The following is a 113,394-nucleotide window of genomic DNA, read 5'->3' on the forward strand; positions in this document are numbered from 1 at the left end:
CCGCAGAAGAGTTGTTGGCTGCATAGCAGCTTCATCGAAGTCGTAGGTGTGGAATGGCTTGGGGGTTTTGGTTCCCAAGCTTTCCTCTATCATTCCAAGAATGGACTTATCTGCATTAGCTCTTTCTACTGGCGTAGTCGCTCTGGCTGAGATGGGCGACAAAACCCAACTACTTTCCTTGATGTTAGCTGCCCGCTACCCAAAACAAGCTCTTGCCATTATTGGTGGGATATTGATTGCGACAATTGCCAACCATGCTTGCGCGGCTTTGCTGGGGCATTGGCTCACTACCTTTATGAGTCCAGACATTCTTAAATGGATTTTAGGTTTGAGCTTTTTAGGAATAGGTCTTTGGCTCTTGGTGCCTGATCACATTGATGATGCAGCTGGATCTAAAGTAGCTGATAGAGCCCTTCAGGTATTCATGCTCACGGTTGGACTTTTTTTCTTGGCCGAGATGGGAGATAAGACCCAAATTGCCACTATCGCTCTAGGCGCCAAATATTCCGAAGTTGTCTCTGTCACCATTGGCACCACTTTGGGGATGATGTTGGCTAATGCCCCAGCTGTTTGGATTGGTCAGAAGTTCACTAAACGCATGCCGATTAAATGGGTACATGCTGTAGCTGCTGTGACCTTCATCGCCATTGGCGTCGCTACCCTCATCTGGGGTTAGGGCGAAATTGGTCTACGGGGCTTAAAATTACCCCATGAAAACTGATCTGCCACAGAGCTTCCGTAGGCTCGAATACCGCGCTCCCAATTACACCTTTTCACAGGTTGACTTAGATATTGCTCTAGATCCCGCTAGGACAATTGTGAAGAGTCGCCTAGAGGTCTTGCCAGGTGCTGCTCATGAGGCTGGCACGCCTTTGCTACTGCAAGGCCATGAGCTGGAGTTTGTGAGTTTGCGTATTAATGGCGAAGCCCATCGTCAATTTGAACTGACACCAGAAACATTAACTATTCATGCATTGCCCAATGAAGGTAAGCAAGCTTTCATTGTTGAAATCATTTGCGTCTGCGTGCCTGAGAAAAATACCTCGCTGATGGGTCTATATGTCTCTAATGGCAATTTCTTTACCCAGTGCGAAGCAGAGGGATTCAGAAAGATTACATATTTTCTGGATAGACCAGACGTCATGGCGCGCTATCGCGTAACACTGCGTGCGCGTGAAGCAGAGTGCCCAGTATTGCTGTCAAACGGCAATCTCATTAGTACAGAAAAATTACCGAATGGATGGCATAGCGCTGTTTGGGAGGATCCATTTCCAAAACCGTCTTACTTGTTTGCCTTAGTTGCTGGTAAGTTGGAATGCATTGAGGAAACTATCACCACCAGTAGTGGCGCTCAGAAGTTACTGCAAATTTGGGTGGAGCCACATGACCTGAAAAAGACTCGTCATGCAATGGATTCTTTAATTGCTTCGATTCATTGGGATGAAAAACGTTATGGCCTAGAACTCGATCTTGAGCGCTTCATGATTGTGGCGGTAAGCGATTTCAATATGGGTGCAATGGAGAACAAGGGTCTCAATGTTTTCAATACCAAATTTGTACTCGCTCAGCCAGAGACAGCAACAGATGCCGACTTTGCCAATATTGAAAGCGTAGTAGCTCATGAGTACTTCCATAACTGGACTGGTAATCGAGTTACTTGTCGAGATTGGTTTCAACTCTCCCTGAAAGAGGGTTTGACTGTATTCCGTGATCAAGAGTTCTCTGCTGATCAAATGGGTAGTGAGTCCGGTAGGGCTGTGAAGCGTATTGAAGACGTGCGTTTATTGCGTCAACTGCAGTTCCCGGAGGATGCTGGTCCGATGGCGCACCCAATTCGTCCAGATGAGTATCAAGAGATTAATAACTTCTATACCGTGACTGTGTATGAGAAGGGTGCTGAAGTTGTGCGTATGTACCAAACCTTGCTAGGTCTAGAGGGCTTCCGTAAAGGTATGGATCTTTACTTTAAGCGTCATGATGGACAGGCGGTGACATGCGATGATTTTTTAGCTGCTATGGCAGATGCTAATGGGCGAGATCTTTCCCAATTTAAGAATTGGTACAGCCAAGCAGGCACCCCTAAAGTCAAGGTAGAAGAATCCTATGATGCTGATAAAAAGCAATATCAAATTACCTTGACGCAAAGCCCCTCAGCCAATATTGAACACAAAGATAGCAAACCATTTCATATTCCATTGAAGATGCGCTTACTCACACCCGCGGATGATCAGGTGGAGACTTTGCTAGAGCTGACTCAAGAGCAGCAAACTTGGACTTTTGACCAAATAGCAAGTCATCCAGTGCTATCAATCAATCGTAATTTCTCAGCGCCGATTCATTTAGATTTTGATCAGAGTGAGGCTGATTTACTGACGATGTTCTCAGGTGATGACGATGCCTTTAATCGCTGGGAGGCTGGCCAGAAGCTTGCCATGCAAATGATTTTAGGCAATCGCTTGCCTGATAGAGCTCTGATTGAGGCTTATCGCACCCTCTTGACTGATTCGGACTTAGATCCTGCATTCAAAGAGTTGGCTCTAACATTACCTGCTGAGACCTATTTGTATGAGCAGTGTGCAAGCGTTGATCCTCAGCAGATTTATGCTGCCCGTCGTGCTTTCCGCCATGCTATTGCCAGTGAGCTGAGAATTGAGTGGGCCGTTCTTTACCAGCAGATGCAGACTCCTGGATCATTTAACCCTGATGCGGCAAGTGCTGGTAAGCGTGCATTAAAGAATCTTGCACTCAGCATGCTGCTTGAAGCGGATCCATTGATCTGGGCACCGATGGCAGTCAATCAATATCAGAATGCTGACAACATGACTGACCGATATGCAGCTCTGGCTGGTTTAGTGATTCATGGAAGTAAATCCGCAGCAGCTTGCCTGGAAGATTTTTATAGCCGATTTGCTGATGATGCTTTAGTGATTGATAAGTGGTTTGCGCTGCAATCCAGCAGACCCCCAGTCGCTAATACTGAATCTACCTTGGATGTGGTTAAGCGTTTACGAGAGCACGAAGCTTTCAAGATGAATAACCCCAATCGAGTGCGCAGCGTCATTCATGCGTTTTGTATGAATAATCCCGCCAGCTTCCATCAAAGCGATGGAAGTGGTTATGCATTTTGGGCGGAATCTGTTCTTGCCCTGGATCCAATTAACCCGCAGGTTGCTGCTCGTTTAGCAAGGGGTCTAGATCGTTGGCGCCATTTTGCCAAGCCTTACCAAGACCATATGCTGGCAGCCCTGAAGAAGGTCGATGCTTGCGAAACCCTCTCTCCAGATGTGAAAGAGGTGGTTTCTAAGGCTTTAGGCAATTAAGTCAGTTGGAACAAGGCAAAATAGAGCCCATACAGAAATAAACCCCATTACGGAGAAACTCCTTTTGAGCGCTTCAAGTACTTTTAATACCAATTTCAAGCAATATCTATCGTCCGCCAAGGTTAAGGGTGCAGGCATTCCTGTGGGCCTACAAGAGTTGTTATTGGCCGTTGCTGATACTTGCTCAACCTTGAGTCATGAGGTTGCTCAAGGCGCTCTAATTGGCTTGTTAGGCTCTGCTGGTACTGGTAACGTCCAGGGTGAAGTTCAGCAAAAGTTGGATGTCATTGCCAATGACTTATTGATTGACGGCGTACAGGGTTGCAAATCTCTAGCTGGTCTAGCTTCTGAGGAGATGGAATTGCCGCTTCCAGTCCAAGGTACTGGCGACTACTTATTGTTGTTTGATCCGCTAGATGGCTCTTCTAATATTGATGTCAACGTCTCTATCGGAACGATTTTCTCGGTGCTGAAAAAGCAAGATCCTGCAGCGCCATTGCAGACAGAGGATTTTTTATTGTCAGGTCGTCACCAAGTTGCTGCGGGTTACGTTGTCTACGGACCGCAAACCACGATGGCATTAACTATGGGCGATGGCGTAGTGATGTTCACTCTAAATAAAGTGACTGGCGAGTTTGTTTTGATTAAGCATGCGGTTGAGATTTCTCACTCAACCAAAGAGTTCGCTATCAATATGTCCAATATGCGCCACTGGGCTGAGCCTGTGCGTCGCTACGTTGATGAGTGCTTGGCTGGTGTCAGTGGTGAGCGAGATAAAGATTTCAATATGCGCTGGATTGCATCCATGGTTGCCGATGTGCATCGTGTTTTATCACGTGGGGGCATCTTTATGTACCCATGGGATCAACGTGAACCCCACAAGCCAGGCAAGTTACGCCTGATGTATGAAGCAAATCCGATGAGCTTCTTAGTGGAGCAGGCTGGTGGCGCATCGACTAATGGCGAGCAACTCATCATGGATATGGTTCCTACAGAATTGCATGAGCGCGTTTCTGTCATGTTGGGTTCCAAGGAAGAGATTGAGCGACTCCAGCACTATCACTCTCAGACATAAGCAACTACTAAAACCCTTAGTTGACCAATTAGGTGATCAATTAAAAAGCCCAATCACGGATTGGGCTTTTTGTTGGGGCTACAAAAGCAAGTCTTGATTAAGGCTGAACTTTCTCTTTAAGGTAGGCTAGAGATTCTTCTACTTGGTCAATGAGAATCAGGCAGATGTCACCAGGAGATAAATCATTAAGCGCAGTATCAATTGCGAGGAATTCACCGGTAATTTCTTTAACTTGTTTAGCTTTCTTGGTGCCTACTAAACCTTCTTGCAAAAGCTTTAAGACTTCACCGTCTTCGCGACCGCGTTGACACTGATCTTGATAAAGAATGACATTATCAAAGCTATTACCAAGAATGCGAGTCAGGTCACGAATATCTTCATCCCGACGATCGCCGGCACCACTGATCACCACATGACTCTTTTTAGGTTTCATGGCTTCGATGGCGCTGGTTAGTGCGCGCATGGCATCTGGATTGTGACCATAGTCAGCAATCACTGTGGCGCCTTTATGCTGGAATTGATTAAAGCGTCCAGGCACTGAATTAGCCGTGCTCTCAAAAGAATGGAGGCCACGAGCCACTTTTTCCGCATCCAAACCGAGGGCCCAGGCTGCACCAATAGAAGCCATTGCATTTTCAATCTGGAAGCCCAGTACACCATTTTGTGTGAATGGAATCTCACTGACTGGGTATCGGAAAAGTACGCGCTCTCCTTTAGAGCAGATGATGTGAGCGCCATCAAAATAAATCACTTTTTTGTTTTTGGCGCGATGGGCTGCAATAACAGGGTGATGTTGATTTTGAGAAAAGAAGATCACTCGACCGGTGCAGAAGTCGCCCATCCTAGCTACGATGGGATCTGTTGCATTGAGCACGGCAGCGCCAGTTGGGGCAACATTTTGAACAATGACACGCTTCAGAATTGCTAAGTCTTCTACACTGGTAATGTAGTTCAGTCCCAGGTGATCACCTTCACCAATATTAGTCACAACAGCTACTTCACAACGGTCAAAGCCAAGACCCTCTCGCAACATGCCGCCGCGAGCAGTTTCGAGTACAGCGGCATCAACATCAGGATGCATGAGCACATTGCGAGCACTCTTGGGGCCGCTGCAATCACCAGAATCAATTAAACGATGGTTAATGTATACGCCATCGGTAGTTGTCATGCCCACACGCAAACCGGTCTCATTGAGCAAATGAGATATGAGCCGCACGGTAGTGGTTTTGCCATTAGTACCTGTAACAGCTACCACTGGAATACGTCCATCCTCACCCAATGGGTACATCATATTGATGATGTCTTCACCTACAGGTCGGCCCTTGCCATATGAGGGCTTGAGATGCATCCGTAATCCAGGCGCTGCATTGACTTCCACAATGCCACCACCTTGCGGCTCTAGAGGTTTGTAAATTGCCTCACACAAAATATCAACGCCCGCAATATCCAACCCAATCATTTGGGCAGCAGCAATTGCACTCGCCGCTACATCGGGGTGTACATCATCAGTCACATCAGTGGCAGTGCCGCCGGTGCTAAGGTTGGCGTTGTTTCGGAGTAAAACGCGCTCACCCGTCTTGGGGATGTATTTCGGGCTTAGGCCATTGCTGGCTAGATGCGCAAGCGCGATGTCATCAAAACGAATCTTGGTTAATGCAGTTGCATGACCATCGCCACGCAATGGATTTTTGTTCTCTAGATCAACTAACTCTGATACGGTATGTTTGCCATCACCAACCACTTGAGCCGGCTCTCGGCGCGCTGCAGCAGAGAGGCGATTACCCACCACCAGCAAGCGGTAGTCAGCTCCAGGGAGATAACGCTCGACAATGGTTTGGCGTCCAAAAGCCTGGGTGACTACAAAGCCAGCACGAACCTCTGCTTCAGTTTGAATATTGGCAACAACCCCTTTGCCTTGATTGCCATCTTTAGGCTTCAGAACAATGGGGCCACCAATTTTTTGAGCAGCGCGCCATGCATCATCCGCAGTAGTAACGACTTCACCAGTGGGAACAGAAACTCCTGCAGCTGCCAATAAGTTTTTGGTCAGCTCTTTATCTTGTGCAATTGCTTCTGCAATCGCGCTAGTGTCGCTAGTCTCTGCTGCCTGAATGCGTTTTTGCTTGCTACCCCAGCCAAACTGCACCATGCTGCCTTCAGTCATACGGCGGTAGGGAATATTTCTTTGTACGGCAGCATCGACGATAGAACCAGTGCTAGGTCCTAGGCGAACATCTTCATACAAGGCTTCTAATTCTGAGAGGGCCGCAGCTAAATCAAAAGGCACATCACTCAGGGTTGCTTGAATAAGCCCAAAAGCAAAGTCAAAAGCCATGCGTCCAACAACTTCTTCTGTGTATTCCACGACGACTTGATAGACGCCGACATCAACCGTTTGTACTGTGCGGCTAAAAGTGACTGGGCAACCCGCTTGAGATTGAAGTCCTAAAGCAGCATGCTCTAAGGCATGTGCCAGAGAGAGAACTTCATTATGGCCGCCACGACGCATATTGCCCAATTGGGGAAAGCGTTCGCGAATCTTGATTTCAAAATGGGGAATAGAATCGATTGAGCGCTCTGTTTCATCGCAAGAGACAATAGCCTCTAGGGCGGTATGGCGGCTCCATAAATTTGGGCCGCGCAACATGCGAATACGGGTGATTTCCAATTAAACCCCTGCTGGAATATTGGAGCTAGAAACAAATGTTTCAACTCCAGCTTCGATAACGTTGAAAGGAATATCCAAAGCCCAGGCCGCACCAATAGCAGCTGCAAGGCTTAAGTGTGGCGCCCATTCAAGGGATGACTCCTTCACTGCTGGAGGAATTGGAATCACCAACTTGTCTACCTTGCCTTGCTTGAGCGTAATTACAGTTGGACTCACAATAATTGAGCGACCATCTTTTTCTTGGTGAGCAGTAACTACAGGAGAGTTCGACTCTTGAGAGAAGTACATGACTTCACCTTTACTGAGCTCAGCCATTTTGACAATCATTGGATCATCTGCATTTAATACGCTGGTGCCAGTGGGTAATACGACATCAACCTGGGTGCGCACTACATTAAATAATTGATCTTCTTCGCTGATGTTATGTTCAGGAAAGAGTTTGAGTGGATCAATATTGAGGACGACCCCAACCTGGCATTGATCATATGCGAGACCCTCTAGCAATAAGGATGCATTGTCATTCTCAAGGACGGCAACTTCAATCGCTCTATTTTGAAGAGTGCGTCGTGCATTTTCCCAGTGGGAAGGAGATGTTTTTTTGATCGATCTGTTACCAAAATACAGGCCAAGATTAGTAGAGAGCCCAACATGCACATTGGTCAATCTTATGAAGTGGGCAACCATTTCAGCGACGATAGTTCTTCCGGAATTACCGCTAATACCAACGATTGGAATTCTGAAATCGTATCCTGGAGGAAAGAGATGGTTTGCAATTTCTTCGCCAACAGGTTGTGGAGTGCCACTGGCAGGCTTTAAGTGCATCAATAAACCTGGACCTGCATTCACTTCAACAATGGCGGCGTTCTGCGACTCTAGTGGTTTACTAATATCTTGCGCAACGAGGTCAATTCCCGCAATTTCAAGTCCTACAACGCGTGCAGCCAAAGCTACTTGGTGGGCTACTTCAGGGTGAACTAAATCAGTCACATCAAATGCCACATTGCCATTACTTTGAATCAATACTTTTTGATCAACCGCTGGAATACTGTCACCAGTTAGTTTCTGGCGAGCCAGCTCTAGCTCAACTGCAGAATCGATCCGAACTGGGTTAAGAGGACACTCTTCAGTCGTGCCACGGCGCGGATCAGAGTTAATCTGAATTTGAATAAGTTCAAGAACAGTATGCTTGCAATCACCGGTGACCCAAACAGTTTCCCCTTTAGCGGCTGCCACTACTTTATTGCCGACCACTAACAAGCGATGTTCATCGCCAATGATGTGGCGCTCAACTAAAACCTCGCTACCTTCATTAATTGCTACAGCGTAGGCCGCTTCGATTTCTTGCTGGGTATAGAGGTTGATAAATACGCCACGACCATGGTTGCCATCAATCGGCTTCACAACTACTGGTAAGCCAATATCTTGCGCGGCTTCCCAAGCATCATCAGGACTTGTAACAACTCTACCTTCAGGGATTGGAACCCCCGCGCTCGCGAGCAAGCTCTTAGTCAGATCTTTATCGCGCGAAATAGTTTCTGCGATGGCGCTAGTTTGATCAGTTTCTGCTGTCCAAATACGTCGCTGCTTGGAGCCATATCCGAGTTGAACTAAGTTGCCGCTAGACAGCCTGATGTAAGGAATTTCTCGAACAGTAGCAGCGTTGACAATGCAGGCTGTACTGGGGCCAAGGCAGAGATCGTCACTTAAATCACGAAGTTCTTCAATGATCTGCTCTCGTAGAGCAATGGCATCACCATTATCTTGAATGAGGGTGAGGAGGAGGTCACGCGCAAACTTAAACGCTTGCAATGTCACCGCTTCTTCAGTGGCACTCACAATGACTTTGTAAACGCCTCGGCGACCACCATCACGCGCTCTGCCAAAACCACCAGCTATTCCAGCTAGGTTTTGAAGCTCGATAGTGAGATGCTCGAGAATGTGCCCAGGCCAGGTGCCTTCTTCAACACGTTTTAAAAACCCACCGGGTTCTCCGTAGCTGCAGCGATGTTCATGCAAGCTTGGAAGGCATTTACAAAGACGATCGTAGAAACCGGGAATTAAGTCGGATGGATAGTCTTCTAGATCGCCAATATCGATCAAAACTTCAAGAGCAGGGTTGTAGCTCCACATATTGGGGCCACGCAGATGTCGGTGGCTCAGGATTTCAATGGTTTTATCTAGTAATTGGGGCATGTGTGGAATGGGGAAACTCAGCGCCGCATCGGAAGGTGAGGGCGGGGATGTCTCAGACTATCTCTCTGGTTCTAGTAATTGTTCAAAATCCACAAAATTAGCAAAAATACATAAAAAAGACTATTTCGATAATTTAACGGCTTTCTAGCTCTGAAAGTTGACAGCATCATTAAATCTTAGAAACCTAGCTCCACTATACTTTTAGGACTAATGAAGCCAGACATTTCCCCATCCGTACCCTCTGTACCCATTCAATGGGTTGCTGCATTAGAGGCCGATCAGTCCCCGGTAAAAGGGCTGGATTCCATACTGGCATGGGTTGAGCTGGATCTTGACGACATGATGCGCTTTGAAAAAAGCCTTCTTTGCTTGATCCCGTCAGGGCTTTTTTGGACAGATGGCACCCACTCAGAATTTTGGCCGATTAGCTCTGGAGCCCATCTTCTCCAGGGAGATCACGCTGGAGTGGGTTATCTGAAATTGGAGTCTGAGGTCTCTTTGCTGAGGCTTTGGCGCTTTACTTTGGCTGTTAATCCTCAAATATTGCGCCTTCAGAGTGCCTATAAGCAGTTCATGGCTGGTGCCCAGATCGTCAAGGATTCTGAGGCTTCTGAATACGATAAACAGGTTTGCCCAGTTTGTTTAAGTCCAAAGCCAGCCAATTCAGAAGCTTGCCCCACCTGCGATCCTGAAGATGATGCTCCTCCATCTACTTTGACCTTATTTAAGCTGTGGCGTTTTGCGCGCCCCTATAAAAAAGAGCTTTTATTGGGCTTTTTTCTGACTTTGCTCTCAACCGGCGCTACTTTGATCCCGCCTTACTTGACGATGCCTTTAATGGATCACGTATTGATCCCATATGAAAAAGGTAATCCGATTGACTTCAATTTAGCAAGCAAATATCTCATTGCTTTATTTGTTGCCGCTGTCGTAGCCTGGGGTTTGGGTTGGTGGAAAACATACTTACTTGCATTGGTGAGTGAGCGTATCGGGGCAGATTTACGCAATACCACTTTTGAGCATTTGCTGAAATTATCTTTGGAGTATTTTGGCGGCAAAAGAACTGGTGACTTGATTGCGCGTATTGGTGCTGAGACGGATCGCATCTGCGTATTTTTATCTTTGTACGCTTTGGACTTTGCGACCGATGTGATCATGATCACGATGACTGCAGCAATTTTAGTTTCGATTGACCCCTTGCTAGCATTAGTAACTCTCGCGCCATTGCCATTTATTGTGTGGATGATTCATGTGGTCCGAGATAAGCTGCGTTTTGGTTTTGAAAAGATTGATCGCATTTGGTCTGAAGTGACTAATATTTTGGCGGATACGATTCCAGGCATTCGGGTTGTCAAGGCTTTTGCTCAAGAAGAACGCGAGCTCAAACGTTTTGTAGATTCGAATAAGCACAATTTGCAAATTAATGATCGCGTTAATCGAGTATGGGGTTTGTTCTCGCCAACAGTTACGCTATTAACTGAAACTGGCCTCTTGGTAGTGTGGGGTTTTGGTATTTGGCAGGTGGCTCATCAAAAAGTGACAGTAGGTGTGTTGATCGCTTTCTTGGCCTATATCGGACGCTTTTACATTCGATTAGATTCCATGAGTCGTATTGTTTCGCATACCCAAAAAGCTGCTGCTGGTGCCAAACGTATTTTTGATATCTTGGATCATGTTTCCAGTGTTCCCGAGCCAATCAATCCAGCGCCATTGGGGCAAGTGAAGGGTCAAATCTCCTTAAGGGGCGTGGGTTTCCGTTATGGCAATCGTGCCGTTTCTAAGGGGATTGATCTGGACATTGCTCCAGGTGAAATGATTGGTTTAGTGGGCCATAGCGGTTCAGGCAAGAGCACGCTAGTGAATTTGATTTGCCGCTTCTATGATGTGAGTTCAGGCGCCATCACATTAGACGGGCGCGACATTCGTAGCATCGGAATTGCGGACTATCGCAAGCGCATTGGTTTGGTACTGCAAGAACCCTTCTTATTCTTTGGCACGATTGCAGAAAATATTGCGTACGGAAAACCAGATGCTTCGCGCGAAGAAATTATTGAAGCAGCACGCGCTGCACATGCTCACGAATTTATTCTGCGCTTACCGCTGGGTTACGACTCCTTGGTAGGTGAGCGTGGCCAATCTCTTTCTGGTGGAGAGCGTCAACGTATCTCAATTGCACGTGCGCTTTTAATTAATCCAAGCATTTTGATTTTGGATGAAGCAACCTCATCGGTAGACACCACAACTGAAAAAGAAATTCAGCGCGCATTGGATAATCTGGTGAAAGGTCGCACGACGATTGCGATTGCTCATCGCCTTTCTACTCTTCGAAAAGCTGACCGCTTAGTAGTGCTAGATAAGGGAGAGATTGTGGAGATCGGATCACATGATCAGTTAATGGATGCAAGGGGTGCGTATTACGCTTTGTATCAAGCGCAACTTCGCCACGCTGCAGAACTGGTTGAAGGTGGTGCGATTGGCGAGAGCATTGATGAGAATCAAAATGAAATAGATGAAGAGCGACTTCAAGTTATTGCCAAAGATGTCGGGGGAGGGGTATGAGTCACCATCAAAAATCCTATACTCTGGAGCGCGATGCCCTTGGTCGTCTAGTGTTTACAGATGCTCGGGGAACTTCGCACATTGGCGTCTTTCCAGTAAGGGCGTTCCCAATTACAGAGCCAGAGGCCGGAATCTCCATCATGGACCAGTCTGGTAAAGAGTTGTGCTGGTTTGATGATGCCAAGACTATTCCTGAAGGTGACTTTGCTCTTATTAAGGAAGAGTTGGCAGCTCGTGAGTTCATGCCCGTGATTGAAAAGATCATCAAAGTGTCTACTTTTGCCACTCCAAGTCTTTGGGATATTGAAACTGACCGAGGCCCCACCAGGATTCGCCTCAAAGGTGAGGAAGATATTCGTCGCATTGCCGGAAATACGCTACTGATTGCTGACTCCAATGGACTACAGTTCTTGATCTCAGATTCCACGAAGCTCGATAAGGTTAGCAAGAAGCTTTTGGACCGCTTCAGATAGCAATTTCACTGCTAATTTTTATTAGGGTTATTACTAATTCAACTAGTGAAAGCCCTAGGTATCGATTTAAATATTGTTGATGCCAATCAAGAGATCTGTGCCCGGATCGATCAAAAATCATCACACAACAAAGAAAAGCCAAAGTAATATTGGTATTCAAAAATTTTTTGGAGGAGCGTTCATGAAGATGAAGTTAAAAGGGGCATTGATTTCCACCGCATTAGCCCTCGGTGCTGTAACTGTTTCACCTGCTTTTGCTGCTTGGGAGCCAACCAAGCCAGTTGAGTTCATTATTCCTGCCGGTCCTGGTGGTGGTGCTGACCAAATGGCTCGCGTGATCCAAGGTATTGTCACCAAGCATAACTTGATGAAGCAATCGATCATTCCAATTAATAAGTCTGCTGGTGCAGGTGCAGAAGGTTTCTTGGCAATTAAGGAAGCTAAGGGCGATCCAAACAAGATCATCATTACGCTGTCAAACTTGTTCACTACGCCGATGGCAACTGGCGTTCCATTTAACTGGAAAGAAATTACTCCGGTAGCTATGTTGGCTCTAGACCAGTTTGTTCTCTGGACCAATGCTGATAAGCCTTACAAAAACGCTCCTGAATATATTGCTGCAGCAAAAGCAGCAGGTCCTGGTAAGTTCCGCATGGGCGGTACAGGCTCTAAGCAAGAAGATCAAATCATTACCGTAGCGCTTGAGAAAGCAACTGGTGCCAAGTTCACCTACTTGCCTTTCAAAGGGGGTGGCGCTGTAGCAGTTCAGCTCGTTGGCAACCACATTGATTCATCTGTAAACAACCCAATTGAGGCTGTTGCTCAATGGCGTGCAGGTAAGTTGCGTGCTCAGTGCGTATTTGATGACACTCGTATGCCTTACAAGCAAAAGATGACCGATACTCTCTCATGGAACGACGTGCCAACTTGTAAAGAAGTTGGAGTGGATACTGACTACGTGATGTTGCGCGGTATCTTCATGGCTCCTGGTGTAACACAAGAGCAAGTTGATTACTATGTAGAGCTTTTCAAGAAAGTTCGTGCCACACCTGAGTGGAAAGACTTCATGGAAAAGGGTGCATTTAATCAAACCTTCATGACCGGTAAGGAATTTAGAAACTGGTTGACCTTGAACGAAGCGCTTCACTTGCAGTTGATGACTGAAGCTGGTTTCTTGGCTAAGAAGTAATCTTTAAATAGGGCCTCGAATCCGGGGCCCTATCCCTGAGTAGATAAATTTACTTTTAGTGATTTCTAGAAGTAGTTCAATATTGTTTTTTTAATTAACCTTCATATTGGTGATCGAAGTAATGTCTGAAAATTCAAATAATAATAGTCACGAGTCGCTCGTTAGCGTCCGGACAATGGATATGATTACTGCAGCCTTGTTTATTGTCTTGGGTGCCATTTTTATGTATGGCTCTATCAAATTAGGCAATGGCTGGGGTTCGGATGGCCCTGAGGCGGGTTATTTCCCTTTCTACATTAGCTTGATCATGTCAGCGGCTAGTGCAGTTACTCTCTATAAGGCCTACGCCGATAAGAGTGAAGAAGAGGAATCTTTTGTTGATAAGGGCCCATTCAAACAGGTCCTCTCTGTTTTATTGCCAGCAGCTGTTTTCGTTCTCGGAATGCAGTTAATTGGTATCTATGTTTCTGCATTTATTTATATTGCGGTATTTATGAGATGGCTAGGAAAATACGCGCTTTGGAAATCGATTGTGGTTGGTTTGGGTGTATCTGTTGCGCTCTTTATGGTCTTTGAGATTTGGTTCCAAGTTCCGCTCCCGCATGGCGCACTCTTCAATCCATTAGCGATTGTTGGTGTGCAATAAAAATAACAATTACAAAAATTAAATAAGAAGGAGATCAAGTTGGAAGAAATTAGCGCTCTATTTCAAGGCTTTGCTGTAGCCTTGACGCCATTCAACTTATTACTAATGTTTGTTGGCGTAACACTTGGCGTGATTATTGGCGTATTGCCAGGTTTAGGTGGTGCTAACGGTATCGCGATTTTGCTGCCTTTAACATTTACTATGCCGCCTACCTCTGCAATTATTATGCTGTCCTGTATTTACTGGGGCGCATTATTTGGCGGGGCGATTACATCGATTCTCTTCAATATTCCGGGTGAGCCGTGGTCCGTTGCAACCACCTTTGATGGCTATCCAATGGCTCGTGAAGGTAAGGCTGGACAGGCTTTAACTGCTGCGTTTACTTCATCATTTGTTGGCGCATTCTTTGCCATCGTGATGATTACCTTCTTAGCCCCATTAATTGCTAAGTTTGCGCTAGAGTTTGGACCTCCAGAGTTCTTCTCGGTTTACTTGCTCACCTTCTGTAGTTTCGTGGGTATGAGTAAGGGTTCGCCATTCAAAACGATTGCATCAATGATGCTTGGTTTTGCGCTGGCTACTGTAGGTATGGACACCGTAACTGGACAACTTCGTTTAACTTTCGGAAGTCAAGAACTCATGCGTGGTTTCGACTTCTTGATTGCGGTTATCGGCTTGTTTGGTATCGGCGAGATTTTGGACTCCATGGAAGAGGGTCTGCAATTTAAAGGCGCTGCTGCAAAAATTCGCCGTCAGGTTGTATTGGAAACTTGGGCTACATTGCCAAAGTATTGGGCGACTTCATTGCGCAGTTGCTTAATCGGTTGCTGGATGGGTATTACTCCAGGTGGCGCTACACCAGCTTCCTTCATGGCCTACGGTGTTGCAAAACGCGTTTCTAAAAATGGCGACAAGTTCGGTAAAGGTGAAATCGAAGGGGTGATTGCTCCTGAGACGGCAGCTCATGCTGCAGGTACTGCTGCCTTATTGCCTATGTTGTCCTTAGGTATTCCTGGATCTCCAACAGCAGCTGTGTTGCTTGGTGGCTTGCTGATCTGGGGTCTCCAGCCTGGCCCATTGCTGTTCGTTGAGCAGTCTGACTTCGTATGGGGATTGATTGCAAGTATGTACCTTGGAAACATCGCTGGTCTGATCGTGGTGTTAACTTGTGTCCCTGTCTTTGCATCGATTTTGAGAATTCCTTTCTCAATCATTGCGCCAGTTATTTTGGTGGTCTGTGCAGTGGGTGCGTATACGGTAGGAAATGCTTCATTTGACGTATGGCTCATGCTGATATTCGGTGTGGTTGGTTATGTCTTTAAGAAACTAGACTACCCAATGGCTCCGATGGTTCTCGCCTTAGTATTGGGTGACCGTGCAGAAGACTCTTTCCGTCAGTCCATGCTCATGTCTGGCGGCGGTTTAGATATCTTCTTCTCAAACTACCTAGTAGGCGGTATCAGTGGCTTGGCGTTGCTCTTGTTGTTATGGCCTTTAATCAGCAAAGTAATCGGCAAGAAAAAAGCTGCTGCAGCGTAAGCTAAAGCGCTAAATGAGTAAAGAAAAGGGGGCGCAAGCCCCTTTTTCTATTGGAACAAAAAATCCGATAAAATCACCACATCATGAATTCCCGCAAAAACCACCTCATTCACTGGATTGCTGCTTTAGCAATCGCAATGAGTGCGCTTGCGCCAGCAGTTTCTCAAGCGGTGTCGCTTGCTAAACATGGTCAAGGTTTTGCAATGGAGATTTGTGCTGCAGATGGCACTAAATCGCAGATCAATATTCAAAGTGAAGATCAAGCAGACGTCGCAGAAGTGCAGCCTTGCCCTTATTGCATCGCTCACACAGCTATCACTCCAGCATTTAACACGAATCTGACATTCCAGGCACCGCAAACACTTGCTTTGCTGCCACAGCTTTTCTATCAGTCACCCAAGCCACTCGCTGTTTGGGTAACCCCTCCCTCAGCAGCACCTCCTACACAAGCCTAATTTATTAATTAGGGCATAGCTTTGCTATGCGATAGGCGACACCATGTTGCCGCAATCTTGTGTGGAGAAGTACATGTTTTTATCTGAAAAAGTTTCATCTCGCCTAAAGCGCGTTTATATCGGCATTGCTATGGGGCTAGCCATTTGGCTTCTCTATGCCAGCTATTTAATTCTTTCTAATGCAATCAATGCCCATACCCCCTTGGGTAGCGCGAAGCTTGTGCTCACGCCAATTGCTTCCATTCATAAGTAAAAAATTCAATTTATTAGCTATTAAAAATCCTGGAGTCAACATGAAAGTCTTAAAAATAACGCCGATAGCCTTAGTTGCATCTTTGATGCTTACTAATGCATACGGTCAAGCCGCCCCTAATTTGGATGCCCTCACTGTGACTGGGATTCAGGAAGCGCCTCTTACGCAAACAACGCTCACAGGCAAAGGGCTTAATCAGTCGCGTGTAAATACCCCCAATACTGCAGCTATGATCCTGAATATCCCCGGTGTAAGCATGTATACCGGTGGTGGCGTATCTGGCTTGCCAGCAATCCATGGTTTGGCGGATGATCGAGTTGCAGTAAGCGTGGACGGTATGCCACTCTTGTATTCCTGTCCAAATCATATGAACTCGCCACTCTCATATATCAGCCCATCTAATGTGGGTAGTGTAAAAGTGATTACTGGCCTTTCGCCAGTAAGTGCTGGTGGTGATAGCTTAGGTGGCGTAGTTTCTGTTCAATCTTTGCCCCCAGTATTTGCCAATAAAGGTGAAACGCTACAGCAGGGTGAGGTGGGTGCTTCTTACAGTAGTAATGCGCAAGCCATTGCTGGCAATATCAACCTAACAGCAGCTGGTGACGAATTTAGCGCTACCTACACAGTAGATTCAGCAAAAGCAAATAACTACACTGCTGGCGGAAATTTTAAACCTGCAGGCAATGGACTTAATGGCAATGTTGTTGGTGCATCAAGATATATCGCTACAAACCAACAGCTCTCATTAGCTTGGCAAAAAGATAACCACTTGGTTGAATTTAAAACCAGCTATCAATTTGTTCCATTTGAGGGCTATTCAAATCAGCGTATGGATATGACTAAAAATATCGGAACGCAATTTAATTTGAAGTACACCGGTCAATACGATTGGGGTAAGTTGGAGGCTCAGGCCTACAACCAAATGGTGAATCACCAAATGGATGACAACCAAGGGGCGAGAACAACTTCTGCCACTAACTTGACTCCACAAACTGCCATGCCCATGTTGACTGCAAGTTCTACGAATGGGGTAGATGTCAAAGGAACTATCCCACTCTCAGAAACCCAGTTAGCTAGAGTTGGGGGCTTATTCCAAACTTACAAATTGAATGATTGGTGGCCTCCTGTAGCGGGCACCATGATGATGTCACCAAATACATTTCAGAATATTAATAATGGAACCAGGGATAGGCTAGGGGTTTTTGGTGAGCTAGAGCAACAGTGGGCAAAAGAGTGGATGGGTCTTGCTGGCGTACGCATTGAGCAGGTCGCCTCTAATGCCGGAAATGTTCAGGGCTATAGTACGAGCGCCATGATGTATGGGGCAGATGCAAATGCCTTTAATGCTAAGCAACACCAACAAACCGACTACAACTGGGATTTAACGGCTTTATCTAGGTATAAGCCTGATCAGAGTCAAAACTATGAGGCGGGGTATTCACGCAAAACGAGATCCCCCAATCTATACGAACGCTATACCTGGTCCTCCAATAGCATGGCTGCAATTATGAATAACTTCGTAGGTGACGGCAATGGTTATGTTGGTCAAGTAACGTTAGCGCCAGAGGTAGCCAACACGTTTAGTTTTGCAAGTGACTGGCATGATGTAAATAAAGAGCTATGGGGATTCAAGACGAACCCGTATTACACCTATGTAAGTAACTATATAGATGCTACATGTAATTCAAGCTGTACCGCTAATCAATTTAATGTCCTTAAGTACGTCAATCAAGATGCGCAACTTTATGGAATTGATTTATCTGGTTTTACAGCTCTCGGTAAGCATGCTCAGTTAGGAAAATTTCAGTTGAACGCACAAGGCTCGTATACGCGTGGTCAAAACGTAACGGCTGGAACCAATCTATATAACATCATACCGCTCAATGGTACGGTTGGCTTAGTTCAGTTCTTGGGCGCTAATTGGACAAATACAATCCAGGGGCAATTTGTTACCGCTAAAACGAATTTGAACTCAGTTAGAAATGAGATTGCTACCGGTGGATATTCATTATTTAACCTGCGATCTTCATATGACGATAAAAAATATCGCGTGAACTTTGGCATCGAGAACTTGCTTAACAAGTTGTATGCTTTGCCACAAGGAGGTGCCTATTTAGGTCAAGGCCCAACAATGACCATGAACAACACCGGAGGATCTCCGTGGGGTACTGCAGTTGCAGGAATGGGTAGAACTTTCTACGTTTCAGCAAACATGAAGTTTTAATTGAAGCAAGGAAAAGGCAAGCGATGATCTCTAGAGCTTTAAGAATTTTGGCTATGCTGGCGACCATCACTATGCCTTTATCTGTTTTTGCTGCTAAAGAGCCTATTTACATTAATCTTGCTACCAATGATCCAGTCAAGGTTTTAATGGCTGTGGATGCTGGTCGGCAATATGCGGAAAAAGGTTATCCGATTGTTATTTATCTGAATGATAAAGCGGTGTCTCTTGGGCTTGCATCTAATGGTCATAAATCAAATGAAGAGCTGGCTCTGTTAAAGGCAATTGCTGGTGGCGCTAAGGTGATTATTTGCCCAAGTTGTTTAGAGATTTATGGATTTTCGAATCAACCATTAGTCTCAGGAATTATTGCTGGAACCCCGCATCACGTGGCTCATTAAGCGCTTAAAGCATATTTGATCCACATGGGTATGCTCATAAATCATTTTCGGAAAATTAATTGTTATTTTTAAAAAGGAGTAGGACATGTTTACAAAAACTTTGAAATCAGCTGTACTCGCAGTATTAGCAGCGCTATCACTATCAGCATTTGCTGGTGCCAATGATCCCTTATTTGTCAGCCTGACAAGTGATGAGCCGCATCGCGCAACGATGGCATTTAACTTCGGCTCGCATATGAATGCAGCTGGCCATCCATTAAGTGTTTTCTTGAGCGATAAAGGTGTGTACCTTGGCGTGAAATCCGGTGCAGCCAAGTATCCAGAGCAGCAGAAGATGTTGGCTGAGATTATTGCTAAAGGTGGAACAGTCATTATGTGCCCATTGTGCTTAAAGCACTACGGTTTTACTGAAGCGGATTTATTGCCTGGCATCAAAATGGGTGGCGCTAAAGTAACTGGTGAGGCTTTATTTAAAGACAACACCAAGACAATGACTTGGTAATCCAATATTTTTAGTACTATTAGTCATGCATTTTATTAAGCACCGTAAGCTCGTTCACTGGATAGCCGCTTTGGCTATCTTGGTTGGTGCGCTTGCGCCTGCTGTTTCACAGGCTTTATCTTTGGCCAATAGCGGCCAAGGTTTTGTAGTTGAGATTTGTACTACCGGTGGCAGCAAAATGACCCAGGTCATCGGTGATGATGAAACTTCTTCATCGTCTGCTATAGGTAGTCACTGCCCATACTGCGTAGTTCAGCCAATCTATTTATTACCTAGTATCGGTGCATTGGAGTTTGTAGCCCCACAAGGCTATATAGCTCAATCATTAAGCTCTTATCAAGCCCCTCAGATCCTCTCTGCATGGGTCAAACTTCCATCTAGAGCGCCGCCCACCCAGTTTTAAATCGCTTTGTTGGCATGACTTTGTCATGTCGTTTGGCAAGAATGTTTGCCCTTGATTTAAGAATGAATGTGGAGGTTTAGATGTACGCCATTATTGAACGCCCTGAAACTGGGGCAACAGCAAAACAGATTATTTCTAAAGTGTCGCAAGAGATCTTGCTGCCGAGTAATTTGCTCGAAGGGCATTATTGTGACAATCACTTTCCATCGCGTAAGCCGATCGACCGCTACTCCTGTGTAGAGCTGATCCGGTATATTTGGATTAATCATTCTTCTAGAAGGGCACTTCTGGTTAAGCTTCCTAAAGACTTATCTTCAGATGACGCTTTGATTCAGGGTTTTGACGATCACTACTTGGGTTATGTTCCCAAGAAGATTGGTAGAAGCTATTTAAAAGACCTGGCCATTTTGTATAAAAAGATTAACGACATTGAAAAATACAAGCGTCAGCTAGGCACCGGTATTTTTGCTTTAATGGGCACTGCTGGTATGAGTGTTTTTTCCAAGCGTGAACTCAGTAGTTTGCTTTCTGAGCAGGCTAAATCCCTGCGACCTGTCTATGCCATGATTGATGAGAGGCTCGACTCCCTGAGATCTGAGCTGGCTGAAAAAAGAGATATCTTCGTACGTGGCAGCACTAATAGTTATTACGATAGACTTGCAGCATGAGTAAGTGGCTAAGGAAATTGCCTGGATATCAAACCTATGCGCCAGGTTTGGAGCGCAAGGTTTTACTTCGGTTGCCCCAATTTACGGTAATGGGTATTCTAGCAATCTCACTACCTAGCTTGCTGGCAAGATTATTGTTGTCATCTAAAGCGGAGCGAATCATTGATATCTTGGTTATCAGTACAGAGATCTTCTTTCTGAGTATGGTTCTGACTTTAGCCATTGCCGCCTTAATTATCATGCTATCAAAGGGCCCGGCTTATGTGGCAGATGCTTATCCCTTGATAGAGTCTGATAGGCCAGCTGAATGAGTTTTATTTTTTGTTGGAGTTAAAGTAGCAGAATGCAAACTTGGTTGATGAAAAGAAATTGTTCCTTTTCCCCTAAGCAGGTGGGAGGTTTCTACATATCTATTGTGACCTTTTCTCTTTTAGTGGCAGGCTATTTTTATTTGATTGGGGCTTGGATAATTCTCATCTTTACCTCTATTGAGATTCTGGCGGTCACTATTGCCTTATATGTCTATACACGTCATGCATTGGATTACGAAAAGATTGCGATTTCAGGAAAGCAGTTATTGTTTGAAAGAAGTTGGGGTGGCAAGATTCAACAACATGAGTTCAACACTATTTGGACTAAGTTGGTTTATAACGAATCAACGGGAAAAGATTTGGTTTTGAAGACTTCCGCTAAAGAGGTGCCAATTGGTTTTTTTGTTGGTACCAATGGGCGAGAGCAGTTTGGAAAAGAACTTGAGAGATATCTCGGGATTTAAGATTAACTAGGAGGATGTTCGAATGAAACGTAATACATTATTAAATGCTTTACTAGCTACTGTCGTTGGCTTAGGTTTGCCTGCTACTGTACAAGCGCAAAATGCTAAAGTTGGTAGCGTGCAAATTGAAAACGCCTATACGCGTGCTACAGTTCCTGGTCAGCAAGTAGCTGGCGGCTTTATGAAGATTGAAAACAAAGGCGCTGCTGATCAACTCATCTCTGCAAGCTCACCAGTATCAGGTGAAGTTCAGTTGCATGAAATGGCTATGGAAGGCAATGTCATGAAAATGCGCCAAGTGAAAGATATACCAGTGCCAGCAGGTGGTGCAGTGGAATTGAAGCCAGGCGGCTTACATTTAATGTTTATGAACATCAAGGCACCCTTGGCTGCCGGCGAAACTGTTCCAGTCAAACTCAAGTTTGCTAAAGCGGGTGAAGTTGAAGTGAAGATGCCTGTCAATGCGATGGGCAATCCTGCTGGTGGCCACGGCGGAGCGATGAAGCACTAAGCACTCGCTTTTGTAACTTGTAGCAAAGGTATAAAAAAAGTCCCTAGTTTTACTTAGGGGCTTTTGTTTTACCGCATTGAATTTGTTGTTTGGGATTAATCCAAATTCAGATCCGTTACTGCACCTTTACTTGCAGTGCTGGCGAGGTGAGCATACTTGGCAAGTAAGCCGCGGGTATAACGTGGTTTAGGTTGTACCCAAGCAGCACGTCGCTTAGCAATCTCTTCATCACTCACATTGAGTTGAATGAGTAACTTATGAGCATCGATCGTCACAGAGTCGCCTTCATGAATAAGGGCAATTACACCGCCCACAAATGCTTCAGGAGCAACGTGACCAACCACCATGCCCCAAGTACCGCCAGAGAAGCGTCCGTCAGTGATGAGGCCGACTGTCTCACCTAAACCTTGACCAACGAGGGCAGAGGTAGGGGCAAGCATCTCACGCATACCAGGACCACCTTTAGGGCCTTCGTAACGAATGACCATGACGTCACCGTCTTTGATCTTTTGCGCCATGATGGCCGCCATGGCATCATCTTCAGAATCAAATACACGAGCTGGGCCGGTAATGGACGGGTTCTTGAGGCCGGTAATCTTGGCAACGCAACCCTCTGGGGAGATGTTGCCCTTCAAAATAGCTAAGTGACCTTGCTTGTACAGTGGGTTATCTAAAGTACGAATGACCTTTTGATCAGCGCGTGGAACTGAGGGAACATCTCTCAATGTTTCAGCGATTGTTTTGCCGGTAATAGTCATGCAATCACCATGCAAGAGTCCGCCATCAAGCAAAATCTTCATGACTTGCGGAATACCGCCAGCTTGGTGAAGGTCAGTTGCCAAATATTGTCCAGAAGGCTTCATATCCACGATGACAGGAACACGCTTACGAATACGTTCAAAGTCATCAATAGTCCAGTCGATCTCAGCAGCACTAGTAATTGCTAGGTAGTGGAGAACGGCATTGGTAGATCCACCAACTGCCATGATCACGCTCACTGCGTTCTCAATGGATTTTTTGGTAATGATGTCACGAGGACGCAAATTTTTCTTAATAGCCTCAACTAACACAATCGCTGACTCATGAGCGCTGGCAACTTTCTCAGCATCTTCATTGGCCATTGTGGAGGAGTAAGGCAAGCTCATACCTAAAGCCTCAAATGAGGAGCTCATGGTGTTCGCTGTATACATACCACCGCAAGAGCCGCTACCTGGACAGGCGTGTTGTTCAACACCCTTTAAGTCTTCTTCGTTCATACGTCCTGAGGTGAATTCACCAACGGCTTCAAACGCAGAAACAATATTCAGATCCTTGCCTTTGAAATGACCAGGTTTAATTGTTCCGCCATACACATAGATGCTTGGTACATTGGTGCGGGCCATTGCCATCATGCCACCTGGCATATTTTTATCGCAGCCACCGATAACCACAACGCCGTCTTGCCATAATCCATTAACGCAAGTTTCAATACTGTCAGCAATCACCTCACGGGAGATGAGGGAGTACTTCATGCCCTCAGTACCCATGCCGATGCCATCAGACACGGTAGGGGTACCAAACATTTGTGCTTTTGCGCCAGCTTCTTCAAGGGCGGTTACCGCAGCGTCTGCCAGTTTTTGCAAACCGCTATTGCAAGGAGTAATGGTTGAATGACCGTTTGCTACGCCAACCATCGGCTTAACAAAATCCTTCTCTTGGTAGCCCATCGCGTAATACATTGAGCGATTGGGTGCACGAGCAACCCCTTCGGTGACATTGCGCGAGCGTTCATTAAGGCGTTTCATGCTGATATTGACTCCAGAAAAGAATTTGTCGAAAAGCTCTATTGTGCCGTGAGACTAGGTGGAACGCAGGGGTTTATGCAGACTTCCTGCCCTGTTTCATAGCTTGCAATAAGCAGATTGTTCTATTGTATTTGGTGATTAAGGCTCAGAATTAGCTTGAGGGCTAATATCCTTAGTAAAAAAGCTGCGGTACATTGGCTCTACCTACTACTTTTTCCTTCAAATTCAATGACTAAAGTTGGCCACATCTACCTAATTGACGACGATGAGTCGATGCGCACCTCACTGAGTCGGATGCTAAAAGACGTGGGGTATATCGTGGAAGATTTCTCCTCCGCAGTGACATTTCTAGAGCATTCAGTGCCGGTAGCACCCGCAGTCATCCTGCTCGACATGCAAATGCCAGATATGACTGGATTAGATTTGCAGGAAAAACTGGTCCAACTGGGTCGTAAAACCCCGATTGTGTTTGTCAGTGGCCAGAGCCACCCTCATCAAATCGTCAAAAGCCTGAAGCGTGGCGCTGTCGATTTCCTCTTTAAACCCTTCAATTTGGAGGATTTATTGAAGGCCGTTGCTGATGCCCTAGAGTTTGATAGACGCCAGCTAAAACGCGTTTCTAAAGAGGTAGAAACCAAGAAAGACTATGCAACACTGACGCCCAGGGAGAGGGAAGTCTGCTTTTGGCTAGTCAAGGGATTGCTTAATAAGGATATTGCAGTCAAACTGGGAACGACAGATGCCACGATTAAGGTCCATAAGGCTAGAGTGATGGATAAGATGAACGTGGAATCAGTGCAGGTATTAGTCGCAAAGTATCTTGAGTCTGATTTAGAAAATTTCCAAAAAAGCTAGCTCTTGGGCTAATTTCCCTAGGCTTGTTTCCTGACTATGATTTCTTATTAATTTATTTTGTTATCTAAAGCACTTAAAGTACTTTTGTGAATTCAAACTCTACGCCACCTGAGATTGTCAAAGAGGCCTTTGCAGAGGCTAGGGAAAAGCTTGGCCTCTCCACTAAGGAGCTTGGCGTAAAAGCCTGTCTGTCTACTCGTCAGATTGAGCAAATCGAAAGTGGTGAAATGAGCTCCTTCTACGGAGCTCAAATTAAATTTACGGCTGCTAAAAAAGTGGCGAAGCTACTCAACTTAAGTGATGAGGATGCGTTTGACTACGGCGCCCAAGCTCAAGAGATATTCACTCCAAGTTCAGATGATCTGCCTATTGCAGAAGCTAAGTTGGTTCAAACTCCAAAGCTTGAGGAAGAGAAGCGAGTTCAACCTGCAAGGGTAGAGGTAGCGGAAGAAGTTGCTCAGCCAAAAGAATCAGTAAAAGAACTGGCAAAAGAAATACCAGAGCCCGCTAAAAAAGTTCAGTCCACAGAAAATTCATCGCCTAGTGCCACAGCTGAATCAAAACCTAAATCACAAAAGAACCGCTTTCTTTGGCTGAGCGTGATTGCTGCTGCAGTTTTTGCTGTGATTAATTTGCGCCCATTGTTATTTGCGGAGAAGCCAGAAGAAATCATTGTTGTTAAGGAGGCAATTGTTGAGCCAGTTCCTGCGGCAACCCCAGCGGAGCCTCCCCCAGTTGCTACAGCCCCTCCGGCAGTTGTTGCCCCAGTGCTTACGGCTCCCGTTGTCAGTGCTGAGGCATCAACAGCCTGTCCTGCTGAGGAGGGCATCATCAGTTACAAACCAGATGCACCTCGTAAGGCGGCAGAAATGGTTTATGTGCAAGCAAAATCAAAGCAAGTTGTCTGCGTAAACGATGCTTCTGGAAAGTTACAAAATAAGTTGCTTGAGTCTGGTGTAGGCGCATCTTTTTATGGCAAACCACCATTTAAAGTCCTAACGAGTGACCTTTCTCAGGTGGATATCTTTTTTCAGGGCGCAAAAGTCCGCCTGACTAATTCAAATCACAAAACTCTAGTGTTGGAAGCTGCTGAGGTGGTGACTACGTCGCCTGACCGGACCGACTCTCAGTTGCGCTAACTCACTGGGAGTTAGCATCTTCTGAGGGCAGTGTTTAGACTGCTGAGTCGTTAGTCTCGCCAGTACGAATACGAATAGCCTGCTCAATTGGGCTAACAAAAATTTTGCCATCGCCAATCTTGCCAGTACGTGCTGCTTTAGTAATTGCTTCGATTGCGGAGTCTACGCGATCAGATGCAACGACTACCTCTACTTTTACTTTAGGCAAAAAGTCGACTACATACTCGGCTCCACGATAGAGTTCGGTATGACCTTTTTGGCGACCAAAGCCTTTAACTTCAGTAACAGTGAGTCCGGTAACGCCTACTTCAGCTAAGGCTTCACGAACTTCGTCAAGTTTGAACGGCTTAATAATGGATGTGATTAGCTTCATATATTCCCCTTAATACAGTAATCATACCTAGAACTGAAAACCAATGCCCAGTTACGCCCTAAATTGGGAGGTAATAGGATAGCGCCAGTCACGCCCAAAGGCTCTGGTGGTCACACGAACACCCGGAGGTGCTTGGCGACGCTTGTACTCATTGAGCTTAATCAGGCGGGTAACTTTTTCTACGCTTTCTGGATCAAAGCCGGCGGCAATAATTTGGGCGATGGATTGGTTTTGCTCCATATAGCGCTCTACGATGCCATCCAATACTTCATATGATGGCAGGCTATCTTGATCGGTTTGGTCGGGACGCAATTCTGCAGAAGGAGCGCGCGTCAAAATCCGCTCCGGAATAATTGGGGCAATACTGTTGCGGTAAGCGCACAAGCGATAGACCAAGGTTTTGGCGATATCCTTAATGACTGCAAAGCCACCGGCCATATCTCCATAGAGAGTGCAGTAGCCCACAGCCATTTCACTTTTATTACCGGTTGTAAGAACTAGGCGGCCGGTTTTATTAGAGAGCGCCATTAGGAGAGTGCCACGTACTCGCGCCTGAATATTTTCCTCGGTGGCGTCCAGTTTGAGGCCCTTGAATTGCTCAGCCAAGGCATGCTCTAAAGCATCAACAGGTTCGCTAATGGGGATTTCATCATATTGAACACCCAGATTCTGAGCCATTTCTCTAGCATCAATCCAAGAGATATCAGCGGTATAGCGAGAGGCCATCATGACGGCGCGAACTTTGTCTGCCCCCAATGCATCAACAGCTATTGCCAGAACTAATGCTGAATCAACCCCACCCGAGAGGCCAATAATGACTCCTGGAAAACGGTTCTTCTGAACATAGTCTCGGACACCCAAAACAAGAGCTTGATAGGCCTGAGCTTCTACGCTTGATGGAGGAACTAGAGATCCTATCTCTAAGTCGGCGGATGCATTGACATCGACATAGCCTAGAGCGGTTTCAAACTGTGGCATGGTCATCACTACCTTGCCCGCGCTATTCAAGGCAAAGGATCCACCATCAAAAACCAATTCATCTTGGCCGCCTACTGCATTGACATAAACCAAAGGCATCTTGCTTAAGGCAATTTGTTTGCGCAGCACCTCAATACGTAAAGATTCTTTTTGGAGGTGATAAGGTGAGGCATTGAGAACCAGGAGTACTTGGGCGCCAGTAGCATGAGCCTGCTTAGAAGGGCCTGCATGCCAAGCGTCTTCACACAGAATGAGTCCATATTGGATGCCGGCATTTTCAAAGACACAGGCTTCGTTGCCTGGTGTGAAGTAGCGCACCTCATCAAATACTTCATGATTGGGTAATTCTTGTTTGGCATAACCGGCAATGACTTTGCCATCACGAATGACTGACGCATAGTTTTGTAAACCAGCGACAGTCTTTTTGGGGTGACCAACAATCACGGTCAATCCTGGAAATTTCTGGAGTTCCAGCACTAAACAACTGAGCTCACGATCGGCAGCCTCAATAAAGGCGGGGCGCAGCAGTAAGTCTTCTGGAGGGTAGCCAGTGAGCGAGAGCTCTGGCGTGAGAACTAGTGTGGCGCCTTGTGCATAAGCATTTGCGGCGGCTTGAGAAATGAGCTGCGCGTTACCGGGCAAATCACCCAAAAGAGGGTTGATTTGCGCCAGGGCAATTTTTTGCGAGCTCACTCCCAATTACAAATCAATTACTTCTGTGACTTGGCATAGCCTTCGATGCCATCCAAAATTTCTTTATGGGCACCAGCAACACCAGTCCAACCTTTAACTTTTACCCACTTACCTTTTTCGAGATCTTTATAGTGCTCGAAGAAGTGTTGAATTTGAGCGAGGAGTAATTCGTTTACATCTTCAGGCTTTTGCAAATGCTTGTAGATTGGCAAAATCTTATCTTCTGGAACAGCCAACAACTTCGCATCTTGTCCGCCTTCATCTTCCATCTCCAACATTCCGATGGCGCGGCAGCTCACTACTGAGCCTGGTACCAATGCAAATGGAGTAATAACGAGAACGTCAACAGGATCGCCGTCACCAGCAATCGTTTTTGGGATGTAACCGTAGTTGCATGGATAGTGCATTGCTGTACCCATGAAGCGATCTACGAAGAGGCAGCCAGTTTCTTTATCCACTTCATACTTCACTGGATCCGCATTCATTGGGATCTCAATAATGACGTTGAATGTTTCTGGGATTTTCTTGCCTGGGCTGACCTTGTCGTAACTCATAAATACTCCGCTTAGTGATTAATGTGCGTTCGATCTTAGCAAAGAGGCAGAGCCATACTGCTGAAGATTGAACCTATTCCTGTTAATAAAGCCATGAATGCTTTCTGACTTCTATTTTAAGGCTTTCTGCAGTAATACCTATAGATAGGTGCCCTAGGTTGCTTGACTAATAGTAGGCCATTGGCCTACTATTAGTCAAAAGGAATTGATATGAAGAAAATCATTCGAGTTAGCGTGGATCCAAATAATCCAAGCGGCTTCCCTAAGGGATTCGTCGATAAGAAACTACTGGATGCAACATCAGAGCGTTTAATTAAATTGCATCAACAGCAGGATGATGCTGAGGCTATGTTGGATGCCGCTCAATATGCAAAAGGTGTGCGCGAGAGAATTGGTTTATCTCAGCAGGAGTTCTCTAAGCGCATCGAAGTCTCTCTAGAAACCATTCGAAACTGGGAGCAAGGTAAACGCAGTCCCACTGGTGCAGCTAAAGCTTTGTTGAAAATTTTAGATAGAGCACCTGAGATTGCATTGTTGGCTCTCAGCGTTTGATGGCTACACTAGAATTAAAAATGCCTAGCATTGCTAGGCATTTTTAATTGATGCCTGGTTTACTTTTGTTAATCCAAAGTCTCCAAGTAACGTTGTGCATCCAAAGCAGCCATACAGCCTGTGCCCGCACTAGTAATTGCCTGGCGATAGATGTGGTCCTGCACATCACCCGCCGCAAATACGCCTGGAATATTAGTAGCAGTTGCATTGCCTTCCAGGCCAGAGTGAGTCTTGATGTAGCCGTTGTTCATATCGAGCTGACCAACAAACAATTCGGTATTGGGTTTGTGACCAATTGCAATAAAGGCACCAGTTACAGCAATATCTTCCGTGCTGCCATCAGCCTTCTTAATGCGAACACCAATCACACCTTTTTCATCGCCCAGGACCTCATCAAGAGTTGAGTTCAACTTGAGCTCCACTTTGCCTTCAGTTACTTTCGCCATGAGGCGGTCGTTGAGAATTGGCTCCGCGCGGAATTTATCGCGACGGTGAATCACGGTTACTTTCTTGGCAATTCCTGTGAGATAGAGTGCCTCTTCAACAGCAGTGTTACCGCCACCCACTACGCAAACGTCTTGATTCCGATAAAAGAAGCCATCGCATGTTGCGCATCCAGAGACGCCACGACCCATAAACGCTTCCTCACTAGGAAGGCCGATATATTGAGCAGATGCGCCCGTGGAAATAATTAAAGCATCACAGGTGTAGGTGCCAGAATCGCCAACTAAACGAATAGGCTTTTCAGTTAAGGCTGCAGTATGAATGTGGTCAAAGATGATGTTGGTATTAAAGCGCTCTGCATGCTTTAAAAAGCGATCCATGAGTTCAGGTCCTTGGACACCATCTGGGTCTGCAGGCCAGTTTTCTACATCAGTAGTGGTCATTAGTTGACCGCCCTGTGCCAAGCCGGTAATAAGGGTTGGGTTCAAATTGGCGCGGGCTGCATAAACGGCAGCCGTGTAGCCGGCAGGGCCCGAACCGAGGATGAGAACTTTAGAGTGTTTTGGGGTATTTGTAGTCATATTCAAATTATAGGATTGCTTGATTACAATCGGAAGAACATGGCAAGAACCGCATACCCGAAGTCCAAAACCCCTTTAAGCCCCCAGCCCCCTGAGAATCATGGGCAGGGTAGGATGCCCCGTCTCCTTCTAGAGGCTCGGTGGTTTATCTCTGTTGGCCTTTGTTTGGGCTTATTAGCTATTTTGGTGACTTATTCGAAGGCAGACCCTGCTTGGTCGCATGCTAGCTTTGAGGCTCCCAAGAACCTGGGAGGGCGTTTCGGGGCCTATTTAGCCGATTTAATGCTCTACATCTTCGGTATTTCGGCTTTTTGGTGGGTAGTGCTCTTTGGCCGTAGGGTGCTCAGCGGATGGCGTGAGCTTTGGAGTATCCCTTTGCCAGTAGACCCTGATGCCAAACCAGACTCTCTACTAATGCGTTGGTTAGGCTTTGGGCTGACTATATTGAGTAGCATGGGCCTCGAGTCCATTCGCTTACATTCCTTGACCTGGGAGCTTCCAAGACCTCCTGGAGGCATTTTGGGTGAGTTGATCGGCGACCCATTGCAAATGACCTTAGGTTTTACTGGTTCCACACTAGTCTTGCTGTTCACCCTTTGCGCAGGACTGTCTTTATTTCTCCATTTTTCCTGGTTAGATGTTGCGGAAAAGGTGGGGCGATCTCTTGAGCTTGCCTACAACCGCTTGCGCGAGCGACGCGATAGTGAAGAGGATCGCAAGCTAGGAGAGGCTGCGGCTGAAGAGCGTGAAGAGTTTGTTGAGGAGTTCCGCGGGCGCGTTGAAATTGCTAAGCCAATACAGATTGTTCGAGCACCTGTAGAGATTGTAAAAAGTGCTCGAGTTGAGCGTGAGAAACAGCAGCCACTGTTTGTAGACATTCCTGATTCAGAATTGCCACCTTTGGCTTTACTTGATCCTGTGCCGGAAGCGAAAGAAACCATCTCAGCTGATGTATTGGAATTTACTTCTCGTCTCATCGAGCGCAAGCTAGCTGAGTTCAATGTAGAAGTTAAAGTGATTGCCGCTTACCCAGGTCCAGTGGTGACTCGTTATGAAATCGATCCAGCGGTTGGCGTGAAGGGTAGTCAGATCGTCAATCTTTCACGTGACTTAGCACGATCCCTAGGTGTTGTGAGTATGCGCGTGGTAGAAACCATTCCAGGTAAGACTTGCATGGCTTTGGAGTTGCCAAACCCAACGCGTCAATCGGTTTATCTTTCCGAGATTTTGAGTTCCCAGGTTTATAACGATAGTCACTCCAACTTGACTCTCTCTTTGGGTAAAGATATTTCAGGTAGTCCGATCGTTGCTGACTTGGCAAAGATGCCTCACTGCTTAGTTGCTGGTACGACTGGTGCTGGTAAGTCTGTTGGTATCAATGCCATGATTCTGTCTATCCTCTTCAAGGCGAAGCCGGATGAAGTTCGTCTGATCATGATTGATCCGAAGATGCTGGAGATGGCAATGTATGACAAGATCCCGCATCTCTTATGTCCAGTGGTAACTGACATGAAGCAGGCCTATAACGCGCTCAATTGGGCTGTCAATGAGATGGAGCGCCGCTACAAGTTGATGAGTAAGTTTGGTGTGCGTAACCTTGCCGGCTTTAATAAAAAGATTTTAGAAGCCGAGGAGAAAGGTGAGAAGCTCACCAATCCATTTAGCTTAACTCCGGATGATCCAGAGCCAATCTACAAAGCGCCAGTGATCGTCATCGTGATTGATGAGTTGGCTGACTTGATGATGGTCTCAGGCAAGAAGATCGAAGAGTTAATTGCACGTATTGCTCAGAAGGCCCGTGCTGCAGGTATTCATTTAGTATTGGCGACTCAACGTCCAAGCGTGGATGTGATTACTGGTCTGATTAAAGCGAACGTACCAACGCGCATTTCTTTCCAGGTGAGCTCTAAGATTGATAGCCGTACCATCCTAGATCAGCAGGGCGCTGAAGCACTGCTCGGTATGGGTGACATGCTCTACATGGCACCGGGCACTGGATTGCCTGTGCGTGTCCATGGTGCTTTCGTATCGGATGATGAAGTCCACCGTGTGGTCGAATGGCTTAAGGAAAAAGGCGAAGCCAATTACATTGACGGTGTTCTTGAAGGCGCTGATGAATCTACGATGGATGCACTAACAGGTGAAGGTGGTGGTGAAGCCGATCCTTTATACGATCAGGCAGTCGCTATCGTTCTAGAAAACAAGCGCCCATCGATTTCTTTGGTGCAGCGTCACTTGCGTATTGGTTACAACCGAGCAGCCCGTTTACTCGAGGATATGGAGAAGGCAGGTTTAGTTTCGAAGATGGGTAATGGCGGTAATCGCGAGATCCTCCATCGCCCTTCAGAATAAGGCGACTCCATTGCGTAGATTTTTATCCGTAGCAACAACCATCTTTATCAGCCTTGCGCCCTTTGCATTTTCAAGTTCCGCATTTGCTGAGGGTGAGAGTGGTGCAGAGCAGTTGCGTCAGTTTGTGCGAAATTCTAAAACTGCAGAAGGTGATTTTATGCAGCAGCAGTTGCGCGCACCCAAGGCAAATGAACCCCAAGACAAAGGTTTAAAAGTAGTTCGTCAAACACAAGGACGTTTTGTATTTCAGCGCCCAGGTCGATTTATTTGGGATACCCAAAAGCCTTATGAACAAAAACTCATTGCCGATGGCAAACAACTTATTTTGTGGGATAAGGATTTAAATCAAGCAACTTTTAGACCGGCTGGACAAGCTTTAGCGGCTACACCAGCAGCAATCCTGTTCGGGGAGACTTCCTTAGACCAGCATTTTGAGTTAGTTGACGGTGAAGATCGCCTAGATATGAAATGGGTTGCTCTAGTACCCAAGAAAAATCCGAATGCAAAGAATGGTAATGACTTGCCTTACACCAAGATCTCAGTGGGCATGGCCAATGGTCTGCCTAAAGCGCTCGAGCTCATTGATGGCCTGGGTAGCGTGGTTCTGGTTACTTTAGACAAGATCCAGCTCAATATCAATTTGCCTGCCAGTCGCTTTACTTTCAATCCGCCGGCTGGCGCAGAAGTCTTACGCTTAAACTAACGTCTATACCCATTAACGAATAGAGCATCAGATGATTGATCCGCAATTACTCCGCAAAGATATCGCAGCCGTTGCTACCCGTTTAGCTACTCGCAAATTCCAACTGGATGTTGAGAAGTTCAACATCTTAGAGTCTGAGCGCAAATCTTTGCAAACTCGTACTGAGGAGTTGCAAGCTAAGCGTAACCAATTAGCTAAGGCTATTGGTATGAAAAAAGGTAAGGGTGAGGATGCTTCTGCTGAGATGGCTGAAGCGACACAGATCAACGTGGATATGGAGTCTGGCGCAGCACGCTTAGCAATTTTGCAGACAGAGATTGCGGATTTTTTAATGGGCATTCCTAACCTACCGGATGAAACAGTTCCGGTAGGTAAAGATGAAACTGAAAACAAGGAAGTAAAGCGATGGGGCAAAATCCCCGAGTTTTCATTTCCAGTAAAAGATCATGTGGACTTAGGCGCACCATTGGGTCTGGATTTTGAATCTGCTGCAAAAATTAGTGGCTCACGCTTCGTGGTTCTCAAGGGACCTGTTGCTAGATTGCATCGCGCCTTAGCGCAATTCATGATTGATCTACATACAGGTCAGCATGCTTATGAAGAGCTCTATGTACCCCTGATGGTGAACGCAGCATCTATGCGCGGCACTGGTCAGCTACCTAAGTTTGAAGAGGATCTATTTAAGGTTCCGCGTCAGATGGGTGGTGAAGATGGTGCGGGCGAAGCGAAGATTGAAAACTTTTATCTCATTCCAACTGCAGAAGTGCCGGTGACGAATTTGATGCGCGACACCATTACGGCGGTTGAAGAGTTGCCATTAAAGTTTGTTGCTCATACCCCATGCTTTAGATCTGAGGCTGGTAGCTATGGACGTGATGTACGCGGCATGATTCGCCAGCACCAGTTTGAAAAAGTAGAGCTCGTACAAATTGCCAAACCAGAAGAATCAATGCAGTTACTTGAGGAATTAACTTCACATGCAGAAAAGGTGTTGGAGTTGTTGGAGTTACCTTACAGAAAAGTACTACTCTGTACGGGCGATATGGGTTTTGGCAGCACCAAGACCTATGACTTAGAAGTTTGGATTCCGTCACAAAATGTTTACCGTGAAATTAGCTCTTGCTCCAATATGGGTGACTTCCAAGCAAGACGGATGCAGGTAAGATTTAAATCTGGCCAAGGAAAGCCAGAGTTAGTTCACACCTTGAATGGCTCTGGCCTTGCGGTTGGTAGAACAGGTGTTGCACTACTGGAGAACTTCCAGCAAGCTGATGGCAGCATAGCTATTCCGAAAGCCTTGCGACCATACTTGGGCGGCTTGGAAGTATTAAAGCCCGCCTAAGTAAGAAATCTAAGAAATACCCGAAAGCTATAATCGCTATTCGGTTCGGAGAGATGGCAGAGTGGTCGAATGTACCTGACTCGAAATCAGGCGTAGGGTCAAACCTACCGTGGGTTCGAATCCCACTCTCTCCGCCAATGGAATTATTAGGGCGAACTATCTAACCCTAATGCCAGCACCTAAAACGGTGTGACATCTATCTTTTTGCCCCGCTAAGTCCCGCCTTACACCCTTAAAAGTTACTTTTTATTAAGTTCGGGCTTTGCTAAACATAAGTTGGATTCCGTTTATTGTTGGTCAAGAGTTTGCTGAAGAGATTCAGCATTCTTGATGTATTCAATTTTGGCGATTTTTCCTTGACTTAGAAGGATGGCTGTTACGGCATCTTCCTCTCTTGGCCACCCTTTACTGTCTTCACTATTAAGAATGATGCCAACTGAGTAGGGTAGGTCGCGCATTGATGGTAGGGCAAAAGTTTTGGTGATAAATCCTGGCATTTTGCTCAAGTCAGAAAAATAGACGGTTTTCTTCGAGCTTAAATAATCCACCCCTTTTTGAGTCAGAACACTTTGTACGATAGTGTTGGCATTTCGACTGCCGCTAAAAAGTATGAGTTTTGTATCGGCAGGAATTAACCATGGCTTCTCATGCTGATCATTGATGGCTATTTTAGGAGTGGGGTCACCTACCTGGAGTAGTGGTGCTTGCGCCCATATTGTTGAGCTCATGACTGTTAGTGCAAGCACTAAGCCCGCGAAGCTTCTTTGTATATGTTTCATTTCTTCCCTTTTTGCTTTTTAAGAGCTTGATAGCTTTACTCAATGTATGTCATATAAAAATACATTATATATTTTTATATATTAGTGTACTATGAACTTGTGACAATACCAACACTAATGAACTAAAGGAAACCATCATGAGTGAAATGACAGTGCAATTCCCAAGATTAAACGAGAGAGCTCCAGAATTTAACGCTAAGACGACTTTTGGAGAGAAGAAGCTATCTGACTATGAAGGTAAGTGGTTGATTCTCTTTTCTCATCCGGCAGACTTTACTCCGGTATGCACAACTGAATTTATTGGCTTTGCTAAAGCAGCAGAGACCTTCAAATCCATGAACTGTGAGTTATTGGGCTTGTCAATCGACAGCCTCTTCTCTCACTTAGCTTGGGTCAGAAACATTGAGGAGAAGTTTGGACAAAAGATTACTTTCCCGATTATTGAAGATATCAAAATGGAAGTAGCTTCTGCCTATGGCATGGTGCATCCAGGTGCAGCCGATACACAAGCAGTGCGTGCCACCTTCTTTATCGACCCTAAAGGTATTCTACGTGCTATGGTTTATTACCCAATGAGTAATGGCCGCTCTATTAATGAATTTGTTCGCTTATTGCAGGCAATGCAAACCAGTGATAAGAATTCAGTAGCGACCCCAGAAGGTTGGACTCCCGGTTGCGATGTGATCGTGCCGCCGCCAAAAACTTCAGAGGCTGCCGATAAGCGTGCCAGCGAGGGTTACAACACGGTAGATTGGTACTACAGCACTAAAAAACTGTAATACAGGTTCATCTGATTTACCTCAAATCCCCATCTATGCGATGGGGATTTTTTGTAAAAGCCATATTGCTACGTTAAGCGAGGGACTATTAAATCTTTAAATTCCCAAGAATAATCTGAAGTATCTGAAGGATCAGTAGTAGAGCGAGTGGAGATAAATCTAAGGCACCAAAGTTGGGTATTACCCTTCTAATCGGAGTGAGTAGGGGGTTAACCAATAGTGATACTAGAAACTGAATTTGAGTTCCTGTGCCAACCCAGGAAAGAATGATGTTGATAAAAACCAGGCCAACTAGACCTGAAAGAGTCAGGTTCAGCGTATCAACTAATGCCAGTGCTAACCAAGAGATATCAATCGAAGTAGCGCCAGAGATCAATAGTAGGATCGAAATTTTGGCCAAAATTAAAAGATAGGCTGCGACACAACTCGCTAGATCAAAGCGACCAATACTGGGTACGAAGCGTCTTAGCGGAAGAACAATCCAATTGCTTAAAGGCAGAATATAAGCGCCAATAGACTTACTTTGCCCTGCGCCTAAATTGAAGGCAAGCCACTGTAAATAGCAGCGTAAAAGGCAGGCTCCCGCAACAATGCTAACGAGTACCTGAAGAATGAGGTTGGCAATTTGTATCAACATAACCATATTGTAGGGTGTTTAAACGCCAATGGTTCAGCAGCATTATTCAATTGGTGCAACAATCAAATATAGACAATCCAATTATTAGGAGCTGCCGTGCTCGATTCACTTTTATTCAGTCGCATTCAGTTTGGCGCTAATATTTCTTTTCACATTTTATTCCCGACGATATCGATTGCCTTGGGTTGGTTTTTATTGTTTTTCAAGATTCAATTTAACCGCACAGGCTTGGAATACTGGCAAGAGGCTTATCAGTTTTGGGTCAAGATTTTTGCTTTGACATTTGCCTTGGGTGTAGTGAGCGGCATCACTATGAGCTTTCAGTTTGGGACTAATTGGCCTGGCTACATGGAAACTGTTGGCAATATTGCTGGCCCATTATTAGCTTATGAAGTATTGACTGCCTTTTTTCTAGAGGCCACTTTTTTAGGAGTCATGCTTTTTGGTGCAAAGCGCGTCTCCGCCAGAGTGCACACCATAGCCACTTTTCTAGTTGCCTTTGGAACTAGCTTGTCTGCCTTTTGGATTATTGCCTTGAATTCTTGGATGCAAACTCCGCAAGGTTTCACCATGATTGATGGCAAAGCCCATGCAGTAGATTGGATGGCAATCATTTTTAATCCATCTATGCCTTATCGATTAGGGCATATGATGCTCGCATCATTCTTAACAGTCTCATTCCTTATAGCTGGCATCTCTGCCTATCGTTATTTACGTAATAGTCGATCAATTGCCAATAGCATGGTGATGAAGATGGCACTTACAGTGGCGATGGTTTTAATCCCCGTGCAAATTATGTTGGGCGATATGCATGGCATCAATACCCTAGAGCATCAGCCCGCAAAGCTAGCGGCGATGGAGGGCATCTGGGAAAGTGGTTTCGGAGTGCCTGCAGTCATCTTCGCTGTTCCTAACCAGGTAACCCGCTCTAATGATTATGAAGTGAGCATCCCCAAATTGGCTTCGCTGTATTTAACGCACAGTTGGAATGGCGAAGTAAAAGGCTTAGATGCTTTTGGAGACAAGATTCCACCAGTGGCTCCAGTATTTTTTGCGTTTCGAATCATGGTAGGTGTCGGAGTGCTCATGCTCTTGGTTTCTTGGTTTGCGCGTTGGCAACTGCGGGGCACTCGCGCTTTGCCACAGTGGACCGCTAGAGCCCTAGTTCTGATGACCTTCTCTGGATGGCTAGCTGTTTTGTCAGGTTGGTATGTGACAGAAATCGGTCGTCAACCTTATTTGGTGACTGGGGTATTGACTACGGCCCAGGCGGTAACTACATTGCCATCGAATATGGTCCTATCGACCTTGCTGATGTACATCACCGTCTATATTGGATTGCTTGTCGCTTATATATGGGCAGTGTTTTATTTGGCACGTCAAGCGGATGAGAAGGGTGCTATTGATGTCCACCCTGTTAAGGCAGCTTCCGTTAAATCTCCACTGAGCGCCTAAAGATGAACTCCATGGATCTCACCCAAGCATCGGTATGGTTGCCACTGTTTTTCTTTGTGGCTATGGGTATTGCGATGTTGTCGTATGTTGTGCTCGATGGCTATGACTTAGGTATTGGGATGTTATTGAATCGCGCATCTGATCAAGATAAGGACATGATGATTGCATCCATTGGCCCCTTTTGGGATGCTAATGAGACTTGGATTGTGTTGGGGGTTGGCTTGCTCTTAGTAGCTTTTCCATTGGCGCACGGCTTGATCTTGACTGAGCTCTATTTACCAGTCGCAGTGATGTTGCTAGGCCTCATCTTGAGGGGTGTTTCTTTTGATTTCAGGGTCAAAGTCAATATTGAACAAAAGCCTTTGTGGAACTTTTTGTTTTATGTGGGTAGTCTGTTAGCGGCGATCTCCCAAGGCATCATGATTGGACGTCTGATTGTAGGTTTTGAATCAGGCCTGTTAGGCTGGCTATTTTCTATCTTGGTCGCCATTTGTTTGCCAGCTGGCTACATTTTGCTCGGATCAACTTGGCTTATTTTAAAAACAGAAGGCAATCTGCAAAAGCGAGCTTTTATATGGGCTAAAACCAGTCTGTGGTTAACGGCATTTGGGGTTGCGCTGGTTTCTCTGGCAACACCTTACTTTAGTCCTGAGATCATGCATAAATGGTTTGCTTGGCCGCAGATTCTTTGGCTGTCTCCAGTGCCTATTACAACCGTAATTCTATTTTTATTAGCCCATCGTTTTATTGATGCTGTTGAAAAGAAAACCAGCACCCGTGAATGGTTGCCATTTGCCAGTGTGGTCGCTATCTTTTGGCTGTCATTCTTTGGGATTGCCTATAGCATCTTCCCCTATGTCATTATTGGCGAGATGACTCTATGGCAAGCCGCTGCTGCTACCGAATCTTTGTGGGTAATTTTTTGGGGTGCAATAGTCGTGTTGCCCACCATCTTGGGCTACACCCTGTTTTCTTATCGCATCTTTAAGGGTAAGGCTAGTGCGCTGACCTACTACTAGGAATACTCATCGCTTATTGAGTTCTTTTAGAAGTGTTCTTTGCACTACAAATGCGAGTGGCAGGGCAAGCCAGCTGAGCCACAAATAAGGAGAATCTACTGGCAGTGATTTTCTGACGAGATATTCAAAAATGAAGGCGGCAGCAATAGCAATTGTGCTGGAGGTAATAACGTTTTTATCTATTTTCTTGCGCATAGCATTTCTAGTCAGTAAAAGGGTTTAATCGTTAAAGGTCACAACGTGATCAGCTACTAAATGGATACCAATTTTTTCTCCAATGGCATGATCATGGTGACTTGGAACAAAAGCAAAAATTTCCACTCCAGAGGCGAGTTTAAGTGTGTATAAAAAATCAGCGCCACGGAAAATCTTGCGTACTACTTCTGCTTGCATGGGGCTGTGATCATCGTGGGAGATATCATCCGCACGCAAGAGCACATCAATCTCATCTCCCACTTTTCCAGTGTGTCCAGGCTCTAAATCTAATTCACCTAACTCGATTCTGACTTTATTGTTGGGTTGAACCAGTCCTTTTACAAAGACGCCGCGACCAATAAAGTCTGCCACATATCGGTTGACTGGTTTGTGATACAGCTCATAAGGAATATCCCACTGAATGACTTTGCCCTCAGCCATAACACCTGTTTTATCCGCAATTGCAAATGCCTCAAATTGATCATGAGTCACTAGCAGGGCAGTAATGTTGTTTGCTTTCAGAATTTCTCGGGTCTCACCTGCAAGACGCTCCCTCAGTTCAATATCGAGACTAGAGAAGGGTTCATCAAGCAAAATTAAGTCAGGCTCCGGTGCCATCGCCCTTGCCAGTGCCACTCGTTGTTGTTGTCCGCCGCTCAGTTCATGAGGGTAGGCATCAGCCTTGTCTGAGAGTGAGACTCTTCCAAGCCATTCCTTGGCAACGCTCGATCTTTGCTGGCTGGGGAGGTGCTGAAGGCCAAAGGCAATATTTTCTAAAACATTCAGATGAGGGAAGAGGGCGAAGTCTTGAAAGACCATCCCTACTTTTCTTTGGTTCGGCGGGGTATGGGTGGCAGCAGAGCTCACAAGCTGATCCCGTAAGAGAATCTCACCGGCTTTTACTGGCTCAAATCCACAGATAGCTCGGAGCACAGTAGACTTCCCGCAGCCTGAGGAGCCCAATAGGCATCCAATTTCACCCTGGGCAAGATCCAGATTGAGGCCTTTGACAGCTGTTACGCGTCCCTGACCATCCAGGCTGGGATAGTCAATTTCCAGCCGTTTGATAGAAAGCAGTGTGTGAGTCGAGTTCATCCCTATAATTTTCTCATTAATGCTAGTGGTTTAATACATAGCTAGAGTCTAAACGGATTGTGGATTGAATGAATCGTATTGTGGTGCTGCTTGCCCTGTTGTTATTTTTGCCCCTATTTGGCTTGGCAGCGCCATTCCTATTCCCGGGAAGTGATTTATTAGCTAGCGGCACACTGAGTCATTTGTGGAACTTTGTGTTGGGTGGATATATTGCCTCCACCTTAGTGCTCATACTCGGTGTTGGGGTAGGGGTATTTATCCTGGGTGTAGGTAATGCCTGGATCATCGCTAGCTATGATTTTCCGGGTAAAAAAATATTTGAGTGGGCTTTAATTCTTCCCTTGGCTGTTCCTACTTACGTCATGGCTTATTTATTTGTAGATATGCTGCAGTTTTCTGGGCCGATACAAAGTGGTCTTCGTAGCATGCTGGGAATGGAGTCGCTATGGTTCTTTCCGGATCCGCGTTCATTGAGTGGGGCTATTTGGTCTTTTTCATTCTGTCTCTTTCCCTATGTCTACCTCATTACCCGCACTGCTTTTCTAGAGCGTAGCGGTCGATTGATTGAGGTTTCAGAAACGCTTGGCTACAGTCCTCTGCAAGGGTTTATGAAGTTAGTGCTACCTATGGCAAGACCAGCCATCTTCGCCGGCATGGCCCTGGCACTCATGGAGGTCTTGGCTGATTTTGGAGCGGTTTCTTACTTTGGTGTGCAGACCTTTGCAACCGGTATCTTTAAGGCTTGGCTTTCTTTTGGTGATCGTGTGGCTGCGGTGCAGCTTGCCTTAGGCCTGTTGAGTTTTGTCCTACTCATCTTCTTTATTGAGCAGAGTAGCCGTTCAAAATTGCGTTATGCCTCATCATCAAGAGGTAAGACATTGGCTAAGTCTCTGCGCGGTAAGAGAGCTTTTTTTGCATTTGCATTTTGTGGTGCTACGCTTTTGTGTGGATTCTTGTTACCAGCATTTGCACTCGTGCAATTACTCTTTAAGCAAGGACTGACAATTGATATTCGATATTTAGATTGGTTGAGTAATTCTTTATCTGTTTCAGTTTTGACTGCAGTGATTTCAGTTGTACTCGCAGTATTTTTTGCTTACTCAGTGAGGATGAATGCTCGCTTAAGCTGGGTCAATCGATTGCTAGGCTTTGGTTATGCACTTCCTGGAGCGGTTCTTGCGATCGGCATTCTTTCTTTTCTAGAGATTTTTCAGCTTGCTTGGTGGATGTCTGCGAGCATGCTGGTTCTGGTCTACGCTTATTTGGTGCGCTTTCTATCCTCCAGTTTACAAAGCGTGGAGGCAGGGCTTGCCCGCATTACTCCGTCTATGGATGCTTCAGCAGCCTTATTAGGCTTATCTAAAGGACAGATTTTGAGGAGGGTACATGTACCCCTACTAAAACGAAGTCTCATTACAGCGGGCCTCTTTGTCTTCGTGGATGTGATGAAAGAGTTACCGGCAACTCTACTATTGCGCCCCTTTAACTTTGATACTTTGGCTGTGGCCACCTATCAATTGGCGGCCGATGAGCGCCTTGCTGAGCTCGCTTTACCCTCCTTAACGATTGTTTTAGTTGGGCTTTTCCCGGTTTTACTGCTTTCCAGGGTGATTTCTAAATCTTAATTGATAATCATTCGTATTTGTGATACATTAGATTTACTCTAATTCTGATCATAAATACAGCAATGGCAAGTCAATCAATATCCAAATTCCTACTCAGTGCTACATTTCTTCTGAGCTTTTGTATGGCTTTGCCACTACACGCTCAGGATGCTAAAGAATTAAATCTCTATTCAGCTCGTCACTACCAAACTGATGAAGCACTTTACAGTGACTTCACGAAAAAGACGGGTATCAAGATTAATCGTATTGAAGCTGATGACAATGCCCTAGCTGAGAGACTTAAAAGCGAAGGGGCTAATAGTCCGGCAGATGTCATTTTGATGGTAGACGCAGCCCGACTCTGGCGCGCACAAATTGATGGCTTCTTTAAGCCAATTCATTCAAAGTACTTAGAGAGTCGTATCCCAGCGAATTTACGATCTAAGCCTGATGCAGAGGGCTCAACCTGGTTTGGTTTTTCAACTAGAGCTCGTCTCGTGGTCTACAACAAAGCCAAAGTGAACCCGCAAGATGTTGACACTTATGAGAAATTGGCTGAGCCGATGAATAAAGGTAAGGTTTGTACGCGTTCAGGTGCTCATCCTTACATGCTGTCATTGATCGGCGCCATGATTGAGCGTCGTGGTGAGGCTGCTACAGAGGAGTGGGCTAAAGGTATGGTGGCTAATATGGCGCGTCCTCCAAGAGGTGGTGACACGGATCAAATCAAGGCAGTTGCATCAGGCGAGTGTGGTGTAGCTTTAACAAATTCCTATTACTTAGTGAGGCTCCTGCGTTCAACTAAGCCAGAAGATCAAGCTATTGTTGCTAAGATTGGTTTCGTTTGGCCAAATCAGAAAACTACCGGTACGCATATCAACATTGCGGGTGGTGGCGTAGCCAAAAATGCACCTCATTCACAAGCAGCTATTCAGTTCCTGGAATATCTAGCGAGCGATTCAGCACAAGAGTATTTTGCCAATGGTAATAACGAGTGGCCTGTAGTGAAGTCAGTGAAGATTGAAAATGAAGGGCTAAAAATGTTAGGACCCTTTAAGGCTGAAAATATTTCTGTTGCAGCAATTGGCAGAAATCAAATTGCTGCCCAAAGATTGCTCGATAGAGTGGGTTACAAATAAGTCACTCGTTTTAGCAGTTCTTCTGCATTGATGATGGCAGACTGAAAAGTCTTGCCATCTAGACTATTAACGATCACGCCAATTCCCGCTACCGGTGCAAGGCTGTCTACTTTAAAACGGCCCACATTACCTTGTTGTCTGATAAAACACTCCTCATCAAAGAATAGTCGATCGCCGTTATCGTCAATTTCATCTGAATCAATAGTGCTAAAGCCAATCAGCTCTTGAAGCGCTTCTTTTGTATCGGCGATTTCCACGGCATGGATTTCTTTTGAGAGGGGATTGATGGCAAATACTTGCATAGAGGGCTTTCGGTAGATTGATATTGAAGTAAGTTCAATCCTAATTGATATTCTCTTAGCCTGCTTTAGATGTTTATTTATGAAAGCTCGTTAGAATGAGTCAATATTTCATTTGATATTGGATTCCAGCCCATGAAACATCTTCTGAAGATTTTGCTATTAAGCCTTGGGCTATCTCTTTTAGCTTGCTCAACACCACCAAGCGAGTTTGGGGTCTATCGACAGTCCGATGGAACGGTTGGGGTGCATGCCCCAAAAACCGCTAAAGATACCGAGGCACAGGCAGCCGCAGCAGAAGAGTGTAAAAAACTAGGAAAGCGAGGCGCCACTATTGTCGAATCTCGTAAAACAGTGAACGACCGCTTTCCTATGACTTACATTTTTAGGTGTACTAGTTATTAAGTTACAGCAGCTTAGCTAAGCAACCATTTCTTAATTGATTTATTGACACACATAGCATCTAAGGCAAGTCCAAAGAACTCTGAACCATTCGTTACCATGCTTTCAATAGCCTCAACCTTGCCAGACTTTACGCCACGCAGGTAAGTTGCAGCACGATAGCGGAGGAAGTGCTCATTCTCACCTTCTTCGTTATCAGTGGAGCAGATTTCGAGACTGCCGTAACGGGTTTCTGGATTGATGTTCAGAATGGAGAGGCCTAATGCACCAATCAACTTCTCTGGCACCGGAATGGGCACATACGAGTAGAGTGAAACTAACTGTTCTTGTTCGTCAACTTCAATAATGTGATCGACATCAAACACATCTTTTTCTGTCAATTCAGTTTCACCGGAATCGCCGCCACCAAAGGTAGACTCAAATTGCAACATTGCTGTATTGCTATCTTTGGAGATATCGATCATGTCAGGGTAGCCAAGTAGGCCTTTCCACCAGTACATGAGTGAGAAGGTGCAGGGCTTTACTTCAACCAAACCCTTGCTGGTTGATTTGGCAAAGTACAAGCCAAAAAACTCATCATCTTCCTCGAGTCCATACTGATCCACCTTGAGCTTTTTTGGCGCAGTTGCCTTAGGTGATTTCTTGGCAGTTTTCTTTGGGGTAGGTTTTTTAGCTGCCGGCTTTTTGGCCACTACTTTTTTAACTGCCTTCTTGGCTGCTGGCTTTTTGGCGACAGGCTTTTTAGTTACTGATTTTTTCACTACCTTTTTTACGGCCTTTTTAGCTACCACTTTCTTAGCGGTAACTTTTTTAACGGCTTTCTTTGCAGGGGCTTTTTTTACCACCTTAGTAGCTACTTTCTTTTTTGCTGGAGACTTCTTTGTAGCCATGGTCTATTACCCTTCCTATTGGTAGTTAATGTGCTGAGCGCACAAATGAATATTACTTCAGTTCTATTCACTTTTGCTGATGCCTATATGGGGATTTACCTTGCAATATCAAGGGTCAACATCCAATTGTTTTTTAGTCATATTGAATGGGGGTAGGGAGCTTGAATTTGAGCGTTAACTTGCTACACTGGAGTGGCAGTTATGAATAACCCCAACCTAAAGAGAATCTATGTTCCCTGAATATCGCGAGTTAATTACTAAGCTGAAAACATCAGATCGTCACTTTTCACATTTATTTGATAAGCACAACCATCTGGATCAAAAGATTCAGAGAATGGAGGCTCATACCGAACCTAGCACCCCTGAAGAAATTGAGATCCTGAAAAAGGAAAAGCTTTTACTTAAGGATCAGCTTTATACCGTCTTGAAAAAGGCTAGCGCTGCTTCTTAGTAGCTTTGGACCATCGGATCCCTTATTGGGTCTGATGGTCTTTTGGTATGAATTACACCTTCTTTAAGAAGCAGGCTTTGAGTAACATATTGCCGGCCTCTGTCTTGCAGTCGACCTCGTGATCACCAGAGACTAGGCGAATACCCTTAATCTTTGTTCCAACCTTGAGAGTAGTGGACGAGCCTTTTACCTTGAGATCTTTAATCAAGGTCACAGTGTCGCCATCAGCCAGTAAATTGCCATTAGCATCTTTTACGATTAGGGCGCCTTCATCCTCTTCGACAGCAGCTGTCATAGGCCACTCATGACCACATTGAGCACAAACAAAATTCTCACCGTCAGGGTAGGTCATATCCTCCTGGCAGGCTGGACATTTTGGAAGATTGGTAGTGGTGTTCATGTTGATCTTAGTGAAAAATATATATATTCATTTTAGTCCACAGCGAGCGAGCTAATTTAGAATCAACTGACAATGAGTAAATCAATCAAGATCATCATCAGTGCTTTGGGCGGGATCATCCTCCTATTGATATTGGGAGCTTGGTACGCAGCCTCTACAGTGGATCCAGTCCTACTAACGAAGTTGCTCTCAAGTTCAGTTAAGGCCTCCACTGGACGAGATTTAAAAATAAACGGTCCCGTGAGATTGAGTTTTTTTCCAGGAATTTCTGTTTCTGCAGAACGCTTAAGTTTGAGTAATGCCTCTTGGGCATCAAATCCTGAAATGCTCACTCTCCAGCATATTGAGTTGGATGTTAAAGCTCTACCGCTACTCAGTAAGCGAATTGAGATTGGTAGCATGAAACTTGCTGGCTTAGAGCTGCTACTTCAAAGAAATTCATCTGGTAAAGCAAATTGGGATATGAGTGCAGACATATCTACTGCTGCTCCTGCTTCCATTTCAAGTAATGGCAATGCGGATGCTTCTACGGTTGGTAACAATTTGATCTACATGGATAGTATTTCTATTATGAATGCTCAAATTCAGTATCAAGATGCCGCTAATCTAATCTCCACTTATCAAATTAAACGCCTGTCATTGGCGGAGGGTGGCGATAAAACAGTCTTCTCTCTCGGCATGCAGGCTCAAGGGCAGGCTATTGAGCTGAGTGGAAAAACAGGTTCTCTTTCTGGGTTATTCAAACAATGGGATGTTGCATTAACAAGGTTCCCGCTAGACCTGGCGCTCAATATGAATGGCAAATCTTTATTGATTAAAGGTGAGATCATCAAACCTCCGAAAGCCATGCTCTCGATCAATTTGGCCGTAAGCTCAAAGTCATTTGACTGGCCCACGCTGGATGTAGCGACTAATCCGGCTCCTCAAACTGTGGGTGGCACTCAGCCGGCCCCAGCGACGCGCCAAGCCCAAAAGCCACAGTCCAGATACGTATTTAGTGATGAAACCATTCCTTTTGACTCAATACCCCAGGCCAAAGGGAAAATTGTCGTGGACATTGCGGAGTTGGGTTTCCCAAAGCGTAAGCCAATCGAGAATCTCCAGGCTACTTTACATTTAGATGGCAGTTCAATTGATATCCCAAATATAAGCTTTCAGATGGGTAAGGGTACTGCCAATTTGCAGATGAATCTCTCAAAGACCAATACTGCAAATCCCATGCTGATGGCAAAAGGTGTGACAAAAGATTTCACACTAGAGAATTTATTAGCCAGACTTGATCCGAGCTCCAGGGTCAGTGGTGGTGATATGAAGTTAGCATTTGATATAACAGCGTCAGGAAACAGTCTTCATCAGCTGGCAGCTAATTCAAGTGGCAAGATTCAGTTGAGCATTAATCAAGCCCGCATGGGAACAAACTTTTTAAATGATGCTGGTGATTTCGTGGTCACGCTATTGGATTCTATGAATCCAATCCGTAAAAAAACAAGTGATACGGTGTTGGAATGTGCGGTTGCCTACCTACCAATTAATAATGGCCAGATCAATATAGCCAATACGGTTGGACTTGAAACGGACAGGCTAGATGCCGTGTTGGCTGGCTCTATCAATCTGAAAACTGAAGCAGTGAATCTCATGATTGATCCACGAGAAAAATCAGGGCTCACTTCCGGCCTCGATTTAGCGGGACTCGTCAAGATGGGCGGCACACTGTCAAATCCTAAGGCGGGCATTAACCAGGCTGGAGTAGTCAATAGCGCCGTCTCAATTGGCCTTGGATTTTTAACGGGCGGGGTCAGTATTTTGGCGGAGAACGCTAGGTCCATGACCTCAAAAAGTCACCCCTGCCGTGATGCGCTCCACCCTTGGGCAGATATATACCCGGGGGCGAAGTAATGCTTAGAACAGTAAGCCGCTGATAAACAGGCTGAATAAAGAAATAAAGATGCTGGCAAAGAATGCGGTCCAGAAGCTAGAGATCGTAAAGCCACTCACAACTGCAGAGACCAGCATCAGTACCAAGGCATTCACCACCAATAAAAAGAGTCCCATAGTGAGAACGGTGAGCGGTAGCGTGAAGAGAATCAATAAAGGCTTCACTACTGCATTGGCAAAGCCAAGTAGCAGGGCGGCTATGAGTAGCGAACCGCCATCTGCAAAGCGTAGGCCACTAAAAAGGTAGCTGGCGACCCAGAGGGACAGAGAGGTTAAGCCCCACTGAACTAAAAACGGTAACAAGTTACCCATGATGAGCATCCTTTTTGATCATTTCTAAATTAGCTTTAATCGTAACTGATTTTTGTGGTGAGTTAAGCCGCAAGTTTTTGCTTTGAATTTTTAATTGGCTTAAAGTGAATTTCAATTTGCGTATTAGTGGCTGCCGCAAGTTTTGTAAGAGTTCTCAAGGAGGGGAGTCCGGAGCCGCTTTCAAGTCTTGCAATTGCAGATTGAGAGGTGCTCATGAGTGCCGCCAACTCTTCTTGCGAAAGTCCACTTTTCATGCGGGCCTCAATGATCTCTTGGGCAATCTCAAACTCTACACGAGATTCCTCATACGCTTTTTTGTACTCAGGATTTTTAATCCATTTTTTATGTAAGTTTGAGATCTTAGTCATATTAAGTTTGCCTGTTTAGCTCTTTTTGTTGCGATTTCTAAAGCTGTCGATGGAGTTTTCTGTGTTTTTTTCATGAACACATGTAGAACAATAATTTTTTTACCGCTTGCATAGATATAAATTCCCCTCGCAATTCCGTCTCTACCTGAGGCTCGAATTTCCCAAAATTTAGCTCCCAAAGATTTGATGTGCGGCATTCCAACATCCTGAGGGCCAAACTGTTCAAGTAGTCCAGAAACTCGGACAAAGCGACTTCTAATATCTGCTGGAAGAGTCTCCAGCTCATGATCAACGGTTGAGTTTAGTGTGTGTACAGTCCATATGGTCATCCATAAATTATATCAATAATGGTATATGTCAAAAATGATATAACTTAACTAACAATAAATCAAGGGCTTTAATAGTGAGGGGGGATTTCATCTTTAGGGCTGCTGATGCCTGCACCATCTCCGCTGCTAGATTGCTCCTTAATGGATTTAAGTTCGCGATATAGAAATTCAATTTGTTGCTGTTGCTTGTAAATAGTTTGATTCAATTGATCAATCAAATCCTCGGTAAAGCTGAGTTTGATTTCAAGGTTATTGATGCGATCTTCAGTCATTTAATTTTCCTGTCTTTAGCTTAAGCATCGATTAATTCAAATCGACCGTCTTCCATTTCTGCTTTTGGTCTAATCCAAAAGTCATGTGACTGGAGGGATTCATAGACGTAGGCTGGTTCTAAATTGGCTTCAACATTAGCAAGCAGTACTACTTTATAAAATCCGCCTGTCTTGATGTGCCTAAGCTTGCTGCCCGGCTTAAAGAGGCCGTCATCAGCATCTGCCATTTTAGGTTTCCTCATGTCAAAAAACCGCTTTCTCAGTATGATCTATGAATGACAAATTCTATCCCGTACTCCATTCTAGATATATCTCCAATTCCTCAGGGATTTACCGCTGCGGATGCCTTGCGTAACTCCTTGGATGTTGCCCAGCATGCAGAGGCATTGGGTTATACCCGCTACTGGGTGGCGGAGCATCACAATATGACCGGTAATGCTAGCTCTGCTACTGCAGTCTTAGTTGGGTATATTGCTGGCGGCACCAAAACCATTCGAGTCGGCTCTGGTGGCGTGATGTTGCCAAACCATGCCCCATTAGTTATTGCGGAGCAATTTGGCACCTTAGCGTCGATCTACCCCGGAAGAATCGAATTGGGCTTAGGGCGTGCACCTGGAACTGATCAAATGACAACCAGAGCTTTGCGTCGAGATTTACTAGGAAGTGATGATCGCTTCCCACAGGATGTTCGAGAGTTGCAACATTACTTTGGTCCTATTCAGGAAGGGCAATCTGTAAAGGCTATTCCGGGGGCAGACACCGAAGTACCAATTTGGATATTGGGCTCCAGTTTGTATGGCGCTCAACTAGCTGCTCATTTTGGCTTGCCATATGCCTTTGCCTCTCATTTTGCACCGGAGCAATTGCTAGATGCAATGACTACCTATCGAGAGTTATTTAAGCCATCCGATAAGCTGGCTAAGCCGTACAGTGCATTTGTGATGAATGTAGTCGCTGCGGATACTGATGAAGAAGCTGCATACCTTTTTACTACCTTGCAACAAAACGTAATTCGGATGCGTCGTAATACGCGCGGACAATTGCCGCCGCCGATTGATGATTTAAATGATTTCTGTGAGCCTCACGAAAAAACTACTGCCGATCATGCCTTGCGTTGCTCTGCTGTTGGATCCTTGGAAACAGTAAGAAAAGGGATGCAGTATTGGCTTGACCAAACTGGTGCAAATGAAATCATCATCACAGGTCAAATCTATGACCATCAAGCCCGCTTGAGATCATTTGAGATTGCTGCTGAAGCGGCTAAGGGATTGCGCTTTAGCTCTCAAGCCTAAAGGCGTTGTAGTCAGCGGTAATCAGAATACTTTCTTGGGCAGCTCGACTCTCGATCTTCAGTACTGCATTGTCCTTGCTAATGAGTATCGATGGTCTTAATTGATAAGCCAGATCTAAGAAGATTTGATCATCGGGGTCTTCGCATTTCCAAGGCGCGCTAGCTAGATTGGAATCATCGTATAGCTGTGCGATAGATTGCCATTGGGTCATTACGTCCGCTTGGGTGAATTCATCAAGCTTAAAAAGAGGTCGGGAAATGACATCCGCAAACTCCAGTAAAGTTTGCTGACTCGCAATTGCAGAAATGCTCCCGTTCAGAATCGCTTGTTTAAGATTGGCGGCCCTTGCGTCATTAAAGACAAAAATATCTAACAAGATATTGGTGTCTAAAACTACCGGCTTCATTGCTCTTGATTGCGCCAGATTTCTGGGGTGATAGTTACTTGGCCCATATCTGAAGAAACGTAAGCCTCGCCATCTTGAATATTGACATGCAGAACCATACTGCGCTCAACTAGCTTGTTAAGTTCATTGGCCTGTTCTGCAGGAATAGAGATCACCTGAAGGTTACGGGCACGAGTTAATTTATTCGCAATCCCATCCCACCAGATTTTGCTGGTGTGTCCACCATAGCAATAGACGATGACTTGATCGGATCGACCGCAAGCTTTGAGGATGCGACGTTCATCTGGTTGACCCACTTCAATCCAAAGCTTGATGGCATCCGTGAGATCCTTAACCCAGAGGTCAGGTTCATCGGTATCGCTTAAGCCTTTAGTGAAAGCCAGATCTTCCTGAGCTTGCAGGGCAAAAGCAATGATGCGTACCATCATCCGCTCCTCGGTTTCGGAGGGATGCTTTGCGATGGTGAGGGAGTGACTGCCGTAATAGTGGCGGTCAGAGTCTGCGACGTGGAGGTCAGCTTTGTGGATAGTTGCGCGTAGAGCCATGGTGCATTATCGCCTTTTAAGGGGGATAGGCCGGATCTCCCAGTATTATTTAGAAAATTACCCTGATTTACTGTGTATCGTAGAGTCCCATGATCCGTATTACCGAACTTCGCTTGCCGATTAGCCATGCCCCCGAGGCATTGGAGGAGGCGATTTTGAAGCGCTTGAATATCCAAGCCCAGGACCTGGTTCAGTTTGATGTATTCAAACGAAGCTACGATGCCAGAAAAAATGTCGCCCTTGCATTCATCTATACCGTTGATTTATCGGTAAAGAACGAAGAAAAATTGCTTAAACGATTTGCAAACGATGTTCACGTAAGGCTATCCCCAGATACAAGTTATCACTTTGTTGCTAATGCTTCACAACTGAAGGGCGCAAACTTTGTACGTCCTGTTGTTATCGGGTTTGGCCCCTGTGGGATTTTTGCTGCATTGGTATTGGCGCAGATGGGCTTTAAACCTATCGTATTAGAGCGCGGCAAACCAGTGAGAGGGCGCACTCAAGATACTTGGGGCTTATGGCGTAAGAATGTCCTCAATCCAGAATCGAATGTGCAGTTTGGTGAGGGAGGGGCAGGTACATTTTCTGACGGCAAACTCTATAGCCAAATTAAAGACCCAAAATTTTATGGACGCAAGGTCATTGCTGAATTTATTAAAGCAGGCGCGCCAGAAGAAATTCGTTATGTAGCAAAGCCACATATTGGGACCTTTCGATTGGTTGGTGTCGTCGAAAGAATGCGCCAAGAAATTATCGAGCTTGGTGGAGAGATTCGTTTCTCGCAAAAGGTGATTGGCTTTGATATTCAGAATGAGCACATTGCTGGAGTCAAAATTGAGGGCCATCCAGATTTACCTGCTAATCATGTAGTGCTAGCTCTTGGACATAGCGCTCGCGATACCTTCGAAGCACTCCATGCAGCCGGTGTCTATATGGAAGCCAAACCGTTTTCGGTAGGCTTTCGCATTGAGCATCCGCAATCCTTGATTGACAAGGCACGCTTAGGTCCACATGCTGGCAATGAGCTCATTGGAGCAGCAGATTACAAATTGGTACACCACGCCAAAAATGGCCGTGCAGTCTATAGCTTTTGTATGTGCCCAGGTGGAACGGTAGTTGCTGCTACCTCTGAGCCTAATCGTGTTGTGACTAATGGTATGAGTCAGTATTCGCGTAATGAGCGTAATGCTAATGCGGGAATTGTCGTTGGCATTACCCCGGAAGATTATCCTGGCGGTCCACTAGCAGGTATTGAATTTCAGAGGACTTTGGAGTCGAAGGCATATGAGTTAGGTGGCTCCACCTACGAGGCCCCAGGACAATTGGTGGGTGACTTCCTCGCTGGTAAGGCTTCTACAGACTTTGGTTCTGTAATGCCCTCTTATAAACCTGGTGTTCACCTGACAGATCTGGCTGATGCTTTACCTGCTTATGCAATTGAGGCAATCCGAGAGGCAATCCCTGCCTTTGAAAAGCAGATTAAAGGCTTCTCGATGAAGGATGCAGTATTGACCGGCATTGAGACTCGCACTTCCTCCCCATTGCGTATTACGCGAGGATCAAACTTTCAGAGTCTGAATATCAAAGGCCTTTATCCCGCGGGTGAGGGTGCTGGCTATGCTGGTGGAATCTTGTCAGCAGGGGTTGATGGGATTAAAGTGGCAGAAGCAGTCGCCCTTGACTATCTTCCTCAATAATTCCATAAGCTAATTTTTGATGAGCTCTGTAGTTTCTGCATCTAAGCAAAATGAAAAAGAAGTACTTTTTCATCCAGAGTTATTGCAGAAGTTTGATATCAATGGCCCACGCTACACCTCATACCCTAGTGCCGATCGCTTTCATAATGAGTTCAGTGAATCTGATTATTTGAGGGCATTGCAACGTGTAGCCCAGGCTGATGAGCCACTATCACTATATTTTCATTTACCGTTTTGTCCCAATATTTGCTATTACTGCGGCTGCAACAAAATCATTACTAAAGATCACGGTCGCAGCGCTAAATACATCAAGTATTTGGCTAAAGAGATGGCAATGGTTTGCGCTGCAATGGGTGTGCAGAAAAAAATACCAGTAACCCAGTTGCATTGGGGTGGGGGTACACCAACATTTTTATCTCACGAAGAGATGATTGAATTGATGCACCATACGCGTGAGCATTTTGAGCTACTTCCTGGTGGCGAATACTCAATAGAGATTGATCCACGACGTGTCACTGAATCAGATATTGCTTTACTTGCTGAATTGGGTTTTAACCGCATCAGTCTTGGTGTGCAAGATTTCAACCTCGAGGTACAGCAAGCGGTGCATCGCGTCCAAACAATTGAGGAAACTCAAGCAGTAATAGATTGGTCTAGGAAGTACGGATTTAAATCTAGAAGCGTTGATTTGATCTATGGCTTACCAAAGCAGACACCAGAGACCTTCAAAGAAACGGTCGATGCGGTTCTCAAAATGAGTCCTGACCGTCTTTCTGTTTATAACTATGCGCACTTGCCCCATATTTTTAAGCCCCAACGCAGAATTGCTGAGGCAGATTTGCCTAGAGCTGCTGACAAGCTCGATATTTTGTCAAACACGATCGCAAGATTGGGTGATGCAGGTTATGTCTTTATTGGCATGGACCACTTTGCCAAGCCAGATGATGAATTGGCGATTGCTCAAACAGAGGGTAATTTGCATCGCAATTTCCAAGGCTATTCTACGCAAGCTGAATGTGATCTCTTGGCTTTTGGAATTTCGTCGATTGGTAAGGTGGATGATTGTTACTCGCAAAATGTCCGCACACTAGACGAGTATTACTCGGCAATCGATGATGGCCATCTGCCGACACTCCGAGGCCTGCAATTAGACAAGGATGATTTACTGCGTCGTGAATTAATTGGCGAGTTAATGTGCCAATTTGCTCTGGATACTGATTTATTTGGCAAGACTCACCAAATCAACTTTCCAAGTTACTTCAAGATAGAGATTGAAGAGCTCAAGCATCTGGAACAGGCTGGCCTACTGGAGTGGCAGGGTGCGAAGATGGTCGTGCCCATCAAAGGCCGACTCCTGGCTCGACGTGTGGCAATGACCTTTGATCGCCATCTTAGAGAATCTCAAGCAAAGGGCACTTACTCAAAAGTGCTTTAAGCGAAATTGAGTGAGAGCCTGTACTCATTTGATCTACATCAAAAACTCATCAAAATAGTGTTGGTTTAAAACCAAAAATTAATTTCTGCAGTCTCTGAATTTGATTTGCATCAAATTACAACCCCATCTTCAATTTGAAAATAGATCCATCAAATTGATAACAAAAAAAGGGGTAAATCATGCGTCTTAAAACTCTAGTAGCCGCTATGGCAGCAGTAGCTTCATTGGCTCCAATCGCCGCTCAAGCTCAATCTTCAAGCGAGAACCCATGGATGGTTCGTGTGCGCGCCGTGGACTTGCTTTGGCAGAATGGTCAGACTGGCGCTGTTCAAACATTAGACGTAAAAGCTAAAGATCAGATCATTCCTGAGTTTGATGTCTCCTATTTCTTTACTAAAAATATTGCTGCCGAGTTGGTATTGACTTACCCACAAAGCATTCAGATTGATGCTGGTGGAAATAAGTTAGGTACGATCAAGGCGCTTCCACCATCGTTAGTTCTTCAGTATCACTTCACAGAGTTCGGTGCATTTAAACCTTATGTTGGTGCTGGTATAAATTACACGATTTTCAGTAGTCGTAATAATTTGGGCGGTGGTACCTATTCTGTTGATAGCTCTAGTGTTGGCGCTGTTGGTCAAATTGGTATGGACTATATGTTTGATAAAAATTGGGGTCTAAACGTTGACTTGAAATATGCAACGATGTCGACTAATGTTTCCAGTCCTGCATACGGCCCAGTCGCAGGTAAGCTGACTTTGAATCCATGGATGCCAGCTGTTGGTGTAACTTACAAGTTCTAAGAATTCAGTTCTTAGTTCTTGAGATAGAGCCCTTAAGGGGCTCTATTTTTTTGTTCACTCATTATTGAATCAAGTGTTCAATCAACTTCTCAAATTTGGCTTCATCAAAATGTAAATTATCAAAGCGCTGTATTGCAATATGCTCTGGAGGATTAACTCTGCGTTTGGTGTATTGATCCCAGTGCTTGAGTTTGTATTCATCTCGAGGGTCTGCGCGCTTTTCCATACGACGCTTTGCTTCACTTTCATCGAGATCTATCCAGGCGATTTTGATGCTAGATACACTGGGTACTCCAAGCTCCTCGGGATTGAACATCCGTCCGCTTTGTATCTCGCTAGAGAATGGACCTACTAGGATGACATTGACGCCAAGTTGGAGGTTTTCTTTGGCGATGGCGATGAGGCCTGCATATTCCCAATCCCTGAGGTTCTGAAGATAGAAGGGGCTATCGCGATCATTGGGATTATTGGTAGTGAGCTCCATGACATGGGCACTATAGGCGCCGTAGACTGTATCTTTATCTAAGAAGAAAAAGTCCTCACCGGTCTTTTCCACTATTAGGGGTAGAGCCTTTTTAGCTAAAGTAGTTTTACCGGTGCCCGCATGGCCTGCAAAGAGGATAAGTCGTGGTGCGCCAGGGCTGAGCTTACAGGTCATTTATCGCTTTATTTGGGTGTATTGCCTGGTTAAATTCTACTTCTCAATCCCATGTTTATTGGAAATATCACCACTTTGCTTGAAGTGACGATAATGTCGCCATGGCTTTAATCGTACTCACTGATGCAAAACTGGCTTTTGGCCACGTTGACCTCCTCGCAAATACTGCTTTCTCATTGGAATCTGGGGAGCGTGTTGGCTTAATTGGCCGCAATGGCACTGGCAAATCTTCTTTATTGAAGATCTTGGCTGGCATAGAAAAAATGGATGATGGTTTGCTGCAATATCAGCAAGGCCTCCGCATTGCCTATGTTCCTCAAGAACCAATATTTGAGGCTGAAGAAACTGTCTTTGATGCCGTATCCAAGGGTGTAGCTCAGGCCAAGGCGCTGCGCGAAGAGTATGAAGCTCTGAGCGTAGGAGAGTGGGACGATGCTGCTCACCACCGCCTTGACGAAGTGCAATCCCAATTGGAGGCTTTAAGTGGCTGGAACTGGGAGCAGCGCGTTCATGAAACATTGGATCGCCTGCATTTAGAAGCTGATGTCAAGATCAATACCTTATCGGGTGGAACGAAGAAGCGTGTTGCCTTAGCTCGCGCTCTTGTGGAGATGCCGGATGTATTGCTATTAGATGAGCCTACCAACCATCTCGATTTAGATTCGATTTCTTGGTTGGAGGATTTGCTTAAAGAGTACAAAGGCTCGGTAATTCTGATTACCCATGATCGTGCCTTCTTAGATAACGTTTGCACGCAAATTGTAGAACTTGATCGTGGAATCTTACGCACCTACCCAGGAAATTTCTCGGCGTACGAAGTATTAAAAGATCAGGAGATGAATTCTGAATCTTTGGCTAATGCGCGCGCGGATAAATTACTCGCCCAAGAAGAGGTCTGGATTCGCAAGGGGGTTGAAGCAAGGCGTACGCGTAGTGTTGCGCGTATTGCGCGCTTAGAAGCACTGCGAACTACTCGCTCACAAAGACGTGATGCGGTTGGGCAAGTCAAGCTTGCAGTTTCCGCGGGAGATAGAAGCGGCAAGATCGTTGCGGATCTGCAGAATGTTTCTAAGTCTTACGATCGCCCGATTGTGAAAGATTTCACGGCAACCATTTTGCGTGGCGATAAAGTGGGTCTGCTTGGTCCTAATGGTGCAGGCAAAACTACGCTTCTCAAATTAATACTGGGGACGATCGCGCCAGATTCTGGAACGGCAACCATGGGCACTCGCATTGAGGTAGCCTACTTTGATCAGATGCGCGAAGGCTTAGATCTCAATGCTTCGCTTGAGGACTACATTAGCCCAGGTAGCGAGTGGATTGAAATCAATGGCAATAAGAAGCACGTCAAGAGTTATTTGAGTGATTTCTTATTCGCACCAGAGCGTACTAATTCACCAGTCAGCACTTTGTCTGGTGGAGAGCGGAACCGTTTATTGTTGGCACGCTTATTTGCCCGTCCTGCAAACGTCTTGGTTTTGGATGAACCAACCAATGACTTGGATATCGACACTCTGGATTTACTCGAGCAATTACTCCAAGACTACAAAGGTACGGTGTTCTTGGTCAGCCATGACCGCTACTTCTTGGATAACGTCGTGACCAGCATCATTGCTAACGAAGGCGATGGATTCTGGCGTGAGTATGAAGGTGGTTACGAAGACTGGAAGATCCAGAAAGCGCGCTCAGATAAGATCCGTGCGGCCAATGGCGGCGCTAAAGCTGTTGAAAGATCAGAGGTAAAGCCAGAGATAAAAGTTGAATCAAAGCCCACTGCTGTAAAGGGTAGCGTGAGCAAGCTCAATGGGAAAGAACGGTTGGAGCTAGAGGCATTACCTTTACAGATTGAGACGCTTGAGACGGAGCAAGCAGATATTGGTATTGCGATGAGCAACCCCGATCTTTATAAAAACGAACCTGAATTGGCCGCGAGTATGCAAGCGCGTCTATCTGAAATTACTGCAGATCTAGATATCAAGTTACAACGCTGGGAATTGCTCTTAAGTCGTTCAGAATCTTAATTTGATCTGCTTGGTTTATGACTTGCTCAGCACCATAGTCAAAAACCTGGAGATATCTACTAGCTCATCTGGGTGAAGAGAGTGTTCCATCGGGTAGGTATTCCAGTCCACCTGATAGCATAATTTTTCTAGGATATCAGCTGAAGCCTCAGCTCGTTCTGGAACGATCACAGCATCCCAAACACCATGCGCCATAAAAATCGGTGTTTTGCTATTTGCATCACTTCTCTCGACTGCAAGTGATTTTGCTAGGGGCAGGTAGCCTGATAGAGCCATGATGCCTGCCAGTGTGTGTGGAAAGCGTAGACCGACCTGTAAAGACATGGCACAGCCCTGTGAGAAGCCAGCTAAAACAATTTTGTCATAGACAATGCCACGGCTTGCTTCTCGCTCAATTAGCTCCGCAATAGCTGTTGCGGACTTGTGAGTGCCGGCAACATCTTCGCGGGCATTAATGTCTCTTTCGGTAATGTCATACCACGCTGGCATAAGGTAACCGCCATTGACAGTGACTGCCATAGAGGGTGCACTTGGAAAAACAAAGCGTATAGCAGGGCACTCAGACAGATTGAGTTGCGGAATGATGGGTACAAAGTCATTGCCATCAGCCCCTAGTCCGTGCAGCCAAATGACGGAAGCGCTTGGATTGGGGGCGGTTTCAATTTCAATGCAAGGCAATGTGGCCATGAATTTTTATCCTAGATTTTCACGAAGCAACTGATTGCGCAGGCGACTAATTTCTTCCAGAAGATCAAGTGCTAAAGCAACTCCAGGCGTATTGAGTTCCAGATCATGAGTTAAACGAGCAGCAGTCTTTGCACGCTTTAGAGATTCCCCACTAAAACGCCAGTCTTCAGGGGATGAGCCAGTAGGGCTCAATACTCCCTCTGTTACCCATGACATGATGAGATCCTGGGGCGCACGCGTAGCCTGTGAAATTTCCACAATGCTCATGTGCACCTCTTCTTCAACAAGACTACCTTCAATCCAGGTGATTTTTGTTTGTGTCATGTTTATCATCCCTTCAGGTGGGTTCTGGGGTTGAAATCAAAAGCTTTCTCTAGTGATTGATAAGCTTCTTTTTGAGCATCGGTTTCTGCGCTAGGCAAAACAATATTTGGCACAACGTACAAGTCACCAGCTTCTTTGCTGGGGATACCTTTTTCTTTGAGTCTCATCTTGCGACCTGTTGCTGTGCCAGCTGGAATCTTTAATTCCAGAGTGGAGCCCGCAGGGGTAGGGATATTGACAGTAGTACCTAGTGCAGCTTCCCATGGTGCTAGTGGTAAATCCAGGTAAACATCTTTTCCGTCGACACGGTAAATAGGGTTTGCATGAAAATCAATCTCAAGGTACAAGTCACCTGCACCACCTGTACCCATACCAGGACCGCCTTGCCCAGCTAAGCGTAAATTCTGTCCGGCCTTGATGCCCTTGGGAATGCTGACATCAAGTTTGCGTTCCTGTGTGCTGACATGACCATTGGCATCTTGCGCAGGCATATGCAGGGAAATGGTACGTTTTGCGCCGTTATAGGCATCAGCAAGATCAATCAGGATTTTGGCATGATGATCTTGACCTTTAAAGTTCATGCCCTGACGGGGGTTACCACCTCGACCACCTTGAGTATGGCGACCTCTGCCAAAAAGAGATTCAAAGAATTCACTTTGATCACCTTCATAGCCACCACCAAATCCACCATGGCCACCACCAAAGTTGCCATCGGAATATTCAAATCCCTCATTCCAGTTCGGTGGAGGTGTGAAATCTTGGCCATTTTTCCAATTGGCGCCCATGCGATCGTATGCCGCACGCTTCTCGGTGTCTTTCAGTACGGAGTAGGCTTCTCCGACAGCTTTAAACTGCTCTTCTGCGCCAGCTTCTTTATTCACATCTGGGTGATATTTGCGTGCTAGCTTGCGATAAGCCGCTTTAATTTCTGCTTCGGTTGCACCACGTGCTACACCGAGTGTTTCGTAGTAGTCCCTGAATTTCATAATCCTAATGAAGTCCTGATTGAATCAATAAGCTTCATTCTACAATCCCTCGGCTAAATTTTCGGTCTCTTTTTGAGTGTAGAAAAAGCGGGCATAAAGCCCGCTTAGAATCAACCTGCTCCAGGATCTGGGCTTAGCTCATGACCCCGACTTGCCATGGTACGAATTCATAATCTCCAAGACCTAGCAATTCACTTTTAGAGGGTTCACCAGAGGCCGTTCTGAGAAAGAGCTCAAAAATCTGCTGCCCCATCTCCTGAACTGAAACCGCACCATCTAAGATCTCACCGCAATTAATATCCATGTCTTCGGTAAGCCGCTCATACATCGGTGTATTGGTGGCAAGTTTGATGCAAGGTGCTGGCTTTGATCCAAACATGGAGCCACGCCCTGTAGTAAATGCAATCAAGTTTGCACCGCCAGCAATTTGACCTGTTGCTGAAACTGGATCAAAACCAGGTGTATCCATAAACACAAAACCTTTGGCCGTTACTGGCTCTGCATACCGATACACTTCCATTAACGGTCCCGTTCCACCTTTCATGGATGAACCAAGTGATTTTTCAAAGATATTGGCTAGGCCGCCGATTTGATTCCCGGGACTGACTTGTCCATTGATCTGAACATCGCGACCGACAGAATATTCATCCTTCCACCAGCGAATACGTTGAATTAATTTCTCACCAATAGCCTTGCTTGCTGCTCGGCGGGTCAGTGTGTGTTCAACACCATAAATCTCCGGCGTTTCAGAGAGAATGCCGGTGCCACCATGACGCGACAAAATATCAATCGCAGCGCCCAAGGCTGGGTTAGCGGTAATCGAAGAGAAACCATCCGAGCCACCACATTGCAAACCAACGCAAAGGTGGCTTGCAGAGACAGTTTGCCTTTTCACTTTATTGGCTTCCGGGAGAAGTGCTTTTACAGCCTCAATTCCTGCTTCAATTGTTTTGCGTGTTCCACCAGTTTCTTGCATGATGAAAGTGTGCAAAGTGGAATTTTCTTGCAGGGCTTCTTGCTCCATCAACCCTTTGAGTTGATTACGTTCACAACCCAGGCCGATGATCAGAGCGGCAGCTAGGTTAGGATGCTGCGCATATCCAGCCATGGTTCGGCGAAGCAGTTGCATAGGCTCGCCACTCATTTCCATTCCACAACCAATACCATGACTAAATGCAACCACCCCGTCGATATTGGGAAAATCTTTTAAGTGTTCGGGGGTAAACCACGCTGCAATTTTGTTCACGACGGTTGCAGAGCAATTCACAGTAGATAGAATGCCAATGAAATTGCGTGTACCTACTTTGCCATTGGCGCGCACGTAACCTTGAAAAGTCGCACGTTCAGTTTCTGGTAAGAGGGTAGTGGGTTTGTATTCGCTAGCATAGGCATAGTCGCGATCGAATTCACGAAACTCCGTGTTATGACTATGAACCATCGTGCCAGGCTCAATATCGGTATTGGCGAATCCTACGGTCACGTTGTATTTCAGAATAGCTTCGCCCTTGAGAATTTTCTTTGCTGCAATTTTGTAACCTGCTGGCACTTGACTGCGGCTCGTGAAATTCTCACTTGGGACTGCTTCACCAATTGCCACATCTACCCGTGCAACCACAATGTTGTCATTGGGATGGAGTCGAATAATTGGCCCGGCTAATTTTTTTTCAGATGTTTCAATCATGTAATGCTTTCGGTAAATAAGTTTTTTATTGATTAGTCCATGTTCAATACATCAAAGGCTGCTTTCAACCTTTTTGAATACGAATTTGAGGTCTGCAAAACCTCTTCCGGTGTCCATTTTCTAAAGCCTTCGCCGGCTTTCATACCAGTCTTTCCATCATTCATTAATTGCACCACTTTTGGCGGTAGAGTGGTGATATTGGATAGGGATGGATAGATTTCTTTTGCTGCATTGGCCATGCCGTCCCAGCCAGAGATCTCTTTTTGAGTCATTGGACCAACTGCTGCATAACGAAAACCAAAGCTATAGCGTACAGCATCATCGATATCTTCGGGGCTTGCAATTCCTTCTTGCACTAAAGAGAGTGCCTCTCTCATCAACGCATGCTGAATACGATTAGCTAAAAATCCTGGAATATCTTTTTTCACTAGCACTGGTTTTTTATTGATAGCTTTATAAAGCTGGCATACCTGTTCCGCAAAGGCTAACTCTGTTTTTTCTCCTATCACAATTTCAACTAACGGAACTACTTCTGCTGGCATAAAGTAGTGAGCACCCATCATTCGGTTTGCGGTTTTCAGGTCGGCAGAGATTTTGGTAATTGGAAAGCCTGAGCTATTACTACCGATCGGTATGTGAGCTGGCACTTTGTCATCAAGGTAAGCAAAAATCTGTTTTTTTAATTCCAGATTTTCCGCAACCGTCTCAATTACCCAAGAGCAATCACCCCATAAATCCCACGCGTCCATGGTGGCGCTCACTTGAGCTGCTTCAATGGTGGCCTCATCAAGGGAAGCGTTCCCACCATGCAAGCCGATCTTAATTGCTAGTTGAGTAGCCTTTTTAAGACAGTCACCAGATTTCTCTTTGCTTCTTCCCAATATTGCAACAGGGATGTTATGAGAGATGAATCCCGCTGCAATTCCTGCTGCCATAGTTCCTGTGCCGATTATGGCTACATATTGACTCATATTTTTATCTTATGCGGTTAAGTTTGGGAATGCTACAAGTGTATTTATTTATATAACTACAGTAGATTATCATTAATTATGTTTTAATGAATCAGCATTCAATATAACTTATCCGTATAACTTTATAAGGTTTTTTGCTATGACGATGTATAACCCATTTCAGCCGGTAGAAAAAATTAAGGCAGAAGTTTTTATGTCGATGCCTGCTAAATTCAGAAAAAAATCCCGTACCGCCTGGTCAGACCCCAATCGTCAAAATGCTGAAGTAGAGTGTTTTTTAGAGGGGCCTTCCTTTGATCGTGAGGGTAACTTATGGTTTCTGGATATTCCTTTCGGTCGAGTTTTTAGAATTACACCCAAGGGCGACTGGGATTTAGTGACTCAGTTTGATGGTTGGCCGAATGGCTTGAAGTTCCATAAAGACGGCCGCGCGTTTATCTGTGACTACAAACTGGGCTTATTGGCTCTTGATCCCAAGACTGGCAAGGTCGAAACAATCTTAGGATCCATGTACAGTGAAAACTTCAAGGGTTTGAATGATTTGCACTTTGCTTCCAATGGAGATCTGTACTTTACTGATCAAGGTCAAACCGGCATCGCGGATCCAACGGGTAGAGTATTTAGATTGCGGGAAAATGGACAGTTGGATCGTTTAGCCATAAACGTACCAAGCCCCAATGGCATTACCTTGAATACGCAAGAAAAGCATGTATTCGTTGCGGCTACAAGATCTCAGCAAATTTGGCGCTTGCCTCTGATGGCGGATGGCTCGGTTTCTAAAACCGGTGTAGCTATTCAGTTGACTGGTGGTGTTGCTGGGCCAGATGGTATTGAGATGGATTCTGAAAATGGATTATTGGTATGTCACCTAGGTGTTGGTATCTGGAGGTTTGATAGCAATATGCTCCCGACACATTTGATCTATTCTGACAACCCACATCATCATCACTTGGCAAACATGTGCTTTGGTGGCGAGGATGGCAGAGATTTGTACATTACCGAATCTCTCTCTGGCGATATCTTGAAGGCGCGTTTACCAGTAGCTGGTAAGAAGATGTTTGGTCTCTCCTAAATTGAAAGAGTCTCTACCGCTTTATAAGGCCTTAGCAAATTCGCTGACTCAGCGGATTTATGAGGGTGATTGGGCGGTAGGGTCTAACTTGCCATCGGAAGCAGTGCTCTGCAAAACCTTCGAAGCAAGTCGTCATACATTGCGACATGCTCTTCAAACTTTGGAGAGGGATGGTTTGGTATTGCGTCGACAAGGAGCGCCAACTCAGGTGATCTCACGACGGAAGGTGAGAAGATTTACTCAAAGCTTTAATTCGCCCATTGATATTTTGAGTTATCCAAGAAATACGTATCGACAAAATATTATTGAAAATTTTATTGAGTTGGATAAGTCGCTAAGCGAAATGATCGGCAGTGCAGTAGGATCTTCCTGGTACCACATTGGAGGTATCCGCAAGCAACGGGAGTCTGAAGAAGTCATTGCGTGGACTGATATCTACATCCTACCTCAGTTTGCATCTTTAACTTCGGATCCTGAGCACAGTCAAGTGATGGTGTTCGAGCAGATTGAGAAAAAATATGGCACTCGTATTGATCGAGCTGAAGTAGATGTGTACGCTCTAGGTGTACCTGCCACTATTGCAAAGAGGCTTGAGTTGAAGGTGGGCGATCCATGTTTAGTTATTGTTCGTCGTTACTTCGATAATCAGGACAAGCTTTTTGAGGTAACTTTTACCTACCATCCTCACAATAAGTACACTTATAAGATGGAGTTTAAGAGTGATGTCGGTAACTAAATTGCAAGAATCAATATGAAATACTTATCTGTCGCTAAAGCTGAAGCATTTATTGCTGAAGCATTGTATGCTCACCAAGTGCCTTTGGCAGATGCTCAAGTTGTTGCACAGCTGATGGTGAAGTCAGATCTTGTTGGTGCTGATGGGCATGGAATTTTTAGGTTGCCCGCTTACATCAAAAGAATTGGTGCGGGCGGCATCAACCTCACTCCCAATATTCGTATCGAACGTGAGCAGGGTGCAACCGCCTTGATTAATGGCGATAACGCCTTAGGTCATTTGGTCATGAATAGAGCGGTTGATGTTGCAATAGAAAAAGTCAAGAAACACAGCGTTTGCTGGGTGGGTAGTCATTATGGAAATCATTCTGGAGCAGCATCCGTATATGTCAGAAAGCTAGCCGAACAAGGTTACATTGGTATTTATATGGCCGTTGGTAATGCTAATCACATGGCGCCATGGGGTGGCATTGATTTGTTGTTATCAACTAATCCAATTGCGATTGCTGTGCCATCAGGCGATAAGCCAATTGTGCTATTGGATATTGCCACTACGGTAGCTGCTTACGGTAAGGTAAAGCTTGCCGCTCAAAAGGGCGAGGCTATTCCGGATACTTGGATGATTGATAGAAATGGGCAGCCAATTACGGACCCCAAAAAATCTAGTGAAGGTTCTTTGCTGCCAATTGGTGGATACAAGGGATATGGGCTTGCCGTGATGATTGGCTTGCTTGCTGGGGCCTTAAATAATGCAGCTGTTGGTAAGGAAACCATTGATTTCAATGCCCACCATGATCTCATTACTAATACAGGTCAAACAATTATTGCGGTTGATCCTAGCGCCTTTGGAGATAAGGAGCTATTTACTGCCCGTGTGGTTGCCTTGGTTGATGATTTGAAGGCTTCCTCTAAATTGCCTGGTGTAAACCAAATTCGAGTGCCTGGAGACGGAGCTGCTAGAGTGATGGCAGAGCGACTTCAGAATGGCATTCCAATATCAACTGAATTACAAGAGTCTTTAAATAGCTGTGCCAAGGAGTGTGGAATTGCAGTATTAGATTTATAACTTACCGAAGGGGACAAAAATGATTAAGAAGTCGATTAAAAAAATAGTTTTAGCTGCTTTAGTGTTGCCACTAGTTTTGGGAACGGCATTTGCAGCTTACCCAGATAAACCAATCAAAATGATGATTGGATTTGCACCTGGAAGTGCTACCGATATTGTGGGAAGGATAGTTGCCAATGAACTCAGCATCGCCTTAAAGCAGCCAATTGTCGTCGAGAATAGGGGTGGTGCAGCTGGCACGCTGGCAGCAGACGCTGTTGCTAAAAGCAATCCTGATGGCTATACCGTTCTATTTGCTCAGAATGGCTTGGCCATTAATGTGGCATCTAATCCGAAATTACCTTTTGATGGGCAAAAAGATTTACTCCCAGTAGTAGGAGTTGCAGCTACTCCACATATATTAATTGTTGGCAAGGGCTCAAAGGCTAAAAGTGTTGCTGAGCTTACTGCAATGCTCAAAGCTGCTCCCGGTAAGCTGAGTTTCGGATCATCCGGAATTGGTAATTCTGATCACATGGCCGGTGAACTTTTTTTAGCGACTACGGGTACTCAAGCGATTCATGTTCCTTATAAGGGTGGTTCTCCAGCAGCAACAGATCTAGTAGGCGGCCAAATTGATTTTTATTTTGCCGGCATGCCAGTAGGCCTTCCTTTATTTAAGGGCGATAAGGTGAATGCATTAGCTGTAACTGGCAAAAACCGATTTAGTGGGGCGCCTGAATTAGTCACAATGCAAGAGGCTGGAGTGAAGGGTTACGAGATGGCTTTATGGCAAGGAATATTTGTGCCAGCAGGAACTTCTCCAGCAATCATTAATACCTTAAGCACAACTGTTCTGAAAATTCTGGATACTCCGGAGATGAAAGAGCGTTTTGTAAAAGCGGGTGTACAAATGGCGCCTATGAATACACAGCAATTTTCTGATTTGTATACTTCCGACATCGCCAGATGGAAGGTGGTTATTGAAAAGGCAAAAATTAAGTTAGATTAAATTTTGCTTAACTAAAGCATGGGGTGTTAACACCAGTTAGCACCCCATTTTTATTATTGGTAAAGCTCAAAAACCAAAACTTCAGCGTTCTTGCCGTTACCAATAGTTAGTTTACTTTCGCCTTCAATTAGTAAGGCATCTCCACCAGATAGCGATATGCCATTGATATCCAGAGAGCCCCGCACAAGATGGGCATAAGCCTTGTGATTTGGGTCAAGTTTTAATTGCTGAGATTGGGATCCATCAAATAAGCCTGCATATATTCGGGCATCGGAATGAATTTTGACCGCGTTACCTGCGCCATCGGGGGATGCTATTAAGCAAAGTTTGCCTTGCTTGTCCGAGATAGGGATGGATTTTTGCTCGTAACTTGGCTGAATTTCCATGATATTTGGTTGAATCCAAATTTGCAGGAAGTGAGTGGTCTGATCTTTAGCGTGATTGAATTCACTATGGGTGACCCCAGTTCCAGCGCTCATACGTTGAACATCGCCGGGTGGGATACCTTTCACGTTTCCCATGCTGTCTTCGTGGGCCAATTCACCAGATAAAACATAGCTGATGATTTCCATATTGCGGTGGCTATGCTTACCAAAACCCATACCTGCCGCTACTCGATCCTCGTTAATTACTCTTAAATTGCCCCAGCCCATAAATTGGGGGTCATGGTAGCCAGCAAAAGAGAAGGAATGAAAGCTTTTAAGCCATCCATGGTCTGCAAAGCCACGTTCTTGGGATTTTCTAAGGACTAACATCTCGGCTCCTTTTCGGAATGCGAATATGCCTATTATCATTAGCTTTTGACATATTTGCTGATTGGCATTCCATGGGAAGTATCAAACAAGACATTAAAGAATCTGCCCTTGGTTTTACTGAGGCCGCCCAAGAAAGATGGAGAGATTTTGTCCAGTTTCTGAAAGAGACCTGGCCAATTCTTGCATTGCTTTTCGTTTTGCTGGCGGGTATTTGGCTATATGCTGATCCACCACCTCCGCGGCAAGTATTAATGGCTACCGGAACTGAGGGTGGTTCATATGAGTTAATGGCTAAAAAATATGTCGATTTTTTTGAGAAAAAAGGGATCAAGCTTGAGTTGGTAAAAACCAAAGGTGCTCAAGAAAATCTAAAGCGCCTTGCCGATCGTAAAGATCCCTTGCAAGCAGCGTTTGTTCAGGCTGGAACATTTAATCCAGACGGAATTGGTGGTATTGATTCACTGGGTGCGGTTGATTATGAGCCTATATGGTTTTTTTATCGCGGTCCAGAAATTAAGGCGGGTAATTTTAGAGAAGCCAACGGTCAAATGAAATATTTCCTAAAGGGGAAAGTTTCAGTAGGTGCAGTTGGTAGTGGCACCCACTCTCAAGCTATGCGCTTGATTCAGGCATCCGGACTTCAGAAAGAAGCTCATTTCTTATATTTACCTAACCATGAGGCAGTAAATGCCCTTAAGAAGGGTGAGATTGATGGGGCATTTTTAGTTGATGGTTATCAATCAGAAAATGTTCAAGCATTACTGAGTGATCCACAAATTCATCTCGCCGGATTTGAGCGAGCCGAGGCATATACCCATCTCTTGCCTTACTTGCATATCTTAAAAGTGCCTATTGGTGGATTTAGTTTGCCCAGAAACAATCCTGATGCTGACATACAGTTGATATCAACAACAACCAATCTATTGATTGATGATCGCATGCATCCTGCACTTCAATTCCTATTTTTAGAAGCGGCGCATCAAATTAACGGCAAAGCTAATTTCTTTGCGCGGCGTGGTGAATTCCCTTTCTTTGGAGATTCTCACTTCCCAGAGAGTTCAGTTGCTGTGCATTATGAGAAAAATGGTTCGCCTTGGTTGATGACCTTTTTCCCATTTTGGTTAGCGGAGCTCATCAACCGTTTAGTTTTTGTATTCTTGCCCTTCTGTGCCATTGCTTATCCAGCCCTCATTAGTCTTCCTGGCTATCGGGATAAGCGGATGCGCCGCAAGATTAATTCTTTGTATGGGATTCTCAAAGGCTATGAGCAGGAGATGATTGAGGGTTTCTCATCAGGATCTGGTGATGAATATCTTAAAAAGCTGGATTTGTTGGAATATGAAGCGCTCCAATTAAAAGTTCCCAAGAGTATGGCTGGCGACTACTATACTTTGAGGACCAGTATTGATTATGTGCGTAACTGCTTAAATCGAGATACAAGACCATATCAACTTCAAGATGCTAGTGTTGATATTTAATACGATATGCTGCTTAAATAAAGATTTGTCCTATGAGACCTTATGACCACCCCGATAGAAGACAGTTGCACGATGAGGTCCATGCACGCCCCCCAATTGCGCTGTGGCCAAACGAAAGAGTGCTATCCCAATCTTTTCTGCTCGATGCGAATTCTCGCAAAACTCAAATTGAATGGATTCAAAAGTTAAGCGCTGCATTAGGTGCGCCTAAGGATGAGCGGGGACACTCTTTCAAAATATTGACTCTAGCTCCTGAGCCGCAAAGGGTGCTGATTAAGTGGGAATTGCATGGTGAGTTTGCAACCATCGCAGCCATTGTGCATAACCCCGTCAAAATTACTGGACCTCTTCTGGAGTCTCGCCTAGCCCTTGAAAAGAGTTTGGATAAATTACTTCAGGATCTGGGTTGCCCTATTATTATTGAGGCGGGTGGCGAAAGAATTTCCGCCTTAGATCTTGCGTTTGAGCATCGCCCTCTGTTTTCTGAGGCTCAAGAAGTTTCCGCTATTTTTAGTGGCAATACTGTGCTGGGAAGTTATATTTTGTTGAGCAAGCGCGCTCAACTGTGGACGGATTTAAGTTTGGATGAAGATGGCTTCATCTCTTACTTTATTCCACACGATATCTTGGGCTCACGACAAGCTGGTCGTATAGCGCGAGCTCTTGCTGAGGCGGAAACCTATCGTATGGCAGCTATGATCGCATTCCCAGTAGCCAAGAGCCTCTCTATGCCACTGAGAAGCGCGGAGTCGGAATTGGCAGATCTTTCTGAGAATATTTCTCAGCTACAAACCGAGCCTGGTATCCATACCGAAAAGGATGGACAGTTTTTAGGTGAGCTTTCTCATTTAGCCTCAAGAGCCGAGCAGTGGATTTCAGGCTATGGATTACGATTTACGGCCTCAGAGGCATACAGTCAATTGCTTAGTAAAAACCTATACGAGTTAGCAGAATCCCCGATTCCAGGTGTGCAGTCCTTGTCAGAGTTTATGGATCGTCGTTTTCAGCCTGCGATGGGAACCTGTATTTGGACTCAGCGTAGGTTAAAGGAGTTATCTGACCGAATCTCGAGAACAACTCAAACCCTGAGGACCCGTATTGAATTTGTAAATGAGGAGCAGACGCAGAAATTACTAGCTAGTATGGATCAGAGAGCGCGTTTGCAATTGCGCCTGCAAGAGACGGTAGAGAGTCTATCGGTTCTGGTGTTGACTTACTATGCAGTGAGTTTATTGGCCTATGTCGCTAAAGGCGGCAAAGAGGCTGGTCTTGCCATTCATCCAGAGATTGTTGCTGCAATTGCAGCTCCAGTAGTGGCGATCGTCTTCTTGTTCATTAGCAAGCGACGACGCAAGCGAATAGTTGAGATGGGTAAGTCCCTTTAGACATTAAAAAAGAGGCCTAGGCCTCTTTTTTAATTGCAACGGTTTCTTGATGAGCTTAGCCGAGGCTGTCTGCCCAGATATTGTGTGCCCAACCCCAAGCATAAACACCCTCGAGGGCTGTAGGTCCTGGAGATAAGCCTCCAGCTCCTTTAACCGGCAAGAAGGTTTTCTTTTCGGCATCATATTGATGCACGCTAGCCACGTGAACTACATCCCTGGTATTAACAAAGCTATAGCAGGTATTGGTAACCACTGGAGCTGGATTAACTTCCAAGCCGCTGAGTTCAGCCACGATAGCTGCTGCTGCAACCTTAGCATGCTGATTGGCCATATGCCCTGATTTTGGCATCGTTGGAGCAATCTGAATCGAGTCACCCAAAACGTGAATATCTTTTTGGGCAGTTGATTCAAAGTTCAAGAAATTCACATTGACCCAGCGTCCATTGGAGTTGGCTAAACCTGTCTTGATGGCAATTTCACCGGCAGACATTTGCGGCAAGACATTCAACACATCAGCCTTCACATCATCAGCAACTTCCAGTTTGAGTGTTTTGGTCTTAGCGTCAACACCAACTACATTATGTTTAGGTCGATACTCAATGATGCCGGCGTACTGCTCGGCCCATACCTTCTTGAATAAACCACCTTTTGAGGTGACATCCTGGTTAGCATCCAGAATTAATACCTTGCCCTTAGGATTATGTTGCTTGAGGTAATTTGCAACCTGGCATGCACGCTCATAAGGCCCTGGAGGGCAGCGATATGGTGCCTCTGGAATGCTAATTGCAAAAGTACCACCTTCGCGCATGGCGGCGATTTGTTTATGTAGGGCAACAGTTTCAGGGCCCGCTTTCCAGGCTTGTAGGGTTACGCCATCCTTGTTGGCTTGTGCGAGGCCCTCAACACTATTGAAGTTCAGTGATATGCCGGGAGATACGACGGCTTTGTCGTAACGCAAAGTTTTGCCGGAGGCGAGGGTTACCGTTTTCTTTTCCGGATCAATACTGCTCACGCTGTCTTGAATAATCTTGATGCCATGACGCTTGCTCAAAGTGTCATATGGTGATGTGATTTCAGCCAAAGTTCGTGAACCACCAACAACTAAATTGGATAGTGGGCACGAGATAAAAGAAGTATTTGGCTCTATGAGGGTCACTCGTGCTGTGTTGTTAGAGAATAGGCGCAAATACTTGGCAGCAGTAGCGCCACCATAACCGCCACCAATCACTAGAATTTCTGCTTTTTGTAAATTAGCTGCTCTTGTTTGTCCGCTGAGACCCGCAAGCAAGCCAATTGCTGCAGCGCTGTGACCTATAAAGTGTCTACGATCCATGCCGCCTCCTTATTGTTTTTTGCCAAGTTGATTGGCAATAGTTTTAAGTTGTTCATCTGTGTAGCCTTTAGCTAACTGGGGCATGATGGTTCCTTCGAGTGCGCCAGATTTGTAATCCATGAGTTTTTTCAGCATCTCTTGGCTGGAAAGATTGTTAATAAGTGGCATACCACCCTCAGGAACTCCTTTGCCATCAGTGCCATGACAGTTGGCACAAGTTGCAGCAAGGCTCCGGTTATAGAGTTTGGTGGCATCTGCGTTTTGCGCAAAAGAAACGGTGCTCAACTGGCTGATGCCAATAAAGGCGCTCGCCATAAGAATCGGTTTTAAGTACTTCATTCGCATAGGAATCTTCTCCATCAAGCATGCAACTGTTTTAGGGTTCTAAATCGTTATAGACTGTATATTAATCAGATCAAAGAGCGATAAGTGTTTGTACTTAGATTGTTTGGTGATTTGCTTATATCAATCAGTGAGGCTTGGACGCCTGTTTTAAGGGTGATTACTAAGGACCTATAAACTATCGTTATGCGAGGCTCTTTTTCCTACCGTAGCGCGATAGCGATTCTCTTATTGGGTATCTTTACGTATTTATATGCTTTAGATAGTCGCTTTGCCCCAAAGAATGGGGATGAATACCCCTATATGCACATCGTACGGATGACTGCGGATGCTGGCGCTTGGTTGCCCCTTCAATCTGAGATGGATGGCATTAAAAATACTAAGCCACCCCTGTTATTTTGGGGGGGTATCGCCAGTACTGCTTGGGGTAGCGATTGGAGTCTTTTTGCGCTGCGTTGGCCCAGCGTTCTATATACCGGCTTAACAGCATTTTTCTTATTTTTGGCAGTCGCTCGCTTTAGTGGAAAAAAGCAGACCGGCATGCTGGCAGCATTAGTGTGGCTTTCTTTTTTTGCAAGCTATCGCTATGGTCGCCCATTTCTCACTGATCCCCCGGAAGTATTTTGGTTGAGCTTGCCATTCTTTGCGCTGCTCTATTGGGGTAGAGCTGCCTTTGAATCTAAGCTCTTATTTCCGCTGTTGGCGGGTGCCTCATTTGGTATGGCCTTATTGTCAAAGTCCTTTGCTTACATTGTTCCAGCTGCGTTTGCCTTAGGTCTTTTTTACTGGCGCTGGCGCGAGTGGAGTATTCCAAAAGTCTTATTGAAAGACTTATATAAAGTCATTTTGATTACTCTTCTTGCTCTGGGTGTATTCGCGCTCTGGTTTGTGCTGGACCCTTTTCCAGAGGCAGTTTGGAAAGAGTTTGTTCTGGGCGAGAACGCTGGCAAGTTCGAGGCGCGGAGCTCACATTACCTGCTTGATCTAGTGCGTGGAGGGGATAGTATTTGGATGCTAGCCTTAACGACTCTAGCAAATGCCGGTCTTTTCACCTTTGTGTTGATTTCTGCTTTGCTCCAATGTTGGCGGGAACGTCGATTTTTATCGCTTGAAGAAAGCTTATTGCTACTCTTGGTGTTGGCATTTTTTATTGTGTTCAGTTTGCCAAGTCAGCGCTCTGGTCGATATCTGCTGCCAGTGATGCCCGCATTTGCTGTCCTAATCGCAATTTACTGGGAGAGATTGCCTTTGTGGGGATTTCGGATTGCATTGCTTTTACAGTTGATCTTGCTTTCTGCGCTCTCTTGGGTTGGCGGAAACTTGCAGCTATCGAATTTCTTGGGACAGCCTGGCATCTGGAATTACTCCCTATGGCATTGGGGATTTATGGGGACTTCGATTGCCTTAGTCTTGCTAGGTATATTTAATCGGGATCGCAGTAAGGTTATTGCTTTGGCGGGATGCTTTCTTTGCTACTGCGCACTCACTACCAGTCTTTCGCCTCTAGAGGGAGCTTTAGGCCGATACTCTCAATCTACTATTCGGGATGTTGCTGGAAAAGATGTTTGGGTGCCTTGTGACTACCGCGCTAAAGATGAGGAGTATCGACTCTTGTTGCCTGGTGCAATATTGCATGGCTATTTGGCAAAGGATGCTTCCCAGATTGATTTGCTCACTAATACTTATCCATTAGTAGCTGTTCAGTCTGCAATAGATGTAGAGCCAGTGCTTTGTGAATCTTGCCAGATCGTCGGTAAGCGTATGGAGATGCGTGCTCGCCATTCCAATGCTGAGATTCAGGCGATACTTAAAGGCCATATTGGAGAGCATTTATTTGTGAATGAGTATTTAATTTCTACACCCGCAACGATGACCTTGCCATTGGTAGGTAAGGACGCTTGTCGATGAACCGCGTAGTTGCTTTTTGTTTTTTATTACTTGCTTCTGTGTTGGGCTATCTACATATTGATAGTCGCCCAATATGGGCTCCATTTGCAGTTGAATTCCCAGTTAACAGTGCGCTGCAAGCAGATGATGTTCCTCAGTCAATCGAGGACACAAAGTCGGCTAAGAATATTAAAAATATTGCATCACCAAAGATTGCGCAACCAAGCCTCAGGATCGATTGGTTGCCAGATACCGGAGCTCCCTCAGTACACGCTGCTTCCTTAATTGCGCTGAAAGATGGCGCGATTCGGGCCTTCTGGTTTGCAGGGAGTCGCGAAGGTGCGCCAGATGTGGTGATTAATACATCTGTGTTTGATCCTCAGGCAGCTAGGTGGAGTGCTCCAACTGTTGTAATGGATCGAGTTAGTGCAGAAAAGGGTCTGTCCCGTTACATTGCTAAATTAGGTAATCCCGTTCCAGCAAGACTGGCAGATGGTCGCATGCAGTTATTTTTTGTCACCGTATCGATTGGAGGTTGGGCAGGCAGTTCAATCTCTTCAGTGATCTCGGATGATGAGGGTTTGACTTGGGGTCGGCCTCAGCGCTTGATTAGCTCGCCCTTAATTAATCTGAGCACCTTGGTGAAGTCCCCGGCTGTCACATTTACAGATGGACGCTTGGGTTTGCCTGCTTATCATGAATGGATTGGTCGCTTTGGGGAGTTCCTCAGAATCGAGGCCAGTCAGGTTATTGATAAACGACGTATGAGCTCTGGTAGGAGTGCAATTCAGCCTGTAATTTTTGCTGATGGGCCGCAAGAGGCAAGCGCTTTTTTCCGTCAAACACGACCTAGCTCGCAGCCAAAGCAAATCCCCGCAAGTGAAACCAAAGATGCTGGACAGTCTTGGACCGTAACAAAGGATCTCGAAATTCCAAATCCAAACTCAGCCCTTGCTGCACTTACTTTGGCTAATGGCACAAAATTAATGGTGCTCAATAATATTGAAGCAGCGCGTTATCGATTGGTAATGGTGATGTGTGAGCCACACTCTAATCAATGGCGAGTGATTCAGGTGCTTGAAGATGATGAAACTTTACTCAATAACTTACATCGAGAATTCTCATACCCGTACTTAATATCTGCTGATGGTGAGGATGCCCATCTTGCCTATACTTGGAATAGACAAAAGATTAAGCATGTGTACTTTCCGGCTGCCTGGCTCAAATACGCTGTAAGCAGTCTTAAAGAAAAGGATACGCAATGATGGCGCCATATTTACAAATCATTGCCTTGCTTGAAATGTCGCTTACTTGTGCGGTAGTGTTGATGATTCTTTTGCAAAAACTATCATCAACAGAGATCCCATTGTTAATTCGAGTGCTGATCGTTTTATTACTAGGCAATCTATTTTTCTGGCCGCTGGGAATGTCGCTTGAATTACCATTGTCGGCATACGTCCGTGGCGTTACTGGTGAGCTTAGTATCATGACGATGCTTTTGTTGTGGAGCTCCATCTTGCCTGCTGCACAAAAGACGCCGCTGGGATTCAAGGTCCCTTTAGCAATCATTGCAATTGTGTTTTATCCCCTGGCGTTAGGCTTTGGAATGTTCGACCCCTATGTATGGGGCTATGGTTCCATTGGGTTCTTAGGTGCTGTCATTTTATTTGCCCTAGTCTGCGGTCTGGCTGGATGGACCAAGGGTGTTTGGCTTATTTCAGTTGCAATCATTGCTTGGGCAGCCCATTGGCATGAGTCAGCGAATCTCTGGGACTATCTCCTCGATCCTTTCCTGGCGATCTGGGCTCTCTTTGCCATCCCCAGCACAATTTATCAGAAGCGTCGTGAGAAGGCGCAATCAGGATATCTTTTTAGAGCGGGTTGATTGTCTATAAAGTAGGTATTGATCCTAGCGATGATGCGGGTGCAATAAAAAAGGCCAGCTATAAGCTGGCCTTTTAACAACATTTGCAATCCGATTAAAGATTAATCAGAAATCTTTGATTTACGAATCAATGGACCCCACTTATTGAGCTCTGAATCAACTTGAGCCTTAAGAGATTGTGATGTGACTTTATCCATTGAAACAATGTCAATACTGGACTCATCAAGACGCTTTTTAATATCTGGATCTTTCAACGCGGCTTTCAAGGCTGCATTCACCTTCGCTATAACAGCTGGTGGAGTGCCTTTAGGTGCATAGATACCATGCCAGACTTTAACGTCAAAGCCTTTTAAACCTTGCTCATCTAAAGTAGGAATATTAGGCAAGCTTGGCAAGCGCTTTGGTGTTGTTACGCCAAAAGTTTTCACTTTGTCTGCTTTGATATATCCAACAGTCTGAGTGGTTTGATCGCAGAGCAGATCAACCTGACCGCCTAACAAATCAGTAAGTGCTGGACCTGTACCTTTGTAAGGAATGTTGGTTAGCTTCACACCTAAGCGACTTTGGAACAGTAAGCCGCAAAGTTGTGACACTGCGCCTGGGCCAGCATTAGCCATAGTTACTTTAGAGCCATTAGCTTTGATATAGGCTTCGAGTTCTTTAAAGTTGTTTGCTGGCAAATCTTTTTTGCCTAAGAGCACCATTGGAACATCAACAACTTGACCAATGTATTCAAAGCTCTCTAATGGATCGTATGGGAGCTTGTCATAAAGGGCTGGCGCAGTTGCCATGCCAATGTGATAAATAAACAGTGTGTAGCCGTCTGGTTTTGCGCGCGCAACTTTGGTTGCTGCAATTGTGCCGCCTGCGCCAGTTACGTTTTCAACTACGACAGTTTGCCCAAGTGATTTGCCCATTGGTACGGCGAGCAAGCGAGCAACAGTATCTGTAGGTCCACCTGCTGAGAATGGAACAATTAAGGATATCGGTTTTGTTGGATATGCTTCATCTGCTGCTGAGGCTTGTGTTGACAAGAGGCTGCCGGTAAGGAACAAGGCCCCTACGCTGGCTAGCAAAGTTTTCTTTAATTTCATTTAAGTCTCCGTTAATGTGTAATGCGGGGTAATTTTGCCACTTTTAGCAACTATCGACTTTAGGGTTTACCAGTAATGGCAAGTGTCCTTTGCGCCAATAAGACCACTGGTCGGTCAATCATGCGGCCATCTAATTTCACTGCGCCACCCTTAGATGCTTTGTCCGCTTCAATCACGCGATGTGCCCAAGAGACTTCTGCGGCAGTAGGCATAAAGGAAGTCTTCACTAGGGAAACCTGTTTTGGGTGGATGCATAGCTTGCCACCAAAGCCCATTCTTTTCGCGCGCTCTGCATCGTCTGTAATGCGCTCAATGTTGTCAGTAGAAGGAGTAACCCCATCAATGGGAGGGGCAATTTGCGCCAAGCGTGAGGCCAAAATAATCTGAAAGCGTGCTGTTTGCAGTTCGGTTTCTTGGGCGTCACACACCATTCCCAAGTCTGCCTGCAAATCAATATTGCCCAAAGCCAGACGTAATACCTGCTCAGAGTTTGCAATCTCATTAAGGCGATCAAGGCCAATGGCAGTTTCAATCATTGGAATGATTGCTGTGTTTGGCAGGATTTGTGCTGCACCATTAATTTGGTCGAGAGATTCACTCTTAGGAATTAACAAACAGGCTGCATCTAATTCTTGAACCAAGATTAGGTCGGCTGAATAAAAATGACTGCCAGGAGAATTCGATCGAATGATCAGACGTTTTTTTTGTTCTGCACTAAACGTAGGCCAGGCAGAGCGTATAGCAGCACGTGCAGATTCTTTTTCTTCCTCAGCAACTGCATCCTCAAGGTCGATGATGACGCCATCGGCGCCACTATCTAAGGCTTTAGTAAAGCGCTCTGGGCGTGTGCCCGGAACAAATAAAAAGGTGCTGCTAAAGCCAAGGGGTGTATCAAGTGGGTTCATCAATGAGGCTTTATTAAAAATGAAGCAAAAGAGAAAAAATAAACGACTCTGAAGTTAAGGGAGTAATCGGCCTATCTTGGACTGATTGCGGATATTCCACAAGCGCTCGATAGCGGCACTCATCTCGCTTGGGCTTGCGCCGCCACTAAATGCAGCAAGACGCATCGCCTTATCTGTAATCTCAGTACGGCTTAGGGTATTTCCAGGATCGCCCTTGGGTTCATCAACACGACCCTCTAATACTTCACCATTATTTAAGTAGACTTTGACTTTACCGATCCAGCTTTGGGGGTAAGCACTATCGACTTCAGGGTCCAAGACCATAGTGACGCGATCGCGGAAAGAGCAAATATCTTGATCATGGAAGTGTTGATCAAATTCTTGCAGGCCTGCAAATTGATAGTGGGCAACTATCGCGAGTACGGTACCCATTGAGAACTTAGATTGGTGCACGGTTGTGGGGTCGGTGACTGGACCCAAGACATCGATTGCCCCTTGGTGAACCAAGGTTTCCACCTTGGCGATATCGCTAGGCTTGAGATCTTGTTTCAACATGACTTGCAATAAGGCATCGGCAGCAGGGTGTGTATGACGACATGAGGCGTGATATTTGAAGCTCGTCTCAGCAATGGTCCAGCGAGTTCCTAGTCGATCAATTAATTTGCTTGGATCAGAATCACTCGACATTCCGGCGGCCAAACCCTGTTTACCTTCTAGGATGTGTTCGGCACCAGTAAAGCCAGATTGCGCTAAGTAGGCTGACATCAAGCCGGTTGAAGCGGCATGTGCTGTATGAAGTTGCTTGGAGTCAGCGGCATCGCGCAGAAATTCCCAAAGGCCGGCAGATTGTGTTCCAGCTGAGCCAAAGGCATGCAGCATTTGGCTTGGGTTGAGTTTGAGAAGATGACCTACAGCTGCTGCTGCAGCTAAGGTACCGGCTGTGCCTGTAGTGTGAAATATTTTGTAGTGTGAGCGACCTAGGAATTCCCCAACCCGAATACCGACTTCATAGCCAGCGACTGCAGCTACGAGCAGATCTCTTCCTGAAGCGCCTATGGCTTGGGCGGTTGCAAGAGCAGCAGGAAATACGATAGTCCCCGGATGAAATACGGAACCATTGTGCACATCATCTTGTTCGGCTACGTGCGATGCGGCTGCATTTGCTAAGGTAGCCAAGAAAGGGCTTGAAGTTGTGCGGTGAATCAGAATTTCAGCAGAGCCAGGGTTGGTGGCATTGAAGCCCCCCATGTTTTGCGCAAACTGCGTAATAGCCTCTACGGCGCGCGAACCTTTGCCAGCAATTGCAGACCCAAACCAATCTACTAGTAAATCTTCGGTGCGGGAAATCACCTCTTCAGGAATATCGCCAATCTTTAATTCAGAAGCAAATGTAGCTAAAGCTTTAGATAAATGCGGAGAAGTCATAACAAAATCATTCCTTAGGCTAAAACTGCGGTGGCTTGCATGGTGAGCCAACCTTCGTGATCTTCAGCCCAAATAGAGATGGTTTTTCCAGACGGATCTTTCTCTAGATCCGGTTTGGCGCTGACTTTAAAAGGATTGATATCAAAAGTAGGGCGAATTGCGCGGAACTCAAAGCTCTTCAATCTGCAGCCTGGAATACTTTGACGCACTAGATCTACCAACAAGCTTGCAATTAAAGGGCCATGAACAATCAGGCCAGGATAGCCCTCTACTTCAGTGACGTATTTACGATCATAATGAATGCGATGACCGTTAAATGTCAGTGCTGAGTAACGAAACAACAAAACATCATCCGGCCTTATCGTCTTGGTCCACTGTGCGCCTGTAAGTGCGGGTGTGGGTGCAACAGGTTTATCGTCTGGGCCAGGTGCATCGCGATACACGATGTCATGCTCTTCAATTAAGGCTAAGCCATTTTGATTGGAGATTGCATGCTTCACCAATACGAAGATGAGATCACCGGTGCGACCTGCCTTGTGCGTAACAGATTCAATTTTAGAAACGCGTTCGATCTCATCGCCCACTGCAAGTGGAGCTAGCCATTGAACTCGGCTACCAGCCCACATCCGACGTGGTAGCGGTACAGGTGGTAAAAATCCGCCACGTTTAGGGTGACCATCAGGTCCGATTTCAGATTGAAGGGCGCAAGGCAAAAAATAGAGCCAGTGCCATAACTCGGGAAGAAAGGTTCCATCATTCGGGGTAGGGTCGGAACGATCGAGCGTCGCAGATAAAGCTTTGACAGGTGCTGCTGTGACGATGTCTTGAAGGGTTTCGGTTTTGCCGAGCCACTCCTGGAGATGGGTGATGGTTTGAGGTTCGATTCGCATAACTTCCATTATGCCAATTTCGGCCTTAAATGCGATGGGTCTAGATCAATAAACTTGCCAGTAAATAACTGAGTAAGCCCGCTAAGGCTGAACCGGTTAACACGCTAATAACCCCTTTTTGAAATTTAAATAGCGCTAAACCTGCAAGTAAGGTGATTGCAATCGAAACCCAAGAGATGGAGCCACCAAGACCAAGTGGAAAAAAGACGTGATAGGCAAAGAACAGTCCAAGGTTGGCGATGACGCCAACTACAGCGGCAGAGATTGCTGTGAATGGTGCAGTGAAACTCAATTTGCCATGTGTGGACTCAATGAGTGGTCCACCGACCAAGACCAGGAAAAAAGAGGGTAGGAAAGTAAACCAGGTGGCAACGCAAGCACCAAGCACGCCAAACCAAAATGGATTGCTATTGCCAATGAGATGTTGAATGTGACCAGCGAGGTAGCCAACAAACGCTACTACCATGATGAGTGGTCCGGGGGTAGTTTCTCCAAGCGCTAAACCATCCATCATTTGGCCGGCACTGAGCCAATGAAATTGATCGACAGCTCCTTGATAAACATAGGGCAGAACCGCATAAGCGCCTCCAAATGTGAGAAAGGCAGCCTTTGTAAAAAACCAAGCGATCTGTGGATAGAGTGTTTTCCATCCAAAAATTAGAGCCAATCCAATAAATGGAATAAGCCACAGTCCTGTAACAACTGAGCTATGTAATACCAATCTTTTTCTAGAAAACTTGGCATGCTCTGGAGTGGGCGTGTGATCGTCAATGATTGCAGCAGCATGGGTCCCACTCACTTTATCGTGAGAAGCAGTTTGTTGAAAATATTCTGGGTAACGCTTACCACCCCAAATACCAAGCAAGGCTGCGAAGATAACAATGATCGGGAATGCTAAGTTGAATATAAATATCGCTAGAAAGGATCCCAGTGCAATCCAGCGCAACGCTTGATTGTGAATCGTACGTTTACCAATACGTACTGCTGCATGCAGGACGATAGCAGTGACGGCAGGTTTAATTCCGAAGAAGATCGCGGCAATCCAAGGAACCTGGCCAAAAGTCAGGTAGATCCAAGATAGGCCAATCAAAATAAAGAGAGAAGGCAAGACAAATAGGGTGCCGGCCAGAACACCACCCCAAGTCCGATGCATGAGCCAGCCAATATACGTGACCAACTGCTGAGCTTCTGGCCCTGGTAAGAGCATGCAATAGTTCAGCGCATGTAAAAAGCGCCGCTCAGAAATCCAGCGACGCTTCTCAACAAGCTCTTGATGGAGGACGGCAATTTGTCCTGCAGGCCCACCAAAGCTAATAAAGCCGAGCTTGGCCCAAAATTTCAGGGCTTCGCGAAGTGGAACGCTCAAACTTCTTCCATTCCACCAACAACTTGGCTAAAGCCGTTATCAACATAAATGATTTCAGCGGTGATGCCGTTTGCTAAATCAGATAACAAGAACGCAGCGGTATTGCCAACATCATCAATGGTGACGTTACGACGCAGTGGTGCAGTTTGCTCAACGGCCTCCAAGATCTTTCCAAATCCTTTGATGCCTGAGGCAGCCAAAGTTTTAATTGGGCCTGCAGAGATACCGTTAGCGCGAATGCCTTTAGGTCCAACTGAGCCAGCGATGTAACGTACTGAGGCTTCTAGTGAAGCCTTGGCTAAACCCATCGTGTTGTAGTTAGGTACGTTCTTCATTGAACCTAAGTAAGTGAGAGTCAATAAGGACGACTTGTCGCGCAACATAGGTAAAGCTTCTTTAGCCATTGCTGGGAAGCTGTAAGCAGAAATATCATGGGCAATTTTGAAGCCTTCACGAGACAGGCCATCTAAAAAGTCGCCGGCAATTGCTTCGCGTGGCGCAAAGCCGATTGCATGAACAAAGCCATCAAACTGAGGCCAAGTCTTTGCCAAATCCTTAAATAGGGCAGTAATCTGCTCATCACTGCCAACATCACAGTCAAAAATCAGCTCGGTATTGAATTCCTTAGCGAAATCAACAATACGGTCTTTAAAGCGCTCGCCAACGTAGGTAAAGGCTAGTTCAGCCCCTTCGCGGTGACATGCCTTGGCAATGCCATAGGCAATAGAGCGGTTAGAAAGAAGGCCGGTAATCAGAATTTTTTTGCCAGCGAGAAAGCCCATATCGTGTCCTTTGCTTCAAATGTGGTTTGCTATCTACAATTGTTGCATATATGCCCATGCACCCTGTCATCCGCCAAATCCCCACTTTGCTGCTCTTAGCCCTTCTGGCTGGGGTGGTAGTCAATTCAGCTCAGGGTGCTCAGGGGATCGCTCAGTACGGCAAACCTAAATACGCGGATGGATTTAGCCATTTTGACTATGTGAATCCCAATGCCTCGCGAGGTGGCACCTTAACTTTGCCTAACCCGGATCGCCGCACAAGCTTTGATAAATTCAATCCATTTACGCTCCGCGGTGTCGCTGCCCCTGGTATATCTCAGCTGATGTTTGAATCTTTGGCGGTAGGCAGTGCGGATGAGGTCTCCAGTGCCTATGGTCTGATCGCAGAAGATATTGCAGTTGCGCCTGACAAGATGTCTGTGGTCTTTCGGATTCGTCCAGAGGCGAAGTTTTCGGATGGCAGTGCGATCTTAGCTAGTGATGTTAAACACAGCTTTGACACTTTGATGAGTTCACTTGCTAATCCGCAATTTAAAACGGTCTATGCCGATGTCAAGCAAGCGGTGGTGGTTTCTGATCGAGTAATCCGTTTTGATTTCAAGAACAGTAATCCTGAATTACCGGTGATGGTGGGCACCCTGCCGGTGTTCTCTCGTAATTGGGGTAAGAAGCCCGATGGCACGATTACACCATTTGATAAATTGACCTTTGAGCTACCGATAGCAAGCGGTCCGTATGTGATTGAGTCATACAAAGCTGGTAAGACCATGATCTTTAAGCGCAACCCAAATTACTGGGCCGATCAAGGCGGTAAGACGCTTAATGTCCGTGTCGGTTTTTATAACTTTGATCGCGTGAACTACAAACTCTATAGTGATGACGCTGTTCGCCTAGAAGCCTTTAAGGCTGGAGAGTTCGATGCTCTGGTGGAGTACCGCGCCAAGAATTGGGCAAAGAGTTATGTTGGCCCTAGATTTAATGATGGCACTCTAGAAAAGAAAGCTTTCCTCAATCACAACGGCGCAGGCATGCAAGGTTTTGCTATGAATGTACGCCGTCCGATTTTTCAGGACCCGCGCGTGCGACAAGCCTTGGGTTATGCGCTCGACTTTGAGTGGTTAAATCGCCAGCTTTTCTTTGAGCAATACAGTCGAATTAATAGCTACTTTACAAATAGTGATCTGAGCGCCAATTTTGATGGCCCTCGCAAACCCACTGAAGCAGAATTGAAATTACTCAAACCTCTGAAGGCGCAATATCCTAAGTGGGTACCAGATGCAGTTTTTGGTCCGATGCCTCCTGCCCCTTCTACTGCCGCCCCTGATAGCTTGCGTCAGAACTTGCGAAAAGCAAGAGATTTATTAGCTCAGGCTGGTTGGCAATATCGAGATGGCGCTTTACGCAATATGCAAGGCGAGCCATTCCGATTTGAGATGGTCGAAGATGGTCCATTTTTCTTAAGAGTGATTTCTTCTTATGTGCGTAACTTAGAGAAGCTGGGTATTCAGGTGGATATTCGGACGAGTGATTTTGCTTTGCATCAAAAGCGCATGGATGAATACGACTTCGATATGACTACCATTCGTTTCCCGGACTCACAAAGCCCAGGTAATGAATTGTGGGATCGCTTTGGTAGTCAGGCTGCAAAAGAAAAAGGTTCCGACAATGTGATTGGGGTTCAATCACCAGTGGTCGATGCCCTAGTAGATGCAGTCGTCAAAGCCCAGACCCGTGAAGAGTTACGTGCAGCTACTAGAGCTTTAGATCGTGTTCTTTGGAATAGTTATTACGTGATCCCGCAGTGGTACAACCCGACACACCGAATCGCGTATCGTAAAGAGATGCGCTACCCAGAACCTCCTTTGTATTACACCGCCGAATCTTGGATTCTGCTCAATTGGTGGAAAGAAGGGGCGCGCTAATGCAAGGACAAATGTGGTCATATATTTTCAAGCGCGTGCTCTTGATGATTCCTACTTTGTTGGGTGTTTTAACTCTCACCTTTGCAGTAGTGCAATTTGTGCCGGGTGGTCCAGTTGAGCAATTGATGTTGGAGCTCAAAGGTAAGGGTGATGCCGCAGTGAGTGGGGCAGAGTCTTCTGGTGGCGGCAGCAACTATCGTGGCCGCCAAGGTGTGGATGCCGAGCGTTTAGCTGAGGTAAAGGCTTTATATGGTTTTGATAAGCCGCCAGTAGAGCGCTATTTCATGATGCTCAAGCGTTTTGCCCAGTTTGATCTCGGTCAGAGTTACTACCAACACCAAAGTGTTTGGCAGTTGGTGGTTTCTAAATTGCCAGTATCTATCAGCATAGGTTTATGGACTTTCTTTCTGACTTACTTGGTCTCAATACCCTTGGGTATTGCTAAGGCAGTCAGGGATGGCTCCCGCTTTGATGCAGTGACGAGCACGATGATTTTGGTGGGCTATGCCATCCCGGGATTTGTGTTGGGTGTTCTCTTGCTTGTCATCTTTGGCGGCGGCAGTTTCTTGCAAATCTTCCCACTGCGCGGACTGACTTCAGATAACTGGAGTGAGTTGAGCATGATTGGGAAGGTAATGGATTATTTGTGGCATTTGGTTTTACCGATTACTGCTTCAGTTTTAGGAAGTTTTGCAGTGATTACGATGTTGACGAAGAACTCTTTCCTGGAGGAGATTCGTAAACAGTACGTGTTGACTGCGAGGGCTAAGGGCCTCACTGAGAAGCAAGTGCTTTGGAAGCATGTCTTCCGTAATGCGCTCTTGCCTCTAGTGACGGGCTTTCCAGCAGCCTTTATTGGCGCCTTTTTTACCGGATCATTGCTGATTGAAACCCTGTTTTCTTTGGATGGCCTGGGTTTACTGTCTTATGAGTCCGTTATGAGGCGTGACTATCCAGTGGTTTTCGGAACACTTTATCTTTTCACCTTGATCGGTTTATTTACTAAATTGATCTCGGATCTTTGTTATGTCTATATTGATCCGCGTATTCAGTTTGGTGCTGGAGGTGGCTCATGAGTCGCTGGCATCGATTTAAAAACAGTCGCATGGGTTATGCCAGTCTCTGGATCTTTATGGTTTTGTTTGGCCTGTCTATGTGCGCTGAGCTGATAGCCAATGACAAGCCTTTGGTAGTCCGCTACGAAGGTAAGTTTTATTTCCCGATTGTGAAATCACAACCCGAGAGAGTGTTTGGAGGTGACTTCGCTACACCAACGGATTTTTTAGATCCCGATATTCGTCACAACATTACGAGCAATGGTAATTGGGCGATTTATCCCCCGATACCTTATAGCTATGAAACACTGAACTACTTTTCAAAAGTACCCAATCCTGCGCCACCATCTTTTGACAACTGGTTGGGTACTGACGATCGGGGACGCGATGTTCTCGCGCGCTTGATTTATGGATTTCGCCTCTCAATTCTGTTTGGCTTGGCACTCACTATTGTTGGTGTGAGTGTAGGCATCATCACTGGCTCTTTAATGGGATTCTTTGGCGGCAAGTTTGATCTGATTTCTCAGCGCTTGATTGAAATTTGGTCAGCGATGCCAGAGTTATATCTGCTGATCATCTTTGCTTCTATTTTTAACCCCAGTATTTGGCTCCTGATTATCTTACTAGCAGCATTTGGTTGGATGGGTTTGTCTGACTACGTGCGTGCTGAGTTTTTCCGTAATCGTGCATTGGAATATGTGCGAGCTGCCAGAGCTTTGGGTTTAACGAATTTGCAAATCATGCGTCGTCATATCCTGCCTAATAGCTTGACACCAGTCATTACCTTTTTACCTTTCAGAATGAGTGCAGCGATTTTGTCGCTCACGAGTTTGGATTTCCTAGGTCTTGGTGTGCCTCCAGGAACCCCGAGTTTAGGAGAATTGCTATCACAAGGTAAAAGTAATTTAGATGCCTGGTGGATTTCACTATCGACCTTTGTGGTCTTGGTTGCCACTTTGCTCTTGCTTACTTTTATGGGCGAGGCCTTGCGTGATGCTTTCGATTCTCGCAAGTCAGGCGCCATGAGTGGGGGGCGTTCATGAGCTCCGCACCAAAACTGAATGCAGAAATTACGCCATTACTTCGCTACGAGGATTTTTCAATCTCCTTTGGTTCAGGTCGGCGTGAGAAATTCGCTGTCAACCATCTTGATCTTGAGATTGGGGTGGGGGAACGAGTTGCCTTAGTTGGTGAGTCTGGCTCAGGAAAGACGCTGACTGCCTTAGCGCCCTTGCGTCTTGAGCCTGAAGGTGCAAAAACATCTGGCCGTATTTTATGGAGCGGTAAAGACTCGAATGCCGGCAATCAGCCGGTCAATTTATTGGATTTGCCAATCCAAGATATCCGTGAGATTCGGGGTCGTGAGATTGCCATGGTCTTTCAAGAGCCCATGACTGCACTCAACCCTTTGTTCACTATTGGCAATCAAATTGTTGAGGCTGTACAGGTATATCAACCTTTGATCTCTAAAGCAGACTCTATGTCTGCAGCAATCGAGTTACTTAAGAAAACTGGCATCCCGGAACCAGAGAAACGCTTCCAGTCTTATCCGCACCAATTGTCTGGTGGCCAACGTCAACGTGCCATGATTGCGATGGCCTTAGCATGCAAACCCAGATTGTTAATTGCAGACGAGCCAACTACTGCTTTAGACGTTAGTCTGCGCTTGCAGATTTTGGATTTACTCAAAGAGTTGCAAGAAGAGTCTAAAGATCATGGTGGCATGGCCATTCTCCTGATTACTCATGATCTCAATTTGGTAAAGCATTTTGCTCATCGTGTTGCTGTATTAAATCAAGGAAACTTGATGGAGCTTGGATCAACCAAGCAGGTGTTCGAGCGCCCAGAAGATCCTTATACAAAAGCCCTAGTAAATAGCGAGCCTGTGCGCGATCTGGCGCCAGTGATGCCATTGGCGCCCGTCCTGCTAAAGGCAGATAACTTATCCGTTTCTTACCCTGGTACTGAAGCTGCTGCTTGGTTTAAAAAACCTCCACGTCATCAGGTCTTGCGTAAAGTCAGTTTTGAACTCAAGCAAGGTCAGACCATTGGCGTGATTGGTGAATCTGGTTCAGGTAAGACTACCTTAGGCATGGCGGTCTTAGGTTTGTTGGGTGACACTGCCGCAGAAATCATGGGTGATGTGGATGTACTTGGTGTTGATTGGCAAAAGTTAAAGCCAGCAGAACGTCGCGCTATGCGCTCAAGTCTGCAGGTGATTTTTCAAGACCCCTTTGGTTCACTTTCTCCACGTATGAATGTGATGCAAATTGTTTCAGAAGGTTTGGATGTGCATTTTCCCGATTTGTCTGCGACGGAACGCGAGAAGCGTGTCTTAGATATTCTTCGAGAAGTCGGCATTGATCGTTCTGCCCTCACACGTTATCCCCATGAGTTTTCGGGTGGGCAAAGGCAGCGGATTGCGATTGCCCGTGCTTTGATCCTAAAACCACAGATCTTGGTCTTAGATGAGCCCACTTCAGCATTGGATGTGTCGATTCAAAAACAAGTGCTTGCCTTATTGACTGAGCTCCAGAAAAAATACAACTTGGCCTATCTGATGATTAGTCATGATTTAGCTGTTATTCGAGCAATGTCGCATGAGGTCTTGGTGCTCAAAGCGGGAAGGGTGGTCGAGTTTGGTGATACTGAGACTATGATTCAGCATCCTCGCCAAACCTATACCAAAGAGCTATTCACGGCCGCCGAGCTAACTTAAGCTTTGAGCAAGAATCCTGGCAAGGCGCTAAATTGGTGTATTTATGCACCGCAATAGAAAATACTCCTTTTAAAACATCACATTAGGCTCCAAGCTGGTACTTGGTGAAATAGCTCTTCTTTGTTAGAATGGATTGATGTCACTTAAAAAAGACCTCTTGCCAACCTTGCTTAAGCAAGCGTCGATGGCCGCGCTAGTTGCGTTCGCATTTGCTGCGCATCCCGTGTTGGCAGTTGATCCTGCATTGGATGCATCTAAAGAAGCTCCTGTAGAGGCACCCAAAGAGACTCCTAAGCAAAGCATGTTTCAGGTAGGTAAGTCTTACTTTGCTCGTGCGTCAGATCGCTTGGCAGATTCGGTTACCGTTAAATCAGATGAGCTGATTAATCGCGCCATGGAAGTGATTGGAGTGCGTTATCGCTGGGATACAGAGTTACCACAATCCGGTTTAGATGGAAGTAGTTTTGTCGGATATGTTTTTAAGGACAAACTAGGTTTTTTATTGCCTCGTAAATCTACTCAAATGAGTCGCGTAGGTAAGCCAATTACTCGTGAAGAATTGCAGCCTGGTGATTTGGTGTTCTTCAACACCATGCGCTTAACTTTCTCTCATGTCGGCATTTATGTTGGCGACAATAAATTTATCCACTCCCCATCGAAGGGAACTAGTGTGCGTGTAGATGATCTTGGCAGTCTCTATTGGGATAAGCGCTTTGATGGTGCGCGCCGTTTGGATGGTAGTGATAACTTGGGTGATGCCGAGCGTCAAGAGTTGTTGAATGAAATGAGCAAACTCAAACGCAAGTCTCGTAGCCTTTAATCTTCTGCTTTAGAAGCTTGCCGCTAGGCCAATTGAAGTTCCTCGGACGTTCTGTCCAAATTGATACCGAAATACCAATCGCACCCTGCTAAACATGGGGTCTGAAGCGCTGCGATCAATCTCTACTCCAGTGCCCACAGAGGAGAGTGAATCAAAACCAAGAGCTCCGCGGAGCTGACCAAGAAACTCAGTATGTGCCACCTCAAAGACGGCTCGTAGTGGTCTTTCTAAAACGGTAAGTGGTGTGGGGTATCTGGCTCGAGCCCACAATCCTAAACTTTGAGAGTCTGCAGATCCTTGAACGGCAGCGGAGCTATCAAAAGTATTGAGCGCAATATTGGTGTAGCGCAATTCTGCATCGTATTCTCGTTCGGGCTTGTAATCCTCATAGTCCAACATAAGTGAGCCACCAAGGCCATATGCATTCATACGACCTCCATTTAAGAACTGTAGGTCTACCCCTGTTTTATTTTCTATGATGCGACCAGCAATCGAGAGGTCGCTTTCTACGTGGCCCAACATGATGTTGGCAATCGGGCGAATGCGAAGCTGATCCGTTAGTGGGAAGTCCCAGCCAACGCCACCAGTTCCAGTAATGCCATTCCAATTGACCGGTACCGTAATGTTTGTATTGCCTATACCATCGGTAAACGTTGGGTTATATCGGTTAAAGGCAATCGTGCCCTCAAGATAGAGTGGAAAGTTGGCGCTGATACGGTCTCCACCCCCAAGAGAAATCATTTGTAAGTTTTGATTTTCTCCGCCTTTATCGGTAATTGAGAGCGATCCGGTGGTGACATCTGGGGTTAGTGAGTAGCCCGTGATTGTCATAAAAGCATCAGTGCGCTTTTTGAGATAGTTGTTTGCTGCGACTGTAAATTGGCCTCCTGCCTGAGCATGGGCGAAATGCGCTTGAGTTGCAATGGATATTGCGATCAATAATTTAAGAAGAGTGGTGGTGGATTTCATAAACAATTGCACCGAATCCTAAATCAATCACCCCTTCTTGGGAAGTTAGCCCTAGGGCTAGGATCGAAGTTTTTCTTTCAAGGCAGCCATCTGCTCTTGGGCGGCTTCCTCTCCTGCGAGGATTGCTGCATTTCTGGATTTGAAATCACCGCTATTCATTTGCTTTAGGTGTGGCGTGATCACAATATCAGCGCTTTTGAGTTCGTACTGATTAATACTTCGCTGCATGATAGATATCGTCTGTTGCATGACGCCAAAGGTTCCGCTTGCATCTTGATGAACTGGCTCCGAGGAGATATTGACTGCAATTACTAGGGTTGCACCCATCTGTCTTGCATAGCTTGCTGGAACTGGTGCGACTAAACCGCCATCAACATATTCTTTACCGCTAATGACGGCAGGCTGGAAGACTCCCGGGACACTGCATGAGGCGCGCACTGCTAGACCTGTATTGCCAGAGCGAAACAAAATACCTTTGCCTGACTGCAATTCAGTTGCCACAATTCCCAATGGAATGCGCATTTGCTCGATCGACTTATTTTGCACTTCACGGTTGACCATATTTTGGAGGGCATCCCCTTTGATGAGGCCGCCAAATCTTCCAACAAAAGGAAGCCCCCAGTCGGCAATGGTGGCTTCATCCAGATTTAAAGCGAGTCTGTTCAGGTCATTGCCGGTAGCGCCAGATGCCAGTAGTGCCGCAATAACGCTACCAGCGCTGCTACCGACTACGATATCGGGTCGAATCCCTTGAGCTTCCAGAGCCTTGATAACGCCTACGTGGGCAAAGCCTCGGGCTGCGCCTGCCCCTAAAGCTAGGCCGATGACGGGTTTGCGGCTGCTCGTGAGGCTACATCCAGCAAGGCCTGAGCCCCCAATGAGGGCGCCTAAACTAAGACCTAGGCCTAGAAAACGACGTCTAGGTTCAAGCTCGGTGGATAAAAGTCGGTGTGGAGCTCTATTTGCTTGCATGTGGCTATTGTATTGAGCCTACCTTATAATGACCGAACGGTGAGCGAAAAAGACTTCGTTTCAGCGCGGGCAGCTCTCCCATAAGGATTTTTGGAGATAAAGTGCCCGTAGTAGCTAAACAGCGCCACCAGAACACCGCCAACCCATTACGGAAATACATTTTTATAGCCTCATCAGGTCCTGACCTGGTAGCCCGAATTTTATGGATGATCACAATAATCGCGTAATTGAAACAGCTCTCTTGTGCGCGCAAGAACCACTCACAGTTGCAGATTTGACGCGCTTATTTGCTGAGGATATTGCATCTGGTGAAATTGATGATGCCCTCTTAGAGCTTCAAAAAGCCTGGGAAGACAGAGGCATGGAATTGGTGCATATTGCAACTGGCTGGCGTTTTCAAAGCCGCTTAGCAATGCGTGAATATCTTGATCGCTTAACTCCAGAAAAGCCGCCGAAGTATTCCCGTGCAGTAATGGAAACCCTAGCGATCATTGCTTATCGCCAACCAGTGACTCGTGGAGAAATTGAAGAGATCCGTGGTGTTGCGGTTAGTAGCAATGTGATGAAGCAGTTAGAAGATCGAGGTTGGGTTGAGGTTATTGGTCACAAAGAGACGGTTGGCCGCCCAGGTTTATACGCCACCACCAAACAATTCTTAGATGATTTAAGCCTTACTAATTTACAAAGCTTGCCGATGTTGGAAGATGCTGCGCCGATGGCTGCAGCGGAGCACCTAGGTCAGGCGGTAATGGAGTTTGATCCAAGCGCTACAGTTGAAACAGTTATTGAGTTGGATGAAAACGGTCAACCGATTATTCAGTCAACCAGCGACGAGACAAGTGCAGAAGTGGAAGAAGCAGAAGAAGCAGAAGAAGTAGAGGAAGTAGAAGAAGTTACTCCAGAGCCTGAAGACAAATCAGACGAACAAAAATAATCATTAATGACAAGTCAAAACGAAAACGATTCATCTCCGAGTAAACCTACTTCGGATAATTCCTCTGGCTCTGAGTCTACATCTAATAATTCAGAGGGTGTAAAAGGCGAGGGGCGCGAAGGCGGACAACGTCGCCCACGCCGTCAGGGCGCAGGTGCCAGCAAGCACCCCTTTAATAAGAAACGTCCATTTAATAAAGATCGGCCTCGTCGTGAGGGCGGTGAGTCTGGTGGTCAGCGCGAGGGAGGCAATAATGCATCCGCTAAGCTTGCGCCAAATCCAGCAGAGAGTGAAGCTTTGTTTGCCTCAGTGGTATCTGGAGAATTCGATGCTGCATTAGATGCACCTGAAGTGCTTGAGGTTAAAAATCCTGATGGTCTAAATGAGAATGAGATTTCTCATCAGACTGGTGCAGAGCGCCGTGCACAACGTGTGCGTCATGATGATGATGCGGATATGCCTAGCGATGATGAGATGAGTAGTTTGCAATTCGCAAATATCGATGATCTACCGCTGAGCTTGCGTGATGAAGTGTGGTCCGACCTAGACGGTTTGGACGACGATGCTGACGACGAAGATACTGTGAAGTTGCATAAGGTACTGGCTGATGTCGGTATGGGTTCACGTCGCGATATGGAAGACTTGATTATTCAAGGGCGCGTATCCGTAAATGGTTTACCGGCACATATCGGTCAACGTATTGGACCCACTGACCAAGTAAGAATTAATGGCAAGCCAGTACATCGCAAGATTCAGACTAAGCCACCACGTGTGATTATGTATCACAAGCCTGCCGGCGAGATCGTGAGTCAATCCGATCCGGAAGGTCGTCCAACCGTATTTGATCGTTTGCCAAAGCCGCGTCAAGGGCGCTGGATTGCAGTGGGGCGCCTGGACTTTAATACTGAAGGTCTTCTGTTATTCACCACTTCTGGTGAGCTAGCCAATCGCTTAATGCATCCTCGTTATGGTGTTGAGCGTGAGTACGCTGTTCGTATTCTGGGTGACCTGAGCCAAGAAAATATGACTCAATTAAAGAGTGGTATCACCTTAGATGACGGCCAAGCTAAATTCTTACGTCTTTCCATGGGTGGTGGGGAAGGTGCAAACCGTTGGTATCACGTTGCATTAACTGAAGGCCGCAACCGCGAGGTTCGCCGCATGTTTGAGGCTGTTGGCCACACGGTATCGCGCTTAATCCGAACTCGTTACGGTATTTTCTTATTGCCCCCACGCTTGAGACGTGGCAAGTGGGAAGAGATTGAAGCTGGTGGTATCTATAACCTGATGAAGTTTGCAGGATTAAAAATGCCTCAGCCACAAGATAAAGGCCGCAATCCAAATCCTCAAGGTCGCGATCGCCGATCTCCTGCTGGCGAAGACTTTCAGCCAGATCCAATGCAAACCTCAGTTTCTTACTGGGGTTCACGGGATGCTCTCACCCAGGCCAGCGGTCATGGTGCCCTAACCCATCAAAGCAGAGGCGGCAAGCCTGGTGGCGGTGGACAGGGTGAAGGCCGGGGTCCTTTCCGGGGTCGTACCCAGGGTGGTCGTCCTGGAGCAGGTGGTCAGGGCGGTCAAGGCGGTGGACAGGGTGGCCAGGGTCAAAACCGCAATAAGAGTAAGAAAGTGCATCACGGGCAGTCTGCTTTTGTGACGGCAAGCCCTCAAAGTCCTGGAAATGGCCCTAAGCGTGGGGCACCAAAAGGGCGCAAACCTTTCAATAAAGGCCCTAGAAAACCTCGAAATCCAAGCGAAAGCTTCTGATTTCTATCAGTTTTCCTCTAAATCGGCTATAATTTTGGACTTACAGCAGTTCGCTGCTGTTTTGAGTTGTTACCGACTGATGTTGCGATCAACGTAAGTCGGCCTGTTCTGAATTTCGAGAATATGGGCTTTGAAGCCCATTTTTTTTTGCCGTTTTGGATTGAAGGGTATTCGTGAAAGATCAGCGGATTATTTCTGCAGAGGTGGAAAACCTAGGGTACACGCTAGTAGATATCGAGCGTGAAGCCGGAGGTTTGCTACGCGTCACGATCGAAAACCCGGATTATGAGCGCTTGATTAATGTCCAGGATTGCGAAAAGGTGAGTCACCAACTGAGCTATACATTGCCAGTGGAAAACATCCCCTTTGAGCGTTTAGAGATTTCTTCTCCTGGCCTCGATCGCCCTGTGAAGTCAGCGGCTGATTACGAGCGTTTTTCCGGAATGGAAGTGGATTTGAAGTTGCGAGTTGCCGTTGGTGATCGTAAGAAGTTTCGTGGTGTGTTGCAAGGTTTGCTGAGTGGTGAATTGGATTCGCCTGATGCGAAATTTGGTTTGTTGTTTGAAGGTGCTGATGGCACTGAATCTCAATTGGAGTTTTCTTTAGCCGAGGTCGATAAGACTCGGTTGGTCCCTGTTATTGATTTCAAAGGAAGAAAGTCATGAGCCGAGAAGTTCTCATGTTGGCAGACGCCTTAGCGCGTGAAAAGAACGTAGATCAAGCGATTGTGTTTGAGGCGCTAGAAATGGCGTTGGCATCAGCCACTAAGAAACGTTATCCGACCGAAGAGGTGGATATTCGCGTATCGATTGATCGTGAGTCTGGTGAATATGAAACCTTCCGTCGTTGGTTGGTTGTTCCTGATGAAGCTGGTCTCCAAGAGCCAGATAAAGAAATTCTTCATTTTGAAGCTCTCGAGCAATTCCCCGACATGGAAGTTGGTGAATACATCGAAGAGCAAATCGAATCTCTAGCCTTTGGCCGTATCGGTGCACAAGCTGCTAAGCAAGTAATCTTGCAGCGTATTCGTGATGCTGAGCGTGAGCAAATTTTGAACGACTACCTTGAGCGTGGCGAAAAAGTCATGACCGGTACTGTGAAGCGTGCAGACAAGAATGGTTTGATCATTGAATCCGGTCGCGTTGAGGCATTGTTGCGCCGCGATCAAATGATTCCAAAAGAGAACCTCCGCTCTGGTGATCGTGTTCGCGCTTATATCTTAAAAGTCGATCGTGAAGCCCGTGGCCCACAGATCGAACTCTCACGTACTTGCCCTGATTTCTTGATCAAGTTGTTTGAGAATGAAGTTCCAGAGATGGAGCAGGGCTTGTTGGAGATTAAGGGCGCAGCTCGTGACCCTGGTATCCGCGCAAAAATTGCTGTGATTACTTATGACAAACGTATCGATCCAATCGGTACTTGCGTTGGTGTTCGTGGCACACGCGTTACTGCAGTGCGTAACGAAGTGGCTGGCGAAGCGGTGGACATCGTATTGTGGTCTGAAGATCCAGCACAGTTTGTGATTGGTGCTTTAGCTCCAGCACAAGTATCTTCTATCGTGGTTGACGAAGAGCGTCACGCTATGGATGTGGTAGTCGATGAAGAGAATTTGGCAATTGCGATTGGCCGTAGCGGACAGAACGTTCGCCTTGCTAGCGAATTAACTGGTTGGCAGATCAACATCATGACTCCAGAAGAGTCTGCTGAGAAAACTGAAAAAGAAGCTGCTTCTGTACGTCAATTGTTTATGGACAAGTTGGACGTTGACCAAGAAGTTGCTGACATTTTGATTGAAGAAGGTTTCAATACTTTGGAAGAGGTTGCTTACGTACCCCTTTCCGAAATGTTAGAAATCGATTCTTTCGATGAAGACACCGTAAACGAGTTGCGTACTCGTGCACGTGACTCTCTCTTGACTATGGAATTAGCTAAAGAAGAGCGCGTTGGCGAAGTCTCACAAGATTTACGTTCCCTTGAGGGAATGACTACTGAATTGATTGCCAAGCTTGCTGACAATCAAGTTCACACACGTGACGACTTAGCTGAACTGGCTGTTGATGAGCTAGTTGAGGCGACACAAATTGACGAAGAAACTGCGAAAACGCTCATCATGAAAGCGCGCGAACATTGGTTTACTTCATGAGAGGAAGTAGTACATGGCAACAACAGTAAAAGTACTCGCTAAAGAATTAAAACGTACCGCGCCAGACCTTCTGGAGCAATTGAAGGCGGCCGGTATCGAAAAAGGTTCTGAGGACGACAGCATCACCGAAAAGGACAAGACTGTTCTGCTTGAGCATTTGCAAAAAGAGCATGGCAGTGCGGATACAGGTAGTCGTAAGAAGATTACTTTGATCAAGCGCGAAAACTCTGAGATTCGTCAGGCAGATTCTGCTGGTCGCACTCGTACCGTTCAGGTTGAGGTTCGTAAAAAGCGCGTACTAGTTAAGGCGGGGGATAAAGCTCCTGTAGAGGCTCCAGCTCCAGCGGCTAAAGAGGTTGCTCCTACAGCACCTGTGAAGCCTATCCTCTCGGCTGAAGAATTAGAAAAGCGTGCAGCTGAAGCTACTAGACAGGCTGAGTTATTAGCGCGTCAAGAAGCAGAAATGAAAGCGGCAGAAGATGCTCGTCAAAAAGAGGCTGACGCTGTAGCTGCTGCTAGCGCTGCGGAGCCTACTGCTGAAAAAGCGGTCAAGTCAGATGACGATGGTTCTGCTGCAGCCGTAAAAGCTGCCGATAAGAAAGCGCAAGCCGATAAAGCGGCTAAAGATATCGCTGATGCTAGTAAAGCTCAGTTAGCTGACATTACTAAACGTCGTGCTGCCGCAGAAGCTGAAGCTTTAGCGATTCGCGACATGATGAGCACCCCTGCTCGAGTCCTTAAGGCGCCAAGCGAAATTGCTGCTGAAGAGGCTAAAAAAGGCACGCTCCATAAGCCAGCTAAAGCTGAAGGTGCTGAGGATAAGAAAAAGGCTGTTGCTAAGGTTGGCGGCAAGACGATTAAGTCTGCTGAGACTTCATCCACTTGGCAAGAAGAGGGCGCCAAGAAACCTGGCGGCCTGAAGACTCGTGGTGATAGCTCTGGTGGTGTAGGTGGTTGGCGTTCAGGCGGTGGCAGAAGAAAGCAACGTCAAATTGCAGAAGCCAACGTCGATACCAACTTCCAAGTTCCAACAGAACCAGTTGTACGTGATGTTCATGTTCCTGAAACTATTACTGTTGCTGAGTTAGCTCATGCAATGGCCGTTAAGAGTGCTGAAGTAATTAAGCTCTTGATGGGCATGGGTCAGATGGTAACGATCAATCAGATCTTGGATCAAGATACTGCCATGATCATCGTAGAAGAAATGGGTCACACTGCTCATGCTGCTAAGTTGGATGATCCAGATTTAGATCTCGGTATTACTGGTCACGATGCAGAGTTATTGCCACGTCCACCAGTTGTTACGGTGATGGGTCACGTTGACCACGGTAAAACATCTTTGCTCGATAAGATTCGTGCAGCTAAGGTTGCTACTGGTGAAGCCGGTGGTATTACTCAGCACATTGGCGCTTATCACGTTGAAACGCCGCGCGGCATGATTACTTTCCTTGATACCCCGGGTCACGAAGCCTTTACGGCGATGCGTGCTCGTGGTGCAAAGGCTACGGATATCGTGATCTTGGTTGTTGCAGCCGATGACGGCGTGATGCCGCAAACGAAAGAAGCGATTCACCATGCGGTTGCTGGAGGGGTGCCGATTGTCGTGGCGATCAATAAGATTGATAAACCAGAGGCAAACCTAGAGCGCGTTAAGACTGAGTTAGTTGCTGAGCAAGTGGTTCCAGAGGAGTACGGTGGTGATGTGCCATTTATTGGCGTCTCCGCAAAAACAGGTGATGGCATTGATGCCTTGCTTGAGAACGTTCTTCTGCAAGCAGAAATTTTGGAACTTAAGGCGGCAAAAGATGCTCCTGCCCAAGGTCTCGTGATTGAAGCGCGTTTGGACAAAGGTCGCGGCCCAGTTGCCACTATTTTGGTTCAGTCAGGCACGCTCAAGCGTGGTGATATGTTGTTAGCTGGTTCAACCTACGGACGTGTACGTGCGATGTTGGATGAAAACGGCAAGCCATGTAATGAAGCTGGTCCATCTATCCCTGTTGAGATCCAAGGTTTATCCGAAGTTCCTGCAGCCGGTGAAGCGGTTCAAGTGGTTCCTGACGAGCGTAAAGCACGTGAGATCGCACTCTTCCGTCAAGGTAAGTTCCGTGATGTGAAGTTGGCTAAACAGCAAGCATTCAAACTTGAAACCATGATGGAAAACATGGAAGAGGGTGCGATTGAGGCGAAGCTATTGCCGCTGATCATTAAAGCCGACGTACAGGGTTCTCAAGAAGCGTTGTCACAGTCATTGCAAAAGCTATCTACTGCAGAGGTGAAGGTACAAATCGTTCATGCAGCTGTGGGTGGCATTACTGAGACCGACGTGAACTTAGCAGTCGCTTCCAAAGCAGTCATCATCGGCTTTAACTCACGTGCAGATGGTGCAGCACGTAAGTTAGCTGAAAATAATGGTGTCGATATTCGTTATCACAACATTATTTATGACGCAGTTGATGAAGTGAAGGCAGCATTAAGCGGCATGTTGACACCAGATAAGAAAGAAGAAATCACCGGTATGGTCGAGATTCGTCAAGTCTTCTTGGTATCTAAAGTTGGTGCAATTGCTGGTTGCTTGGTTCTCGATGGCGTTGTTAAGCGCACCTCTAGTGTCCGACTCTTGCGTGAAAACGTGGTGATTTGGACTGGTGAGCTGGATTCTCTTAAGCGCTTTAAGGATGATGCAAAAGAAGTTCGCGCTGGTGTTGAGTGTGGTCTGTCATTAAAAGGCTATAACGATATTAAAGAAGGCGACCAACTCGAAGCATTTGAAGTGACTGAAGTCGCTAGAACACTTTAAGAGCAATCGAGTTAATGCATAAAACTAGTCCTCATCGTAACCAGCGTCTCGCCGATCAAATTCAGCGGGACCTGGCCGAGCTAATCCCCCGTGAATTGCTTAGTCCGAGCCTGGGTTTGATTACTTTACAAAGTATTGAACTCACTCCAGATTTAGCTCATGCAAAAGTCTTCTTTACTGTTTTGGGCGCAGAGCCTGAAGTAGCATTGAAGGCTTTGCAGGACAAGGCAGGCTATTTACATTCATTGTTGTTTAAGCGTTTGCACATTCATACTGTGCCTACCTTACATTTCCACTACGATAGCTCTGTTGAGCACGGCATTGAAATGTCGCGCTTAATTGATCAGGCGGTGGATAGTGATCGCAAAGACGAGAACGCGTAAATAGCTATGTCTGTACGTATCGATGGGGTAGTCTTGCTTGATAAACCTGCTGGCATGAGCTCACAAGGCGCAGTCACTGCCGTCAAGCGTGCATTCAATGCAGAAAAAGCTGGGCATACCGGCACACTAGATCCAATGGCAACTGGTTTGCTCCCAATTTGTTTGGGTGAGGCAACAAAGTACTCACAGGATTTATTAGAGGCTGATAAAACCTATATCGCTCAAGTGAAATTTGGTCAGCGCACTGATACCGGTGATGCTGAAGGTTTAGTTGTAGAAGAACTTCCTTTGCCTGAATTTGCCAATGATGCCATTATCAAAGCTGCATTAGATTCTCTATTGCCTGCCTTTACTGGGCCGATTAGCCAAGTCCCACCAATGTATTCCGCGCTCAAGCGCGATGGCAAGCCTTTATATGAATACGCTCGCGCAGGTGTGGAGTTAGAGCGCTCTGCCCGAGATATTACGATTCATGCCATTCGATGGACCAATATCAATTGGCCGGAAGCCACTTTAGAGGTGAGCTGCAGTAAAGGCACTTATATCCGTGTGTTAGCTGAAGATATTGGTAAAGCTTTAGGTTGTGGTGCGCATTTGGTTGGCTTGCGCCGAACAGAAGTAGGTCACCTCAACCTTGAGCAATCTTTCACAATCGAATCTATTCAGAAGGGCTTGCAAGATAGCTCAAGTTATATCTTGCCAGTCGATGCGCTCTTACAAACCTTGCCTCATTTAACTGTAGATGAGCAACAAGCTAAGCGTTTAGAAATGGGTCAACGAGTCCCACTCAACTCTCCTTCGATAGAAGCGCTGGTGCGGATCTATCGTGCAACTGCGGCACCACATAACTTTATTGGTACTGGTGATTGGCGCTCCGGGGTCTTACACCCTAAGCGTTTAATTTCTTCGGCGCATTAAATATATTTAACCCCCTTATTGATTAACCTTATTCTTAACTTCAGAAGCTTCACATGACTAAACGCGCACTTCGTAATATCGCCATCATCGCCCACGTTGACCACGGTAAAACTACTTTGGTTGACCAACTCTTGCGCCAATCAGGCACATTCCGTTCCAATGAAAAAATGACCGAACGTGTCATGGACTCAAACGACTTGGAAAAAGAGCGTGGCATTACTATTTTGTCTAAGAACTGTGCGGTTGAGTATGACGGCACACATATTAATATCGTAGACACACCAGGACACGCTGACTTCGGCGGCGAGGTAGAGCGTGTGCTCTCGATGGTTGACGGTGTTTTGCTCCTGGTTGACGCGGTTGAAGGTCCGATGCCACAAACCCGCTTCGTAACCAAAAAAGCCTTGGCCCTCGGCCTGAAGCCGATTGTCGTGATTAATAAGGTTGACCGTCCAGGTGCTCGCACAGACTACGTGATCAATGCCACATTTGAATTGTTTGATAAGTTAGGCGCAACTGAGGAGCAGTTAGATTTCCCAGTGGTATACGCGTCTGGCCTGAATGGCTATGCCGGTTTGACTGATGATGTACGCGAAGGTGACATGCGCCCATTATTTGATACTGTGCTTAAGCATGTTCCAGTGCGTGATGACAATCCAGAAGGTCCTTTGCAATTGCAAATTACCTCTATTGAGTACAGCACTTACGTAGGTAAGATTGGTGTAGGCCGTGTAAACCGTGGCACTGTAAAGCCATTGATGGATGTGGTTTTCATGGACGGCCCTGATGGCGTTCAACGCAAAGGTCGCATTAACCAAGTATTGAAATTCCGCGGCTTAGAGCGCGAGATTGTTGATGAGGCGCAAGCAGGCGATATCGTATTGGTAAATGGCATTGAAGATTTGGCCATTGGAACAACAATCTGTTCCCCTGATACCCCAGAAGCCTTGCCAATGCTCAAGATTGACGAGCCTACTTTGACCATGAACTTCATGGTGAACACTAGCCCATTGGCTGGTCGTGAAGGTAAGTTTGTTACTAGCCGTCAGATTCGTGAGCGTTTAGATCGTGAATTGAAGTCCAATATGGCTTTGCGTGTAAAAGATACGGATGATGACACTGTGTTTGAAGTGTCAGGTCGTGGCGAATTGCACCTCACCATCTTGGTGGAAACCATGCGTCGTGAAGGTTACGAGTTGGCAGTTTCCCGTCCACGCGTGGTATTCCACGAAGTAGATGGCGTGAAGATGGAGCCGTACGAGAACTTGACGGTTGACGTAGAAGACACTACTCAAGGTGCCGTAATGGAGGACTTGGGTAAGCGTAAAGGCGAATTACTCGATATGGTGAGTGATGGTAAAGGTCGCACACGTCTTGAGTACCGTATTCCTGCGCGTGGTTTGATCGGCTTCCAAGGCGATTTCATGACCATGACTCGCGGTAACGGTTTAATGAGCCACACATTTGATTCTTATGCACCTGCAAAAGACGGCATCTTGGGTGAGCGTCATAACGGCGTATTGATCAGTCAAGATGATGGCGAAGCAGTTGCTTACGCTTTGTGGAAATTACAAGACCGCGGTCGTATGTTTGTGAGTCCTGGCGACCCTTTGTATGAAGGTATGGTGATCGGTATTCATAGTCGTGACAATGACTTGGTTGTGAACCCAATTAAAGGTAAACAATTAACCAACGTTCGCGCTTCTGGTACTGACGAAGCGGTACGCTTGGTAACACCAATCGCAATGAACCTCGAGTACGCTGTTGAGTTTATCGATGATGATGAATTGGTTGAAGTAACGCCGAAGAGTATTCGTATTCGTAAGCGCTACCTTAAAGAGCATGAGCGCAAGAAAGCGGCACGCGACTAAGCTACTTCAAGCTACACAACAAAAGTCACCTCCGGGTGGCTTTTGTTCTTCATTGAAATCCATATTCCAAAAATAATAGTAGAAATAGATCCTCATGCTGCCATCCATTGAACAACGTCTTGCCCTAGAGTTATCCGCCAAACCCGCTCAAGTAGCTGCTGCTATTGCTTTGATGGATGATGGTGCTACCGTTCCTTTTATTGCCCGTTATCGCAAGGAGGCTACTGGCGGTTTGGATGATGCGCAGTTACGCTTGCTAGAAGAGCGTCTGAGTTATTTGCGTGAGTTAGAAGATCGTCGTAAGGCAATCGTGGCATCAATTGAGGAGCAGGGCAAGATGACCCCAGAGTTGCTCAAGGCCATCATGCTTGCTGAGGATAAGACGCGCCTGGAGGACCTCTACCTTCCATATAAACCCAAGCGCCGAACCAAAGCCCAAATCGCCCTAGAAGCAGGATTAGAGCCGCTTGCTAATGATTTGCTCGCTAATCCTCATTTAGATCCTGAAATAGAGGCCGCCAAATACATTAAAGAAGCATTTGACGTTGATGGCACGAATAACCCTGGAGTTCCTGACGTCAAGGTAGCTCTTGAAGGTGCCCGTCAGATTTTGATGGAGCGGTTTGCAGAAGATGCTGGCTTAGTGCAATCGCTAAGAGCATATTTACTGGATCATGGCGTCGTGGAATCCAAGGTAATTGCTGGTAAGGAGCAAGAAGGTGAAAAATTCGCTGATTACTTTGATTACTCTGAACCAGTTGCTGCGATTCCGTCACATCGTGCCTTAGCTTTATTTAGAGGTCGTCGCGAACAAATGCTGATGGTCAATCTGCGCTTGGATACTGAGGAAGAAAAACCCAAATGGGATGCGCCTCATAATCCTTGCGAGTCCCGCATTGCCAATCATTTCAAGATTAAAAATGAAGGTCGTCCAGCTGATCAGTGGCTGGCTGAGACCGTGCGCTGGACTTGGCGCATTAAGTGCTCCATGCATTTGGAGTCCGAGCTCATGAGTGCTTTGCGTGAGCGCTCTGAAGCTGAAGCGATCAATGTGTTTGCGCGAAACCTCAAGGATTTACTGCTGGCGGCACCTGCCGGACCAAAGGTCACCATTGGTTTAGATCCTGGAATGAGAACGGGCGTGAAGGTTGCGGTGGTCGATGCTACTGGTAAGGTGGTGGATACGGATGTGATTTACCCACATCAGCCTAAGAACGATTGGGATGGCTCATTGCATACGCTTGCTAAATTAGCCGAGAAGCATAGGGCGACTTTAATTTCAATCGGCAACGGAACTGCCTCACGCGAGACAGATAAGTTGGCGCAAGATTTAATTAAGGCCAAGCCAGAGCTTAAATTAACAAAGATTGTGGTATCTGAAGCAGGGGCATCGGTTTACTCTGCCTCCGAATACGCCTCAAAAGAATTGCCCGGCATGGATGTATCGCTCAGAGGGGCAGTATCCATTGCGAGAAGGTTACAAGATCCACTTGCAGAGTTGGTCAAGATTGATCCGAAGTCGATTGGTGTGGGTCAGTATCAGCACGATGTGATGCAGACACAGCTAGCCAAGTCTTTGGTTGCTGTTGTGGAGGATTGCGTAAATGCAGTAGGTGTTGATGTGAACACGGCATCAGCGCCTTTACTAGCACGGGTTTCGGGTTTGAGTAGTGCGGTTGCCGAAGGTATTGTTTCTTATCGGGATAGCAACGGCGCATTTCAGACTCGGGCAGATTTGCGGAGCGTGCCACGCTTAGGTGACAAGACATTTGAGCAGGCAGCGGGTTTCTTGCGAATCATGAATGGTAAAGATCCATTAGATGCATCAGCAGTCCATCCAGAATCCTATCCCTTGGTTGAGAAAATACTCAAAGATATCAAGAAGGGCGTTAAAGAAGTGATTGGTGACGCAACTATTTTGAAAGGACTTAGTCCAGAAAAGTATGCCGATGAGAAGTTTGGAGTACCTACGGTCACAGACATTATCAAGGAGTTGGAAAAGCCGGGTCGTGATCCGAGGCCTGAGTTCACAACCGCCACATTTAAAGATGGCGTAGAAAAAATCAGCGACCTCAAAGCGGACATGATCCTAGAAGGGGTCGTAACTAACGTTGCAGCCTTTGGTGCATTCGTGGATATTGGTGTTCATCAAGATGGTCTGGTACATATCTCTGCATTAGCCAATACCTTTGTTAAAGATCCACATACCGTAGTTAAAGCAGGTCAGGTTGTGAAGGTCAAAGTGCTTGAGGTTGATGAAAAGCGTAAGCGGATTGCTTTGACGATGCGACTATCTGATGAAGCCCCTAAAGTGTCGATAGGCGCAAAGCCTGAGCAAAGGGCAAATCGACCTGGAACCCCAAGAACTCCAGAAGCTAGAAGACCGCAGGAAGATAGAAGATCTGCGCCCCCAATGAATAACGCTATGGCAGATGCTTTACGTAAACTCAAGGGTGGCGGTTAGTAAGGGTTAATAAGCATTAGCAAGAAATCGTTACACTACAAGAATAGCGAGCATTGGAGAAATTGAATGAGCATAGCTAAAAGCTTCCTGTTGGGATTTTTGACTCTCTTTATCTCGACCTCTATTGCTCAAACTGCGCCAACAGTAGCTGCTGCCTCAGATCTCAAGTTTGCTGTCGAAGAAATTGCTGCCAACTATAAGACTGATAAAGGGCAAGACGTAAAACTGGTATTCGGCTCATCAGGTGTGCTGTGGCAACAAACCAAAAATGGCGCACCATTTAGCTTGCTGATGTCTGCTGATGAGGCTTATGTAGACGACTTATCTAAACATGGTTTAACAGTTGATGATGGAACTCTGTATGCAATCGGCAGAATCGTGCTCTTGCAGAAAAAAGGCGGTTCAATGCAGCTCGGCACTGACAAAGACGCCCTAATGAAAGCAATTCAAGCGGCTAAGAAGATTGCTATAGCCAATCCAGATCACGCCCCTTATGGCAGAGCGGCGAAAGAATACCTTATAAGTATCGGGGTCTGGGATTTGGCTCAGCCCAAGCTGGTATTTGGAGAAAATATTTCTCAAGCAACGATGTTTGCTTTAACGGGGTCGGCTGATTTTGCGATCTCCGCCTTATCTCTAGCTTCTTCGCCACAAATTCAAGCTCAATCCTCATCTGTGCTGATACCGGATAACCTTCATAAGCCGCTGAAACAAAAGATGGCTTTGATTAAAAACTCCGCACCAAGTGCTAAAGAGTTGTATCTCTACCTACAAGAGCCTAAGTCCAAGCAAGTGATGAGGCGCTATGGTTTTGTTGCCCCGTAGTCATTAATTTGTAATATATTTCTATTATTATCGAATTATGAAAAATACTGAAGCAATACAAGCATTCGTTGCCCTAGGGCAGGAGTCACGCTTAAACGTTTACCGCCTCATTGTGCAAAAGGGCGATACAGGTTTAATGCCATCACAAATTCATGAGATGTTGGGTATTCCGAATGCAACGCTCAGCTTTCATCTAAAAGAGCTTTATCAGGCCAATCTCATTACTGTCGAGCGTCAGAGTCGTAACCTCATATACAGACCAAACCCTGGAATGGTTGAAGCGCTCAGTGGGTTTTTGCTGGCTAACTGCTGCGGGGGTAAATCCTGCGAATCACCAAAATCTTTAAAAAAGGCAAATGCTTAATGAAACAGTACAACATTCTTTTTTTATGCACCCATAATTCTGCTCGATCCGTATTGGGTGAGGCTTTAGCATCAACACACCCAAGTGGTAAGTTCGTAGGCTATTCAGCAGGCTCAACACCGGGTACAAGTGTTAATCCAATTGCTGCTGATATCGCAGAGGAGTTGGGCATGGACCGCACACTCCTAAAGTCAAAAAGCTGGGATGTATTTGGTGGACCTAATGCCCCCCAAATGGATTTCATTATTACGGTATGTGATAACGCTGCTGGCGAGGTTTGTCCATTTTGGCCTGGTAAGCCTGCAACAGCGCATTGGGGCTTTCCTGACCCATCGCAAGTGCAGGGTACTGATTTAGAAAAGAGAGCAGCATTTCATGAGGTCAAGAATGGTCTCAAGAAACGCTTAGATATCTTGGCTGCAATGCCATTAGAAAAACTTGACTCTATGAGCCTTAAAGAAATTCATACTAAAGCATGAGCTCGATCACAAAAAAACTCTCCTTTCTGGATCGCTATTTAACGGTCTGGATTTTTGTTGCAATGGCGGTTGGTATTGCCTTAGGCCACTTTATCCCAGGTATGGAAGGATTTATTAATTCCTTTCAGGTCGGCACAACCAATCTCCCAATTGCTATTGGTTTGATCTTAATGATGTACCCACCGTTTGCTAAGGTGCGCTACGAAGACTTGCCCGACGTATTTAAAGATAAGCGCATCTTCGGTATATCCATTTTGATGAACTGGATTATTGCGCCGACTTTAATGTTCTTTTTGGCAATCACTTTTGTTCCTGACCAACCAGAATATATGGCTGGCCTGATTTTGATTGGCATCGCGCCTTGTGTTGCGATGGTCATTATTTGGAATGATTTAGCCAAAGGCTCCACTGAATACGCTGCTGGCTTAGTAGCATTTAATGCCATTTTTCAAGTATTGTTTTTTAGTGTCTATGCTTATTTCTTCTTGACTGTATTGCCACCTTACTTTGGTCTCGCTGGATCAAATGTCAGCGTCGGTATGGGTCAGATTGCAGAGAGTGTATTTATCTACTTAGGCATTCCCTGCATTGCTGGAATATTGACTAGGGTAGTCATGCTCAAGTTCATGTCTAAGGAGCATTACCACGAGCATTTTGTGCCCCGCATTGGCAAGATCACTTTAATAGCTTTACTCTTCACCATCATCGTGATGTTTAGCCTCAAGGGCGGAGTGATCTTAACGCTCCCAATGGATGTTGTGACTATTGCCGTGCCATTGTTGGTTTTCTTTCTCATCATGTTCTTGCTCACTTTCTTGGTTACTGGCAAGATAGGAATCGATTACAAACGATGCTGCACGCTTTCCTTTACCGCTTCTAGTAATAACTTTGAGTTGGCTATTGCTGTTGCTATTGCAGTCTTTGGAATTAATTCTGGAGCAGCCTTTGCTGCAGTCATCGGCCCTTTGGTAGAGGTGCCCATCATGATTGGCTTAGTCACTGTAGCCTTATGGTTTAAGGAAAAGTATTTTCAAAAGGATGTATCTTAAGTGTTTGAGTCGCCACTGCAATATCCAGCTTTAGTAGAGGATCTTTTCCAGATTCCTGAATTGGAAAAATTGAGTATTCAGGCTGGTGATCATGCGCCTCGGTTTTTGCTACTGTATGGTTCACTGCGAGAGAGATCCTATAGTAGGCTCCTTACTTTCGAGGCGGCGAGGCTGTTAATCGCTATGGGTGGCGAAGTCAAAATTTTTGACCCTACTGGTCTGCCTCTAGTTGATGGTGCACCCGATACCCATCCGAAGGTGCAGGAATTGCGCCAATTGGCTTTGTGGGCAGAGGGGATGGTTTGGACCTCACCGGAACGACATGGTGCTATGACCGGCTTGCTAAAAACACAGATTGATTGGATTCCTTTGTCTGAGGGTGCCGTTAGACCAACTCAAGGCAAAACTTTGGCGGTAATGCAGGTATGCGGGGGATCGCAATCCTTTAATGCGGTGAATCAAATGCGTATCTTGGGACGATGGATGAGGATGATTACGATTCCCAATCAATCATCGGTTGCCAAATCTTTTACAGAGTTTGAAGAAGATGGGCGTATGAAGCCATCTTCCTTTTATGATCGCGTCGTTGATGTCATGGAAGAGCTCTATAAGTTCACATTACTGACTCGTGGAGTTAGCGAGTATTTGACGGATCGCTACAGTGAGCGAAAAGAATCTGCTCAGGAGCTATCTAAGAGGGTAAATCAAAGAGCAATATAGCCTCTGAAGACTAGCTATCTGTTCTAGCTGGATTATGGGATTTATTTGTGAGTTCAATATACCCTCACTCTTGGATGGCCCTTGCGCAACATGGTTGTTTGATGATAACATATTTGTTAGTATCATTGAATGACTTATACCATTCGCTATTACAGCCCCGATGTATTGGAGCAAATTTTTGATTTACCTATTTCTTTGCAGGCGCGCTACATTGCTTTGACGCAGCGCATGATTGAATATGGGCCGCATTTAGGTTTGCCGCATACCGATTCGTTTGGCGGTGGTTTATTTGAGCTTAGGCTAAAAGGTATAGAGGGAATTGCAAGAGTTTTCTTTTGTACTGTGGTGGAGCGAGAGATTGTGATGTTGCATAGCTTTATTAAGAAATCGCAGAAAACTCCTGATAAAGAACTAAGGCTAGCCAAGTTGAGAATGAGGGAAGTGAAATTATGAAGACAAAGACATTGACCCATAAACAAGCAGTTGGCAAGATGTTAAAAAATCCAGCAGTCAAGGCTGAGGTTGAGCGCTTAAATAAAGAGGAGTTTGCGATTCTTGATGAAATACTGCAGGCTCGTAAAGCCGCAGGTTTATCTCAGGCTGAAGTGGCTCGCAGAATGGGTACACAAGCTCCAGCAATAGCCAGACTCGAAAGCTCTTTGGCAACTGGAAAGCACTCCCCAAGTTTAAGTACGCTTCGAAAGTATGCTGCTGCCTTAGGTAAGAAGGTCGAATTACACCTAGTCTGATCCGACTAATTTTGGGCTATTGTTTGTTATGTCCTAAATGGCCTAACAAGATTCTCTAAGGCAAATGCATCATTAGCATGCTGAAGTTCATCAATCGATATGCGGAGTTTCTTGAGCTCTTTGCATGACAACTTACGCAATTTTTTGCGATCCATGCCGTAGGTATCCAGTAGATAACGGACTCTGGATAAGCAAATCTGCAGGCGGATGAGCCAAGCTAGGGCAAATAGGCCTGGTGCAAGAAATAGAAGCAAAATACTCATTTAGTGGCCTGTAAAAAAGGCCGTCACATGGACGGCCTATTGAAGTTAATCTGATGATTAACCTTTGTACTTATTTAACCAATAAAACAGGCTGCTTGGCTGCATTGCTTACCTTTTGTGCGACAGAGCCCATGATGGCATCCACGATGCCACTACGACCTTTTGAGCCCATGACAATGAGGTCAAACTTTTCTTTATTGGCTAGAGTAATGATTTCGCTGGCAATGTGACCGCGCTTAATCACCATGCTGTGTTTGACGCCAGCAGTATCCAGAGCCTTTTGAGCTCCTTTGAGATCTTTCTCACTCACTTCGCGGAGGTAGTCATCAATTACGCTATTAGCAACAAATTGCTTCACGTGACCAAGGCCAATATCATCATGCACACTAATTAATGTAACGGTGCACTTGCTGCGCAAATCCTTAGCTAACTTTCCAACATACTTGGCCGCATTGAGCGAAGATTTGGAGCCGTCAACTGGTAATAAAATTTTCATTTGCCCCTCTATTTTTGTAGTGAATAAACTGCAACTGCATATGACTAATTTACTATGAAAACCACCATAAATCTACGAAAAAGTGCCAGATCCAACGAAGCGCTTGTCTAGAACTTAATTTACTTTAGAAACGCATCGTAAAAGGTCTTGATGATCAATATCGTCACTAGAATAAAGAAACCTTTGCGGATAAAGGTATTGCCATGTTTGATGGCAATCTTAGTTCCAATTTGGCCGCCTACGAGATTAGCGCTAGCCATCAATAAGCCAAGCTGCCAGTCAAAAAAACCGAGATAGAAAAAGACGCAGAGTGCCCCTAAATTGGAAGCAATATTAAGGTACTTCGCAGGCGCTGCAGATCGTAAAAAATCAAATCCTAATATTCGGGTGTAGAAGAGTTTATAAAACGCACCAGCTCCAGGCCCCAGAAAGCCATCATAAAAACCAATGATGCCTGCACCGGTAGAGGCGATTGCTTTTTGTTTGTGATGCTCATGCTTAGGTGCATGCACTAGACCGGCACTGGATTTGATATTAAAGATCAGTAGTGCAAGCAATAAAAAAGGTAGAGCGCCTCTGAGCCATTCGGTTGGTAGTTGAGTGACAAGGTATGCTCCCGCTACTGAGGCGAAAAATGCAAACGAGGAAGAAATGATGACCAAGCCCCAGGGGCTTTTATTGGCTCGGCTGTACTGAATGGCTGAACCAATAGTTCCCACAATCGAGCCAAACTTATTTACAGAGAGTAGTGTGGCTGGTGGAAATCCAGGAAGGGCCGCAAAAAGGGCTGGCACTTGAATCATTCCTCCGCCACCAATAATGGAGTCGACCAAGCCTGCAAATAAAGCGCAGGCTAGTAAAAGGCCAAGGTCGAATGCAGAGAGTTCAAGCATGTTGTCTATTATTTTCTAGTTCTTATGGGTGTTGCTGGCACATTTTAGAGGGGTTTCTGGATGGTCGCATTGAGTTTGTTTTATTCCTCTGGGTGGAGTGGATAATCTAGTCCAAATGAAAGTCAATTCTGAAGGAGTCTCCTCATCAAAAGTGTATCTGCCTGCTGGGCAGGATTACGCCTGTCTGTTGGATTTCTTTATTGCCAATTTCCCGCATATTGATAGAGGTGAGTGGGAAGCTCGTTTTGAAGAAGGTCTGGTATTTAACCAAGAGGGTGAGGCACTTGCTGCAAGCGATGCCTACATATCTAATACGCACTTACTATATTTCAGGCGCTTAGCCCGGGAACCAGAAATTCCTTTTGAGGAAGACATCTTATTTCAGGATGAGCACATCCTAGTTGCAGATAAACCCCATTTTTTACCGGTAACGCCAAGCGGTCTGTATTTACATCAAACCCTACTGAACCGTCTAAAGAAAAAAACTGGGATTCAGGAACTGAGTCCGATTCATCGAATTGATCGCGACACGGCAGGCCTAGTGATTTTTTCTGTGAATCGACTAGAGCGAGCCCAATACCAAAATTTATTTAGAGATCGCGCAGTCAAGAAAGTCTATGAAGCGATCGCACCCTATTCAGAGCGCCTCATCAACCAATTGCCAATGACCTATCAAAGTAGATTGGAAGAATCTGAACACTTTCTGCAAATGGAAGAGGTGGAGGGCGTGCCTAATGCTGATACCTTGATTGAATTGATAGAAGTAAATAAACCCTGGGCTAAATATCGCTTAACCCCTGGTAGTGGCAAGAAGCATCAATTGCGTTGCCATCTCAATAGCTTGGGTATCCCCATTGAGCATGATCAGATCTACCCTGTGCTTACCCCTTATCAAGAGTATGATTTGGACTTTTCTAAACCTCTGCAACTCTTAGCAAAAGAGATTGAATTTAAAGACCCGGTAACGGGGCAAGAGAGATCTTTTGTGACCCAGAGAGTATTAGCTTGATATTGGTATGACTGTAAAAACACCCAAGCGCTTAGCTGTTGCCCCCATGATGGATGGTAACGACAACCCAATAAAATAGGGGTTAAAATGGGTGTTGTGTGCACCAGTGTGTGCAGTTTTATTGGGCCCCCTGTTTATACTGACTCGACTATGAGCCCTCTCATCTGGATTCTAATTCTGTTTGCTGCCTTACTGCTTGGCTATGCAGTTGGAGTAGGGGGTCTATATCGATTCCAGAATCGTGGTGAAACTCTAGTTCGCCAAGCATTGATCAATTACATGCCAGCTGATTCTTGGCACCTATTAAACAATGTGACTCTGAAGCTGGAGAAAGGCACTACCCAGATTGATCATGTCCTGATCTCTCGCTTTGGTGTCTTTGTCATCGAGACTAAGCATTACAAAGGATGGATCTTTGGTGATGGAAAGTCAAAAAGCTGGACTCAGGTGCTATTTCATAGAAAGCATCGATTTCAGAATCCAGTACATCAGAACTATAGGCATGTGAAAGCAGTCCAGGCATTACTTGATTTCTTACCTCCAGAGCATGTCACTGGCCTGGTTGTTTTCACCGGTGACTCCATATTCAAAACAGCTCCACCAGCTGGAGTCCATACTTTAGGTAGCATGATCTCTTATTTGCAAGGTCTTGAAGAGGAGACTTTGACAGAGAATCGTATGCAGTTTTGTGTTGGTAGGCTGGAATGTACTCGCCTGGCATTAACCAGGGAAACTGATATTGAGCACCGAACTGGCCTAGAGGCTAGGTACAAGAAATAGGGAGATTCCCGAGTTTGATCAATTTGCCCCCATATTTTTTTGGTAAGGGGTATTTACAGGCCTAAAATATAGCGAAGCCCACTTATATATGAAATTGATAACGATATGACCAAGCTACTTTTCGCTGTATTTGCAATATTTTCCCTGCTAATAAGTGCTCAATCAAATGCGCAAACAAAGCAATTTAGTGGCGACTGGATCACTGATATTGGTGGCGGCTACGACGAGGCTTATGTAACAAACGATTCCAAATCATCATTCGGACTTATTTGCATGGATTCATGCCTTTGGTATGTAGATTTTCAAAAGACTTGTGATGATGGTGACAAATACACTGCGCTGATGGCTGATGGCAGTAGTGCTGGAGCTGTTGAACTTTCCTGCCTAAAAATAGGCAAGAGATACATTTTGATCCTCAATGACTTTGATATGGTGCAAAAGGCAACACTCCGATCTGAAAATATTGGCTTCTCAATTGCATTGCAGGGAGGAAAGTTTCATGTCTCTAGATTTAGCCTCAGAGGTGTTAAAACAGCTCAAGAGAGAGTTTTCAAGGCGGCAGCTTCTGGTCGACCATCTGGGAAATCCACTGGATATAAGGATATAAAACTTTAATGAATATCATCATTCCAAACACAGTAATTTGGAGTAATGCCTATAAAGTTATCTTGGCAATTGCCATAGTTATTGCATGTTTTTCTAATGAGGCTGCTTATAACATCGGAAGATTATTCACAATCTCTCTGATGTCAGTTGGATTCGCTCACTTTCTATTCAAGAAAAAGTCTGAATATGCTAAGAGCTTAGCCAAAGCAATCGCCGCTCTGATCCCAGTCTTTGTTGCAATCTCATTTATTGTTTCCGATAAGGTTGCAAAAGATTCAATGGCATCAATGCATGAGTCCATGGTTGAGCAAAAAGATGCTTACCAAAAGACAATTGATGGCACCTATTCATTGGCAGATGCAAACAAGAGTCCTGATAAGCCTGTATCTATGGATGAATTTAAGAGGTTTAGGGCCGCAAGCAGCAAGGATGAGATGCTGAAAGAGATGCCCGCTTTACTTAAACTAGCTACTAGACAGAGCTCTTACACACTCGCTTACCAGACAAAAGTGATTGCAGATCTTCAGCTTGCTGAGTCCATGCAGACTGAAAATCTAGCAAATTCTGTAGGAGCCCAAAGACTGAAAGCTGCAGGTCAAAAGTATGGAGCTTTAATTGCTCAAATGAAGGCAAATGCAGCTGAATTTAATGCCCAATACAAGGCTACTTTCTACCTAATAGCGGCTAATTACCCATCTGAAATTACTGCATTTGATCGATCATTTAATGATAGTGTAAAAAATCAAAATGAAATGTATGCGGCTGAGGGTGAATTAGCTATTGAGCTACAGAAACTTGCCGATATTTTGATTGCAGGATATAAGAATCAGCAAGTTAAGTACGATCCAGGGCAAAAGACATTGTTGTTTGTAAATGATTCTCTGATGAATTCATATAACGCATCTGTTGCAAAGATTGCAGATCTTGCAAAGTTAGAGGAAGAAATTTCCCAAAGAATCATTTCCAATTTATCAAAATATGAAAAGGCCTCCGCTAAGAGGTGATGGCATGCTGAAAAAGACATGGTCAATCTATGGGTAATCTAGCAGGCATTGTTTTGATGCGATATACGAGCTATTTTTTTAGAAAAATGACTGCAATCATATAGCCAAAAAACATTTCTCCAAATGCAGCTAAACCCCAAATCGGGGCACTGATCAGGCTCCAAATAATGGAAATCCCGATTATTGAAAGAAAGACAGTTTTCTGTGCAGCAATTAACCTTCCTAATGCAAGTCCAACAAGGGAGAAGAATATGAAGTATCCAAGCATTTATGAAGCCTCTTTTTAAGCTGGGTTGAAAAGTGATTTTTCTTAATAATTAATGCATTTTTTTATTGTGCAGTCATACATCATAAAGTGCCAAGCTATTTTTTTTGGTTTTATGCGAGGTTGAAATCTATAAGAGTTAGAATGAATTTCTTAATAATAATTAAATGTAATATGCACAAAAAATAGGCATATTTTTTTCACTTAAGTTACATTTTTGGTAAAAACACATGACAGATGATGAAGTCAATAAGTTGGAAAGTTTAGTCATAGATATGGCCATTGAGAGCTGGCGCTTTTCAAGACTTTTTGTCAGGGTTGCTGGAAAGTTGGATGCTGGTGAAACTGCAAAATACGTAAATCAACTTCGGTATTTTCAAAAGAAAGTCGAGGATGGGCTCAATCAGATTGGTTTAAAAGTTGTAAATCTAGAAGGTCAATCATTTGATGCTGGTATGGCGGTATCTGCAATCAATATTGAAGACTTTGAAGCTAGTGATATTTTGATCGTTGAACAAATGATAGAGCCGGTCATTATGGGTGCTGATGGTTTAAGGCGGTCCGGTGCTGTGATGTTAAGGAAAGTTTGAAATGAAATATGTCGGCATAGACTTAGGTACAACTAATAGCGCAATTTGCACTTATGACGGAGAGTCAGTCCGCCTCTATAAAAGTCCTGAGCAGCATGATGTCACGC

116 protein-coding genes and 1 tRNA gene (2 of these 117 only partly in view) are annotated in these 113,394 nt (G+C 45.6%); 75 read left to right on the forward strand and 42 right to left on the reverse strand.

Going from position 1 to position 113,394, the window contains the following annotated elements; translation table 11 throughout:
- From ald to FD975_RS03025, 4 genes are all read left to right on the forward strand, one after another.
- Positions 1–26, forward strand: partial view of an alanine dehydrogenase gene (gene ald, locus FD975_RS03010; RefSeq protein WP_215303793.1) — the end only. 1,093 nt of this gene lie to the left of the window's left edge; the window shows 26 of its 1,119 coding nt (coding positions 1,094–1,119); the start codon falls outside the window, past its left edge; its stop codon occupies positions 24–26.
- A gap of 74 nt (positions 27–100) precedes the next feature.
- On the forward strand, positions 101–676 hold the full coding sequence (locus FD975_RS03015) for a TMEM165/GDT1 family protein (protein ID WP_215302991.1): 576 nt from the start codon (positions 101–103) through the stop codon (positions 674–676).
- Positions 677–710: 34 nt separating this feature from the next.
- Positions 711–3,320: an aminopeptidase N gene (pepN, locus tag FD975_RS03020; protein ID WP_215302992.1), complete on the forward strand. Its 2,610-nt coding sequence runs from the start codon at positions 711–713 to the stop codon at positions 3,318–3,320.
- 64 nt (positions 3,321–3,384) lie between these two features.
- A complete protein-coding gene (locus tag FD975_RS03025) occupies positions 3,385–4,395 on the forward strand; it encodes a class 1 fructose-bisphosphatase (protein ID WP_215302994.1) in 1,011 nt (336 codons plus the stop codon).
- A gap of 97 nt (positions 4,396–4,492) precedes the next feature.
- On the opposite strand, the gene cphA (FD975_RS03030) is transcribed toward FD975_RS03025, so the two are convergent.
- On the reverse strand, positions 4,493–7,063 hold the full coding sequence (gene cphA, locus FD975_RS03030) for a cyanophycin synthetase (protein ID WP_215302995.1): 2,571 nt from the start codon (positions 7,061–7,063) through the stop codon (positions 4,493–4,495).
- On the reverse strand, positions 7,064–9,256 hold the full coding sequence (cphA, locus tag FD975_RS03035) for a cyanophycin synthetase (protein ID WP_215302997.1): 2,193 nt from the start codon (positions 9,254–9,256) through the stop codon (positions 7,064–7,066).
- 210 nt (positions 9,257–9,466) lie between these two features.
- Between cphA (FD975_RS03035) and FD975_RS03040 the strand changes: the two genes are divergently transcribed.
- From FD975_RS03040 to FD975_RS03110, 15 genes are all read left to right on the forward strand, one after another.
- On the forward strand, positions 9,467–11,815 hold the full coding sequence (locus FD975_RS03040; protein WP_215302999.1) for an ABC transporter ATP-binding protein: 2,349 nt from the start codon (positions 9,467–9,469) through the stop codon (positions 11,813–11,815).
- Positions 11,812–12,288 carry a DUF1854 domain-containing protein gene (locus FD975_RS03045; protein WP_215303001.1) on the forward strand — a complete coding sequence of 159 codons (477 nt, stop codon included), beginning with the start codon at positions 11,812–11,814 and terminating at the stop codon, positions 12,286–12,288. Before FD975_RS03040 ends, FD975_RS03045 begins: the two co-directional genes overlap by 4 nt.
- A 181-nt stretch (positions 12,289–12,469) precedes the next feature.
- Positions 12,470–13,477, forward strand: coding sequence for a tripartite tricarboxylate transporter substrate binding protein (locus FD975_RS03050; protein ID WP_215303003.1), 1,008 nt, complete (start codon positions 12,470–12,472; stop codon positions 13,475–13,477).
- Positions 13,478–13,652: 175 nt separating this feature from the next.
- Positions 13,653–14,123, forward strand: a complete 471-nt coding sequence (locus FD975_RS03055) for a tripartite tricarboxylate transporter TctB family protein (protein WP_215303004.1) — start codon at positions 13,653–13,655, stop codon at positions 14,121–14,123.
- Positions 14,124–14,162: 39 nt separating this feature from the next.
- Entirely contained in the window at positions 14,163–15,662 is a 1,500-nt protein-coding gene (locus tag FD975_RS03060) for a tripartite tricarboxylate transporter permease (protein WP_215303005.1), read from the forward strand.
- A gap of 83 nt (positions 15,663–15,745) precedes the next feature.
- A complete protein-coding gene (locus FD975_RS03065) occupies positions 15,746–16,117 on the forward strand; it encodes a DUF2946 family protein (RefSeq protein ID WP_215303007.1) in 372 nt (123 codons plus the stop codon).
- Positions 16,118–16,160: 43 nt separating this feature from the next.
- Positions 16,161–16,370, forward strand: coding sequence for a hypothetical protein (locus FD975_RS03070; RefSeq protein ID WP_215303009.1), 210 nt, complete (start codon positions 16,161–16,163; stop codon positions 16,368–16,370).
- Between the two features lie 40 nt (positions 16,371–16,410).
- The gene (locus FD975_RS03075) at positions 16,411–18,594 is read left to right on the forward strand and encodes a TonB-dependent receptor (RefSeq protein ID WP_215303011.1); all 2,184 of its coding nucleotides are present in this window, start codon (positions 16,411–16,413) and stop codon (positions 18,592–18,594) included.
- Between the two features lie 23 nt (positions 18,595–18,617).
- On the forward strand, positions 18,618–18,992 hold the full coding sequence (locus FD975_RS03080; protein ID WP_215303012.1) for a hypothetical protein: 375 nt from the start codon (positions 18,618–18,620) through the stop codon (positions 18,990–18,992).
- An 85-nt stretch (positions 18,993–19,077) separates the two neighbouring features.
- A complete protein-coding gene (locus tag FD975_RS03085) occupies positions 19,078–19,494 on the forward strand; it encodes a DsrE family protein (protein ID WP_215303014.1) in 417 nt (138 codons plus the stop codon).
- Positions 19,495–19,519: 25 nt separating this feature from the next.
- On the forward strand, positions 19,520–19,897 hold the full coding sequence (locus FD975_RS03090) for a DUF2946 domain-containing protein (RefSeq protein ID WP_215303016.1): 378 nt from the start codon (positions 19,520–19,522) through the stop codon (positions 19,895–19,897).
- Positions 19,898–19,977: 80 nt separating this feature from the next.
- Complete coding sequence (locus tag FD975_RS03095; protein ID WP_215303017.1) at positions 19,978–20,565, forward strand: hypothetical protein; 588 nt, start codon at positions 19,978–19,980, stop codon at positions 20,563–20,565.
- Positions 20,562–20,876 (forward strand): hypothetical protein, encoded by a 315-nt coding sequence (locus FD975_RS03100; RefSeq protein ID WP_215303019.1) that lies wholly within the window; start codon positions 20,562–20,564, stop codon positions 20,874–20,876. The genes FD975_RS03095 and FD975_RS03100 overlap by 4 nt, the downstream gene beginning before the upstream one ends.
- A gap of 47 nt (positions 20,877–20,923) precedes the next feature.
- Positions 20,924–21,340, forward strand: a complete 417-nt coding sequence (locus tag FD975_RS03105; RefSeq protein WP_256443844.1) for a DUF2244 domain-containing protein — start codon at positions 20,924–20,926, stop codon at positions 21,338–21,340.
- Between the two features lie 22 nt (positions 21,341–21,362).
- Positions 21,363–21,851: a copper chaperone PCu(A)C gene (locus tag FD975_RS03110; RefSeq protein WP_215303022.1), complete on the forward strand. Its 489-nt coding sequence runs from the start codon at positions 21,363–21,365 to the stop codon at positions 21,849–21,851.
- A 95-nt stretch (positions 21,852–21,946) separates the two neighbouring features.
- Here FD975_RS03110 and ilvD read toward each other — a convergent pair whose 3' ends face one another.
- On the reverse strand, positions 21,947–23,635 hold the full coding sequence (gene ilvD / locus FD975_RS03115) for a dihydroxy-acid dehydratase (protein ID WP_215303024.1): 1,689 nt from the start codon (positions 23,633–23,635) through the stop codon (positions 21,947–21,949).
- A 228-nt stretch (positions 23,636–23,863) separates the two neighbouring features.
- Between ilvD and FD975_RS03120 the strand changes: the two genes are divergently transcribed.
- A complete protein-coding gene (locus FD975_RS03120) occupies positions 23,864–24,490 on the forward strand; it encodes a response regulator transcription factor (RefSeq protein ID WP_215303025.1) in 627 nt (208 codons plus the stop codon).
- An 86-nt stretch (positions 24,491–24,576) separates the two neighbouring features.
- On the forward strand, positions 24,577–25,629 hold the full coding sequence (locus FD975_RS03125) for a helix-turn-helix transcriptional regulator (RefSeq protein WP_215303027.1): 1,053 nt from the start codon (positions 24,577–24,579) through the stop codon (positions 25,627–25,629).
- Between the two features lie 34 nt (positions 25,630–25,663).
- Here the strand turns inward: FD975_RS03125 and FD975_RS03130 are convergent, their stop codons facing one another.
- From FD975_RS03130 to ppa, 3 genes are read right to left on the reverse strand one after another with little or no spacing between them, the layout of a single operon-like run.
- The gene (locus tag FD975_RS03130) at positions 25,664–26,002 is read right to left on the reverse strand and encodes a P-II family nitrogen regulator (RefSeq protein WP_215303029.1); all 339 of its coding nucleotides are present in this window, start codon (positions 26,000–26,002) and stop codon (positions 25,664–25,666) included.
- Positions 26,003–26,053: 51 nt separating this feature from the next.
- Complete coding sequence (locus FD975_RS03135; protein WP_215303031.1) at positions 26,054–27,673, reverse strand: NAD+ synthase; 1,620 nt, start codon at positions 27,671–27,673, stop codon at positions 26,054–26,056.
- 17 nt (positions 27,674–27,690) lie between these two features.
- Positions 27,691–28,227, reverse strand: a complete 537-nt coding sequence (gene ppa / locus FD975_RS03140) for an inorganic diphosphatase (RefSeq protein ID WP_215303033.1) — start codon at positions 28,225–28,227, stop codon at positions 27,691–27,693.
- Between the two features lie 210 nt (positions 28,228–28,437).
- Here ppa and FD975_RS03145 point away from each other — a divergent pair, with 210 nt between their 5' ends.
- Positions 28,438–28,779: a DNA-binding transcriptional regulator gene (locus FD975_RS03145; RefSeq protein ID WP_215303035.1), complete on the forward strand. Its 342-nt coding sequence runs from the start codon at positions 28,438–28,440 to the stop codon at positions 28,777–28,779.
- 68 nt (positions 28,780–28,847) lie between these two features.
- Here FD975_RS03145 and trxB read toward each other — a convergent pair whose 3' ends face one another.
- Positions 28,848–29,804: a thioredoxin-disulfide reductase gene (trxB, locus tag FD975_RS03150; RefSeq protein WP_215303037.1), complete on the reverse strand. Its 957-nt coding sequence runs from the start codon at positions 29,802–29,804 to the stop codon at positions 28,848–28,850.
- A gap of 114 nt (positions 29,805–29,918) precedes the next feature.
- On the opposite strand from trxB, the gene FD975_RS03155 reads away from it, so the two are divergent.
- The 4 genes from FD975_RS03155 (at position 29,919) to FD975_RS03170 (ending at position 34,338) form a co-directional block, all read left to right on the forward strand.
- Positions 29,919–32,156, forward strand: coding sequence for a DNA translocase FtsK (locus FD975_RS03155; RefSeq protein ID WP_371743391.1), 2,238 nt, complete (start codon positions 29,919–29,921; stop codon positions 32,154–32,156).
- Complete coding sequence (locus FD975_RS03160; protein WP_215303041.1) at positions 32,116–32,859, forward strand: outer membrane lipoprotein carrier protein LolA; 744 nt, start codon at positions 32,116–32,118, stop codon at positions 32,857–32,859. Before FD975_RS03155 ends, FD975_RS03160 begins: the two co-directional genes overlap by 41 nt.
- A 31-nt stretch (positions 32,860–32,890) precedes the next feature.
- Positions 32,891–34,201: a serine--tRNA ligase gene (gene serS, locus FD975_RS03165; protein ID WP_215303043.1), complete on the forward strand. Its 1,311-nt coding sequence runs from the start codon at positions 32,891–32,893 to the stop codon at positions 34,199–34,201.
- Positions 34,202–34,248: 47 nt separating this feature from the next.
- Positions 34,249–34,338: transfer RNA gene (locus FD975_RS03170), tRNA-Ser, on the forward strand.
- A gap of 150 nt (positions 34,339–34,488) precedes the next feature.
- Here the strand turns inward: FD975_RS03170 and FD975_RS03175 are convergent.
- On the reverse strand, positions 34,489–34,980 hold the full coding sequence (locus tag FD975_RS03175) for a hypothetical protein (RefSeq protein ID WP_215303044.1): 492 nt from the start codon (positions 34,978–34,980) through the stop codon (positions 34,489–34,491).
- Between the two features lie 137 nt (positions 34,981–35,117).
- On the opposite strand from FD975_RS03175, the gene FD975_RS03180 reads away from it, so the two are divergent.
- On the forward strand, positions 35,118–35,759 hold the full coding sequence (locus FD975_RS03180) for a peroxiredoxin (protein ID WP_215303046.1): 642 nt from the start codon (positions 35,118–35,120) through the stop codon (positions 35,757–35,759).
- Positions 35,760–35,847: 88 nt separating this feature from the next.
- On the opposite strand, the gene FD975_RS03185 is transcribed toward FD975_RS03180, so the two are convergent.
- Positions 35,848–36,396, reverse strand: coding sequence for a YggT family protein (locus tag FD975_RS03185; RefSeq protein WP_215303048.1), 549 nt, complete (start codon positions 36,394–36,396; stop codon positions 35,848–35,850).
- A gap of 96 nt (positions 36,397–36,492) precedes the next feature.
- Between FD975_RS03185 and FD975_RS03190 the strand changes: the two genes are divergently transcribed.
- Both FD975_RS03190 and FD975_RS03195 read left to right on the forward strand, forming a co-directional pair.
- The gene (locus FD975_RS03190; RefSeq protein WP_251371404.1) at positions 36,493–37,851 is read left to right on the forward strand and encodes a cytochrome ubiquinol oxidase subunit I; all 1,359 of its coding nucleotides are present in this window, start codon (positions 36,493–36,495) and stop codon (positions 37,849–37,851) included.
- Positions 37,852–37,853: 2 nt separating this feature from the next.
- A complete protein-coding gene (locus tag FD975_RS03195) occupies positions 37,854–38,870 on the forward strand; it encodes a cytochrome d ubiquinol oxidase subunit II (protein WP_215303050.1) in 1,017 nt (338 codons plus the stop codon).
- Between the two features lie 6 nt (positions 38,871–38,876).
- Here FD975_RS03195 and FD975_RS03200 read toward each other — a convergent pair whose 3' ends face one another.
- Complete coding sequence (locus FD975_RS03200; protein ID WP_215303052.1) at positions 38,877–39,065, reverse strand: hypothetical protein; 189 nt, start codon at positions 39,063–39,065, stop codon at positions 38,877–38,879.
- Between the two features lie 24 nt (positions 39,066–39,089).
- Positions 39,090–40,160 (reverse strand): ABC transporter ATP-binding protein, encoded by a 1,071-nt coding sequence (locus FD975_RS03205; protein ID WP_215303053.1) that lies wholly within the window; start codon positions 40,158–40,160, stop codon positions 39,090–39,092.
- Positions 40,161–40,228: 68 nt separating this feature from the next.
- Here FD975_RS03205 and FD975_RS03210 point away from each other — a divergent pair, with 68 nt between their 5' ends.
- Positions 40,229–41,785, forward strand: a complete 1,557-nt coding sequence (locus tag FD975_RS03210; protein WP_215303055.1) for an iron ABC transporter permease — start codon at positions 40,229–40,231, stop codon at positions 41,783–41,785.
- Positions 41,786–41,907: 122 nt separating this feature from the next.
- Positions 41,908–42,903 (forward strand): extracellular solute-binding protein, encoded by a 996-nt coding sequence (locus FD975_RS03215; RefSeq protein WP_251371405.1) that lies wholly within the window; start codon positions 41,908–41,910, stop codon positions 42,901–42,903.
- Here FD975_RS03215 and FD975_RS03220 read toward each other — a convergent pair.
- Positions 42,894–43,205: a hypothetical protein gene (locus FD975_RS03220; protein ID WP_215303059.1), complete on the reverse strand. Its 312-nt coding sequence runs from the start codon at positions 43,203–43,205 to the stop codon at positions 42,894–42,896. The two genes, FD975_RS03215 and FD975_RS03220, sit on opposite strands and share 10 nt — an antisense overlap.
- A gap of 132 nt (positions 43,206–43,337) precedes the next feature.
- Here FD975_RS03220 and FD975_RS03225 point away from each other — a divergent pair, with 132 nt between their 5' ends.
- On the forward strand, positions 43,338–43,607 hold the full coding sequence (locus tag FD975_RS03225; RefSeq protein WP_215303061.1) for a hypothetical protein: 270 nt from the start codon (positions 43,338–43,340) through the stop codon (positions 43,605–43,607).
- An 11-nt stretch (positions 43,608–43,618) separates the two neighbouring features.
- Here the strand turns inward: FD975_RS03225 and FD975_RS03230 are convergent, their stop codons facing one another.
- Positions 43,619–44,494 (reverse strand): hypothetical protein, encoded by an 876-nt coding sequence (locus tag FD975_RS03230; protein ID WP_215303062.1) that lies wholly within the window; start codon positions 44,492–44,494, stop codon positions 43,619–43,621.
- A gap of 229 nt (positions 44,495–44,723) precedes the next feature.
- On the opposite strand from FD975_RS03230, the gene FD975_RS03235 reads away from it, so the two are divergent.
- A complete protein-coding gene (locus FD975_RS03235) occupies positions 44,724–44,945 on the forward strand; it encodes a YdcH family protein (protein ID WP_215303064.1) in 222 nt (73 codons plus the stop codon).
- A 52-nt stretch (positions 44,946–44,997) separates the two neighbouring features.
- On the opposite strand, the gene FD975_RS03240 is transcribed toward FD975_RS03235, so the two are convergent.
- Positions 44,998–45,345 (reverse strand): zinc ribbon domain-containing protein YjdM, encoded by a 348-nt coding sequence (locus FD975_RS03240; RefSeq protein WP_215303066.1) that lies wholly within the window; start codon positions 45,343–45,345, stop codon positions 44,998–45,000.
- Positions 45,346–45,417: 72 nt separating this feature from the next.
- On the opposite strand from FD975_RS03240, the gene FD975_RS03245 reads away from it, so the two are divergent.
- A complete protein-coding gene (locus tag FD975_RS03245) occupies positions 45,418–47,241 on the forward strand; it encodes an AsmA family protein (protein WP_215303068.1) in 1,824 nt (607 codons plus the stop codon).
- Between the two features lie 3 nt (positions 47,242–47,244).
- Here the strand turns inward: FD975_RS03245 and FD975_RS03250 are convergent, their stop codons facing one another.
- The 5 genes from FD975_RS03250 to FD975_RS03270 all read right to left on the reverse strand — a co-directional run bounded on the left by FD975_RS03250 (position 47,245) and on the right by FD975_RS03270 (position 48,803).
- Entirely contained in the window at positions 47,245–47,595 is a 351-nt protein-coding gene (locus FD975_RS03250; protein ID WP_215303797.1) for a phage holin family protein, read from the reverse strand.
- A 59-nt stretch (positions 47,596–47,654) separates the two neighbouring features.
- Positions 47,655–47,960, reverse strand: coding sequence for a helix-turn-helix transcriptional regulator (locus FD975_RS03255; RefSeq protein WP_215303070.1), 306 nt, complete (start codon positions 47,958–47,960; stop codon positions 47,655–47,657).
- Positions 47,957–48,289: a type II toxin-antitoxin system RelE/ParE family toxin gene (locus tag FD975_RS03260; protein ID WP_215303072.1), complete on the reverse strand. Its 333-nt coding sequence runs from the start codon at positions 48,287–48,289 to the stop codon at positions 47,957–47,959. Before FD975_RS03260 ends, FD975_RS03255 begins: the two co-directional genes overlap by 4 nt.
- 68 nt (positions 48,290–48,357) lie before the next feature.
- A complete protein-coding gene (locus FD975_RS03265) occupies positions 48,358–48,561 on the reverse strand; it encodes a SlyX family protein (RefSeq protein ID WP_215303074.1) in 204 nt (67 codons plus the stop codon).
- 20 nt (positions 48,562–48,581) lie between these two features.
- Positions 48,582–48,803: a hypothetical protein gene (locus FD975_RS03270; RefSeq protein WP_215303076.1), complete on the reverse strand. Its 222-nt coding sequence runs from the start codon at positions 48,801–48,803 to the stop codon at positions 48,582–48,584.
- A 33-nt stretch (positions 48,804–48,836) separates the two neighbouring features.
- Between FD975_RS03270 and FD975_RS03275 the strand changes: the two genes are divergently transcribed.
- Positions 48,837–49,853, forward strand: coding sequence for an LLM class flavin-dependent oxidoreductase (locus FD975_RS03275; RefSeq protein WP_215303077.1), 1,017 nt, complete (start codon positions 48,837–48,839; stop codon positions 49,851–49,853).
- Here the strand turns inward: FD975_RS03275 and FD975_RS03280 are convergent.
- Both FD975_RS03280 and FD975_RS03285 read right to left on the reverse strand, forming a co-directional pair.
- Positions 49,837–50,259: a putative toxin-antitoxin system toxin component, PIN family gene (locus tag FD975_RS03280; protein ID WP_215303079.1), complete on the reverse strand. Its 423-nt coding sequence runs from the start codon at positions 50,257–50,259 to the stop codon at positions 49,837–49,839. The genes FD975_RS03275 and FD975_RS03280 overlap by 17 nt on opposite strands.
- Positions 50,256–50,804, reverse strand: a complete 549-nt coding sequence (locus FD975_RS03285; protein WP_215303081.1) for a YaeQ family protein — start codon at positions 50,802–50,804, stop codon at positions 50,256–50,258. Before FD975_RS03285 ends, FD975_RS03280 begins: the two co-directional genes overlap by 4 nt.
- 89 nt (positions 50,805–50,893) lie before the next feature.
- On the opposite strand from FD975_RS03285, the gene FD975_RS03290 reads away from it, so the two are divergent.
- From FD975_RS03290 to FD975_RS03300, 3 genes are all read left to right on the forward strand, one after another.
- The gene (locus FD975_RS03290) at positions 50,894–52,504 is read left to right on the forward strand and encodes an NAD(P)/FAD-dependent oxidoreductase (RefSeq protein WP_215303082.1); all 1,611 of its coding nucleotides are present in this window, start codon (positions 50,894–50,896) and stop codon (positions 52,502–52,504) included.
- 19 nt (positions 52,505–52,523) lie between these two features.
- The gene (gene hemN / locus FD975_RS03295) at positions 52,524–53,939 is read left to right on the forward strand and encodes an oxygen-independent coproporphyrinogen III oxidase (RefSeq protein WP_215303084.1); all 1,416 of its coding nucleotides are present in this window, start codon (positions 52,524–52,526) and stop codon (positions 53,937–53,939) included.
- Between the two features lie 179 nt (positions 53,940–54,118).
- The gene (locus tag FD975_RS03300; protein ID WP_215303086.1) at positions 54,119–54,742 is read left to right on the forward strand and encodes an OmpW family protein; all 624 of its coding nucleotides are present in this window, start codon (positions 54,119–54,121) and stop codon (positions 54,740–54,742) included.
- 61 nt (positions 54,743–54,803) lie between these two features.
- Here FD975_RS03300 and FD975_RS03305 read toward each other — a convergent pair whose 3' ends face one another.
- Entirely contained in the window at positions 54,804–55,400 is a 597-nt protein-coding gene (locus tag FD975_RS03305) for an ATP-binding protein (protein WP_215303088.1), read from the reverse strand.
- Positions 55,401–55,501: 101 nt separating this feature from the next.
- On the opposite strand from FD975_RS03305, the gene FD975_RS03310 reads away from it, so the two are divergent.
- Entirely contained in the window at positions 55,502–57,421 is a 1,920-nt protein-coding gene (locus FD975_RS03310) for an ATP-binding cassette domain-containing protein (RefSeq protein WP_215303090.1), read from the forward strand.
- Between the two features lie 15 nt (positions 57,422–57,436).
- On the opposite strand, the gene FD975_RS03315 is transcribed toward FD975_RS03310, so the two are convergent.
- The 5 genes from FD975_RS03315 to FD975_RS03335 form a co-directional block, all read right to left on the reverse strand.
- Positions 57,437–58,108: an alpha/beta hydrolase gene (locus FD975_RS03315; RefSeq protein ID WP_215303091.1), complete on the reverse strand. Its 672-nt coding sequence runs from the start codon at positions 58,106–58,108 to the stop codon at positions 57,437–57,439.
- Between the two features lie 6 nt (positions 58,109–58,114).
- Positions 58,115–58,432, reverse strand: a complete 318-nt coding sequence (locus FD975_RS03320; RefSeq protein WP_215303093.1) for a chaperone modulator CbpM — start codon at positions 58,430–58,432, stop codon at positions 58,115–58,117.
- Between the two features lie 5 nt (positions 58,433–58,437).
- Positions 58,438–59,418, reverse strand: coding sequence for a DnaJ C-terminal domain-containing protein (locus FD975_RS03325; protein ID WP_215303095.1), 981 nt, complete (start codon positions 59,416–59,418; stop codon positions 58,438–58,440).
- Positions 59,419–59,551: 133 nt separating this feature from the next.
- On the reverse strand, positions 59,552–61,099 hold the full coding sequence (locus FD975_RS03330) for a UxaA family hydrolase (RefSeq protein WP_215303096.1): 1,548 nt from the start codon (positions 61,097–61,099) through the stop codon (positions 59,552–59,554).
- 32 nt (positions 61,100–61,131) lie between these two features.
- Positions 61,132–62,070, reverse strand: a complete 939-nt coding sequence (locus tag FD975_RS03335; RefSeq protein ID WP_215303098.1) for a 3-hydroxyacyl-CoA dehydrogenase NAD-binding domain-containing protein — start codon at positions 62,068–62,070, stop codon at positions 61,132–61,134.
- Between the two features lie 139 nt (positions 62,071–62,209).
- Between FD975_RS03335 and FD975_RS03340 the strand changes: the two genes are divergently transcribed.
- Genes FD975_RS03340 through FD975_RS03355 form a run of 4 tightly spaced genes read left to right on the forward strand, consistent with a single transcriptional unit; the run spans position 62,210 to position 65,934 of the window.
- On the forward strand, positions 62,210–63,142 hold the full coding sequence (locus FD975_RS03340; RefSeq protein WP_251371406.1) for an SMP-30/gluconolactonase/LRE family protein: 933 nt from the start codon (positions 62,210–62,212) through the stop codon (positions 63,140–63,142).
- Entirely contained in the window at positions 63,129–63,878 is a 750-nt protein-coding gene (locus FD975_RS03345) for a GntR family transcriptional regulator (protein ID WP_215303100.1), read from the forward strand. Before FD975_RS03340 ends, FD975_RS03345 begins: the two co-directional genes overlap by 14 nt.
- A 15-nt stretch (positions 63,879–63,893) precedes the next feature.
- Complete coding sequence (locus FD975_RS03350; RefSeq protein ID WP_215303102.1) at positions 63,894–64,943, forward strand: Ldh family oxidoreductase; 1,050 nt, start codon at positions 63,894–63,896, stop codon at positions 64,941–64,943.
- A 19-nt stretch (positions 64,944–64,962) separates the two neighbouring features.
- On the forward strand, positions 64,963–65,934 hold the full coding sequence (locus FD975_RS03355; RefSeq protein WP_215303103.1) for a tripartite tricarboxylate transporter substrate binding protein: 972 nt from the start codon (positions 64,963–64,965) through the stop codon (positions 65,932–65,934).
- A 53-nt stretch (positions 65,935–65,987) separates the two neighbouring features.
- Here FD975_RS03355 and FD975_RS03360 read toward each other — a convergent pair whose 3' ends face one another.
- On the reverse strand, positions 65,988–66,689 hold the full coding sequence (locus FD975_RS03360) for a pirin family protein (protein WP_215303105.1): 702 nt from the start codon (positions 66,687–66,689) through the stop codon (positions 65,988–65,990).
- 71 nt (positions 66,690–66,760) lie between these two features.
- Here FD975_RS03360 and FD975_RS03365 point away from each other — a divergent pair, with 71 nt between their 5' ends.
- Together FD975_RS03365 and FD975_RS03370 are read left to right on the forward strand one after the other, a co-directional pair.
- On the forward strand, positions 66,761–68,167 hold the full coding sequence (locus tag FD975_RS03365) for a TAXI family TRAP transporter solute-binding subunit (RefSeq protein ID WP_215303107.1): 1,407 nt from the start codon (positions 66,761–66,763) through the stop codon (positions 68,165–68,167).
- 32 nt (positions 68,168–68,199) lie between these two features.
- Positions 68,200–69,552 (forward strand): DUF3422 domain-containing protein, encoded by a 1,353-nt coding sequence (locus FD975_RS03370; protein WP_215303108.1) that lies wholly within the window; start codon positions 68,200–68,202, stop codon positions 69,550–69,552.
- Between the two features lie 55 nt (positions 69,553–69,607).
- On the opposite strand, the gene FD975_RS03375 is transcribed toward FD975_RS03370, so the two are convergent.
- Together FD975_RS03375 and FD975_RS03380 are read right to left on the reverse strand one after the other, a co-directional pair.
- Positions 69,608–70,885 carry an NAD(P)/FAD-dependent oxidoreductase gene (locus FD975_RS03375; RefSeq protein WP_215303110.1) on the reverse strand — a complete coding sequence of 426 codons (1,278 nt, stop codon included), beginning with the start codon at positions 70,883–70,885 and terminating at the stop codon, positions 69,608–69,610.
- A gap of 9 nt (positions 70,886–70,894) precedes the next feature.
- The gene (locus tag FD975_RS03380; protein ID WP_215303112.1) at positions 70,895–71,230 is read right to left on the reverse strand and encodes a c-type cytochrome; all 336 of its coding nucleotides are present in this window, start codon (positions 71,228–71,230) and stop codon (positions 70,895–70,897) included.
- A gap of 183 nt (positions 71,231–71,413) precedes the next feature.
- Between FD975_RS03380 and FD975_RS03385 the strand changes: the two genes are divergently transcribed.
- The 3 genes from FD975_RS03385 to FD975_RS03395 are packed head-to-tail and all read left to right on the forward strand — an operon-like array spanning position 71,414 to position 74,999.
- On the forward strand, positions 71,414–73,135 hold the full coding sequence (locus tag FD975_RS03385; protein ID WP_215303114.1) for a glycosyltransferase family 39 protein: 1,722 nt from the start codon (positions 71,414–71,416) through the stop codon (positions 73,133–73,135).
- Positions 73,132–74,379 carry an exo-alpha-sialidase gene (locus FD975_RS03390; protein ID WP_215303116.1) on the forward strand — a complete coding sequence of 416 codons (1,248 nt, stop codon included), beginning with the start codon at positions 73,132–73,134 and terminating at the stop codon, positions 74,377–74,379. The genes FD975_RS03385 and FD975_RS03390 overlap by 4 nt, the downstream gene beginning before the upstream one ends.
- Positions 74,376–74,999 (forward strand): hypothetical protein, encoded by a 624-nt coding sequence (locus tag FD975_RS03395; RefSeq protein ID WP_251371407.1) that lies wholly within the window; start codon positions 74,376–74,378, stop codon positions 74,997–74,999. The genes FD975_RS03390 and FD975_RS03395 overlap by 4 nt, the downstream gene beginning before the upstream one ends.
- Before the next feature lie 101 nt (positions 75,000–75,100).
- Here the strand turns inward: FD975_RS03395 and FD975_RS03400 are convergent, their stop codons facing one another.
- Genes FD975_RS03400 through fabI form a run of 6 tightly spaced genes read right to left on the reverse strand, consistent with a single transcriptional unit; the run spans position 75,101 to position 81,461 of the window.
- Complete coding sequence (locus FD975_RS03400; RefSeq protein WP_215303118.1) at positions 75,101–76,093, reverse strand: tripartite tricarboxylate transporter substrate binding protein; 993 nt, start codon at positions 76,091–76,093, stop codon at positions 75,101–75,103.
- Between the two features lie 59 nt (positions 76,094–76,152).
- Complete coding sequence (locus tag FD975_RS03405; protein ID WP_215303120.1) at positions 76,153–76,998, reverse strand: CoA ester lyase; 846 nt, start codon at positions 76,996–76,998, stop codon at positions 76,153–76,155.
- 54 nt (positions 76,999–77,052) lie between these two features.
- The gene (locus FD975_RS03410; protein WP_215303121.1) at positions 77,053–78,423 is read right to left on the reverse strand and encodes an MmgE/PrpD family protein; all 1,371 of its coding nucleotides are present in this window, start codon (positions 78,421–78,423) and stop codon (positions 77,053–77,055) included.
- 14 nt (positions 78,424–78,437) lie between these two features.
- Entirely contained in the window at positions 78,438–79,322 is an 885-nt protein-coding gene (locus tag FD975_RS03415; RefSeq protein WP_215303123.1) for a MaoC family dehydratase N-terminal domain-containing protein, read from the reverse strand.
- Positions 79,323–79,353: 31 nt separating this feature from the next.
- Positions 79,354–80,679: a chromate efflux transporter gene (gene chrA / locus FD975_RS03420; protein WP_215303124.1), complete on the reverse strand. Its 1,326-nt coding sequence runs from the start codon at positions 80,677–80,679 to the stop codon at positions 79,354–79,356.
- On the reverse strand, positions 80,676–81,461 hold the full coding sequence (gene fabI, locus FD975_RS03425) for an enoyl-ACP reductase FabI (protein WP_215303126.1): 786 nt from the start codon (positions 81,459–81,461) through the stop codon (positions 80,676–80,678). The genes chrA and fabI overlap by 4 nt, the downstream gene beginning before the upstream one ends.
- 50 nt (positions 81,462–81,511) lie before the next feature.
- Between fabI and FD975_RS03430 the strand changes: the two genes are divergently transcribed.
- From FD975_RS03430 to FD975_RS03450, 5 genes are all read left to right on the forward strand, one after another.
- Entirely contained in the window at positions 81,512–83,383 is a 1,872-nt protein-coding gene (locus FD975_RS03430; RefSeq protein WP_215303128.1) for an extracellular solute-binding protein, read from the forward strand.
- Positions 83,384–83,394: 11 nt separating this feature from the next.
- The gene (locus FD975_RS03435) at positions 83,395–84,459 is read left to right on the forward strand and encodes a microcin C ABC transporter permease YejB (RefSeq protein WP_205621331.1); all 1,065 of its coding nucleotides are present in this window, start codon (positions 83,395–83,397) and stop codon (positions 84,457–84,459) included.
- Positions 84,456–85,481, forward strand: coding sequence for an ABC transporter permease (locus FD975_RS03440; protein ID WP_215303130.1), 1,026 nt, complete (start codon positions 84,456–84,458; stop codon positions 85,479–85,481). Before FD975_RS03435 ends, FD975_RS03440 begins: the two co-directional genes overlap by 4 nt.
- Positions 85,478–87,157 (forward strand): ABC transporter ATP-binding protein, encoded by a 1,680-nt coding sequence (locus FD975_RS03445; RefSeq protein ID WP_215303132.1) that lies wholly within the window; start codon positions 85,478–85,480, stop codon positions 87,155–87,157. The genes FD975_RS03440 and FD975_RS03445 overlap by 4 nt, the downstream gene beginning before the upstream one ends.
- A gap of 136 nt (positions 87,158–87,293) precedes the next feature.
- Positions 87,294–87,977, forward strand: coding sequence for a C40 family peptidase (locus FD975_RS03450; protein WP_251371408.1), 684 nt, complete (start codon positions 87,294–87,296; stop codon positions 87,975–87,977).
- A gap of 9 nt (positions 87,978–87,986) precedes the next feature.
- Here FD975_RS03450 and FD975_RS03455 read toward each other — a convergent pair whose 3' ends face one another.
- Together FD975_RS03455 and FD975_RS03460 are read right to left on the reverse strand one after the other, a co-directional pair.
- Entirely contained in the window at positions 87,987–88,946 is a 960-nt protein-coding gene (locus tag FD975_RS03455; protein ID WP_215303134.1) for a hypothetical protein, read from the reverse strand.
- A gap of 57 nt (positions 88,947–89,003) precedes the next feature.
- A complete protein-coding gene (locus FD975_RS03460; protein WP_215303136.1) occupies positions 89,004–89,918 on the reverse strand; it encodes a patatin-like phospholipase family protein in 915 nt (304 codons plus the stop codon).
- Positions 89,919–90,120: 202 nt separating this feature from the next.
- Between FD975_RS03460 and scpB the strand changes: the two genes are divergently transcribed.
- The 16 genes from scpB (at position 90,121) to FD975_RS03540 (ending at position 107,381) form a co-directional block, all read left to right on the forward strand.
- Positions 90,121–90,852 carry an SMC-Scp complex subunit ScpB gene (gene scpB / locus FD975_RS03465; protein WP_215303137.1) on the forward strand — a complete coding sequence of 244 codons (732 nt, stop codon included), beginning with the start codon at positions 90,121–90,123 and terminating at the stop codon, positions 90,850–90,852.
- A 6-nt stretch (positions 90,853–90,858) separates the two neighbouring features.
- Positions 90,859–92,619, forward strand: a complete 1,761-nt coding sequence (gene rluB / locus FD975_RS03470; RefSeq protein ID WP_215303139.1) for a 23S rRNA pseudouridine(2605) synthase RluB — start codon at positions 90,859–90,861, stop codon at positions 92,617–92,619.
- A gap of 173 nt (positions 92,620–92,792) precedes the next feature.
- Positions 92,793–93,284: a ribosome maturation factor RimP gene (rimP, locus tag FD975_RS03475; RefSeq protein ID WP_215303141.1), complete on the forward strand. Its 492-nt coding sequence runs from the start codon at positions 92,793–92,795 to the stop codon at positions 93,282–93,284.
- Positions 93,281–94,762, forward strand: a complete 1,482-nt coding sequence (gene nusA / locus FD975_RS03480; protein WP_215303144.1) for a transcription termination factor NusA — start codon at positions 93,281–93,283, stop codon at positions 94,760–94,762. Before rimP ends, nusA begins: the two co-directional genes overlap by 4 nt.
- A gap of 13 nt (positions 94,763–94,775) precedes the next feature.
- Positions 94,776–97,559 carry a translation initiation factor IF-2 gene (infB, locus tag FD975_RS03485; RefSeq protein ID WP_215303146.1) on the forward strand — a complete coding sequence of 928 codons (2,784 nt, stop codon included), beginning with the start codon at positions 94,776–94,778 and terminating at the stop codon, positions 97,557–97,559.
- A 14-nt stretch (positions 97,560–97,573) separates the two neighbouring features.
- Complete coding sequence (rbfA, locus tag FD975_RS03490; protein WP_215303149.1) at positions 97,574–97,942, forward strand: 30S ribosome-binding factor RbfA; 369 nt, start codon at positions 97,574–97,576, stop codon at positions 97,940–97,942.
- A 6-nt stretch (positions 97,943–97,948) separates the two neighbouring features.
- The gene (gene truB, locus FD975_RS03495) at positions 97,949–98,860 is read left to right on the forward strand and encodes a tRNA pseudouridine(55) synthase TruB (RefSeq protein ID WP_215303151.1); all 912 of its coding nucleotides are present in this window, start codon (positions 97,949–97,951) and stop codon (positions 98,858–98,860) included.
- A gap of 53 nt (positions 98,861–98,913) precedes the next feature.
- Positions 98,914–100,731, forward strand: a complete 1,818-nt coding sequence (gene typA / locus FD975_RS03500) for a translational GTPase TypA (RefSeq protein WP_215303153.1) — start codon at positions 98,914–98,916, stop codon at positions 100,729–100,731.
- Between the two features lie 94 nt (positions 100,732–100,825).
- On the forward strand, positions 100,826–103,195 hold the full coding sequence (locus FD975_RS03505; RefSeq protein WP_215303155.1) for a Tex family protein: 2,370 nt from the start codon (positions 100,826–100,828) through the stop codon (positions 103,193–103,195).
- Positions 103,196–103,261: 66 nt separating this feature from the next.
- The gene (gene modA / locus FD975_RS03510; RefSeq protein WP_215303157.1) at positions 103,262–104,020 is read left to right on the forward strand and encodes a molybdate ABC transporter substrate-binding protein; all 759 of its coding nucleotides are present in this window, start codon (positions 103,262–103,264) and stop codon (positions 104,018–104,020) included.
- Positions 104,021–104,057: 37 nt separating this feature from the next.
- Positions 104,058–104,384: a helix-turn-helix transcriptional regulator gene (locus tag FD975_RS03515; RefSeq protein ID WP_215303158.1), complete on the forward strand. Its 327-nt coding sequence runs from the start codon at positions 104,058–104,060 to the stop codon at positions 104,382–104,384.
- Complete coding sequence (locus FD975_RS03520; RefSeq protein WP_215303160.1) at positions 104,384–104,863, forward strand: arsenate reductase ArsC; 480 nt, start codon at positions 104,384–104,386, stop codon at positions 104,861–104,863. Before FD975_RS03515 ends, FD975_RS03520 begins: the two co-directional genes overlap by 1 nt.
- Positions 104,860–105,912: an ACR3 family arsenite efflux transporter gene (arsB, locus tag FD975_RS03525; protein WP_215303162.1), complete on the forward strand. Its 1,053-nt coding sequence runs from the start codon at positions 104,860–104,862 to the stop codon at positions 105,910–105,912. Before FD975_RS03520 ends, arsB begins: the two co-directional genes overlap by 4 nt.
- Positions 105,913–106,632: an arsenical resistance protein ArsH gene (gene arsH, locus FD975_RS03530; protein WP_256443840.1), complete on the forward strand. Its 720-nt coding sequence runs from the start codon at positions 105,913–105,915 to the stop codon at positions 106,630–106,632.
- Positions 106,633–106,761: 129 nt separating this feature from the next.
- Positions 106,762–107,085, forward strand: a complete 324-nt coding sequence (locus FD975_RS03535; protein ID WP_215303164.1) for a type II toxin-antitoxin system RelE/ParE family toxin — start codon at positions 106,762–106,764, stop codon at positions 107,083–107,085.
- Positions 107,082–107,381 (forward strand): helix-turn-helix domain-containing protein, encoded by a 300-nt coding sequence (locus tag FD975_RS03540; RefSeq protein ID WP_215303166.1) that lies wholly within the window; start codon positions 107,082–107,084, stop codon positions 107,379–107,381. The genes FD975_RS03535 and FD975_RS03540 overlap by 4 nt, the downstream gene beginning before the upstream one ends.
- A 26-nt stretch (positions 107,382–107,407) precedes the next feature.
- On the opposite strand, the gene FD975_RS03545 is transcribed toward FD975_RS03540, so the two are convergent.
- From FD975_RS03545 to FD975_RS03555, 3 genes are all read right to left on the reverse strand, one after another.
- Positions 107,408–107,644 carry a hypothetical protein gene (locus FD975_RS03545; protein WP_215303168.1) on the reverse strand — a complete coding sequence of 79 codons (237 nt, stop codon included), beginning with the start codon at positions 107,642–107,644 and terminating at the stop codon, positions 107,408–107,410.
- 70 nt (positions 107,645–107,714) lie between these two features.
- Complete coding sequence (locus FD975_RS03550; RefSeq protein ID WP_215303169.1) at positions 107,715–108,140, reverse strand: universal stress protein; 426 nt, start codon at positions 108,138–108,140, stop codon at positions 107,715–107,717.
- Between the two features lie 119 nt (positions 108,141–108,259).
- A complete protein-coding gene (locus FD975_RS03555; RefSeq protein ID WP_215303171.1) occupies positions 108,260–109,033 on the reverse strand; it encodes a TSUP family transporter in 774 nt (257 codons plus the stop codon).
- Positions 109,034–109,148: 115 nt separating this feature from the next.
- Here FD975_RS03555 and FD975_RS03560 point away from each other — a divergent pair, with 115 nt between their 5' ends.
- From FD975_RS03560 to FD975_RS03575, 4 genes are all read left to right on the forward strand, one after another.
- A complete protein-coding gene (locus FD975_RS03560) occupies positions 109,149–110,042 on the forward strand; it encodes a pseudouridine synthase (protein WP_215303173.1) in 894 nt (297 codons plus the stop codon).
- A gap of 150 nt (positions 110,043–110,192) precedes the next feature.
- A complete protein-coding gene (locus FD975_RS03565; RefSeq protein WP_215303175.1) occupies positions 110,193–110,822 on the forward strand; it encodes a nuclease-related domain-containing protein in 630 nt (209 codons plus the stop codon).
- Positions 110,823–110,927: 105 nt separating this feature from the next.
- Positions 110,928–111,437, forward strand: a complete 510-nt coding sequence (locus FD975_RS03570) for a hypothetical protein (RefSeq protein ID WP_215303176.1) — start codon at positions 110,928–110,930, stop codon at positions 111,435–111,437.
- Positions 111,437–112,432, forward strand: coding sequence for a hypothetical protein (locus FD975_RS03575; protein ID WP_215303178.1), 996 nt, complete (start codon positions 111,437–111,439; stop codon positions 112,430–112,432). Before FD975_RS03570 ends, FD975_RS03575 begins: the two co-directional genes overlap by 1 nt.
- A 70-nt stretch (positions 112,433–112,502) precedes the next feature.
- Here the strand turns inward: FD975_RS03575 and FD975_RS03580 are convergent, their stop codons facing one another.
- Entirely contained in the window at positions 112,503–112,700 is a 198-nt protein-coding gene (locus FD975_RS03580; RefSeq protein ID WP_215303180.1) for a hypothetical protein, read from the reverse strand.
- Positions 112,701–112,927: 227 nt separating this feature from the next.
- Here FD975_RS03580 and FD975_RS03585 point away from each other — a divergent pair, with 227 nt between their 5' ends.
- Together FD975_RS03585 and FD975_RS03590 are read left to right on the forward strand one after the other, a co-directional pair.
- Positions 112,928–113,287, forward strand: a complete 360-nt coding sequence (locus FD975_RS03585) for a hypothetical protein (protein ID WP_215303182.1) — start codon at positions 112,928–112,930, stop codon at positions 113,285–113,287.
- 1 nt (position 113,288) lies between these two features.
- Positions 113,289–113,394, forward strand: partial view of an Hsp70 family protein gene (locus tag FD975_RS03590; protein WP_215303184.1) — the 5' portion only. Its footprint extends 2,387 nt past the window's final position; only the first 106 of its 2,493 coding nucleotides appear in the window; the start codon lies at positions 113,289–113,291; its stop codon lies beyond the right edge, outside the window.

The sequence above is a fragment of the Polynucleobacter sp. AP-Jannik-300A-C4 genome (assembly GCF_018688335.1).
Lineage (GTDB): Bacteria > Pseudomonadota > Gammaproteobacteria > Burkholderiales > Burkholderiaceae > Polynucleobacter.

What these genes read in the sequence shown, in the direction of transcription:
- FD975_RS03055 (WP_215303004.1), top strand. Translation starts at nt 13,653, where the DNA reads ATGGATATGATTACTGCAGCCTTGTTTATTGTCTTGGGTGCCATTTTT.
- FD975_RS03290 (WP_215303082.1), top strand. Translation starts at nt 50,894, where the DNA reads ATGATCCGTATTACCGAACTTCGCTTGCCGATTAGCCATGCCCCCGAG.
- typA (WP_215303153.1), top strand. Translation starts at nt 98,914, where the DNA reads ATGACTAAACGCGCACTTCGTAATATCGCCATCATCGCCCACGTTGAC.
- hemN (WP_215303084.1), top strand. Translation starts at nt 52,524, where the DNA reads ATGAGCTCTGTAGTTTCTGCATCTAAGCAAAATGAAAAAGAAGTACTT.
- FD975_RS03095 (WP_215303017.1), top strand. Translation starts at nt 19,978, where the DNA reads ATGTACGCCATTATTGAACGCCCTGAAACTGGGGCAACAGCAAAACAG.
- FD975_RS03085 (WP_215303014.1), top strand. Translation starts at nt 19,078, where the DNA reads ATGTTTACAAAAACTTTGAAATCAGCTGTACTCGCAGTATTAGCAGCG.
- FD975_RS03305 (WP_215303088.1), bottom strand. Translation starts at nt 55,400, where the DNA reads ATGACCTGTAAGCTCAGCCCTGGCGCACCACGACTTATCCTCTTTGCA.
- FD975_RS03280 (WP_215303079.1), bottom strand. Translation starts at nt 50,259, where the DNA reads ATGAAGCCGGTAGTTTTAGACACCAATATCTTGTTAGATATTTTTGTC.
- ppa (WP_215303033.1), bottom strand. Translation starts at nt 28,227, where the DNA reads ATGAGTTACGACAAGGTCAGCCCAGGCAAGAAAATCCCAGAAACATTC.
- FD975_RS03430 (WP_215303128.1), top strand. Translation starts at nt 81,512, where the DNA reads ATGCCCATGCACCCTGTCATCCGCCAAATCCCCACTTTGCTGCTCTTA.
- FD975_RS03105 (WP_256443844.1), top strand. Translation starts at nt 20,924, where the DNA reads ATGAAAAGAAATTGTTCCTTTTCCCCTAAGCAGGTGGGAGGTTTCTAC.
- FD975_RS03315 (WP_215303091.1), bottom strand. Translation starts at nt 58,108, where the DNA reads ATGGCCACATTGCCTTGCATTGAAATTGAAACCGCCCCCAATCCAAGC.
- FD975_RS03245 (WP_215303068.1), top strand. Translation starts at nt 45,418, where the DNA reads ATGAGTAAATCAATCAAGATCATCATCAGTGCTTTGGGCGGGATCATC.
- FD975_RS03515 (WP_215303158.1), top strand. Translation starts at nt 104,058, where the DNA reads ATGAAAAATACTGAAGCAATACAAGCATTCGTTGCCCTAGGGCAGGAG.
- scpB (WP_215303137.1), top strand. Translation starts at nt 90,121, where the DNA reads ATGGATGATCACAATAATCGCGTAATTGAAACAGCTCTCTTGTGCGCG.
- FD975_RS03415 (WP_215303123.1), bottom strand. Translation starts at nt 79,322, where the DNA reads ATGGAAGTTATGCGAATCGAACCTCAAACCATCACCCATCTCCAGGAG.
- FD975_RS03120 (WP_215303025.1), top strand. Translation starts at nt 23,864, where the DNA reads ATGACTAAAGTTGGCCACATCTACCTAATTGACGACGATGAGTCGATG.
- FD975_RS03450 (WP_251371408.1), top strand. Translation starts at nt 87,294, where the DNA reads ATGTCACTTAAAAAAGACCTCTTGCCAACCTTGCTTAAGCAAGCGTCG.
- FD975_RS03545 (WP_215303168.1), bottom strand. Translation starts at nt 107,644, where the DNA reads ATGAGTATTTTGCTTCTATTTCTTGCACCAGGCCTATTTGCCCTAGCT.
- FD975_RS03540 (WP_215303166.1), top strand. Translation starts at nt 107,082, where the DNA reads ATGAAGACAAAGACATTGACCCATAAACAAGCAGTTGGCAAGATGTTA.
- FD975_RS03390 (WP_215303116.1), top strand. Translation starts at nt 73,132, where the DNA reads ATGAACCGCGTAGTTGCTTTTTGTTTTTTATTACTTGCTTCTGTGTTG.
- FD975_RS03320 (WP_215303093.1), bottom strand. Translation starts at nt 58,432, where the DNA reads ATGACACAAACAAAAATCACCTGGATTGAAGGTAGTCTTGTTGAAGAA.
- FD975_RS03240 (WP_215303066.1), bottom strand. Translation starts at nt 45,345, where the DNA reads ATGAACACCACTACCAATCTTCCAAAATGTCCAGCCTGCCAGGAGGAT.
- FD975_RS03340 (WP_251371406.1), top strand. Translation starts at nt 62,210, where the DNA reads ATGACGATGTATAACCCATTTCAGCCGGTAGAAAAAATTAAGGCAGAA.
- FD975_RS03080 (WP_215303012.1), top strand. Translation starts at nt 18,618, where the DNA reads ATGATCTCTAGAGCTTTAAGAATTTTGGCTATGCTGGCGACCATCACT.
- FD975_RS03370 (WP_215303108.1), top strand. Translation starts at nt 68,200, where the DNA reads ATGAGACCTTATGACCACCCCGATAGAAGACAGTTGCACGATGAGGTC.
- FD975_RS03570 (WP_215303176.1), top strand. Translation starts at nt 110,928, where the DNA reads ATGACCAAGCTACTTTTCGCTGTATTTGCAATATTTTCCCTGCTAATA.
- FD975_RS03015 (WP_215302991.1), top strand. Translation starts at nt 101, where the DNA reads ATGGACTTATCTGCATTAGCTCTTTCTACTGGCGTAGTCGCTCTGGCT.
- FD975_RS03505 (WP_215303155.1), top strand. Translation starts at nt 100,826, where the DNA reads ATGCTGCCATCCATTGAACAACGTCTTGCCCTAGAGTTATCCGCCAAA.
- FD975_RS03335 (WP_215303098.1), bottom strand. Translation starts at nt 62,070, where the DNA reads ATGAGTCAATATGTAGCCATAATCGGCACAGGAACTATGGCAGCAGGA.
- pepN (WP_215302992.1), top strand. Translation starts at nt 711, where the DNA reads ATGAAAACTGATCTGCCACAGAGCTTCCGTAGGCTCGAATACCGCGCT.
- FD975_RS03175 (WP_215303044.1), bottom strand. Translation starts at nt 34,980, where the DNA reads ATGAAACATATACAAAGAAGCTTCGCGGGCTTAGTGCTTGCACTAACA.
- FD975_RS03565 (WP_215303175.1), top strand. Translation starts at nt 110,193, where the DNA reads ATGAGCCCTCTCATCTGGATTCTAATTCTGTTTGCTGCCTTACTGCTT.
- FD975_RS03215 (WP_251371405.1), top strand. Translation starts at nt 41,908, where the DNA reads ATGGCTTTGCCACTACACGCTCAGGATGCTAAAGAATTAAATCTCTAT.
- FD975_RS03520 (WP_215303160.1), top strand. Translation starts at nt 104,384, where the DNA reads ATGAAACAGTACAACATTCTTTTTTTATGCACCCATAATTCTGCTCGA.
- FD975_RS03330 (WP_215303096.1), bottom strand. Translation starts at nt 61,099, where the DNA reads ATGATTGAAACATCTGAAAAAAAATTAGCCGGGCCAATTATTCGACTC.
- FD975_RS03360 (WP_215303105.1), bottom strand. Translation starts at nt 66,689, where the DNA reads ATGTTAGTCCTTAGAAAATCCCAAGAACGTGGCTTTGCAGACCATGGA.
- FD975_RS03405 (WP_215303120.1), bottom strand. Translation starts at nt 76,998, where the DNA reads ATGAACCCACTTGATACACCCCTTGGCTTTAGCAGCACCTTTTTATTT.
- FD975_RS03400 (WP_215303118.1), bottom strand. Translation starts at nt 76,093, where the DNA reads ATGAAATTAAAGAAAACTTTGCTAGCCAGCGTAGGGGCCTTGTTCCTT.
- FD975_RS03380 (WP_215303112.1), bottom strand. Translation starts at nt 71,230, where the DNA reads ATGCGAATGAAGTACTTAAAACCGATTCTTATGGCGAGCGCCTTTATT.
- FD975_RS03070 (WP_215303009.1), top strand. Translation starts at nt 16,161, where the DNA reads ATGTTGCCGCAATCTTGTGTGGAGAAGTACATGTTTTTATCTGAAAAA.
- FD975_RS03350 (WP_215303102.1), top strand. Translation starts at nt 63,894, where the DNA reads ATGAAATACTTATCTGTCGCTAAAGCTGAAGCATTTATTGCTGAAGCA.
- FD975_RS03220 (WP_215303059.1), bottom strand. Translation starts at nt 43,205, where the DNA reads ATGCAAGTATTTGCCATCAATCCCCTCTCAAAAGAAATCCATGCCGTG.
- FD975_RS03235 (WP_215303064.1), top strand. Translation starts at nt 44,724, where the DNA reads ATGTTCCCTGAATATCGCGAGTTAATTACTAAGCTGAAAACATCAGAT.
- FD975_RS03310 (WP_215303090.1), top strand. Translation starts at nt 55,502, where the DNA reads ATGGCTTTAATCGTACTCACTGATGCAAAACTGGCTTTTGGCCACGTT.
- truB (WP_215303151.1), top strand. Translation starts at nt 97,949, where the DNA reads ATGTCTGTACGTATCGATGGGGTAGTCTTGCTTGATAAACCTGCTGGC.
- fabI (WP_215303126.1), bottom strand. Translation starts at nt 81,461, where the DNA reads ATGGGCTTTCTCGCTGGCAAAAAAATTCTGATTACCGGCCTTCTTTCT.
- FD975_RS03580 (WP_215303180.1), bottom strand. Translation starts at nt 112,700, where the DNA reads ATGCTTGGATACTTCATATTCTTCTCCCTTGTTGGACTTGCATTAGGA.
- FD975_RS03260 (WP_215303072.1), bottom strand. Translation starts at nt 48,289, where the DNA reads ATGACCATATGGACTGTACACACACTAAACTCAACCGTTGATCATGAG.
- FD975_RS03375 (WP_215303110.1), bottom strand. Translation starts at nt 70,885, where the DNA reads ATGGATCGTAGACACTTTATAGGTCACAGCGCTGCAGCAATTGGCTTG.
- FD975_RS03180 (WP_215303046.1), top strand. Translation starts at nt 35,118, where the DNA reads ATGAGTGAAATGACAGTGCAATTCCCAAGATTAAACGAGAGAGCTCCA.
- FD975_RS03265 (WP_215303074.1), bottom strand. Translation starts at nt 48,561, where the DNA reads ATGACTGAAGATCGCATCAATAACCTTGAAATCAAACTCAGCTTTACC.
- FD975_RS03210 (WP_215303055.1), top strand. Translation starts at nt 40,229, where the DNA reads ATGAATCGTATTGTGGTGCTGCTTGCCCTGTTGTTATTTTTGCCCCTA.
- FD975_RS03200 (WP_215303052.1), bottom strand. Translation starts at nt 39,065, where the DNA reads ATGCGCAAGAAAATAGATAAAAACGTTATTACCTCCAGCACAATTGCT.
- FD975_RS03255 (WP_215303070.1), bottom strand. Translation starts at nt 47,960, where the DNA reads ATGACTAAGATCTCAAACTTACATAAAAAATGGATTAAAAATCCTGAG.
- FD975_RS03555 (WP_215303171.1), bottom strand. Translation starts at nt 109,033, where the DNA reads ATGCTTGAACTCTCTGCATTCGACCTTGGCCTTTTACTAGCCTGCGCT.
- FD975_RS03050 (WP_215303003.1), top strand. Translation starts at nt 12,470, where the DNA reads ATGAAGATGAAGTTAAAAGGGGCATTGATTTCCACCGCATTAGCCCTC.
- FD975_RS03270 (WP_215303076.1), bottom strand. Translation starts at nt 48,803, where the DNA reads ATGAGGAAACCTAAAATGGCAGATGCTGATGACGGCCTCTTTAAGCCG.
- FD975_RS03160 (WP_215303041.1), top strand. Translation starts at nt 32,116, where the DNA reads ATGGCGGTAATCGCGAGATCCTCCATCGCCCTTCAGAATAAGGCGACT.
- FD975_RS03075 (WP_215303011.1), top strand. Translation starts at nt 16,411, where the DNA reads ATGAAAGTCTTAAAAATAACGCCGATAGCCTTAGTTGCATCTTTGATG.
- rbfA (WP_215303149.1), top strand. Translation starts at nt 97,574, where the DNA reads ATGCATAAAACTAGTCCTCATCGTAACCAGCGTCTCGCCGATCAAATT.
- FD975_RS03205 (WP_215303053.1), bottom strand. Translation starts at nt 40,160, where the DNA reads ATGAACTCGACTCACACACTGCTTTCTATCAAACGGCTGGAAATTGAC.
- FD975_RS03185 (WP_215303048.1), bottom strand. Translation starts at nt 36,396, where the DNA reads ATGTTGATACAAATTGCCAACCTCATTCTTCAGGTACTCGTTAGCATT.
- modA (WP_215303157.1), top strand. Translation starts at nt 103,262, where the DNA reads ATGAGCATAGCTAAAAGCTTCCTGTTGGGATTTTTGACTCTCTTTATC.
- FD975_RS03155 (WP_371743391.1), top strand. Translation starts at nt 29,919, where the DNA reads ATGCCCCGTCTCCTTCTAGAGGCTCGGTGGTTTATCTCTGTTGGCCTT.
- FD975_RS03045 (WP_215303001.1), top strand. Translation starts at nt 11,812, where the DNA reads ATGAGTCACCATCAAAAATCCTATACTCTGGAGCGCGATGCCCTTGGT.
- FD975_RS03575 (WP_215303178.1), top strand. Translation starts at nt 111,437, where the DNA reads ATGAATATCATCATTCCAAACACAGTAATTTGGAGTAATGCCTATAAA.
- FD975_RS03445 (WP_215303132.1), top strand. Translation starts at nt 85,478, where the DNA reads ATGAGCTCCGCACCAAAACTGAATGCAGAAATTACGCCATTACTTCGC.
- FD975_RS03460 (WP_215303136.1), bottom strand. Translation starts at nt 89,918, where the DNA reads ATGCAAGCAAATAGAGCTCCACACCGACTTTTATCCACCGAGCTTGAA.
- FD975_RS03435 (WP_205621331.1), top strand. Translation starts at nt 83,395, where the DNA reads ATGTGGTCATATATTTTCAAGCGCGTGCTCTTGATGATTCCTACTTTG.
- FD975_RS03300 (WP_215303086.1), top strand. Translation starts at nt 54,119, where the DNA reads ATGCGTCTTAAAACTCTAGTAGCCGCTATGGCAGCAGTAGCTTCATTG.
- FD975_RS03110 (WP_215303022.1), top strand. Translation starts at nt 21,363, where the DNA reads ATGAAACGTAATACATTATTAAATGCTTTACTAGCTACTGTCGTTGGC.
- FD975_RS03535 (WP_215303164.1), top strand. Translation starts at nt 106,762, where the DNA reads ATGACTTATACCATTCGCTATTACAGCCCCGATGTATTGGAGCAAATT.
- ilvD (WP_215303024.1), bottom strand. Translation starts at nt 23,635, where the DNA reads ATGAAACGCCTTAATGAACGCTCGCGCAATGTCACCGAAGGGGTTGCT.
- FD975_RS03040 (WP_215302999.1), top strand. Translation starts at nt 9,467, where the DNA reads ATGAAGCCAGACATTTCCCCATCCGTACCCTCTGTACCCATTCAATGG.
- serS (WP_215303043.1), top strand. Translation starts at nt 32,891, where the DNA reads ATGATTGATCCGCAATTACTCCGCAAAGATATCGCAGCCGTTGCTACC.
- FD975_RS03550 (WP_215303169.1), bottom strand. Translation starts at nt 108,140, where the DNA reads ATGAAAATTTTATTACCAGTTGACGGCTCCAAATCTTCGCTCAATGCG.
- cphA (WP_215302997.1), bottom strand. Translation starts at nt 9,256, where the DNA reads ATGCCCCAATTACTAGATAAAACCATTGAAATCCTGAGCCACCGACAT.
- FD975_RS03065 (WP_215303007.1), top strand. Translation starts at nt 15,746, where the DNA reads ATGAATTCCCGCAAAAACCACCTCATTCACTGGATTGCTGCTTTAGCA.
- FD975_RS03585 (WP_215303182.1), top strand. Translation starts at nt 112,928, where the DNA reads ATGACAGATGATGAAGTCAATAAGTTGGAAAGTTTAGTCATAGATATG.
- trxB (WP_215303037.1), bottom strand. Translation starts at nt 29,804, where the DNA reads ATGACTACAAATACCCCAAAACACTCTAAAGTTCTCATCCTCGGTTCG.
- FD975_RS03230 (WP_215303062.1), bottom strand. Translation starts at nt 44,494, where the DNA reads ATGGCTACAAAGAAGTCTCCAGCAAAAAAGAAAGTAGCTACTAAGGTG.
- arsB (WP_215303162.1), top strand. Translation starts at nt 104,860, where the DNA reads ATGAGCTCGATCACAAAAAAACTCTCCTTTCTGGATCGCTATTTAACG.
- FD975_RS03325 (WP_215303095.1), bottom strand. Translation starts at nt 59,418, where the DNA reads ATGAAATTCAGGGACTACTACGAAACACTCGGTGTAGCACGTGGTGCA.
- FD975_RS03410 (WP_215303121.1), bottom strand. Translation starts at nt 78,423, where the DNA reads ATGACTTCTCCGCATTTATCTAAAGCTTTAGCTACATTTGCTTCTGAA.
- FD975_RS03455 (WP_215303134.1), bottom strand. Translation starts at nt 88,946, where the DNA reads ATGAAATCCACCACCACTCTTCTTAAATTATTGATCGCAATATCCATT.
- FD975_RS03285 (WP_215303081.1), bottom strand. Translation starts at nt 50,804, where the DNA reads ATGGCTCTACGCGCAACTATCCACAAAGCTGACCTCCACGTCGCAGAC.
- rluB (WP_215303139.1), top strand. Translation starts at nt 90,859, where the DNA reads ATGACAAGTCAAAACGAAAACGATTCATCTCCGAGTAAACCTACTTCG.
- FD975_RS03365 (WP_215303107.1), top strand. Translation starts at nt 66,761, where the DNA reads ATGGGAAGTATCAAACAAGACATTAAAGAATCTGCCCTTGGTTTTACT.
- FD975_RS03100 (WP_215303019.1), top strand. Translation starts at nt 20,562, where the DNA reads ATGAGTAAGTGGCTAAGGAAATTGCCTGGATATCAAACCTATGCGCCA.
- FD975_RS03145 (WP_215303035.1), top strand. Translation starts at nt 28,438, where the DNA reads ATGAAGAAAATCATTCGAGTTAGCGTGGATCCAAATAATCCAAGCGGC.
- FD975_RS03130 (WP_215303029.1), bottom strand. Translation starts at nt 26,002, where the DNA reads ATGAAGCTAATCACATCCATTATTAAGCCGTTCAAACTTGACGAAGTT.
- FD975_RS03090 (WP_215303016.1), top strand. Translation starts at nt 19,520, where the DNA reads ATGCATTTTATTAAGCACCGTAAGCTCGTTCACTGGATAGCCGCTTTG.
- nusA (WP_215303144.1), top strand. Translation starts at nt 93,281, where the DNA reads ATGAGCCGAGAAGTTCTCATGTTGGCAGACGCCTTAGCGCGTGAAAAG.
- FD975_RS03560 (WP_215303173.1), top strand. Translation starts at nt 109,149, where the DNA reads ATGAAAGTCAATTCTGAAGGAGTCTCCTCATCAAAAGTGTATCTGCCT.
- FD975_RS03355 (WP_215303103.1), top strand. Translation starts at nt 64,963, where the DNA reads ATGATTAAGAAGTCGATTAAAAAAATAGTTTTAGCTGCTTTAGTGTTG.
- infB (WP_215303146.1), top strand. Translation starts at nt 94,776, where the DNA reads ATGGCAACAACAGTAAAAGTACTCGCTAAAGAATTAAAACGTACCGCG.
- FD975_RS03195 (WP_215303050.1), top strand. Translation starts at nt 37,854, where the DNA reads ATGAACTCCATGGATCTCACCCAAGCATCGGTATGGTTGCCACTGTTT.
- FD975_RS03440 (WP_215303130.1), top strand. Translation starts at nt 84,456, where the DNA reads ATGAGTCGCTGGCATCGATTTAAAAACAGTCGCATGGGTTATGCCAGT.
- FD975_RS03275 (WP_215303077.1), top strand. Translation starts at nt 48,837, where the DNA reads ATGACAAATTCTATCCCGTACTCCATTCTAGATATATCTCCAATTCCT.
- FD975_RS03225 (WP_215303061.1), top strand. Translation starts at nt 43,338, where the DNA reads ATGAAACATCTTCTGAAGATTTTGCTATTAAGCCTTGGGCTATCTCTT.
- FD975_RS03395 (WP_251371407.1), top strand. Translation starts at nt 74,376, where the DNA reads ATGATGGCGCCATATTTACAAATCATTGCCTTGCTTGAAATGTCGCTT.
- FD975_RS03385 (WP_215303114.1), top strand. Translation starts at nt 71,414, where the DNA reads ATGCGAGGCTCTTTTTCCTACCGTAGCGCGATAGCGATTCTCTTATTG.